Source organism: Sporosarcina sp. P25 (assembly GCF_002743235.1).
GTDB lineage: Bacteria > Bacillota > Bacilli > Bacillales_A > Planococcaceae > Sporosarcina > Sporosarcina ureae_B.
The window spans coordinates 57,672-173,014 of sequence record NZ_PDYV01000005.1 but is presented as its reverse complement, the minus strand read 5'-3'; the positions used below and the strand labels follow the sequence as shown (position 1 = coordinate 173,014).

At 40.6% G+C, this 115,343-nt stretch carries 112 protein-coding genes, 1 riboswitch and 1 other annotated feature (1 of these 114 only partly in view); of the genes, 25 read left to right on the top strand and 87 right to left on the bottom strand.

Features of this window, described 5'->3' with window-relative positions:
• The first annotated feature begins 532 nt into the window (after positions 1–532).
• Positions 533–1,069 carry a hypothetical protein gene (locus CSV70_RS06905; RefSeq protein ID WP_099628776.1) on the top strand — a complete coding sequence of 179 codons (537 nt, stop codon included), beginning with the start codon at positions 533–535 and terminating at the stop codon, positions 1,067–1,069.
• Between the two features lie 956 nt (positions 1,070–2,025).
• Here the strand turns inward: CSV70_RS06905 and CSV70_RS06900 are convergent.
• From CSV70_RS06900 to CSV70_RS16440, 14 genes are all read right to left on the bottom strand, one after another.
• Positions 2,026–2,808, bottom strand: coding sequence for a hypothetical protein (locus CSV70_RS06900; protein ID WP_099628775.1), 783 nt, complete (start codon positions 2,806–2,808; stop codon positions 2,026–2,028).
• Between the two features lie 83 nt (positions 2,809–2,891).
• Entirely contained in the window at positions 2,892–3,458 is a 567-nt protein-coding gene (locus tag CSV70_RS16880; RefSeq protein WP_369822340.1) for a hypothetical protein, read from the bottom strand.
• A 252-nt stretch (positions 3,459–3,710) separates the two neighbouring features.
• Positions 3,711–4,016: a hypothetical protein gene (locus CSV70_RS06890; protein WP_099628774.1), complete on the bottom strand. Its 306-nt coding sequence runs from the start codon at positions 4,014–4,016 to the stop codon at positions 3,711–3,713.
• A 67-nt stretch (positions 4,017–4,083) separates the two neighbouring features.
• The gene (locus CSV70_RS06885) at positions 4,084–4,506 is read right to left on the bottom strand and encodes a hypothetical protein (RefSeq protein ID WP_099628773.1); all 423 of its coding nucleotides are present in this window, start codon (positions 4,504–4,506) and stop codon (positions 4,084–4,086) included.
• The gene (locus CSV70_RS06880; protein ID WP_099628772.1) at positions 4,490–5,377 is read right to left on the bottom strand and encodes a terminase small subunit; all 888 of its coding nucleotides are present in this window, start codon (positions 5,375–5,377) and stop codon (positions 4,490–4,492) included. Before CSV70_RS06880 ends, CSV70_RS06885 begins: the two co-directional genes overlap by 17 nt.
• 66 nt (positions 5,378–5,443) lie before the next feature.
• Entirely contained in the window at positions 5,444–5,704 is a 261-nt protein-coding gene (locus CSV70_RS06875) for a hypothetical protein (protein WP_099628771.1), read from the bottom strand.
• A 165-nt stretch (positions 5,705–5,869) separates the two neighbouring features.
• On the bottom strand, positions 5,870–6,142 hold the full coding sequence (locus tag CSV70_RS06870) for a hypothetical protein (RefSeq protein ID WP_099628770.1): 273 nt from the start codon (positions 6,140–6,142) through the stop codon (positions 5,870–5,872).
• A 176-nt stretch (positions 6,143–6,318) separates the two neighbouring features.
• Positions 6,319–6,741: a helix-turn-helix transcriptional regulator gene (locus tag CSV70_RS06865; RefSeq protein ID WP_099628769.1), complete on the bottom strand. Its 423-nt coding sequence runs from the start codon at positions 6,739–6,741 to the stop codon at positions 6,319–6,321.
• 15 nt (positions 6,742–6,756) lie between these two features.
• Positions 6,757–6,948 (bottom strand): hypothetical protein, encoded by a 192-nt coding sequence (locus CSV70_RS06860; RefSeq protein WP_143560414.1) that lies wholly within the window; start codon positions 6,946–6,948, stop codon positions 6,757–6,759.
• Complete coding sequence (locus CSV70_RS16445) at positions 6,945–7,100, bottom strand: hypothetical protein (RefSeq protein WP_158232415.1); 156 nt, start codon at positions 7,098–7,100, stop codon at positions 6,945–6,947. The genes CSV70_RS06860 and CSV70_RS16445 overlap by 4 nt, the downstream gene beginning before the upstream one ends.
• A 99-nt stretch (positions 7,101–7,199) precedes the next feature.
• Positions 7,200–7,721 (bottom strand): hypothetical protein, encoded by a 522-nt coding sequence (locus CSV70_RS06855; protein ID WP_099628768.1) that lies wholly within the window; start codon positions 7,719–7,721, stop codon positions 7,200–7,202.
• Positions 7,722–7,746: 25 nt separating this feature from the next.
• Positions 7,747–8,271 carry a hypothetical protein gene (locus tag CSV70_RS06850; RefSeq protein ID WP_099628767.1) on the bottom strand — a complete coding sequence of 175 codons (525 nt, stop codon included), beginning with the start codon at positions 8,269–8,271 and terminating at the stop codon, positions 7,747–7,749.
• A gap of 145 nt (positions 8,272–8,416) precedes the next feature.
• Positions 8,417–8,920 (bottom strand): hypothetical protein, encoded by a 504-nt coding sequence (locus CSV70_RS06845; RefSeq protein ID WP_099628766.1) that lies wholly within the window; start codon positions 8,918–8,920, stop codon positions 8,417–8,419.
• Complete coding sequence (locus CSV70_RS16440; protein WP_369822341.1) at positions 8,917–9,048, bottom strand: XtrA/YqaO family protein; 132 nt, start codon at positions 9,046–9,048, stop codon at positions 8,917–8,919. The genes CSV70_RS06845 and CSV70_RS16440 overlap by 4 nt, the downstream gene beginning before the upstream one ends.
• Before the next feature lie 1,358 nt (positions 9,049–10,406).
• Between CSV70_RS16440 and CSV70_RS16560 the strand changes: the two genes are divergently transcribed.
• Together CSV70_RS16560 and CSV70_RS06830 are read left to right on the top strand one after the other, a co-directional pair.
• Positions 10,407–11,099 (top strand): excalibur calcium-binding domain-containing protein, encoded by a 693-nt coding sequence (locus CSV70_RS16560; protein ID WP_199171596.1) that lies wholly within the window; start codon positions 10,407–10,409, stop codon positions 11,097–11,099.
• Positions 11,100–11,336: 237 nt separating this feature from the next.
• The gene (locus CSV70_RS06830; RefSeq protein ID WP_085131245.1) at positions 11,337–11,534 is read left to right on the top strand and encodes a hypothetical protein; all 198 of its coding nucleotides are present in this window, start codon (positions 11,337–11,339) and stop codon (positions 11,532–11,534) included.
• An 88-nt stretch (positions 11,535–11,622) separates the two neighbouring features.
• Here the strand turns inward: CSV70_RS06830 and CSV70_RS06825 are convergent, their stop codons facing one another.
• A complete protein-coding gene (locus tag CSV70_RS06825; RefSeq protein ID WP_099628764.1) occupies positions 11,623–12,294 on the bottom strand; it encodes a hypothetical protein in 672 nt (223 codons plus the stop codon).
• Between the two features lie 436 nt (positions 12,295–12,730).
• A complete protein-coding gene (locus tag CSV70_RS06820; protein WP_099627918.1) occupies positions 12,731–12,934 on the bottom strand; it encodes a hypothetical protein in 204 nt (67 codons plus the stop codon).
• A 244-nt stretch (positions 12,935–13,178) separates the two neighbouring features.
• Here CSV70_RS06820 and CSV70_RS06815 point away from each other — a divergent pair, with 244 nt between their 5' ends.
• A complete protein-coding gene (locus CSV70_RS06815; RefSeq protein ID WP_099628763.1) occupies positions 13,179–13,565 on the top strand; it encodes a hypothetical protein in 387 nt (128 codons plus the stop codon).
• 167 nt (positions 13,566–13,732) lie between these two features.
• Here the strand turns inward: CSV70_RS06815 and CSV70_RS06810 are convergent, their stop codons facing one another.
• Both CSV70_RS06810 and tyrS read right to left on the bottom strand, forming a co-directional pair.
• Positions 13,733–14,077, bottom strand: a complete 345-nt coding sequence (locus CSV70_RS06810; protein ID WP_099627916.1) for a hypothetical protein — start codon at positions 14,075–14,077, stop codon at positions 13,733–13,735.
• Positions 14,078–14,092: 15 nt separating this feature from the next.
• Positions 14,093–15,358 (bottom strand): tyrosine--tRNA ligase, encoded by a 1,266-nt coding sequence (gene tyrS / locus CSV70_RS06805; protein ID WP_099627915.1) that lies wholly within the window; start codon positions 15,356–15,358, stop codon positions 14,093–14,095.
• A 368-nt stretch (positions 15,359–15,726) separates the two neighbouring features.
• Between tyrS and CSV70_RS06800 the strand changes: the two genes are divergently transcribed.
• The 4 genes from CSV70_RS06800 to CSV70_RS06785 all read left to right on the top strand — a co-directional run bounded on the left by CSV70_RS06800 (position 15,727) and on the right by CSV70_RS06785 (position 21,396).
• Positions 15,727–18,675: a transglycosylase domain-containing protein gene (locus CSV70_RS06800; RefSeq protein WP_099628762.1), complete on the top strand. Its 2,949-nt coding sequence runs from the start codon at positions 15,727–15,729 to the stop codon at positions 18,673–18,675.
• Positions 18,676–18,952: 277 nt separating this feature from the next.
• Entirely contained in the window at positions 18,953–19,585 is a 633-nt protein-coding gene (locus tag CSV70_RS06795) for a GNAT family N-acetyltransferase (RefSeq protein ID WP_099627913.1), read from the top strand.
• 15 nt (positions 19,586–19,600) lie between these two features.
• Complete coding sequence (locus CSV70_RS06790; protein ID WP_085131253.1) at positions 19,601–20,245, top strand: acetoin utilization AcuB family protein; 645 nt, start codon at positions 19,601–19,603, stop codon at positions 20,243–20,245.
• Positions 20,242–21,396, top strand: a complete 1,155-nt coding sequence (locus CSV70_RS06785) for an acetoin utilization protein AcuC (protein ID WP_099628761.1) — start codon at positions 20,242–20,244, stop codon at positions 21,394–21,396. Before CSV70_RS06790 ends, CSV70_RS06785 begins: the two co-directional genes overlap by 4 nt.
• 119 nt (positions 21,397–21,515) lie before the next feature.
• Here CSV70_RS06785 and ccpA read toward each other — a convergent pair whose 3' ends face one another.
• Entirely contained in the window at positions 21,516–22,517 is a 1,002-nt protein-coding gene (gene ccpA, locus CSV70_RS06780) for a catabolite control protein A (protein WP_085131254.1), read from the bottom strand.
• A 133-nt stretch (positions 22,518–22,650) separates the two neighbouring features.
• Entirely contained in the window at positions 22,651–23,733 is a 1,083-nt protein-coding gene (locus tag CSV70_RS06775) for a bifunctional 3-deoxy-7-phosphoheptulonate synthase/chorismate mutase (RefSeq protein WP_085131255.1), read from the bottom strand.
• Positions 23,734–23,953: 220 nt separating this feature from the next.
• Between CSV70_RS06775 and CSV70_RS06770 the strand changes: the two genes are divergently transcribed.
• Positions 23,954–26,035: a cell division protein FtsA gene (locus CSV70_RS06770; RefSeq protein ID WP_233191764.1), complete on the top strand. Its 2,082-nt coding sequence runs from the start codon at positions 23,954–23,956 to the stop codon at positions 26,033–26,035.
• Positions 26,036–26,140: 105 nt separating this feature from the next.
• Here CSV70_RS06770 and CSV70_RS06765 read toward each other — a convergent pair whose 3' ends face one another.
• The 9 genes from CSV70_RS06765 to CSV70_RS06725 form a co-directional block, all read right to left on the bottom strand.
• Positions 26,141–26,917 carry a YtxH domain-containing protein gene (locus CSV70_RS06765; RefSeq protein WP_099628760.1) on the bottom strand — a complete coding sequence of 259 codons (777 nt, stop codon included), beginning with the start codon at positions 26,915–26,917 and terminating at the stop codon, positions 26,141–26,143.
• A 56-nt stretch (positions 26,918–26,973) separates the two neighbouring features.
• Entirely contained in the window at positions 26,974–27,426 is a 453-nt protein-coding gene (locus tag CSV70_RS06760; protein ID WP_085131257.1) for a DUF948 domain-containing protein, read from the bottom strand.
• Between the two features lie 162 nt (positions 27,427–27,588).
• Positions 27,589–28,902 carry a UDP-N-acetylmuramate--L-alanine ligase gene (murC, locus tag CSV70_RS06755; RefSeq protein WP_099628759.1) on the bottom strand — a complete coding sequence of 438 codons (1,314 nt, stop codon included), beginning with the start codon at positions 28,900–28,902 and terminating at the stop codon, positions 27,589–27,591.
• 129 nt (positions 28,903–29,031) lie between these two features.
• Complete coding sequence (locus CSV70_RS06750) at positions 29,032–32,070, bottom strand: DNA translocase FtsK (RefSeq protein WP_233191763.1); 3,039 nt, start codon at positions 32,068–32,070, stop codon at positions 29,032–29,034.
• A gap of 198 nt (positions 32,071–32,268) precedes the next feature.
• Positions 32,269–32,880: a YtpR family tRNA-binding protein gene (ytpR, locus tag CSV70_RS06745; protein ID WP_099628757.1), complete on the bottom strand. Its 612-nt coding sequence runs from the start codon at positions 32,878–32,880 to the stop codon at positions 32,269–32,271.
• The gene (locus CSV70_RS06740) at positions 32,877–33,692 is read right to left on the bottom strand and encodes a DUF1444 family protein (protein ID WP_099627907.1); all 816 of its coding nucleotides are present in this window, start codon (positions 33,690–33,692) and stop codon (positions 32,877–32,879) included. Before CSV70_RS06740 ends, ytpR begins: the two co-directional genes overlap by 4 nt.
• A 33-nt stretch (positions 33,693–33,725) precedes the next feature.
• Positions 33,726–34,244: a hypothetical protein gene (locus CSV70_RS06735; protein WP_085131262.1), complete on the bottom strand. Its 519-nt coding sequence runs from the start codon at positions 34,242–34,244 to the stop codon at positions 33,726–33,728.
• Positions 34,245–34,322: 78 nt separating this feature from the next.
• Complete coding sequence (locus CSV70_RS06730; RefSeq protein ID WP_099628756.1) at positions 34,323–34,838, bottom strand: DUF84 family protein; 516 nt, start codon at positions 34,836–34,838, stop codon at positions 34,323–34,325.
• 28 nt (positions 34,839–34,866) lie between these two features.
• Positions 34,867–35,940 (bottom strand): M42 family metallopeptidase, encoded by a 1,074-nt coding sequence (locus CSV70_RS06725; RefSeq protein ID WP_099628755.1) that lies wholly within the window; start codon positions 35,938–35,940, stop codon positions 34,867–34,869.
• Between the two features lie 202 nt (positions 35,941–36,142).
• Here CSV70_RS06725 and CSV70_RS06720 point away from each other — a divergent pair, with 202 nt between their 5' ends.
• A complete protein-coding gene (locus CSV70_RS06720) occupies positions 36,143–36,457 on the top strand; it encodes a peptidase M4 (RefSeq protein ID WP_085131265.1) in 315 nt (104 codons plus the stop codon).
• 409 nt (positions 36,458–36,866) lie between these two features.
• Here the strand turns inward: CSV70_RS06720 and CSV70_RS06715 are convergent, their stop codons facing one another.
• The 4 genes from CSV70_RS06715 to dat all read right to left on the bottom strand — a co-directional run bounded on the left by CSV70_RS06715 (position 36,867) and on the right by dat (position 40,355).
• Positions 36,867–37,712, bottom strand: a complete 846-nt coding sequence (locus CSV70_RS06715; RefSeq protein ID WP_099628754.1) for a YtnP family quorum-quenching lactonase — start codon at positions 37,710–37,712, stop codon at positions 36,867–36,869.
• Positions 37,713–37,834: 122 nt separating this feature from the next.
• The gene (gene trmB, locus CSV70_RS06710; protein ID WP_099627120.1) at positions 37,835–38,479 is read right to left on the bottom strand and encodes a tRNA (guanosine(46)-N7)-methyltransferase TrmB; all 645 of its coding nucleotides are present in this window, start codon (positions 38,477–38,479) and stop codon (positions 37,835–37,837) included.
• 36 nt (positions 38,480–38,515) lie between these two features.
• Positions 38,516–39,487 (bottom strand): nuclease-related domain-containing protein, encoded by a 972-nt coding sequence (locus CSV70_RS06705; RefSeq protein ID WP_099627119.1) that lies wholly within the window; start codon positions 39,485–39,487, stop codon positions 38,516–38,518.
• Positions 39,471–40,355 carry a D-amino-acid transaminase gene (gene dat / locus CSV70_RS06700; protein ID WP_085131269.1) on the bottom strand — a complete coding sequence of 295 codons (885 nt, stop codon included), beginning with the start codon at positions 40,353–40,355 and terminating at the stop codon, positions 39,471–39,473. The genes CSV70_RS06705 and dat overlap by 17 nt, the downstream gene beginning before the upstream one ends.
• A gap of 376 nt (positions 40,356–40,731) precedes the next feature.
• Between dat and CSV70_RS06695 the strand changes: the two genes are divergently transcribed.
• On the top strand, positions 40,732–40,953 hold the full coding sequence (locus CSV70_RS06695) for a DeoR family transcriptional regulator (protein ID WP_085131270.1): 222 nt from the start codon (positions 40,732–40,734) through the stop codon (positions 40,951–40,953).
• Between the two features lie 52 nt (positions 40,954–41,005).
• Here CSV70_RS06695 and CSV70_RS06690 read toward each other — a convergent pair whose 3' ends face one another.
• Together CSV70_RS06690 and CSV70_RS06685 are read right to left on the bottom strand one after the other, a co-directional pair.
• The gene (locus CSV70_RS06690; protein ID WP_099627117.1) at positions 41,006–41,737 is read right to left on the bottom strand and encodes a pseudouridine synthase; all 732 of its coding nucleotides are present in this window, start codon (positions 41,735–41,737) and stop codon (positions 41,006–41,008) included.
• Between the two features lie 3 nt (positions 41,738–41,740).
• Positions 41,741–43,357 (bottom strand): putative polysaccharide biosynthesis protein, encoded by a 1,617-nt coding sequence (locus CSV70_RS06685; protein WP_085131272.1) that lies wholly within the window; start codon positions 43,355–43,357, stop codon positions 41,741–41,743.
• Between the two features lie 151 nt (positions 43,358–43,508).
• On the opposite strand from CSV70_RS06685, the gene CSV70_RS06680 reads away from it, so the two are divergent.
• Complete coding sequence (locus CSV70_RS06680; RefSeq protein ID WP_099628753.1) at positions 43,509–44,774, top strand: BaiN/RdsA family NAD(P)/FAD-dependent oxidoreductase; 1,266 nt, start codon at positions 43,509–43,511, stop codon at positions 44,772–44,774.
• A 289-nt stretch (positions 44,775–45,063) separates the two neighbouring features.
• On the opposite strand, the gene leuS is transcribed toward CSV70_RS06680, so the two are convergent.
• Positions 45,064–47,478: a leucine--tRNA ligase gene (gene leuS, locus CSV70_RS06675; protein WP_099628752.1), complete on the bottom strand. Its 2,415-nt coding sequence runs from the start codon at positions 47,476–47,478 to the stop codon at positions 45,064–45,066.
• 79 nt (positions 47,479–47,557) lie between these two features.
• Positions 47,558–47,775 (bottom strand) — a binding site (T-box leader).
• Positions 47,776–47,921: 146 nt separating this feature from the next.
• Between leuS and mnmL the strand changes: the two genes are divergently transcribed.
• Both mnmL and mnmM read left to right on the top strand, forming a co-directional pair.
• Positions 47,922–48,875: a tRNA modification radical SAM protein MnmL/YtqA gene (gene mnmL / locus CSV70_RS06670; protein WP_085131275.1), complete on the top strand. Its 954-nt coding sequence runs from the start codon at positions 47,922–47,924 to the stop codon at positions 48,873–48,875.
• Between the two features lies 1 nt (position 48,876).
• Positions 48,877–49,485 carry a tRNA 5-(aminomethyl)-2-thiouridylate-methyltransferase MnmM gene (mnmM, locus tag CSV70_RS06665; protein ID WP_099628751.1) on the top strand — a complete coding sequence of 203 codons (609 nt, stop codon included), beginning with the start codon at positions 48,877–48,879 and terminating at the stop codon, positions 49,483–49,485.
• Between the two features lie 38 nt (positions 49,486–49,523).
• Here mnmM and CSV70_RS06660 read toward each other — a convergent pair whose 3' ends face one another.
• The 6 genes from CSV70_RS06660 to CSV70_RS06640 form a co-directional block, all read right to left on the bottom strand.
• Positions 49,524–50,249, bottom strand: coding sequence for an SDR family NAD(P)-dependent oxidoreductase (locus CSV70_RS06660; protein ID WP_099628750.1), 726 nt, complete (start codon positions 50,247–50,249; stop codon positions 49,524–49,526).
• A 17-nt stretch (positions 50,250–50,266) separates the two neighbouring features.
• On the bottom strand, positions 50,267–50,410 hold the full coding sequence (locus CSV70_RS16435) for a hypothetical protein (RefSeq protein ID WP_157111219.1): 144 nt from the start codon (positions 50,408–50,410) through the stop codon (positions 50,267–50,269).
• Between the two features lie 109 nt (positions 50,411–50,519).
• Positions 50,520–51,185 (bottom strand): 3'-5' exonuclease, encoded by a 666-nt coding sequence (locus CSV70_RS06655; protein WP_099627114.1) that lies wholly within the window; start codon positions 51,183–51,185, stop codon positions 50,520–50,522.
• Positions 51,186–51,253: 68 nt separating this feature from the next.
• Positions 51,254–53,182, bottom strand: a complete 1,929-nt coding sequence (locus CSV70_RS06650; RefSeq protein ID WP_099628749.1) for a DUF294 nucleotidyltransferase-like domain-containing protein — start codon at positions 53,180–53,182, stop codon at positions 51,254–51,256.
• Positions 53,183–53,353: 171 nt separating this feature from the next.
• Positions 53,354–54,901: a solute symporter family protein gene (locus CSV70_RS06645; RefSeq protein ID WP_085131279.1), complete on the bottom strand. Its 1,548-nt coding sequence runs from the start codon at positions 54,899–54,901 to the stop codon at positions 53,354–53,356.
• Positions 54,902–54,914: 13 nt separating this feature from the next.
• Positions 54,915–55,241 (bottom strand): DUF485 domain-containing protein, encoded by a 327-nt coding sequence (locus CSV70_RS06640; RefSeq protein ID WP_085131280.1) that lies wholly within the window; start codon positions 55,239–55,241, stop codon positions 54,915–54,917.
• A gap of 456 nt (positions 55,242–55,697) precedes the next feature.
• On the opposite strand from CSV70_RS06640, the gene CSV70_RS06635 reads away from it, so the two are divergent.
• A complete protein-coding gene (locus tag CSV70_RS06635) occupies positions 55,698–56,366 on the top strand; it encodes a GntR family transcriptional regulator (protein WP_099628748.1) in 669 nt (222 codons plus the stop codon).
• A 466-nt stretch (positions 56,367–56,832) separates the two neighbouring features.
• Here the strand turns inward: CSV70_RS06635 and brnQ are convergent, their stop codons facing one another.
• From brnQ to CSV70_RS06585, 10 genes are all read right to left on the bottom strand, one after another.
• Complete coding sequence (brnQ, locus tag CSV70_RS06630) at positions 56,833–58,215, bottom strand: branched-chain amino acid transport system II carrier protein (protein ID WP_099628747.1); 1,383 nt, start codon at positions 58,213–58,215, stop codon at positions 56,833–56,835.
• Positions 58,216–58,521: 306 nt separating this feature from the next.
• Entirely contained in the window at positions 58,522–61,596 is a 3,075-nt protein-coding gene (locus tag CSV70_RS06625) for an AAA family ATPase (protein WP_099628746.1), read from the bottom strand.
• Positions 61,593–62,747 carry an exonuclease SbcCD subunit D gene (locus CSV70_RS06620; protein ID WP_099628745.1) on the bottom strand — a complete coding sequence of 385 codons (1,155 nt, stop codon included), beginning with the start codon at positions 62,745–62,747 and terminating at the stop codon, positions 61,593–61,595. Before CSV70_RS06620 ends, CSV70_RS06625 begins: the two co-directional genes overlap by 4 nt.
• Positions 62,748–62,856: 109 nt before the next feature.
• Positions 62,857–63,573, bottom strand: coding sequence for an NAD-dependent deacylase (locus CSV70_RS06615; protein WP_099628744.1), 717 nt, complete (start codon positions 63,571–63,573; stop codon positions 62,857–62,859).
• 126 nt (positions 63,574–63,699) lie between these two features.
• Complete coding sequence (locus CSV70_RS06610; RefSeq protein WP_085131287.1) at positions 63,700–64,704, bottom strand: aliphatic sulfonate ABC transporter substrate-binding protein; 1,005 nt, start codon at positions 64,702–64,704, stop codon at positions 63,700–63,702.
• A gap of 27 nt (positions 64,705–64,731) precedes the next feature.
• Positions 64,732–65,487 carry an ABC transporter permease gene (locus CSV70_RS06605; protein WP_085131288.1) on the bottom strand — a complete coding sequence of 252 codons (756 nt, stop codon included), beginning with the start codon at positions 65,485–65,487 and terminating at the stop codon, positions 64,732–64,734.
• Positions 65,420–66,262, bottom strand: coding sequence for an ABC transporter ATP-binding protein (locus tag CSV70_RS06600; RefSeq protein WP_099628743.1), 843 nt, complete (start codon positions 66,260–66,262; stop codon positions 65,420–65,422). Before CSV70_RS06600 ends, CSV70_RS06605 begins: the two co-directional genes overlap by 68 nt.
• Positions 66,263–66,507: 245 nt before the next feature.
• Entirely contained in the window at positions 66,508–67,431 is a 924-nt protein-coding gene (gene cysK / locus CSV70_RS06595; protein WP_099628742.1) for a cysteine synthase A, read from the bottom strand.
• Positions 67,432–67,464: 33 nt separating this feature from the next.
• The gene (locus tag CSV70_RS06590; protein ID WP_099627106.1) at positions 67,465–68,676 is read right to left on the bottom strand and encodes an MFS transporter; all 1,212 of its coding nucleotides are present in this window, start codon (positions 68,674–68,676) and stop codon (positions 67,465–67,467) included.
• A 33-nt stretch (positions 68,677–68,709) separates the two neighbouring features.
• Positions 68,710–69,189 (bottom strand): PaaI family thioesterase, encoded by a 480-nt coding sequence (locus tag CSV70_RS06585; protein WP_099628741.1) that lies wholly within the window; start codon positions 69,187–69,189, stop codon positions 68,710–68,712.
• A 167-nt stretch (positions 69,190–69,356) separates the two neighbouring features.
• Here CSV70_RS06585 and CSV70_RS06580 point away from each other — a divergent pair, with 167 nt between their 5' ends.
• Together CSV70_RS06580 and pepF are read left to right on the top strand one after the other, a co-directional pair.
• Positions 69,357–69,809, top strand: coding sequence for a hypothetical protein (locus tag CSV70_RS06580; protein ID WP_099627105.1), 453 nt, complete (start codon positions 69,357–69,359; stop codon positions 69,807–69,809).
• Between the two features lie 76 nt (positions 69,810–69,885).
• Positions 69,886–71,697 carry an oligoendopeptidase F gene (gene pepF, locus CSV70_RS06575; RefSeq protein ID WP_099628740.1) on the top strand — a complete coding sequence of 604 codons (1,812 nt, stop codon included), beginning with the start codon at positions 69,886–69,888 and terminating at the stop codon, positions 71,695–71,697.
• A gap of 54 nt (positions 71,698–71,751) precedes the next feature.
• Here pepF and CSV70_RS06570 read toward each other — a convergent pair whose 3' ends face one another.
• Both CSV70_RS06570 and CSV70_RS06565 read right to left on the bottom strand, forming a co-directional pair.
• The gene (locus CSV70_RS06570) at positions 71,752–72,777 is read right to left on the bottom strand and encodes an LLM class flavin-dependent oxidoreductase (protein WP_085131295.1); all 1,026 of its coding nucleotides are present in this window, start codon (positions 72,775–72,777) and stop codon (positions 71,752–71,754) included.
• Positions 72,774–73,133, bottom strand: a complete 360-nt coding sequence (locus CSV70_RS06565) for a winged helix-turn-helix transcriptional regulator (RefSeq protein WP_085131296.1) — start codon at positions 73,131–73,133, stop codon at positions 72,774–72,776. Before CSV70_RS06565 ends, CSV70_RS06570 begins: the two co-directional genes overlap by 4 nt.
• 134 nt (positions 73,134–73,267) lie before the next feature.
• On the opposite strand from CSV70_RS06565, the gene CSV70_RS06560 reads away from it, so the two are divergent.
• Positions 73,268–73,894 carry a nitroreductase family protein gene (locus CSV70_RS06560; RefSeq protein WP_099627103.1) on the top strand — a complete coding sequence of 209 codons (627 nt, stop codon included), beginning with the start codon at positions 73,268–73,270 and terminating at the stop codon, positions 73,892–73,894.
• Positions 73,895–74,043: 149 nt separating this feature from the next.
• Here CSV70_RS06560 and thiD read toward each other — a convergent pair whose 3' ends face one another.
• From thiD to CSV70_RS06540, 4 genes are all read right to left on the bottom strand, one after another.
• Positions 74,044–74,883 (bottom strand): bifunctional hydroxymethylpyrimidine kinase/phosphomethylpyrimidine kinase, encoded by an 840-nt coding sequence (thiD, locus tag CSV70_RS06555; protein ID WP_099628739.1) that lies wholly within the window; start codon positions 74,881–74,883, stop codon positions 74,044–74,046.
• A gap of 185 nt (positions 74,884–75,068) precedes the next feature.
• A complete protein-coding gene (locus CSV70_RS06550; RefSeq protein ID WP_085131299.1) occupies positions 75,069–76,415 on the bottom strand; it encodes a dihydrolipoyl dehydrogenase family protein in 1,347 nt (448 codons plus the stop codon).
• Between the two features lie 168 nt (positions 76,416–76,583).
• Positions 76,584–76,964, bottom strand: a complete 381-nt coding sequence (locus CSV70_RS06545; RefSeq protein WP_099628738.1) for a DUF3887 domain-containing protein — start codon at positions 76,962–76,964, stop codon at positions 76,584–76,586.
• A gap of 108 nt (positions 76,965–77,072) precedes the next feature.
• Positions 77,073–77,666 carry a class I SAM-dependent methyltransferase gene (locus CSV70_RS06540; protein ID WP_099628737.1) on the bottom strand — a complete coding sequence of 198 codons (594 nt, stop codon included), beginning with the start codon at positions 77,664–77,666 and terminating at the stop codon, positions 77,073–77,075.
• Positions 77,667–77,808: 142 nt separating this feature from the next.
• On the opposite strand from CSV70_RS06540, the gene CSV70_RS06535 reads away from it, so the two are divergent.
• On the top strand, positions 77,809–78,201 hold the full coding sequence (locus tag CSV70_RS06535; protein WP_099628736.1) for a hypothetical protein: 393 nt from the start codon (positions 77,809–77,811) through the stop codon (positions 78,199–78,201).
• Between the two features lie 29 nt (positions 78,202–78,230).
• Here CSV70_RS06535 and CSV70_RS06530 read toward each other — a convergent pair whose 3' ends face one another.
• From CSV70_RS06530 to CSV70_RS06495, 8 genes are all read right to left on the bottom strand, one after another.
• Positions 78,231–78,557, bottom strand: coding sequence for a monothiol bacilliredoxin BrxC family protein (locus CSV70_RS06530; RefSeq protein ID WP_085131303.1), 327 nt, complete (start codon positions 78,555–78,557; stop codon positions 78,231–78,233).
• 164 nt (positions 78,558–78,721) lie between these two features.
• Positions 78,722–78,943: a small, acid-soluble spore protein tlp gene (locus CSV70_RS06525; protein ID WP_085131304.1), complete on the bottom strand. Its 222-nt coding sequence runs from the start codon at positions 78,941–78,943 to the stop codon at positions 78,722–78,724.
• Positions 78,944–79,035: 92 nt separating this feature from the next.
• Complete coding sequence (locus tag CSV70_RS06520; protein WP_099628735.1) at positions 79,036–81,042, bottom strand: acyltransferase family protein; 2,007 nt, start codon at positions 81,040–81,042, stop codon at positions 79,036–79,038.
• A gap of 236 nt (positions 81,043–81,278) precedes the next feature.
• Positions 81,279–84,458 (bottom strand): hypothetical protein, encoded by a 3,180-nt coding sequence (locus CSV70_RS06515; RefSeq protein ID WP_085131306.1) that lies wholly within the window; start codon positions 84,456–84,458, stop codon positions 81,279–81,281.
• Positions 84,459–84,880: 422 nt separating this feature from the next.
• Complete coding sequence (locus CSV70_RS06510; protein WP_085131307.1) at positions 84,881–85,408, bottom strand: D-glycero-alpha-D-manno-heptose-1,7-bisphosphate 7-phosphatase; 528 nt, start codon at positions 85,406–85,408, stop codon at positions 84,881–84,883.
• A 291-nt stretch (positions 85,409–85,699) separates the two neighbouring features.
• Complete coding sequence (locus CSV70_RS06505) at positions 85,700–86,215, bottom strand: QueT transporter family protein (RefSeq protein ID WP_099627095.1); 516 nt, start codon at positions 86,213–86,215, stop codon at positions 85,700–85,702.
• 154 nt (positions 86,216–86,369) lie between these two features.
• Entirely contained in the window at positions 86,370–87,125 is a 756-nt protein-coding gene (locus CSV70_RS06500) for a 3-oxoacyl-ACP reductase (protein WP_099628734.1), read from the bottom strand.
• Positions 87,126–87,180: 55 nt separating this feature from the next.
• On the bottom strand, positions 87,181–87,402 hold the full coding sequence (locus CSV70_RS06495) for a DUF2829 domain-containing protein (RefSeq protein ID WP_099661073.1): 222 nt from the start codon (positions 87,400–87,402) through the stop codon (positions 87,181–87,183).
• A gap of 212 nt (positions 87,403–87,614) precedes the next feature.
• Positions 87,615–87,714, top strand: a riboswitch (purine riboswitch).
• Between the two features lie 52 nt (positions 87,715–87,766).
• Here CSV70_RS06495 and CSV70_RS06490 point away from each other — a divergent pair.
• Entirely contained in the window at positions 87,767–88,930 is a 1,164-nt protein-coding gene (locus CSV70_RS06490) for an MFS transporter (protein ID WP_099628733.1), read from the top strand.
• A 112-nt stretch (positions 88,931–89,042) separates the two neighbouring features.
• Here CSV70_RS06490 and CSV70_RS06485 read toward each other — a convergent pair whose 3' ends face one another.
• From CSV70_RS06485 to cyoE, 8 genes are all read right to left on the bottom strand, one after another.
• Positions 89,043–90,620 (bottom strand): IS1182 family transposase, encoded by a 1,578-nt coding sequence (locus tag CSV70_RS06485; protein ID WP_099661180.1) that lies wholly within the window; start codon positions 90,618–90,620, stop codon positions 89,043–89,045.
• 257 nt (positions 90,621–90,877) lie between these two features.
• Positions 90,878–91,339: a DUF420 domain-containing protein gene (locus tag CSV70_RS06480; RefSeq protein WP_099628671.1), complete on the bottom strand. Its 462-nt coding sequence runs from the start codon at positions 91,337–91,339 to the stop codon at positions 90,878–90,880.
• A gap of 25 nt (positions 91,340–91,364) precedes the next feature.
• Positions 91,365–92,288, bottom strand: coding sequence for a cytochrome c oxidase assembly factor CtaG (gene ctaG, locus CSV70_RS06475; protein ID WP_085133137.1), 924 nt, complete (start codon positions 92,286–92,288; stop codon positions 91,365–91,367).
• 223 nt (positions 92,289–92,511) lie between these two features.
• Positions 92,512–92,859 (bottom strand): cytochrome C oxidase subunit IV family protein, encoded by a 348-nt coding sequence (locus CSV70_RS06470; protein WP_085133136.1) that lies wholly within the window; start codon positions 92,857–92,859, stop codon positions 92,512–92,514.
• Positions 92,859–93,485 (bottom strand): cytochrome (ubi)quinol oxidase subunit III, encoded by a 627-nt coding sequence (locus CSV70_RS06465; RefSeq protein WP_085133135.1) that lies wholly within the window; start codon positions 93,483–93,485, stop codon positions 92,859–92,861. The genes CSV70_RS06470 and CSV70_RS06465 overlap by 1 nt, the downstream gene beginning before the upstream one ends.
• Positions 93,485–95,362 (bottom strand): cytochrome c oxidase subunit I, encoded by a 1,878-nt coding sequence (locus CSV70_RS06460; RefSeq protein WP_085133134.1) that lies wholly within the window; start codon positions 95,360–95,362, stop codon positions 93,485–93,487. The genes CSV70_RS06465 and CSV70_RS06460 overlap by 1 nt, the downstream gene beginning before the upstream one ends.
• 33 nt (positions 95,363–95,395) lie before the next feature.
• On the bottom strand, positions 95,396–96,463 hold the full coding sequence (gene coxB, locus CSV70_RS06455; RefSeq protein ID WP_085133133.1) for a cytochrome c oxidase subunit II: 1,068 nt from the start codon (positions 96,461–96,463) through the stop codon (positions 95,396–95,398).
• Between the two features lie 102 nt (positions 96,464–96,565).
• Positions 96,566–97,483: a heme o synthase gene (cyoE, locus tag CSV70_RS06450; RefSeq protein WP_085133132.1), complete on the bottom strand. Its 918-nt coding sequence runs from the start codon at positions 97,481–97,483 to the stop codon at positions 96,566–96,568.
• A 374-nt stretch (positions 97,484–97,857) separates the two neighbouring features.
• On the opposite strand from cyoE, the gene CSV70_RS06445 reads away from it, so the two are divergent.
• Positions 97,858–98,802, top strand: a complete 945-nt coding sequence (locus CSV70_RS06445) for a COX15/CtaA family protein (RefSeq protein ID WP_085133131.1) — start codon at positions 97,858–97,860, stop codon at positions 98,800–98,802.
• A 104-nt stretch (positions 98,803–98,906) separates the two neighbouring features.
• Here the strand turns inward: CSV70_RS06445 and CSV70_RS06440 are convergent, their stop codons facing one another.
• The 3 genes from CSV70_RS06440 to CSV70_RS06430 all read right to left on the bottom strand — a co-directional run bounded on the left by CSV70_RS06440 (position 98,907) and on the right by CSV70_RS06430 (position 103,883).
• Positions 98,907–102,353, bottom strand: coding sequence for a pyruvate carboxylase (locus CSV70_RS06440; RefSeq protein ID WP_099628670.1), 3,447 nt, complete (start codon positions 102,351–102,353; stop codon positions 98,907–98,909).
• Between the two features lie 14 nt (positions 102,354–102,367).
• Complete coding sequence (locus CSV70_RS06435; RefSeq protein WP_085133129.1) at positions 102,368–103,537, bottom strand: FtsW/RodA/SpoVE family cell cycle protein; 1,170 nt, start codon at positions 103,535–103,537, stop codon at positions 102,368–102,370.
• A 64-nt stretch (positions 103,538–103,601) separates the two neighbouring features.
• Entirely contained in the window at positions 103,602–103,883 is a 282-nt protein-coding gene (locus CSV70_RS06430) for an Fpa/YlaN family protein (RefSeq protein ID WP_085133128.1), read from the bottom strand.
• Between the two features lie 176 nt (positions 103,884–104,059).
• On the opposite strand from CSV70_RS06430, the gene CSV70_RS06425 reads away from it, so the two are divergent.
• A complete protein-coding gene (locus CSV70_RS06425; protein WP_085133127.1) occupies positions 104,060–104,557 on the top strand; it encodes a hypothetical protein in 498 nt (165 codons plus the stop codon).
• Positions 104,558–104,570: 13 nt separating this feature from the next.
• On the top strand, positions 104,571–104,774 hold the full coding sequence (locus CSV70_RS06420; RefSeq protein ID WP_085133126.1) for a YlaI family protein: 204 nt from the start codon (positions 104,571–104,573) through the stop codon (positions 104,772–104,774).
• An 18-nt stretch (positions 104,775–104,792) separates the two neighbouring features.
• On the opposite strand, the gene CSV70_RS06415 is transcribed toward CSV70_RS06420, so the two are convergent.
• Both CSV70_RS06415 and typA read right to left on the bottom strand, forming a co-directional pair.
• Positions 104,793–105,128 (bottom strand): YlaH-like family protein, encoded by a 336-nt coding sequence (locus tag CSV70_RS06415; RefSeq protein ID WP_369802560.1) that lies wholly within the window; start codon positions 105,126–105,128, stop codon positions 104,793–104,795.
• A 24-nt stretch (positions 105,129–105,152) separates the two neighbouring features.
• The gene (gene typA, locus CSV70_RS06410) at positions 105,153–106,994 is read right to left on the bottom strand and encodes a translational GTPase TypA (protein WP_085133124.1); all 1,842 of its coding nucleotides are present in this window, start codon (positions 106,992–106,994) and stop codon (positions 105,153–105,155) included.
• Between the two features lie 100 nt (positions 106,995–107,094).
• Between typA and CSV70_RS06405 the strand changes: the two genes are divergently transcribed.
• Entirely contained in the window at positions 107,095–107,280 is a 186-nt protein-coding gene (locus CSV70_RS06405; RefSeq protein ID WP_085133123.1) for a YlaF family protein, read from the top strand.
• Positions 107,281–107,335: 55 nt separating this feature from the next.
• Here the strand turns inward: CSV70_RS06405 and CSV70_RS06400 are convergent, their stop codons facing one another.
• On the bottom strand, positions 107,336–108,127 hold the full coding sequence (locus tag CSV70_RS06400) for an inositol monophosphatase family protein (RefSeq protein ID WP_085133122.1): 792 nt from the start codon (positions 108,125–108,127) through the stop codon (positions 107,336–107,338).
• Between the two features lie 153 nt (positions 108,128–108,280).
• A complete protein-coding gene (locus CSV70_RS06395; protein WP_085133121.1) occupies positions 108,281–108,481 on the bottom strand; it encodes a hypothetical protein in 201 nt (66 codons plus the stop codon).
• A gap of 160 nt (positions 108,482–108,641) precedes the next feature.
• Here CSV70_RS06395 and CSV70_RS06390 point away from each other — a divergent pair, with 160 nt between their 5' ends.
• Entirely contained in the window at positions 108,642–109,271 is a 630-nt protein-coding gene (locus CSV70_RS06390) for a YktB family protein (RefSeq protein WP_099628703.1), read from the top strand.
• 153 nt (positions 109,272–109,424) lie between these two features.
• Here CSV70_RS06390 and CSV70_RS06385 read toward each other — a convergent pair whose 3' ends face one another.
• From CSV70_RS06385 to pdhA, 6 genes are all read right to left on the bottom strand, one after another.
• Positions 109,425–109,703, bottom strand: coding sequence for a UPF0223 family protein (locus CSV70_RS06385; protein ID WP_085133120.1), 279 nt, complete (start codon positions 109,701–109,703; stop codon positions 109,425–109,427).
• An 11-nt stretch (positions 109,704–109,714) separates the two neighbouring features.
• On the bottom strand, positions 109,715–110,674 hold the full coding sequence (locus tag CSV70_RS06380) for an NAD(P)H-dependent flavin oxidoreductase (RefSeq protein ID WP_099661083.1): 960 nt from the start codon (positions 110,672–110,674) through the stop codon (positions 109,715–109,717).
• A gap of 76 nt (positions 110,675–110,750) precedes the next feature.
• Positions 110,751–112,163 carry a dihydrolipoyl dehydrogenase gene (gene lpdA, locus CSV70_RS06375; RefSeq protein WP_099661084.1) on the bottom strand — a complete coding sequence of 471 codons (1,413 nt, stop codon included), beginning with the start codon at positions 112,161–112,163 and terminating at the stop codon, positions 110,751–110,753.
• A gap of 4 nt (positions 112,164–112,167) precedes the next feature.
• The gene (locus tag CSV70_RS06370; RefSeq protein WP_099661085.1) at positions 112,168–113,541 is read right to left on the bottom strand and encodes a dihydrolipoamide acetyltransferase family protein; all 1,374 of its coding nucleotides are present in this window, start codon (positions 113,539–113,541) and stop codon (positions 112,168–112,170) included.
• Positions 113,542–113,575: 34 nt separating this feature from the next.
• The gene (locus CSV70_RS06365; RefSeq protein ID WP_085133116.1) at positions 113,576–114,553 is read right to left on the bottom strand and encodes an alpha-ketoacid dehydrogenase subunit beta; all 978 of its coding nucleotides are present in this window, start codon (positions 114,551–114,553) and stop codon (positions 113,576–113,578) included.
• Between the two features lie 3 nt (positions 114,554–114,556).
• Positions 114,557–115,343, bottom strand: the 3' portion of a protein-coding gene (gene pdhA, locus CSV70_RS06360; protein WP_085133115.1) for a pyruvate dehydrogenase (acetyl-transferring) E1 component subunit alpha. The gene runs 329 nt beyond the window's last position; 787 of the gene's 1,116 nt are visible here — the last part of the coding sequence; its start codon lies off the right edge, out of view; it ends in the stop codon at positions 114,557–114,559.

Here is a 115,343-nt window from a genome sequence, read left to right as displayed (position 1 = left end):
CCTTTGCGGATTTTCAAGCCAGTGCATGCAGGCAAAAAAGATATTATTTACACTAAATTGAGCCACTGTATCATTACAACGGTCCTAACAGTCTTTTTACTCACAACTTTGCACTACGGAGCTAGCCTTGAAAGGAAAAGCCCGAAAGATTGTTAGCTTTACTGGCAGGGAGTCACGCTCGTAGAGGCTCAGTGTCAGCTTGTGTTCCTGCCTATGGCGCTTTCCGTTCTACTGTTAGAAGTCTTTAAATACCAGGTTGCCGCAACATTAAAGTTTAGGTGGCGCAATATTCGTATGTTGATATAATCGATATTTAAATAGCATATCTATTCAAATATAGGTGTTCTTTTGTTAAAAAGTAGATATTTCTTATTACAATAAAAAATGATACAAATGTATGATATAATTAATTTTGGCATATTAAGTCCAGTAACATAATGGTATAAATAAGCGTATTTATTCTTACATAGAATGTCATAATACCTAACTGATTTGATTATGTCAGGAAATTTATTCGAAGGAGTAGAATTGGATGAAAAAGTTTTTTAAAATTGGCTGTTTAGGAGTCATCGGAGTTGTTGTATTACTAATTATCCTTGGGGTAATAGTTGGAGGCGACGACACTGAGAAAGTTCCAGTCACTAGCGATGGTAATTCAACAGAAAAACCTGTGGCAAGTGAAGGTGAAAAAGCGGTATCTGTAAATAAAGAATTTAAGATTAATGGCTTAGATATTACAATTGGTGATATCGTTATTACAAAAAAGGATATCAAAATAGATATGACTATCTTAAACACCACTGATGATCAAATTTCTTTCTTCCCAGATCAAGGTAGTTTAATTGTAGGAAACACACAAGTTGATGCCAATATGTTCATGACCAAAGGTGATGTTTCCGGAGATATTCATGGCGGTGTAGAAAAGACTGGTACAATTAAATTCTTAGCTCAAGACGGAAAAGAATTCTCCCCTTCTGAAATAAATGAAGTCAAGCTTGCACTCGGCATGATTTTAAATGATAAATCGTATGACTCCGAAGATTTTAATGAGACAATTGTTTTCGATTAATTATTAATAGTTTTCTTAATCTGCACCTTAAAAATTAGATTTCAAATCTAACTTTTAAGGTGCATTCTTATTGCTAATATACCGATTGTTAATTTAAAAATTAATTCTATAAAATTATATTCCTCCTCTCAAATTTAAAGAAATTAGATTGCATTTTAAACATTCATGAATGTTTATCACTCAGTTATTTTCTTCTGTCTTTCGTTTCAATTAAGTGCGCAAGAATCTCAGCATTCTTTAGCAACCGTGATTTCCTTTTTAACTTCTCCATAGCTTTTTTCAAGTTCAAGAATTTGCTTTTCATGTTCTTGTATAATGCTTTCCAAGCTTCTTTCCTCCATTTCTCGCTGCGTTATATCTCACCCCACACCCTTTTTCTCCAAAATAAAAGAACGCCCATGAGGTCGTTCTTCAATAACTATCTGCTTGCTAATTTTCTATACAATTCTTTAGAGTTGGATTCTAGTGCTTGCTCGACTACCTCCTGACTCCCTGATTGTAGAACTAACGGCCTCAGTTTCTCGTTAGTATTATACTCTCTCGCTATCAAATGTGAGGGTTTATTAATGTGATCATGGAACACTTTAAATCCCCCCAGGAAGTCATTGCTGAAAATATTTTACTAACTGCCAATTGCTTTGCTCTTAATGAGTTCAATAATTCGTTGGTTCGCGATAGGTATAAGTAGAGATCATAATACCTCATGATTCCTAAGATGCTCCATATCAACTTAATCTTCACTGAATTGAAAGCATACCAAATGATAAATTTTAGTTCTTAACTCTGCATTCTCAAATCTATGCGTCAAATGGTCTCTTTTTGACACGTCTGTATATTGAATATCAATTTGGTATTCAATGGGCATATTATCACCTTTCTTTAAGCTTAGCATTCGATATTAAACTTTGTATCCCTTTAACTAACTTTGTTGTTGCACATTATGTTCCGAATATTCATCACACAAAGGTATATAAATACTTCCTAAACACTGTAAAATGAGCTGTAACATTGTTTTGGTTTTGAACAAGAAAATCTCTTATCATAGCATCCTTATTCCCAAATTCATCATCGTAAGGAGTCATACCGCAATCTCTACTAATAAGTCCTAAATTACTCAGCTTAATCGAGCTAGACAATATTGTTTGAGCATATACGCCCTCATCATTTAATAGTTCGTTAAGCACTTTTTTGAACTCAAGCTTCAATTTTTCCTCGTCACAATACTTGTCAAAAAGGAGCCTTGATTTTGCTTGAAAAAGTAAAAGTAATTTTACATCAGTCTCGTTTAATTCTTTAATCAAATCTAAACAGAGTCGCTTGCCTTCCAGGTGCGTTGGTTCATCATCCGACCCTATAGTGACTAAAATATGCGATGCTAATTTTCTTAACCATGTACCTTTTGCATTTACAGCCTCTTTTATAATCTCCTCAATCACTGAATATATTTCTATCGGAAAATCTAAACTAGTAAAGTGCTTTAATTCATTTATTTTTCTCTCATTCATGACAAGTTGCAAATCTCTAGCTAAGGCTTCTACTTTTTGCTTGTCTTTATTTAAAACCTTTTCATTTTGAAGTCTTAGTACCGCATTACTACTGCAGGCTAGTGCGGGAAGTGCCATAGAAAGTATATTGTCGATACCAGGTGGCAATTTTGTTATATATGATAAAATCCCAGTGAAAACTCCAGCTGTAGTTAAATCCGAAGCTGAACTAAGTAGCTCTTTTTTCCTGTTCAAAAATATCACTCCCTCGTTACAATTATCATACTACAAAGGAGTGATTTATTGATGAAGATCATTACTAAGCAAGCAACCGGAAATTACTCATCATCAACCAAAATCTCCTTAACACCGTCTTGAAGTCTGGAAGGAGCTTCATTCCAAAGAGTTTTTCCAAGAATTACACGCTGCGCAAAAAACATCGCCATCATAGTATCACCTCCCTCCAATTTCAATAAAAACCAAAATAAAAAGCGGGTAATCATTGATAAAATTATGTTGCTATTTCGGCTACATAAGTCTTCGATGAAATCCGCTCTTTCAGATAAAGCATTATTTTTTGCTTGCAATAAAATATTTCTCTGTTTCAATTCTTCAACTTGCTCACTCAAAGGATGTTGATAAACAGGTGGAACTTCTGGTTCACGTGGGTCAGAATAGCTAAACTCTAAAGTTTCCGTTTCGGGATTAACTCGATAGCCGTTTGATTCTGCGAAGTCTTGGGCGTATTCTAATTCAGGCACATCGAATGTGTCAAGGTTTCGCTCCGATAAAGCTTTACACATTGCAATATCTTGTTGCACGGTCGTTTCAAAAACCTCAAACCTGCGTTCGCCGGTATCCACTAATACCTCGCCATAAAAAAAGATAATAAATTCTTCTGCCAATCTTCATCTTTTTACCCCATTTTCATTCGTATGCAATCCAGTCATATCCATTCACATAGCCTTAGTTCAACGCATTAGGAAACGGTATTACGAATCCATTGCTAGTCAAATAATTACTAGTATAAAAACTAGTCTGTGTGACAGCGTTGACTGATTCATCCTTAAATCCAAACTTATTTCTGACTAGCGGTAAACTCGGGGATGTTAAGAAAATATAAGCATTTTCCATCGTTTTTGAAATTCTACCGCGAATCAAAAAAATCTTGGCCTGAACGATAATCCTGTTACAGTTATCGTGCCATCAGAAGTATAACTTCCTGAACCCACCACATATTTTTTGCCAGTATACACGTTTGCGATTTTAGACATTAACGAATCAAGAGTTTCCGTTCCTATCGCAGGCGTCCCTTTTGTAGTTAAATTTTCTGCGTCTTTATTCTTAGAGTTTTGGGTATGCGTTTTTAATTGAGCGAATGTATCATCTGTCGGTGCCGGTGAACCAATATCAGACGCAATATCCACTTTACCGTTATTGGCACTTGTAAAAAGCTCATTCATAGCGGCGACTGAAGTGGATTTTTCGGTGGTCTTCAGAATAGACTTATCCCCAATCCCATGCGACGCATCATACGTAGAAGAAATTTGTCACACCGTTCTTGCTGATCGAGAACATATTTCCAGAACAATAGTCATTCACTATGTAACCTCTAGCTTTAAGCACCCGCTTCAAAGGTGTAATTACGTTGCGGCGGAATGAACCGGACGGCTTACCTACCATGTCCAAGTTCTCATCTATAAATGTTTCCATCTCCCACATAACATAAGACAATGACATGACGACCGTTTTTCCCGCACACACCGAACTATCACAAATGATGCCCTCCATATCTGTCACTGGAGAGTCCTTTCTCCACCAAGTAAGTACATGTTTTCGTTTTATAGAGAATCGCTTAAATTTCAATGGTGTCAGTTTTTTCTTGAACTGTTTACGATTCGTCAGGAACGAGAAGTGTTTAGCTTTCTTCTTGGATTTAGTTTGAAGTAGCATCGCCCCACACCTCCACAGTCGTAGCGTCTAAGGCTTCATGGAACCCATCATCCTCATACTCTTCTTGATTGTCTGAACCAAAGGCCTTCGCATGAGCAATCTTTAGCTTTTCCTCTTCTAATTGACGCTTGAAGTGATCAGGCACCATATCGAAGTGTTTCGCTAGGAAGTCCATAGCTTTCATCTTGTCAGCTAGTTTGACGGCTACACCCTCACGCCCCATCTTTACTTCCATTATGATGATACCGTCCACTACATCATGATTCTTTAAATCGACATAGCTTTCGCGGTACGTGATTGGTTTGAAGTTATCGTCTAGTTTAGGTCTGCCTGTTTCCTCGTTAATGACTTGACGTTCTACGCTACCGAACATGACATAGTCAGTGATGTCAGCGAAAGCTATCTGGATGTATTTGTTGAGCACGTCCATAGCATCGATGAAGATACCTTGTTGCATTTCACCTTTCAGCCTACGTATCTCGTCAGACACCTTAGCATTTCTTAGCAGTCGACTACCTTCAACATGAGCGCTGTTCGTAGCATACCCCGCCTTGATAGCAGACATTGTAGCGTTAAAGCTCTTAATGTAGTAAATACAAAAAAGCCGTTGCTTATCGGTTAGATCATCCGATTCTACAACAGGCTCAAATACCTCTTTTTTCGGTTGCATCCTTTTAGGAATGGTTGCAACTTTTTGTGTTTTGGTTGCATCCTTTTTAGGAGCACCCCTCGACCATGGATTGCCATCTTTTGCATCTCGGCTTTTTCTGCTCTTTAGTGTTCCAAGCTTCACATCATGCTTTTCAGCTAATGTAGCAAGGGTTATCTTTGTTGTTTCCCACTCTTTCTGTATCTCTTCCCAATTTGGCATTCTACATCACTTCCGCCTCCAATATTTTCAGGCATAGAAAAAAGCACCCTAAAAGGATGCTTCTCATTAACTAGCTTCGAATTCTTTAAAAGCTTTCAATGTCCCTAATAAAAATTCATATACAACACCGCTATTGTTGAGGTTCTTACCTTTTGAAGCTATCAAGGCTTTTTCAGTTAATGAACTCTCTGGATGGTTTCTTTCAAGATACAATACGCATTTTGATACCCATTCTTCAAATTCAACTCCAGAAATCATTTTTGGCCCCATCGGAGCTTTTAACTGACTTTTCAAATCTTCACCTTGAGCAATTAATTTATCCAACATACTTATCACCTCCCACTGACAATATTCGGCAAATTAGGTGAATATCCTCTTTTTTATCAATCATTATGTACGGGGCAGTCGGGAGCCGTTCAATCATCCGAACGTACGCTTCCTTTATTTTCATGCATAGAAAAAGCACCTCCGAAGAGATGCTAGCTTTCCTTCTTATTCATCTTGCGAATCTTTATTTTCTTCTGTTCTTAAATTCAGTAAAATAGTTAATGCATTTTCTTCTCCGCCATACCATTTTTCAATCATGTCTGGCGTATTAAGTGTCAATAAATCTTTAACGAATTGACCTTCCAAATCATCATCTTCAGGAAAAACATAGCTCTGAAACGTAGATCTTGGCCATTGATGTTTACCTTTCAACGAAACCAATGGAGCTAACAATACTTTTTGTGCAAGCTTTTCTTTCTCTAGCTTAGATAAATCCATTTCCACACCTCCCACTTATAATATTCGTCAGGGAAGGTGAATTTCCTCTTTTTGTAAATCACTATGTACAGGGAAGGTCTTAAAGGTTTAAAGTTAGTGGATTGCAACACCCACCCCCCCTCCAAACCTCCCCCCTCAGACTATAAAACTTTTTTCGCCATATGCAAACTACTGAACTATATGCACTTTTGAACGTTTTGAACATCCTGAACCAATTGCTTCGCGATAGAAGAAAACAATCGTTTGATATGTGTATGTGATAATCCCATATGTCTCGCAATCCACGAGTACCCTTTCCCTTCTAAAATCCAATGCAATACTTCCTTTTCCCGCACGTCTTGAATCACATGAATATGTTTCTGAATCAGCATGATTTTGTTTTCATATCCCTCAATCGTTTTGAAGTGTTTAGACCGTCTGACTACTTCTGTGTAAACAGGGTCACTAGATCCACCTTGCGCTTTCGGCATAGCCGCCTCTATGCCATATTGTGCAATTAATTTTCCGCCTGCATCTTGTAGATTCTCACGCCTTACCTTTACCGAATTAATCATCCAATGATAGTCCTTTAAAATCTGCTCAATCTGCTTTTCTGTCATGCTGATTCCCCCTTTTTATCGTCTGCGAATTGCTCCACCTGGTCCTCGTCTGTATGTCTGTCGATTAGTTCCCATCAATTCAGCCAGTTCCCACTCGCTCAATCGCTCATTATGCTTCTTGCTTGTCCTAGTATCCTTTTGCTCTATTTCTTGTTTAACAGGCTGTACAAGCCCTTTTTCTATGAGTTGTTCCTGAATGCTTTTCATAACAACATCACACTCGCAATAAAAGCTGCAGTACTTGCTATGAAGACTGTAAGTACCGCGTCTCTCGCACTAGGATTTTCCCTTTCGCCAGCAACCACCAAAGCGGAAAACAACATGATTACCAGTAAAACTATTTCAAATGCTATAACCACTCACATTCACTCCTTTTTTGAAATAAAAAAAGAGGACAACAAATGACGCAGCGCAATGCTGCAATCAAATGTTGTCCTCTGGTTGGCCAGGGTGGACTATTATTCTTTTATTTTGACATTCTTTTTGTTCCGAAGAATTTTGTTAGGTAAAGTGTATTCCAGAAAAATTTTATTCTCAAAGATTTCTTTGTGTAGTTCCTGTTGATTTTTAAATTGGACATTCAACAAGAACTTTCTTACCTCTCCAGGCTTAATGTTGATAGCATCGAAGGTCGGACTGTGGTCAGAAGGCTTTACAACGCCAGCATTCCAGTAAATATTATTAGGGCACTTTTTGTTACCTACTGATATAGATACGTCTTTTAATGGCTGTATAATCGATGATGTATTATGAAGTAGGAGTTCGAATCTGATTATACAATCTTCAGCCTTTGCCCATTCAGGCTCTTCCTCCTCGCCCCATTCAGAAGGTTTACTAAATCTTTTATTCACGTCATAAAAGTAAGCCTTCACAGTTCCGCTTTTATTTAAAATATTCGTTGTAACTAATGTTGCTACTACACCAAATATTGCTCCTATGATGCCTTGGAAATTCTCAATCACTTCAATAAAGTAAGTCAATCAGAACCCTTCCCCCTCTGTGTAGCTACTTAACTCCCAAACGTTTCCTTATTTTCCGTCTAAACTTTCTACCAGTACTATAGTATAAATCACTTAGAAGAATCAATTTTCTATTTAGGTGCTTCTCATAGGGTAATCCAATAGCCTTTCTTAATTTGTTATAGTAACTTTCTATATGATACAATAACATTCGGTCTTCATCCAAATAGATAAAACCATTGTATTGCGTTTCTCGTTCAGCGTATCGTACCTCCTCTCTAAGCTTCCATAGAATATTATCTAATTTCGGATCTACTAAGTTTATATTTTCAGCTGCTATCTTAAGAATGCTTTCTAATTGATGATCATCAATACTTTCGTAACCATCGCCAGGGACTACATCTTGAATTAATATCTTGTAAATAGGTGTATACACTTTGTCCAAAATCTCTATTTTGTAATTCGTTGATTGAATTCTAACTTCCTTTTTCATCGCAAATATATAACTAAAAATATTTGTAATAAATATAGTTACTGCAGCTACAAGTAAACCGATTATACTCTCATTCAAAATTCTTCGCCCTCTTCCCTCCGCATCCGTCTGACTTTACCCTGGTGCGTCACAATCTTATATTCCCCATTCTCCATTCAGGACAACAAATACACAGCGCAATGCCGCAATCAAATGTTGTCCTCTGGTTGGCCAGGGCGGACGATTATCTTATTGTGAAATACTTATGATCTAAACTAATTTTATTTTCTATATACTTATTTTTAAACTTCACGTCGGGAGAAAAAATTTCAAATCTGTTCCCGATTAAATCAACACCTTCGATTTTTATAGTACCAACAATAAAATCATCAGTCTTGGGCCTTAATATCACTACTGTATCCTTATACGTTTCTATTTCATCTTTGCTTATATGCTTTATCCACCCAAAATCTGCACTATCACTAATTACAACATCACTTGAACTAAAACTAACTTTATCGATTTTGTGGTAAACATCATTCGTATTTTCAAAAAATATTGTCCATTCATATAGATGATTTAAGTGATATATTTTAATTATCCTAAAAACAGGTTTAACACTATATTCCCACTGTTCATGCTGATGCTTTAATTGTCTTTTCATGATAATTGTATTGGCCAATGCTACAAAAACACTAGCTATCGCAATGAATGCAATAGATACCTGTATCCATTCATCCTTCGTCAAAACTCTTCCCCTTCTTCCCTCCGCATCCTTCTGACTTTACCCCGATGCATCACAATCTTATATTCACCATGCTCCGGCAACTCTCGTAACTTAGCAACACCCTCCGAAATCACCACAACACAGTTCATTGGTAATACCATTATAGCAATTTCTAACCTACCTTGCATCAATTGACAGATTTTCCGTATTCACCATATTCCTCCATGTGATACAATAATGTCAGCTACGACGGGAGAAATCTCTGTCTTTTTTTATTTGGTCAAATCTTCAATTCCCATACAACCCAGGTCTCCACTGCTCAATCCCACTCCTCATTTCCTCATCCGCTCCGAAATGATATCCAATCTAGTCGGGAATAAAACTGAAAAAGTCACATTGTCTCATTTAACAAAAATAATGACTGCGCTTGAGTTAGATGACATAAGCAAACTACTCTCCTACATTTCAGATAAAGCGCTTGAAAAATACAGGAGTTAATTCTCTTTTTCGTTTCAACCCTGTATTGTCTAGTTGAACTACGCAGTAACTCCCCTTAATCCCCAACTTATGGGCATGACCATTCTTCCTCCTTTTAACTGATCCTTGACGTATACATAAGTACCTTCTCCTAAATCACCAAATAGCCCATATACTTTCCAGTCGCAAATTTTATCATCTTCTCTTTCTTCTCGACTGTTACACTCGTCAGTATTGGTAGAAATCCTATCACAAGCGGGACATCGAAACTTCAAACCGCCTGCCAGATACACTTCTGTCATCCCCTCATCCATTCCTTATGGTTCAAACATTTGAAGAAAATCACACCACATGGATTACATCATACACATACCACGATTTTAATTAGTCAACGCATCCCCTATCCAAACTATTGCAGATAGAGTAGTTAACACTCCTGAAATTATCTTACAAGTTTATGACCACTCGTTCAAAGAGCCGCAAGTCGCTTCGGTAAAAGCATTCAATATCGCTCTGAAAGAAGCTCTTTTGTAGCCGTTTGGGGAATATCCTGGGGAAGGTTTCTAATTTAGCAGTCGTGGAGCCATTGATATCAAGGGGTTTTCATCCTGTTCATAATTACTCACGTTAATAACAAGAAAACCCCGTCAGCTGAGATATTCATCTCGGTTGGCGGGGTTTTTTGTGTTTTAAATAAAGTGACTATTAGTTAGCTAGCATCGCATGAATATGTTCCAAACATTCCATCAATATTCTTCTATCTTCAAGTAAAAAAAGTATGCTGTTTTGTAAAAGAGTAATTAAAGAGTATTCAGAGTTAAACACTATTCACTCTTTTTTAATGCGACATCAGTAATTTTCGAAAAAAACTATAATCATGATACATCCTGTCTTTCCATTGGAAATATTGACACAAATTTCATAATTAACCATTAATAATTAATGCTTTTGATGTATAATTAATAAGTCGGAATTAATTAATTATTTTTATTGCTATTAATTCTCATAAAAAAACTAATGAGGTGATAATGTGCTAGCAATTGCAGCAGTAGGTATGCTTATATTTATGTTTTCATTAATCTATCTAGCCTACCATTTACTTAAAAAGATAAAAGATAGAAAACGAACTTTATCAGGTAAGATCTTCTACCCTGCCTTAACTGGCGGGCTGATATTGTTCATTGTCGGAGCTGTCTATACAGATATAAATATTAAAGCTGATCTTGAAGAAGCTCAACAGAAAAATATTGATTTGATTGCAGAGAATGAAGAATTAAACTTGTTGTATACAGAACTCCAAGAAGAAAATAAAGAATTATTGGCAGAAAGTACAAGTGCGAATAAAGAGGTTGATAATTTAACTACGAAACTGGAAAGTTCAGAGAAAACAGCAAAAGATTTAAAGGACAAGCAAATGAAACATGAAGCAAAAAGTAAAGAGTTTGAAAAGGAAATCACTGATCTAAAGGCAAAAAACTCGAATTTGTCAGATGAAGTTCTTACTCTGAAAGATAAGATTGCAAGCAATAATTCGCCGTCAGTCTCAAGTTTATCTAGTAACGAATCAGGTTACTCTTCTAATAACTCTGTTTCAAATACAGGCCAATCATATTATCAGAATTGTACAGCAGCAAAAGCTGCAGGAGCTGCACCTGTATATTCTGATGATCCTGGATATGGTCCCCACTTAGATCGTGATGGCGACGGCGTCGGGTGTGAATGATTTTCTTGAAGATGCAATGAAAACTATTCTCTACAATCCTATTCTCTTCTTTTAATCACTTAAATGGCTCTAACTTTTAGGGGTTACATCAGTGTCAGGTACCTTATTATAGTTTATTTAGTACACAAGTAATTTTTTACGATACAAGTTCCTTATACGCTTCCATCGTCCCTCAACGGTTGCACGACTTTCATATCCTCCTGTTCATTCAAATATAATCACCTAGGAGGTGTTTTTTTGGATGGTAATAAAAGGTTGGCAGTTGAACTTGCTAAGGCTTTAATCCAGAATAACCATGTAAAGCCGGTTTTCAATAAGAGATACGATAGCGATACAAATATCATTGTATACACCATTGAAGAAAACGAGTTTTCCTTTAACGATATCGTATTGCATTTTGAAGAGTGTCTAAAGAAATCTAAAGAATATCACTAGAGCCTTGAATGGCTCTTTTTCTTATGGAAATACCTCTTACTTTGTTGGTGCTTCTTTCGGCTTTGTATATTTTTTATTTAACAAATTCTTAGTATTCATTCTCATCCATCTCAACCTCAAATATGTCTTTAATCTTCTGAGAAGCCACACCACCATAATGAACATAACCCGTCTCCGACCAATAAACTGATCTAGTCATCGTCCCATCTACTAGTTCAATTCCAAAAAACACACGCTTCCCTTCAGTCGCACGCCTATCTGGTTCATAGGGCATTACTAGCAACTCTTCAACCAGCTGCTCCGCATGCTCATCCGAAAACTCCCCAATGAACGATAAATCTTGCTCACTTTGTAAAATAACCCGCTGTACTTTTCCTTTAATATCTATAAAATCTCCAACCGTTTCAGCCGTATCCGATTCAGTTACTTCGTATACCTTCCCGTCTGCTATAATTCGAAATGCCGGATCATATCCTTTCATCGCAAATAACTTTGTGCCTTTTTGCAAATAAGCTGCATCTCCATTTTTCGTTTGATGATTCGTTCCCGCATGGCCATCCAATATATACTTTACTTCTCCTATTTCTCCAGCAGTTTCCCAGTCCTTATTAAGCTTGTTTATTTCATAGTTCGCCTCATACGTCGTATCATTCCATTTCACAAAATCTACCCAGTCAATAATCGTGTTCTGCGGGGATGGGTTGAAAGAGCAAGCTGTCAGCAATAATAAAATGGGAAGTAATAGCGTTCGTTTTCTCATAATTTTCCACTCCTTTTGAACGTAGACGTAGATTTTGGTTTTATGTTACAAATGATTAGCACGTTGGCTTTGCTCTCTATATAGAGCTGAGAAGCAAAAAGGATACTACGTACGAAAACTTTTCTCAGCAAATAATGACCAACGAAATATTCGTCGTCGAGATGCTTCTCGACACTATCTTTATTCTTTTATTCTTTAATTCTTTAATTTCTTAAGTTCTTTGGTTATAGGCCGTCCCAATATAATATGGTGTGTCGTTTCATTTTGGTACGCTCCTTCGTTTCAATGTGATACGTCCGTTGTACCACTTAGAAACATGCAATCAACTATATTTTAATGTTTTTATTATTAAATATGAGGAAGCAAGAATTCATTATGATAAGTAAATAAATCAAATAAAAAGAGCGCCCCTCGAAAGGACACTCTGAATGACTATTTATGCTCTATCTTCCGTAACTGAAACATATTGTACGTCTCTATAAAAGAAACAATATAACGTTCCTTTACTATCCGTAAAAACAATATCATTGCTTCGGGAATTTGTTGCGATCCCTAATGCCTCTTCTTGATCTGCCGCTTCAACTGTTCGTAAAATGCTTTCAGCGCCTGCAAAGTGGTAATGTACTCTGTACTTTTTCAAACTTCTCACTTCCCTCTAACTACAGTATTCGACATAAAGAATGAAAATCCTTTTATGTCTAGTATTTTTAAACGTTCAGGATTGATATCACTTACATGATTATTTTAGAAATACGCAAGTTGAGAATGTATGTTCTATACAAATGATTGAAAACATGATATGATAGACATCAAACATAAAGTAAGCAAATTTAAGTTAAACATCTATTGAAAAACACATACAAAAAAAATTTAGGAGGTATTATATGACAGATCGAGAACTTCTTGAACTTATGGTGGATAAAATGACAAACATGGAACAGGATTTCACTGTCTTTAAAAAAGATATTAAAGTTGAATTTTCTTCTCTAAAGTCCGATGTTGCTTCACTCAAAACGGATGTCTCGTCGCTCAAGACAGATGTTGCTGCACTCAAGACGGATGTTGCTTCTATTAAGGAAGAACAAAGATTTATGAAACAGGCTATCTTTGAACTTGATGCACGCTCCATTTCCACAGATGAGAAAATTGATGCTTTAACCGAGCATGTCTCACGGAATACAGAAAAATTAGATGAATTGCACACGACTCAACGCCTTGTAAATGATCACGATACAGACATTCGCATCATTAAAAAGATGTTGATTCAATAATCACATAATCAGGTAGCGTGCCTATGGGTTAATCAGTTCTAGCTGTTTTAACGCATAGGTACTTTTACTATAATTCGTTAGTCATTCATATCCCTCCCCCTCTACCAAGAGAATTATTATTTCCAACGCAAAAAGACACCTCCAAAGAGATGCCTTTTCATCAACTATTAATTGCGTAACTTATCATAAATCCGATCCATGATACTAACTAAAAAACCTTCATGCTTATTTAAAGCGGCTGAAGCCGCTTCGACTATATTTTCAGATCGCATCGCCGTCGCTTGTTTATTCGCTACGTTCCATAGTTTGAACGCTTCGACCAATTCTTGATGCTCACTGGCGAAAATGTCGGGTGGTGTTTCTTCTTTAATGGTTGTCGCCACACTAGTAAATCGCTTAGCGGCCTCTTTGACACCTTCTGGACTTTTTTCTTCAACTGCATCGATCATTTCATTAATCGCGTCGCCTATTAACCCTAATGTCATAGCGTACAGCATATACTCTTTTTTCAATTCCCTGTCTCCCAGTTAAACAAACTTCACCATACTATACTTCTTTTTCCCACGTCTCACAATGGTGAATGCGTCTTCTAAACGTTGCTCTGCTCCTACTGTGAATGCTGTATCTGTAATACGCTCTCCGTTGAAAGAAATTGCGCCGTTCGTCACGTCTTCACGTGCTTGGCGTTTGGATGGAGATACACCTGCTTGCACAATGAAATCGACGATGTTTTGATCGACTTTTTCCATTTCGACAGTCGGTACATCTTTAAACGCATCTTTCATTTCAGTAGCCGTCAACGCTTTTAAGTCTCCACTAAATAGCGCTGCTGAAATACGTAGCGCTTGATCCAGTGAGTCCTGACCGTGAACAAGACGCGTCATTTCTTCCGCTAACGTCTTCTGCGCTTTACGTAAATGCGGCTCTTCTTGTACGGATACTTCAAGCGTTTCGATTTCTTCACGGCTTAGGAATGTGAAGATTTTCAAGTATTTCACAACGTCCGCGTCGGCTGCGTTGATCCAGAATTGATAGAACTCGTATGGCGATGTTTTCTTTGCATCGAGCCATACCGCGCCGCCAGCAGATTTACCGAATTTCGTGCCATCTGCTTTTGTTACTAATGGAATGGTAAATCCGTATGCTTGTACTTCTTCTTCATGCATTTTGCGGATGACTTCTAGACCTGTCGTGATATTTCCCCACTGATCTGATCCACCGATTTGCACGCGGCAATTATGGTGATCGAATAAGTGATTGAAATCCGCACCTTGCATCAACATGTACGAGAATTCCGTGAAGGAAATTCCTTGATCTAAACGGGATGCCACATTATCTTTTGCTAGCATGTAATTGACGCTTAGCAATTTACCGTAGTCACGTAAGAATTCGATCAATGACATGGAACCGATCCAGTCATTATTGTTGACAAGTTTCGCACCATTTTCTGTTTGGAAATCAAAAATCATTTCTAATTGTTTTTTGATTCCGCGAACATTCGCGTCTACTTGTTCTGTCGTCTGTAATTGGCGTTCTTCAGAGCGTCCAGATGGATCTCCAATCATCCCTGTCGCGCCACCGATTAATAGAATCGGCTGGTGTCCGTGTAACTGGAAGCGACGCAATGTCAGCAACGGTACGATATGACCGATGTGCATACTATCTGCTGTTGGGTCTACCCCGCAGTATAGTGAAATCTTTTCGTCTGTTAGCAGCTTCTCAAGACCTTCTTCATTCGTCTGTTGGTATAGCAAGCCTCTCCAACGTAAATCATCCATTAATTCATTCGACATGTTTATTTCCCCCTATTTTCAACATAAAAAGTCCCCACACGATCACTAAATGATCATGCAGGGACGTTAGTTGAGTAATTATAACGCGGTACCACCCGGCTTGAGAGTAAATACTCTCCGGCTTTGAGGCGCTCGTAACGTTGCGCAAAACGTACACTCCAAAACTGTAATTCATGTATAGTGCACCGAACAGCTTCCACCAACCGCTGTCTCTCTAGAACGGAACTCACTATCATTACTTCGGTTTTTTCGACATGTAATTTCGTATGAGTTCAATTTTACCCAACTTCCAATGAAAGTCAACAATTATTGCATATTTTCTCCTGAATCTGTGATATAATGAGTAAGATTTTTGGGGGGAGAAAACTTTGAATAACGAAAAGAATAATAGAATTAAGCAACTCGAAGATAAGTTTGAACAAGCGAAAAAAGAGCCTTGGGCTAGAAAACTTCGCATCGGAACTGGCGTACTTTGGAACTTGTTTATATTACTCATTATCTTCGCCGTCATTGGGGCGGTATTTGCGGGTTCAGTTGGTGCAGGATATTTCGCTTCTCTCGTTGCGGAAGAACCTCTGCGTTCTAAGGAAGAACTTCGTGATCAGGTGTTTAATTATGAAGAGACATCTGAAATGTACTTTGCAGACAATATTTATCTAGGCAAGATCAACTCGGATATCGAACGCCGACAAATTACGCTAGATCAAGTTTCACAGTATGCACTGGACGCTGTACTGGCTACTGAGGATGAATACTTTGAAGAACACAATGGTATCGTGCCAAAAGCGATATTCCGTGGTGTATTCCAAGATGTGACGAACTCAGACAGTCAAACAGGTGGATCGACACTTACTCAGCAGTTAGTGAAAAACCAGATCTTGACGAACGAAGTTTCTTATGAGCGTAAAGCTAAAGAAATTTTGCTAGCTATGCGCTTGGAACACTTCATGACGAAAGATGAGATTCTCGAAGCCTATTTGAACATCATTCCGTATGGTCGGGATGTGTCGGGACAGAATATCGCCGGTATCGAAACAGCCGCACGCGGAATCTTCGGCATTAAAGCTGCTGATTTAAGTTTACCGCAAGCTGCGTATATTGCAGGTATTCCACAAGCGCCTTATACGTACACACCGTTCTACAGTAAAAATCAAGGAATTAAAGAACGGGAAAAACTTATGTACGGTGTCAACCGAATGAAAACGGTATTGTTCAGAATGCGTGATGCGGGGTATATTACGGATGCAGAATGGAAGGAAGCAAAAGCTTACGATGTAACTAAAGACTTTAGACAACCTTCACGTCGTGCAACCGAACGTTATCCGTATGTCACGCAAGAAATTCAAAATCGCACGATCGAAATTTTAGCTGAAGTTTTAGCTGAAAAAGATGGTATCGACACAGACCGTTTTGAAGGAGATTCCAAGATTAAAGAAAAATACGAAATCATGGCAGACCGTTCTATGCGAACAGACGGCTATCGTATTTACTCGACTATCAACAAAGAGCTGTATGACAAAATGAATGAAGTGGCTGACAGCTTTAGATACTACGGTTATACGTATACTTCTGAAACAATGGATGAAGAATCAGGCAAAATGATTACTAAAGAAAACCCTGTTCAAGTCGGTGCATCGATGATTGAAAACCATACCGGGAAAGTACTTTCATTCGTTGGTGGCCGTGATTACGAACTTGAAGCATTGAATCACTCCACTCAAGCTTACCGACAAAACGGTTCTTCCATGAAACCATTACTGGTTTATGCACCTGCCATTGAATATGGTGTAATTGGTGCGGGAAGTCCACTAGTGGATGTGAAGTTTAGAAAAGGCAGTTACGCTCCCGGAAACTACTTTGACCGTGAGCTCGGTGTATTGCCGGCCCGCGAATCACTGGCACGTTCACAAAACTTATCTACTATTCGTCTATATGACCAGATAATAGATCGAAACCCTATTGATTTCCTTAAGAAAATGAAATTTAAAAATGCTACGGATCAGGCAGGCAGCGGACTTTCTGCATCCTTAGGTACGATGGATGTCACTGTAGAGGAAAACACAAATGCTTTCGCTACATTTGCTAATGGCGGTCAATTCATCGAATCGTATATGATCGAACGAATTGAAGACATGAAAGGTAATATAGTATTTGAACACAAAGCAGAACCAGTGGAAGTGTTTAGTCCGGAAACTTCTTATATCATCACCGATATGATGCGTGATGTATTAAAAGGATATGGTACGGCTGCAAGATTGCCTGGCTTGATGAATTTCCGTCCGGATTTAGCTGCTAAGACGGGAACATCGCAGAATTACGGAGACGCTTGGTTAGTCGGCTATAACCCAAACGTATCATTGGGTGTCTGGATGGGCTATAAAAACAGAAATACACCGTTATATCATGGCTACAACAGTGGTCAAATGCATCCATCAGAACGGACAGCACGATTGTACGGACAATTGATGAATACAGCCAACGCTGTAATACCTGACACTATTAAAGCGAGAGATACTTTTAAACGCCCTAATGGCGTCGTCACACGTTCATTCTGTGGCATTTCAGGTCTCGCTCCTTCTGCCGCTTGTTCAGCAGCAGGACTCGTTCGATCGGATTTATTTAATTCGAAAAAGATGGTTCCTACGAAAGCGGATGACAGTATCGTTTCATCAGCAGCCGTTCGAGTGAATGGTAAACTGTATCAGGCGTTAGCTTCTACTCCTCGTGAATTTGTCACGTCTGGTGGAGTTGGCGTAACTTCTGAATACGGCAAGCGGATGCTTGGACGCCTAGGCGGAAATCCTTCTAAACTACTTGCGGGTCGTGGCAGTTATTCAAGCGGTGTCGCAGGCGGCACATTCCCTGCAGACAATGTACCACCTACAGCCGTATCGGCAGCACAAAATGGTTCAGTTCTTACATGGACTAGTTCCGCTTCAAATGATGTCGTCGGGTATTACATCTATCAAAACGGTACCAGAATCGGTACGGTTCATGACGGAGCTTCTAGATCGTTTAAAGTCGGATATGGTTCATACAGTGTGCGCGCAGTGGATATTACCGGACAACTTTCGGGGCCTTCGAACACCGTAACCAATGCCGCACCTACACCAAAAGCGGAACCAAAACCAAATACGGACTCTGGAACAAAACCAGGTACGACAACTCCAGAAACAAAGCCTGACGCAAAACCGGATACAAATTCTGAATCGAAGCCGGAAACTAAACCGGAAAGTACACCAGAATCTACACCAGAAACAACACCTGAAGCTACACCGGAACCAAAGCCGGATGCAGCTCCAGCAGCAAAAGAATAATTAAAGAACCGGATGACAATGCTAGACTGTCATCCGGTTTTATTTTGTCTCTCCAGGATTTTACTAACGTGATGGAGAAACTTCTCCTCCCTCTTCTTCATTCCAATCACACTATTTTTACTATCCACCTATAAATTCCAACAATTCAGTGATTTAATGATAATAATATACTTTTCCCCAATATAAATTGTATACTTAACACAGAGTAGCACGTACTGAACTTACATCGAGCTTTTGAACGTACAAAGAGTAGAAATATTAGGAAGAGGTGAACTGTGTGGAACATAGAAAGACCTACTTTTCCAGATCATTTCCACATGACGAGGGTGAACTGGTCATTGAAGGGCCTGTTTCATCAGAGCGACTGGCATCGTTTGAATTTCATGAAGGACTGAAAGCATTCCGTCCTTCTAAACAACAACAACAAGCCTTAGTGAAAATCGCCGCGTTTCCTGAAGGTCGGATCAATGTAGCGAGAATCGATAATATGATTGTTGGGTATGTTACGTTTCTCTATCCCGATCCACTCGAACGCTGGTATGAAGCAGACTTGGCCAATTTAATAGAACTAGGCGCCGTCGAAGTAGTTGCAGCTTATCGCGGCGCACGTATCGGGAAATCCTTACTGGAATTATCGATGCTGGATGATGCGATGGAAGATTATATTATTATTACGACTGAATATTATTGGCACTGGGATCTAAAAGGAACCGGTTTGACCGTATGGGATTATCGCAAAATGATGGAGAAAATGATGCGGGCAGGTGGCTTGGAATTCTTCTCTACTGATGATCCCGAAATTTGCTCGCACCCCGCCAATGCATTAATGGCAAGGATTGGAAAACGAGTCGATCAAGAATCCATCGAACGCTTTGATCGTGTGCGTTTCAAAAATCGTGTTAATTACTGAAAGTGAGGAATGATCATGCTAATACAAGACATTATGAAAACAGACGTGATTACGCTTAATTCTACACACACCATTGCAGATGCAGTTCAACTGATGAAGGAAAAACGAATCCGCCACATTCCCATCGTAAAAGACGGGCAGATAGAAGGTCTAGTTACAGACCGTGACGTCAAAGAGGCTTCTCCTTCAAGCATTTCGGAGAGATTGGAACCTTCACTTTATGAAACGACACTTGACAAAATCATGAAAACTGATTTACTGATCGGACATCCGCGAGACTTTGCGGAGGAAGCTGCGTTAATGTTTTATACGTATGAAATTGGGTGTTTGCCCATCGTTTCTAATTATCAACTAGTCGGAATTCTAACTAAAACTGATTTACTGTATAACTATATTGAATTAACAGGTGCCAATCAGCCAAGTTCACATATCCAAATTCGCGTTCCAAACACACCGGGTATTCTATATGAAGCATCTAAAGTATTTCACGACCATAATACAAACGTCCTGAGTGTCCTTGTCTATCCTTATCAAGATAATGAAGAGTACAAAATTTTAGCTATTCGCATTAAGCGAATGAACCCTCTTCCGATTATCGAAGGTTTAAAAAAGCAAGGATTCGAAGTTCTTTGGCCGAGCGAACCGGAGATGGGCTTATGAAAAAACAAGCGAGTTTTATCTTTTCTCCCGACCAACTGAACTACGAATTTTCGGATACCCACCCTTTTAATCAAAAGCGAATCATTTTGACAAAAGATTTACTAGATGAAATGAACACGATCGAGCCAGATGAAATTGTCATTCCGCGCACAGCCACAGATGAAGAATTGCTTCTGGCTCATGATGCAAAGTATATCGAAATCGTAAAAAAAGCGAGTATAGGTCAGGTCAGCGAAAATATCGGGAGTATTTACGGTATCGGTACGGAAGATACACCCTTCTTCACCGGCATGCATGAAGCGAGTGCATTGCTCGTAGGCGGTACACTAACCGCGATTGAAGAAGTAATGGAAGGTCGTTCAAGATATGCGCTGAACCTCGGCGGTGGCTTGCATCACGGCTTCCAAGGGAAAGCTTCTGGCTTCTGTATTTATAACGATAGTTCAGTAGCTATCAAATACTTACAGCAAAAATATGGAGCTCGCGTATTATATGTGGATACTGACGCTCACCACGGCGACGGAGTGCAATGGACGTTTTACGATGACCCGAATGTTTGTACATTCTCTATCCACGAAACAGGTCGCTACTTGTTTCCTGGGACAGGCAATGTGACAGAACGAGGAAACGGAGCAGGTTACGGCACTTCATTCAACTTCCCTGTCGACGCATTTACAGAAGATGAATCGTTCCTACATATTTATAAGACGGCCTTGCGGGAAGTAGCGGAACACTTTAAGCCCGACGTCATTCTTACCCAAAACGGAGCAGATGCACACTACTTCGATCCACTCACGCATCTGTATGGCACTATGAAGATTTACGAAGAAATCCCGAAACTAGCAAAAGAAATCGCAGAAGAATTCTGTGATGGGAAATGGATTGCAATAGGCGGTGGCGGATACGACATCTGGCGTGTAGTGCCACGGGCATGGTCGCACTTATGGCTTACTATGAAAGGCATCGCTACACCAACAGGGAGACTTCCAGAAGCTTGGCTAAATAAATGGCAACCTCAATCACTTGTTTCCCTTATCGAGACGTGGGAAGACCCTGAAGACTTATATGAACCCGTTCCTCGTAAAAGTGACATCAACGAAAAAAATGAGCAAATGCTAACGAGAGCTTTGCACGTCATTCGAAAATCATAATAAAAAGCAACTTATCGCTAAGATAAGTTGCTTTTCGTGTTTATATTTTTTAAAAATAAGGTCTTAGTGTTTTAGATTCAAAACACCCATTCATCTTCGTGACAGACAGTGAATGCCGCTTACTTCTTAACCGACTGCCGCTCTTCCAAATAATAAGGCAGAACCACTTCGGTCTCTTCTACTTCTTCCTTATTCATCAACTTTGTCAACAAACGCATCGATACGGCACCCAAGTCATACAACGGTACTACAATCGCAGTCAACTGCGGACGAACAATACGCGCAAGAATAGAGTGTTGGAAACAAATAATCTCCACATCCTCAGGAATTCTAAGATTCTCATCACGCACACCATTCATAATACCGATTGCGACTTCGTCACTGCTCGTCATGACAGCCGTTGGAGGATTAGACAGCTTACCGAGCACATTCCAGCTCTCATAAGCGTCATCATACGTATTGTCGGTTTCCACGATCAATGACTCGTCAATCGTCATCCCCGCTTCTTCCAACGCACGAATATACCCAACACGCTTGCACAGTCGATTAATGTCCCGCGTAAATGGTCCTGAAACAAACGCAATACGCTGGTGGCCATTGTCGATTAGCTTCTTTGTTACATCATATGCCGCTTGTTCATGATCAATATTGACAGATGGTAAATTGGTTTCAAAATCCAATGTCCCTGCCAAGACGATTGGAACGTTCGCTGTTTTCATTTCTTTCCGTACTTCAGGTGAAATAGAATCACTCATGAAGATCAATCCATCTACTTGCTTGCCTAAATGATCTTCAAACAATTCCACTTCCCGAGAGGTACTCTTGTCCGAATTGGATATGATGATATTGTATTCATACATCGTGGCAACGTCTGCAATCCCTCTGGATAACTCGGCGTAGTAACTCTTGGACATATCGGGGACAATTACTCCAATCGTTGTAGTACGCTTGCTGGCAAGTCCACGAGCGACGGCGTTTGGCCGGTATCCCAATCGTTCAATACAGTCCAATACTTTTTTGCGAGTCGCCGGCTTCACGTTTTGATTGCCGTTCACTACACGTGAAACCGTTGCCATCGATACGTTTGCTTCTCTCGCTACATCGTAAATAGTGATAGCCATTTTTGCTCCTCCTGTCTTTATACTTTATTAGTATACCGTGTTCTGCTGGATTTTTGTGTTTTTCTGTGAAGAAACCTGTCATTCTATACAGAAAAACACCGACCTTTACTAATAAAGGACGGTGTTGGATGTTTTAGATCGTTTGGTGCGTGTTCATGAAGCGAGTCATCTCTTCGTAGAACTTGTCAAACTGCTCAATATCCATTTGCTGCGCTGAATCCGATAATGCTACAGCTGGGTCCGGATGAACCTCTGCCATAACGCCGTCTGCTCCTACTGCGATTGCTGCTTTCGCTGTCGGAAGCAATAAGTCTTTACGGCCAGTGGAGTGTGTAACGTCCACGAATACCGGTAAATGTGTTTCTTGCTTCAAAATTGGAACAGCAGAGATGTCCAGCGTGTTTCGAGTTGCCGTCTCATATGTACGAATTCCTCGCTCACATAGCATGATCTCCGTATTACCTTTAGAAATAATATATTCAGCTGCATTGACGAACTCAGAAATCGTTGCAGACATTCCACGCTTTAGAAGAACTGGCTTATCGACCATTCCAGCTTCTTTCAGCAATTCGAAGTTCTGCATGTTACGAGCACCGATCTGGATCACATCGATATATTCGAGCGCTTCCTCCAAGTGTGACGGTGTAATGATTTCTGTGACGATTGAAAGTCCAGTTTCATCTGCAACTCGCTTGAGAATTTTTAAACCTTCAAGGCCTAAACCTTGGAAATCATATGGAGATGTACGTGGCTTGTAAGCTCCCCCACGAATCATCGTCAATCCTTTTGCTTTGATCGACTTCGCTACTGCCAAAACCTGCTCGTAAGATTCTACTGCACAAGGTCCAAATACGAAAGATGGATGTCCGTCTCCGATTTTATGGCCGTTTACGTCAACAATCGTGTCTTCAGGTTTTTTAGTACGGGATACGAGCAATGCATTCTTCTGCTCATCTTGCTGTACTTCAAGTGCTGACATGAAAATAGATTTAAATACCTGTTCAAGGATACCGTCTGGTAAAGGACCATGGTTTGCCTTCTTTAAGACGTTGAGCATCTCGCGTTCGCGAATCGGATCATATCTATTTACACCTTGCTTTTCTTTTAACTTACCAATTTCTTGGATAACGCCTGTACGTTCATTGATCAATTTAAGAATATCTAAGTTCAATTGATCAATAGTACCTCTCAACTCACCTAAATCTTGCTTGCTCATAATACCTGTCTCCTCCCCGTACATATCTTCCTTTTCTAACACCGGAATCTATGGTACATTTTTATATAATAGACCTAGTATAATGAATACTCATAGAAAAGTCACGCAATTTCATCGAATAAATAAATATTCACTATTTTCCAATAGAAAAAAACTTGAAAAGAGGTTGGAAATCCTGGCTACTAAGCTATTCGCTCTTGATATCGGGACTCGCACCGTTGTGGGCATTGTACTAGAAGAACAAAACGATTCATTCCATATTGTAGACTTGATTTCTAAAGAACATAAAGAACGATCGATGATTGATGGACAAATACATAATATTGTAAGCGTGGCGTCTATAATTCAAGAAATCAAAGAACAATTGGAAGAAATTCACGGACCTCTGAAACGTGTTAGTGTTGCGGCAGCAGGACGTTCATTGAAAACAGCAGAAGGAACTGTGACGGTAGACATTTCAGATCGCACATTGATGTCAAAAGAAGATATTAATCGATTGGAATTAGTAGCTGTACAAAACGCACAGGAAAAATTACTATCCGCTCATCAATCGCAAGAGGACGATCACTATTATTGCGTAGGTTATTCTGTCTTATATTACAAATTGCAAGATGAACAGATTGGAAGTCTGATTGATCAAAAAGGGAAATCAGCTACCGTAGAAGTCATTGCCACATTTTTACCACGAGTGGTTGTAGAATCCTTACTTGCCGCGTTAAAGCGGGCCAATTTGGAAATGGAAGCTTTAACACTCGAGCCGATTGCTGCTATTCATGTGCTCGTACCTCCTTCCATGAGGAGATTGAATATCGCGTTGGTCGATATTGGAGCCGGCACATCAGATATTGCCATTGTCAGGGATAATACCGTGACAGCATATGGAATGGTACCTGTTGCGGGAGACGAAATGACCGAAGCACTAAGTGTACACTACTTGCTCGATTTTCCATTAGCTGAACAAATGAAGCGACAAATTACTGAACAAGAGGTGTTGACGGTTCAAGACATTTTAGGATTCGAACAAAAAATACCTTCAGAAGAAGTAATCGATGTCATCAGACCTTCAGTGAAACATGTAGCGTTATCCATTGCGAATGAAATCAAACGATTGAATCATCACTCTTCTCCGCAAGCCGTGATGATTGTTGGAGGTGGAGGATTAACACCTACATTAACGAAAGAAGTGAGTACGCAACTAGACCTTCCTGAGAACCGCGTAGCCATTCGAAGTCTCGATGCGTTGTCAGGTGTTACACTTTCCGACCAAATCGAAGCCTCTCCTGCGCTCGTAACGCCAATCGGCATTGCAATCGCAGCGCAAAGAGCTCCGATTCATTACATTTCCTTAACCGTCAACGACCAATCCGTTCGATTATTCGAGCTAAAAGAGCTTACAGTAGGCGATGCACTGCTAGCAGCCCGCATTACTGCTCGTCAGTTATACGGTAGACCTGGACTGGCACTGACTGTAAAAGTAAACGGGCAGTGGAGAACACTCCCTGGCGAGCACGGCTCATCCACTACTATCCTGTTAAACGGTACTGAAGTCGGCACGAAGGATCTTGTCGGGCACCAAGACCACGTTGAGCTACTGTTCGGTAAAGACGGCACAGATGCTTCAGCGACAGTCAGAGACGTGGTAGATGCGCTCGAACCGATACATTATCAGTTGGACGGTGTAACACAGACGATTACCGGTGTAATGTTGCTTAACGGAAAGACGGTGACAATGGATACCGAGATTGCGGATCGGGATGAACTGATAGTGAATCCAACGAATAGAATACAAGATGTGATAGCGTCTCATGTAAGCCTGGGGACAGAATCGTTCACTGTGGCATGGGATGGAACTCGCCATCGTCTGAGGAAGCGTGAGATCGTCTACATCGCAAACGGACAACCAGTCTCAGCCGACTATCAAATTCACGCAAACGATAGTATTGAAACGCGTCAACCTGCACCTCTTTCCTTAAAGGAAATAGCTAGAGAGTTAGGTATCGTTCTAGAGGAGCGTGCCGACGTAACATTTAATGATGAGCCTGTGGTGATCAAAAAACAACGAACTACCGTGTATGTAAACGGACAACCAGCTAGTCTTGACTACCAAGTACAAGCTAATGACCAAGTGGAGTTCAAGTCATTACCTAATTCCCCTATACTATTCAGTGATATATTTTCATTCACTGATTTTTCATTACCGTCTCAATCTACCGCCGCCTATTACTTATTGCGTAATGGCGAATCCATCCGCTTCAATGAATGGATATTCGGTGGAGATCAACTGGAAATTGTATTTGAATAAAAGCTACGCTGTGCGGAAAAGCCGCCTGGCGTAGCTTTTTCCTATTCTCCTTTTTCTTTACTAGTACATATAAAAAAACCTTCCCGTGAAGGAAGGTTTTCGCTATTATTTAGAATGAATTTTATTGTTATTGTTTGATGAGGAATTGTTTGTTTTAGACTGATTAGTATCCTTTTTAGCAGAAGCGTTTGCTTTAGGAGATTTATTATCATTGTTTTTGTTTGAAGAGTTGTCAGATTTACCTTGAACTTCATTTTTGTTTGATGTTTCTTTTACTTTTGAAAGTTCTCCTGATTTTTCATTGTTTTCTTTTGTACTTTTATAATCAGTTGCTTCTTCACCTTCAGATGATACTGTACCATCGTCCATTGGAACATTCGCTTTGGACTTCGCAGACTTCACTTTGTCTACTAACTGCCCTGATTGTTCTTGGATGTTTTGAGACAACTCAGAAGTCTTCTCTTTTGCGGCTGTAGTGAACGCTGCAGTTTTTTCTTTTGCCGTATCTGTGAATTCAGCTGTGTAATCTTTTGCTGCACTTGATAATTCAGTTGCTTTATCTTTTGCTGTGCTTGATAGCTCTACCGCTTTATCTTTTGCTGTGGAGCTTAATTCAATACTCTTATCTTTTAATTGTGAAGCTTGTGTAGTTAAATCTTCTCGCATTTCACGGCCTGTCTTCGGCGCTAAGAACAATGCAGTTGCCGCTCCGATTACACCACCAATGATTGCACCGGCAATGAAACTACCTGTACCGCTGCTATCTTCATCATACAGATCATTTGTTGAACGGTATGTGTAGTTCGCTGGGTATTGTGGCTGTCCATACGTATTAGAGTAGTTACCTGTGTTGTCGTTATAGTTCGGTTTGTTTTCTGTCATTTTTTCTTCCTCCTGTTAATTAACTTTTTTGTATGTTTTAAAGGAAAATGCTTGTACTAGGAGCGCGATTTGTATACTGTCCAGCCAGCGGACTTTTTAGGTTGCCGTTCCTTTACTTGATCATACAGATTCACTGCAACGGTTCCCCACTGTACTACTTGCGCGATTTTGTCACTGTTTTGTTCGGCTTGGGTAGTTACGGAGCTTGAGATTCGATGAACTGATTGATTAAGAGTATTCACCGAGTCACCTACTCCTTTTACCGCCTCCACCACAGTGTTCAGCTTGTCCGCTTTTCCTTGTAAATCTTCGGCTAGCTGATTGGTTTTTTGAAGGAGTTGTGTACTTTCTGTAGTCACTCCCTCTAATTGCTTTGATAAGTCATCTACTGTATGCGAGACACTCTGTAAAGATGTCTTTAACGACCCCAGTGTCTTAGCTAGACTTACACAAAGAATAAGAAATGCGATTGCGGCAATCACTGCTGCAACGTAAAGTAAATTGATCACTTACGTTATCCTCCTAGAGCATATTCTTACGAAAACTTTACCCCTCTTTTAGAGTTTCTAAACTTTTCGTCCTACTACTCCTGTTCGACATAACTAGGTAATATCCTTTAACGTAACGAAAAAAAGTCTTAAAAAAAGAAGAAACAGCCCTCTCATAAGAGATTAGGCTGTTTCTTCTTTAGTAATGTCAGACTTAAATTGTTTTAAATATAATTGGATATCTCCGGCTCCCATAAATAAGATTACAGAATTTTGATGTGCTTCTAAATCTGACATATCTTCTATTTTCAAATGTTGGGAATTAGGGATTTTATCTATCAAATCATGGATCGTTAAACTACCGACTTTCTCTCGTGCAGATCCAAAGATATCACATAAATATACATGATCTGCTTCAGATAAACTTTCTGCAAATTGATCTAACATCGCAGCGGTTCTGCTGAATGTATGCGGTTGGAATACCGCAATCACTTCACGATTCGGATATTTTTGACGTGCTGAATCCAATGTTGCGCGGATTTCAGTAGGATGATGCGCATAGTCATCCACTATGACACGGTCATCTAATTCCAAGACAGAAAAACGTCTTTTCACGCCTGTAAACGACGCAAAGCGTTCATTTACAATTTCAGCTGGAATATTTTCATAATGACAGAGTGCAATAACACTCAACGCATTTCTAATGGCATGATCGCCTGTTAATGTAATCGTAAAACGATGATAGAATTCATTTCGGATGAACACGTCAAACGAACAGCCGTTTTCATCTTTTTCTATATTTGCTGCGTAAAAGTCATTGGATGAATCCAAGCCATAATAGACAATCGGAACTTGGCATTGGAGTTTCTGAAGATTATCGTCGTCACCACAAGCGATTAACGCCTTCTTCACTTGACTCGCCATCTGTCCGAAAGCGTCCAAGATATCGTCCAAACTTGTGAAGTAGTCCGGATGATCAAAATCTATATTTGTCATGATGGCGTAGTCTGGATGGTATGCCAAAAAGTGGCGTTTGTATTCACATGCTTCGAATACAAAGTTCTCCGCATTCTCGATACCTTTACCTGTACCGTCTCCAATTAAGTAAGAAGTTGGCGCAAAGCCACCCAATACATGCGCAAGCAAGCCCGTTGTAGACGTTTTACCATGCGTTCCCGTCACCCCGATGGAAGTAAATTGTTCCATATAGTTGCCAAGGAAATCATGATAACGAATAACTTCTACCCCAAGTTCTTCTGCCCGTAATAATTCAGGATGATCATCTTTAAATGCGTTTCCCGCAATCACTTTCATACCTGGCTGAATATTATTTTCGTCAAATGGCAGTACTTTTATATTTCTTTCACGTAAGGGATCTTCTGTGAAAAAGTATTTTTCCACATCAGAACCTTGAACTTTATACGAAGAGTCATGCAGCAACTGGGCAAGGGAACTCATTCCCGATCCTTTTATGCCAGTAAAATGTAACAATGTCATATTGAAACCTCCCGGGAGTTCTTTCATCCCACTTTTTATCTTCAATCGTCTGTAATAGACGAGAAGATTATTTCTTGTCATAGTATACCATGCGTTTGATCAAACCTTTGGATAGGAACTATGAATTCATTATTTCATGAAGCTTTCAAATGCTTGTTCAGTCAAAAAGACATCGCGCGCTCTGCTTCCTCTTTGCTCAGATATAAATTGATTGGCTTCCATTCGGTCGATTAACTTGGCCGCCCGGTTATACCCGATGCTGAAATGGCGCTGTAATGACGAAGTGGATGCACTCCCCTGCTCGATGACAAAGTTGCAGGCTTGCTCAAATAACGGATCCGATTCCTCTTCTCGGACAGCGGCCGCTAATAAATCATCTTGACCGAATAAGTAATTCGGTTCTGCTTCATTACGAACATGTTCTATTATACGCTCGATTTCATCATCCGTGACAAATGTCCCCTGAAGACGGACAGGAGCCGATTGGCCATTGCCTAAATACAGCATATCCCCTTTACCAAGTAAGCGATCTGCCCCTATTGTATCTAAAATAGTTCTTGAATCTACTTGAGAAGACACAGCAAATGCTATGCGAGTCGGGATATTGGCTTTAATCGTTCCAGTAATGACATCAACAGAAGGTCGCTGAGTTGCGATGATTAAATGAATACCACACGCTCTAGCTTTTTGTGTGATTCGGCTGATCGACACTTCTACGTCCGCAGGTGCCATCATCATTAAATCTGCTAACTCATCAATCACTACTAAAATATACGGCATCTTTAATGAGAAACGTCGTGATGCCATAACCATTTCGTTATAGCGTTCGATATTACGTACTCCGGAATGCGCAAATAATTCATAGCGTCTTTCCATCTCATTGACCGCCCATTTCAATGCTGCAGTCGCCGCTTTCACATCCGTAATCACCGGACTCAACAAATGAGGAATGCCATTGTATGGTGCCAATTCCACCATTTTTGGATCAATGAGCAATAGTTTCAGATCATGATGTGAAGCTTTATACAGCAAACTGATCAGTATAGAGTTGATACAAACGGATTTACCGGAGCCTGTTGCACCAGCGATCATTCCGTGTGGCATCTTTCGGAGATCAATTGTTTGCGGCTCCCCTGTCAAACTTAATCCCAATACAGCCTCTAAAGGCGAGTCTGATTTCATAAATGAATCACTGTCAATAACCTCTGAAATTCGAACAGCACGTGTTTTGCGATTTGGAATTTCAATACCGATCATACTTGTACCTGGAATCGGCGCTTGGATACGAATATCCCTAGCGGCCAAAGCCAATTTTAAGTCGTCGGTAAGATTTCGAATTTTACTTACTTTCGTCCCCTGCATGACCGTTAACTCAAACATCGTGACGGCTGGTCCTTGCACAGCTTGTTCGACAGTCGCCTGTACAGCGAAGTGGGAAAGAGTTTCTTCTAACGTAGCAGACTGCGCTGCAAGCCACTCTTCATCCACGATTTCTTCTTCTGGAGGTGCTAAAAATTGCATCGTCGGGAATCCATAATGTGGTGGTTCTTCTTCGATTAGTTCCTCTTCAGGCTCTTCTACAATCGTTTCAGTAGTCGTAGCGACCATTTCAGTTACTTCAACGTCAGATTCTACTACGATAGATTCTGTTTCTTTGATCAATCCCAGTTCTTCCACGTTCGATTCTGCAGTTTTTTTCTGTTGTTCTGGCAGTGCAGCTTGTCGAGCTTCAGACGATTCAGTTTGTTCCGCAACAGCGTGATCCGTTTCTATTTCGAATGACGCTTCATCTACTAACTCTTTTTTCGTTGCATTCGCTGCAATGAGCTCTTCTACTCTTGCCGCTAATTTTTCTTTATCGGATTTAAGCATCAACACATTAAAGGGCACAACTTTTTCTTTCTTAACTGGTTGTGCTGGTTCCTCTAAATCATCCATGACGGATTCTACTTCATCCGATTCGATTGCTTCTTCTACTTCTACATCTTCTATTGCTTCTATTGCTTCAACTTCTTCTATCTCTTCTATCTCTTCTATCTCTTCTACATCTTCTATTTCTTCTATTTGTTCTATTTCTTCTATCTCTTCTTCAATCGTAACGGTTACCGGCGCTTCTGAATCTACTACAATTTCTTCTGTTTCGGTTGCGACATAGTCATGCTTCTCTACTTCTGTTTCAGCTTGCTCTGCAGCTTCCGTTTGTGAAATAACTTCTAGCGATTCTTCTGACTCCACAATTGTTACTTCAGCTACTTCGATTTCATCTTGTACATCGTCATGTGTAGCTACTTCTAGTGACTCTTCTTGCACGGGTGTTTCTTCAGTCAGTTCTACTAGTTGCGTAGATTCTTCAGGTACTTCTGATTTAGTTTCTTCTATTCCTTGAGTATATTCTTCCGCTGAGGACATCTCGGACTGTCTTTTTTCTGATGAACTAGCGAATAATGGTGTCTTATTTGGTTGTTGATTGGAAATCAACGACAAAGGCAATTCTTCGTCGTGAATTTCTAAGTGATCATGTAACTCTTGATCTTTTGTATCTTTCTTTTCTATAACTGATTCCATAGCCTCACTAATTGGAGAACTAGTGTTTAATCCGTAGATAGGCGAAGGCACATGTGTAGGTGAAAATGGTTTTCTGAATTTCTTCGGCTTCTCAACCTTCACGGGTTCTTCTTTTTGCCGAGTAGCCACTTCTATTTCAGGACGTCGTGATTCATATGGTTCAATCCGTTGCGGCTCCGAGTGCAATGTACGTTCATGCTTTTTACCGGAAAACGGTAGCGGCAATGGACTTGACGTAGGTGGAATGATATGAGCAAAATCTCGTTTCGCTTCTGCACGGTAGACATTTCCACTGCGCTCATAACGACCTGGCCAACGTTCATTCTGTTCTAAAGGAAGTATTTCATACGCGTCTTCTTCTGTCACTTCTTCTTGTAAATAGTCTTTCGTATATTCATCATGATGGATCTGTGGTTCCCATCCATAAATTTCGTAGTCAGAAACGATCGGAAACCGAAAGTTTGTTTTTTTATCTTCATCTAGATCTTCGTTTTGAATTTGGTTTTGGTTATTTTTATCACTAGTATTTTCAGTAGTTGATTGTTCATATAATGGGTTATCTTTTTCAGCGCCTTCTTGCATTTGCTGAAGGCGTCTTTTCATATTCCGTAGCCAGCTCAAATATATCACTCTTTTCATATCAATCATTTCATTTTAACAGGTTACCTAGGAGGAAATCAAACAGTTCTACGTTCTTTCTATATAAAATGATGATTTATAACTCTTTGTAACAATAATACAAAAAAGCTTTTGCTACAAGCTTAACGAGGCTTGTGCAAAAGCTTTTTTATATGGATATATTTACAACTTGCCTTCGAAAGCTTCCCCGACTTTCATATCGTCTGCTACTACGAGGATTCCTTTTGCGTCGGGAGCATCTGGCAGATCAAGTTCTTTAGCAGAACAGATCATGCCTGATGAAGCTACTCCGCGAAGTTCGGCATCACGAATGATCATACCTGAAGGCATTACAGCGCCTACTTTTGCTACGACCACTTTCTGGCCTGCTTCCACATTAGGAGCGCCACAAACGATTTGCAGCGTTTCTTCCCCTACGTCTACCTGGCAAATGTTCAATTTATCTGCATTTGGATGCTTTTCTTTTTCCGCAACATAGCCAATAACAAATTTAGGAGTGAAATCCAATTCCACTTCCAAATCAATGTCATTTTTCTTTAATGCGGCTTGTAATTGTTCGCCAATCTCTTCTGTCAGTTCTACTTGACCAACAGCTGAAACCGTCAAATAACTAGATGCATCAAATAAATTGAACGCTACTACGGTTTCTGTCTTTTCATCTTTGATCAACGTGACATCGTTTATTCTTTCCGCGGCAATTGCTGTCGGTCTTTCTGTTGTAAGTTGAACGAACAATACGTCGCCAACACCTTCTGGATTATAAAATATATTCATTTTTTCTTTTCCCTTCTTGCTAATCTATTTTTCGCCATAATGAAAATCGGTTCAAGCTTACCATCTTCATAAATGAAAGACAGTGATGTAACAGGTACGGCACCTGTTGTGAAAAATTGCATAGCTATTTGCGCCACGACGTCATAGCCTGTTTCATTCCGGATATCACCAATAATTAACACATCTTGATGAGGAACCGATACGACCATATGTCCTTCGATTTTCTGTTCCATTTCTTTCATGAATGGCTGATTCAAGATTCTACTCGCATCATACCCATCGTTATTATTAATGAAGTAGAATATATTATCCGATACGATATCTTGTTTATACGCTGTCGGTAACGTCTTCACTTTAAACATCGCAACTTCCTGTATTTCCTGTTCTGTCATCTGCAGATCAGACAGCATCCCTTGATCTATCAAGCGATACGTGTTCCCTAAATCCAGCGCATAGAAAATACGTGTTTCCGCTGTATGGTCTTTCGTTAAGAAAGCTTGTCCTGCGGAACTTTTAGTTGGGAATGAAGTTGAACGGATGACGGGATAGATCGTATTTTCTCCCGCGAATCCTTTCTCTTGTTCCTTCTCCATGGCGCGAAACGTCTCCAAGACGGTATACACCACTTCATCGATTGCTCGTTCGTTTTTCTGCTCATACTTGGATAGAATTTCAGGTAATGAAATATCCATGCCTTTATGAAGAGTATGGTGGACAATCCGCAACTTGTCAGCTCGACGGTCAAATTGCCAATCGAAGTTCTCTTTAGGTAAGCGTTTCTTTAGTTCTTCTACCAAATCTTCAGCTTCCATTCGTTAACCCTCTCCTTCAATACTCAAAATTACTTATTGGTCGTCATGCTGAACCGAACGAGCAATTTCCATCATCTTTTCTAAATAAGCCTCGGTATTTTCTTCATTTGTTACAGTTTCAACTTTCGCTCCACCTACGTTGGCGATTAACTCTACTTGCTTCTCACCTTTTTGAATGACAGCTACAAAGCCAAATGCTTCATCTTTAGAAAATGTTTGGGCACCTACTAAATGATCGGGTTCATCCGTCAAGAGTACATCATAATACACTTGACTGTTTTTCTTTTCATTCGGATTAACCGTTAGATAAAATGAATCATTTCGTTTAGTTAACACAATCTGTTGAGAAGTTGATTCTTTATCTATTCGTAGAGTTGGCGGTTTATAGAATTCAATATCGCCCTCCGTTTGATTCGTTTTTTTGCTATTTAGTTCGAATGCTTTTTTCGCTGAAACAAACGCATCGTCAGTACGGACTTCCACTTTCTGATTACATCCTACCAATACGACAGCTAGTAGCAACAGCAAGAAAACCTTTCCACTTCGCAACATTCAGGTTCCCCCCTTCTCTACTTTCGTTCAATTTTCTATCAGTCCTATTCTAATCGCACCCCGACGCTATTGCAATCGTCAGCTCTGTAGCGACGTGCTATACAAGAGCTGGCCCATCAATAATTGCATAATATGTTCAAATAACGCATCCCTCGGTACAAGTTGTGCCGTCAACATCCCCATAGCCCCTTCTGACATGCGAACATTTTGCTTTTTAAAATAGGTGTCCACCGCATCCCCTAGTTCATGGCCACGGCGAATTTCATTGGCCAATTCTTCCGGCAAAGGGATTTGCGCTCCCGCTGCAGTAAACGTTTTGCCTTCAGGCGTAGTGAGGGCGCCCCAATTGCAGAGATACATAGTATCCCCAATCATATGGACACCGCCTTCTAAACCTATACCAAAAGCATTCTTTGCCGCAGTGATCGAACGATTGATTGCCCCTTGCCGCGTCTCTTCTTCACTCATCGGCTGTGCGCTAACACCAGACGGAACGGACACTGAAGAAACGGTGCTGTTCTCCATATAGCGTTCGACCATCCGAACCACTGCACGCTTTTTCGCCTGATTTTCAGAGCCAACAATGAATTCCATTCCACATCCTCATTTCATCTTTAGCTGCTTAGCAGTTTTGTTTAATCGTTTCCACAGTAGTTTTATCGCACGCTTTTACTAGTCTTGTAATTAATTCTTTCGCTGCTGCATAATCATCTGTGTGGATAATGGAAGCTGCAGTATGGATGTAACGAGAACAAATACCGATGACAGCACTTGGCACGCCGTTATTCGCGACATGTACTTGCCCTGCATCCGTACCGCCTTGGGAAACAAAGTATTGATACGGTATATTGTGAGTTTCAGCAGTATCTAAAATGAATTCGCGCATACCACGGTGTGTGATCATCGAGCGGTCCATAATGCGCAATAAAGTCCCTTCTCCCAACTGACCGAATTCTTTTTTATTGCCGCTTGCATCATTTGCGGGACTTGCATCGAGCGCGAAGAATAAATCCGGATCTATCATACGCGCTGCTGTTTGTGCGCCACGTAAGCCGACTTCTTCCATAACGGTTGCTCCTGAATACAATGTATTCGGCAACGTTTCATTTTTCACTTCTTGCAATAGCTCTACAGCAAGACCGCAACCATAGCGGTTATCCCACGCTTTGGCCATAATCTTTTTCGGATTCGCCATCGGTGTGAACGGACAAATTGGCAAGATCTGCTGACCGGGACGAATACCGAAGTTCATAGCGTCTGCTTTGTCATCAGCGCCGACGTCAATCAGCATGTTTTTGATATCCATTGGTTTGCTACGCTCTGCGTCACTCAACAAGTGCGGTGGAATAGAACCAATGACACCGGGAATATCTGCGTCTTCCGTGATGATTTGGACTCGTTGCGCCAATAAGACTTGGTTCCACCAGCCACCTAACGGCTGAAAACGAAGCATTCCGTTATCCGTAATACCTGTTACCATGAAGCCGACTTCATCCATATGGCCGGCAACCATAATTTTCGGCTGATCTTCTTTTCCGTGCCGAACACCAAACACGCCGCCTAGGCCATCTTGAATAACTTCATCCGAGTTCTGTGCTAACTGCTCACGCATAAAAGCCCGGACACGGTATTCATTACCTGGTGCGCCCGGAAGTTCAGTCAATGTACGAAATAACTCTAATGTTTCTTTTTTCATCTAAATCCCTCACTTTTTTATTGTCTATGTGTAGTATATCCACATACCAAACAGATGAATACTAATTAGGTTAAGCATTTGCTTTACACAATAGTGCCATATTCTACCGATTTACAAATTTGAAAACACTTTTGAATCGCCATGCACTTTTAAACTATGTTACACTATAAGAAAAGATTTGCGAAGGAGGCTGCAATTAGACATGAAAGTAAAAGACTTTTTAGCTGGAATCTTAACCGGAGTTGCTGCAGGCGTAGTAGTGAATGAGGCATTTAATCGTTACAATGAGGAAGTACCTGCTGACAACGTATTGAAAAAAGTAAAAGATGCATTTAAAGAAGAAGGACCAATCGACGGTTCGTGGATCGTGATGAAACCAGAACCTTACACAAATCACGTAATTTCAATGGACGTATACCGTGGTGGCGTTTCACGCATGAAAGACGGCAAACTCGAGCAATTTGAATTCGCAGCAGATGCGAAAACAGGCACTGTCGTAGAGCTAGTTCGTCAATAATCAGTAAGTAAATAGACGTAAAGAGGCTATCCGAGTAGTATCTACTTCTTGCGATGGCCTCTTTTTTGTTTGAATGAATTTTAAGTGCGTCCGGCCTAAGATTTTACGTAACTATCTTTTAAAATGTACTTCTCCATACAGAAAAAGACAAACCCCTCGTAAAAGGGATCTGTCTCTAGCACTTAATGTTTAACATTGCATAAGGTTTCCAGCTCAAGAACACAACACCAGTTGATCGTAAGAGGAAGGCGGCGACTCCCGGAGGATCAGCGTGCGCCTTGAGATCCCGCAGAAGCGAAGCGCACGAGGAAGCTCAAGCCACGCCCTCGGGAAAGCGTCCGCCTGGAACGTCGATCAACTGCGCACTCCCACTCCCCTCACTAAATCACTTGAACTCGAACTTAATCCCTCACCGAGTACGAGGCAAGCTATCTACAATCGTCTTGCCATCTTCACTAAACTTCGCCATACGATACACCGCATCATGGTAGAAAATAAACCCATACTCATTTGGAAGCGCTTCCTTCATCAAGCGCTCTTTTGCAAAAATCGAGTCCATTGGATAATCGTCATAAGCAAGTACCCACAAAGGATTCGAATGCGCATGCGTCGGCATAATATCCGCCATATGAATTAACGTCTCGCCGCCTTGCTCGAGCTTAATTACACAATGCCCATCACTATGGCCACCCGTGTGAATCATCTTAATCCCTGGTACGACTTCAATCTCCTCTTCAAACGTCGCCACCTGGTCTTGAATCGGCTCCCAGTTTTCTTTCCAATACGTATTGCGCGAGCGAATATTGGGTTCTCTCATTTCATCCCACTCAACTTGCGAAGTATAGATCTTGGCATTCTTAAATACAGACACTAGCTGATCATTTTCCCACTGCGTCAAACCGGCCGCGTGGTCATTATGAAGATGGGACATTAACACGACATCGATATCGTCGGGCGTCATGTCAAGTTCTTTTAAACATTCCTCCACACGCGTTTCAGTACGTACACCTAGGTTACGCTTTTGCTTGTCGTTCAATTTACCTTTTCCGATACCGGAATCAATCAAATAATTTTTACCTTGATATTGAATGAGGATTGGGTCTGTTCGTAGTTCAATCAAATTGTTTTCATCTGCTTCATAGCGTCTTGACCATAGCGCTTTCGGAACGACACCGAACATCGCACCACCGTCCAAAAAGTTTACGCCACCGTCTAACCACGTTAGTTTCATATCATGAAAAGTTAGTTGATCCAAAATAATTCCTCCCTACATTCCTTTAGTAACTGTTATATAGACATTGTACTTTTCCACTGAGCTCTCAAGCTTCAGCAGAAAAGTACAACGTCCAACAGTTTTCTACATCTTACCTAGTAGAATTAGCTTTGAAATTGTGCTTCCAGACGATAAATCGGCTGACCTTTACTCGAAAACTTCTCTTCGTACTCGGTTAACACATTATCTTCAGGCATGTTTGCGTGTAAATCGAGTGAAACGGATCGTAATTTCATACCATAGTCCGTCATGGAGACAAGAGAATATTCAAACAGCGAACGATTATCTGTCTTAAAGTGAATTTCTCCATTCGTTTTCAAAACACCTTCATATTTCGCTAAAAAGTTTGGATGTGTCAAACGACGCTTTTCATGGCGATCTTTTGGCCATGGATCAGAAAAGTTTAAGTACACACGATTAATTTCTGAATCCGCAAAAATGGACTCCAACTCTTCTCCATTGACACGCATCAAACGAAGATTAGCAGGCTTTTCCGCTTCAATTGCTTTCTCTAACGCGGATACGATGACATTATCGAAATGTTCGATGCCAATATAGTTAACCTCTGGATTCGCCAATGCCATTCCAATGACAAACTGACCTTTCCCTGTACCCACTTCAATATGGATTGGCGCATCGTTTCCGAACTCTTCAGTCCAACGACCTTTTTTGCCTTCCGGATCCAAAATCAAAACATCCGGATGTTCTGCCATAAAATCTTTAGCCCAAGGCTTATTTCGTAAACGCATAATCAGTACACTCTCTCTTTTTCAGTAATTTCTATTCTATTGCTCTTCCACTACTTCTTCCGCATCAAACAATCGACTCATCGCTGTAGTTTGTGCATGATCCAATAGTGCTTGTGCAGCTTTAAATTGCGTATGTTTCATGGGACTCGGATTACTGCATAACCTTGTCAGCCATTGCTCATATGTTTTGCGATCAATGGTTGTCACTTCAAATGGAGTACCCGGATAATCAATATAGCCATTTCTGGAAACAATTAGCTTCTTGATTGGTATTTCCACTTTCGCCGCTCTGAAGAATGATGAAACCACTTTCTCCATTCTACTGAGCGCTATCGTTGGATTTAGCACTTTCACTTCCTCTTCACCAAACTTCTTCAGCCAAAACCTTTCGCCACTACCTATGTACGCAGCCATTCTTTCATCTTCGAGCACCGTGATGCAATAGCATGTAGTAGGAGCTAACAAGATGATATCCAACTCGACAGGTGCTTTATTGACTTTGACGATCGGATAATAAAGCAACAAGAAGCTATCAGGTAAACGCAGTGTCAGTTGCTTCAACAAGGGATCAGAGTAATACTTCGGATCTACGCGGGATCGGTCATGCAATGTGGAACTTGCCCATTTTAATTGGAATTGAAACAATTGATCACGATAGGCTTTTTTTAACTGTTCAACATTTGAAGGCTGACTCGAAATCGAAGCCTGAAAATCCATATCATTCTCACGATCTTCTACCCTTTCTTCTGAAACAGCAAGTTCATGGGTCAATTCCCCATCTGTTTGTTTACGCCATTTCTTGAATAACAGCGTATACCACTTTGAACTCTGTTGCACATCTTCCGATAAAGTAGCCGCTTGCTCCGCATATAAATCAACACCGTGCTCCCATTGATTTTTAATACGTTTCCATTGATAACGTTTCAGGCGGATGAATTGTGTCGGATAGCGAGCTAAGTCATTCTCGTACCGAGAAATATAATCCGCAAGTTTAACTAGCTGGGCCATTTGATTCTCTTTCCTTATGATTACCAGACACGACTAACTTAGGAATTTGCGCCTCAAATGCTACTTGTAACTTTCTCGTCAACGGTCCTGGAACTCCTTGTCCGATAGGTTGTTGATCAATCGTCACAACCGGTGTGATTTCAGCATTTGTAGATGTATAGAAAAACTCATCCATTTCTAACGCTTGCGGTAGTGTAAATGCTTCTTCTTTCACCGGAATAGCTAAATTTTCGGCTATCTGTAATACGACACGACGAGTTATTCCATTAAGAATGAAATGATTGGCAGGATGTGTATAAAGGATACCATCTTTTATACCGAATGCATTGGAGGATGAGCCTTCACGCACCAATCCGTCTCGTACAAACAGTGCCTCTTGACATCCATGATCAAACGCCTCTTGTTTTGCCATGACATTACCAAGCAGATTCAAACTTTTTATATCGCAGCGAAGCCAGCGCATATCTTCAACAGACTTCATAGCAGCACCTTGTTGAAGAAATTGCATAGGACGTGCATTTTCTACGGCATAGCCAATCATGACTGGCACACTGTTTTCTGGGAAATGATGTGCACGTGGCGCAACACCGCGTGTGACTTGTATATAAATATGTCCAACAGATATTTGATTATCAGACTGTAGCTTCTGTACGATCTCGAGTAGCTCATCGATTGTATACGACAGGCCCACACGTATTTTTTCTGCACTCTCAAGTAATCTCTCTAAATGCTCTTTCGCTGTGTACAATGCGCCATCATATACTTTAATGACTTCATAGACGCCATCGCCAAATACATAACCACGATCATTCACGGATACATTCATTTTATCTTCTGTTAGGAATTCCCCATCTTTGAAATAGATCACACAACCGCCACCCTTCTTATATGAAACCTCAAGCCAAATTACCGCCAGTTTCTTCTTTTTCTATTTTCACATGTTTATCGAATAAAATCAATTAGACCTTAAAAGAGTGAATATCCTTTTTCTAGTTGTCTACAAACTAACGCTAACTCGGTAACTAGTAATCTATGTATTCTGATTTATTCAAAAGTATAAGCGAAAACATGTGCGCTTTTACGTAAAATACGTTATACTACTATTGTCAGAATCATTCACTTACTATTCTGGCATAGCGTAACCATAAGGAGCAGATCAGGAAAGATAATGTCAAAGAATACCCCAACAGTCTTCTTTTGCAAGGTTGGCGTGAAAATATGAAGATGAAGGAGTGGTTTCTTAGATGAACCCAGCTACCGATCGCATGTTAATTCGTATCAAAGATGTCTATCTGTTCATTCGAGATAACGGAAAAGTAACAACGGAGGCCGTGGCGGATGAATTCAATATTTCACCCCGCACTGCTCAACGTGACTTAAACGTTCTCGAGTACAATGAATTGATTAAGAGCTCAGTCCGCGGCGAATGGACGACGACTTCCAAGAAAGTGAAATTATCTTCCTGATTTAGCCTCCTATATACACATTTACAACGCAAAAAAGGCTGACGCTTTTGCATCAGCCTTTTTGCTTGGAACGATCTAGCTCTTTTAATTGCAGCAATTCCGCTTCTGTTAGCTCACGGTATTCCCCTAGTTCTAAATCCGGATCTAATTCAAGCGGCCCCATGGTTAAACGCTTCAAATACACCACTTTTTTCCCTACCGCTTCAAACATCCGCTTCACTTGATGAAACTTGCCTTCTGTAATCGTCAGTTCAATCTCCGACTCTTCAGCAGCATGCAATATGTGGAGAATGCCTGGCTTCGTTTCATAAGCATCGTCTAAAATCACTCCACGCGCAAAAGCTTCGGTATCTTCTTCCGTTACCATTCCAGCCACTCTCGCATAATACGTTTTCGGCACTTCTTTCTTCGGTGATAATAAATTATGTGCAAGCTTTCCGTCATTCGTCAGCAGCAATAACCCTTCTGTATCCTTATCCAAACGACCTACGGGAAACGGCTCAAAATGTCGTTCTTCATTTCCAAGCAAATCCACGACTGTTTGATCCCGGTTGTCTTCTGTCGCAGATAAGACGCCAGGCGGTTTATGCATCATCAAGTAGATGAATTCTCTATAGACGACTTCTTCACCGAGCAATGAAATCGCGTCTGAATTTGGATCCACGTGCTGGGCAGGATCTTTCATCACTGCCCCATTGACCCGAATCATTCCTTTTTTCAACAGTTGTCGAACTTCTTTACGTGAACCATAACCTGTATTTGATAATAATTTATCGAGTCTCATTGATTAACCTCCAAGTCCAAAGCGTCTCATAATACGTGTTAGACGATCTCCAAATAATTGCTGTGCAAGTCCTGATTTGATAGCCAAGAATCCGTAAATCACCATTCCGACGCCTGATCCAATCATGACATACAACAAAGCTTGCCAACGTCCTACTGGAATGTGTACCATGTTTAATCCTTTATTCGTCAGCCAAACGCCAGCAAACATCACTGCGTTGAAAGCCAATATTAAAAACAAGCGTCTGATAACCATTTCAGATTTATAATTCAATGCTTTTTTGATGACGAATAAATTGATACACACCGCTACCGAGTAGCCAATTGCGGTGGCTATAATTGCGCCGTTCACTTCAAACATTTTAATGAGTGGAATGTTGATCAGCATTTTCACTAGCAACCCGAGCAATGAAGTGAAGACGATCCATTTATGATGATCAATTCCTTGCAAGATGGCAGCCGTTACGGTGAACATCGCAAATAGAATCGCTACCGGTGCGTAGGATGCTAAAACACTTGCTCCTGCCACATCATACGCATATAAGAATTGATAGACTTCACTGCTTAAGACCATTAACCCAATGACCATTGGAATCGTTAAGAACAGCATGATCTGATACGTTTGATCGAGTGACCGTGTGATGCCCTTTTCATTGTTAGACGTATAATCTTTCGTGATAATCGAGATGAGCGCCATAGAAAATCCTGTCGCGACCATCACGGGAATCATCACGATCTTATGTGTTAAAAAGTTCAGTTTTGTTAAATATAAATCGGAAACACTTGAAAGTCCGATTGATTTCATAGCGCCGTTGAATGTAATCATGTCGACAAATTGATAAATCGGATTAATCGTACCGACCAATACAAATGGCAGGACGTACGCGAGGACTTCTGTATAAATTTGTTTTAACGACACTGAACTCGCTGGCGGACTATTTGATAATAAATAATCAAATTCATCCTGATATCTTTTCCAGTAATAGTAGAGACTCCATAAACCAGCGAGCGCTCCGATAAATGCAGCAAACACTGCAAACTGCACAGCGATTTTTGGTGATAAATCCAGTACGTTGACGACTAGGAAAGCTCCAACGAGCACAACAACAATTCGTACAATCTGTTCAATTAATTGGGAAACAGAAGTCGGTTCGAACTTTTGATAGCCTTGTAAAAAACCGCGTCCAATACTGAGCAACGGAACAGCAAGCAGCGCAAAGCTGACCCATCGGATAACGGTTGTGATATCCTGTACGGTGAAAATCTGTTCATCACTTTTAATGACAAGTTGCGCAATAGGATTCGCAAGTAAAAACAATGCAAGAAATGATAGGAAGCCCGTAATCGACATGACAAGCATACCCGATTTCATTAATTTCCTGCCGGTCGCATAATCGCCTAGTGCATTATACTTCGAGACGAATTTCGATATTGCCAGCGGAGCCCCAGATACTGCTACTGCTAGCGCTAGATTATAAGGTATGTATGCATATTGATAGAGACCGACACTCTTTTCTCCAACGATTGCATAAAACGGAATTACATAGAGTAAGCCGAGTGCCTTCGATAAAAATAAGCCAATCGTTAAAATGGCCGTGCCTTTCAATAAATTTGATGCCATAATTGATTCCTTCCATTCCTAAAGAGATTCTTGTATAGTTTACCCCTCGACACGCTTTTGCACAATCTTTATCTACAGTCCAAATCAAAAAGCAACCAAGCCCATATAGTGTATAATGAAAGACAAAATGAAATGAAAGAGTGGTTCTACAATGTATGATGTTATCGTAATTGGTGGCGGACCTTCAGGTTTAATGGCCTCCATTGCAGCCGCCGAACAAAAAAAACGGGTTTTATTGATTGAGAAAGGACGGAAACTCGGCAACAAACTAGCCATTTCAGGCGGTGGTCGCTGCAACGTCACAAATCGACTATCACAAGAAGAAATTATTAAACATATCCCGGGAAACGGGAAGTTTTTATATGGACCATTCTCCGTCTTTAACAACCAGGATATCATCCACTACTTCGAAGGTCTTGGCGTTCCGTTAAAAGAAGAAGATCACGGACGGATGTTTCCCGTTTCAAATAAATCAAAAGACGTCGTAAACGCCCTATTGAATCAGATGGATGAACTAGGCGTGGACATACGATTGGAAAGTCGAGTACAGAAATTAATAATGGATGACGTAAAGGTTCTCGGCGTTCGCTTAGAAGACGGTGAAGAAATACGCGCTCATGCAGTAGTCGTTGCAGTTGGCGGCAAAGCCGTTCCACAAACAGGCAGCACTGGTGATGGATACCCCTGGGCTGAACGAGCGGGCCACACCGTAACGACATTGTACCCGACCGAAGTTCCGTTGCTGTCACGCGAACCATTTATTGTCTCAAAAGATTTACAAGGTCTTGCGTTACGTGACGTGAAAGTGTCTGTAGTAAATAAAAAAGGGAAAACGCTTGTTACCCATCAAATGGACATGCTCTTCACCCATTTCGGATTAAGTGGACCTGCGATTTTACGCTGTAGCCAATATGTTGTCAAAGAGCAGATGAAGAACGGCAAACAGCCCGTCTTGCTGCAAATTGATTCAATACCTGATCAACATGAAGAACAATTGACACAAACCATCGCAAACATTTTAAAAGACGAACCCAAAAAGCAAGTGAAAACTTCATTAAAAGGTCTCGTGCCTGAACGTTGGTTGCTATTTTTATTGAAGAAAGCAGAAATCGAGGAAACCGAAATCGGCCTAGATATTAAGCGTGAGGCTATACGTACACTCGCAAAGCTCCTTAAGACATTCCCTGTATACATTACAGGTACGCAACCGATCGAGAAGGCTTTCGTTACGGGCGGCGGTGTTTCAGTAAAAGAAGTAGAACCAAAGACGATGGCTTCACGTAAAAAAATAGGATTATTCTTCTGTGGAGAAATTTTAGATATCCACGGATATACGGGCGGCTATAATATTACTGCTGCTCTTGTGACAGGACGTCTGGCGGGAATGAATGCGGGATTATTGAGCCGAACGGAATAATCGTATAGAGCGGTTGACACGTGCGATTGAGCGGTTAGCGTGCCGCTTAGAGCGCTTACCCCGTCCCATAGAGCGGTTAGCGCGCCGCTTTGAGCGATTACCCCGTCCCATAGAGCGGTTAACGTGCCGCATTGAGCGCTTACTCCGTCCCATAGAGCGGTTAGCGCGCCACATTGAGCGCTGAACCCACACAATAGAGCACATAATCCAACAAGTTGATCGCAAAACGCATGGAATAAAACGAAAAAGCCGGTCAGAGAAAAATCTCCAACCGGCTTTTTGCATTTCATTAACCCGCTACAATATTGACAAGGCGTCCAGGAATCGCAATGATCTTCTTCAATTCCTTACCTTCCATCCACTGCTTCACGTCTTCGTTTGCCAAAGCCACTTGCTCTAACTCTTCTTTCGAGCTATCTTTCGCTACAGTGATTTTCGCACGAATCTTACCGTTGATCTGTACCGCCACTTCCACTGTGTCATCCGATAATTTTGTTTCATCAAATGTTGGCCACTGCGCATAGGCAATCGTGTCCGTGTGACCTAGTTTCGACCACAGCTCTTCAGCCAAGTGAGGCGTGATAGGTGAAATTAATAAAAGGAATCCTTCAATATATGCTTTTGGCAACTTCTCGGCCTTATAGCTTTCATTGATGAAGACCATCAATTGAGAAATCGCTGTGTTATTGCGCATAGCTTCGTAATCTTCGGTCACTTTTTTGACTGTCTGATTATAGACTTTCTCTAGAGGTCCGCCTGTTTCATCCGTCAATTTATCTGTCAATGTATCGTCTTCATTGACGAGTAGACGCCAAATGCGATCAAGGAAACGACGTGATCCGTCTAGACCATTTGTAGACCATTCTTTCGATGCATCAAGTGGTCCCATGAACATTTCATAAATACGTAATGTGTCTGCACCGTGTGAATGAACGATATCATCTGGATTGATGACGTTACCTAACGACTTGGACATTTTCACATGTCCTTCGCCTAAGATCATCCCTTGGTTGAAGAGCTTTTGGAACGGCTCTTTCGTTTGGACAACACCGATATCGTACAATACTTTATGCCAAAAACGAGCATACAATAAATGCAGAACTGCGTGCTCCGCTCCCCCTACGTAGATATCAACTGGCAACCAACGCTCAGCCAATTTCGGATCGATTATCATGTCTTCATTATTCGGATCGATATAACGCAAGTAATACCAGCAGCTTCCTGCCCATTGTGGCATTGTGTTCGTTTCACGACGACCTTTCATGCCAGTTTTCGGATCGACGACATTGACCCACTCCGTAATATTGGCAAGTGGTGATTCACCTGTTCCGCTCGGTTTGATATTGTCGGTTACCGGCAACATCAACGGCAATTCCGATTCATCGACAGTCGTCATCGTGCCATCTTCCCAATGAATGACAGGAATCGGCTCGCCCCAATAACGTTGACGGGAGAATAACCAATCGCGCAGACGATATGTGATTTTGCGTTCGCCCGTACCATTTTCTTCGAACCATTCAATGGACTTAGAAATAGCTTCTTCTTTCCCTAAACCATTTAGGAAGTCCGAGTTGACGTGCTCACCTTCACCTGCATACGCTTCTTCTTCAATGTTTCCGCCTGCAACCACTTCCACAATCGGCAATTCGAATTTCTTCGCAAACTCATAGTCGCGTTCATCATGTGCAGGAACTGCCATGATCGCACCTGTGCCATAAGTAGCCAATACGTAATCCGCGATCCAGATCGGCATTTTTGTACCGCTCGCAGGGTTGATAGCATAGGCTCCAGTAAATACGCCCGATTTGTCTTTTGCCAAATCTGTACGCTCAAGATCACTTTTTGATTTTACTGACTCAATATAATTCTCTACCGCTTCACGCTGCGCATCCGTAGTGATCGCGCTAACTAATTTATGTTCAGGAGCCAACACGGCATACGTCGCACCAAAAATCGTATCGGGGCGTGTAGTGAATGCTTCGAATGAATGCTCAGTGTCCGCAATTTCAAACTTTAATTGAGCACCTTCAGAACGACCAATCCAGTTACGCTGCATATCTTTTAGACTTTCAGGCCAATCCAACTCATCCAAGTCTTCTAAAAGACGATCTGCGTATTCCGTAATACGCAATACCCATTGGCGCATCGGACGACGTTCTACGGGGTGATTTCCACGCTCAGATAATCCGTCGATGACTTCTTCATTCGCCAGTACCGTTCCTAGTGCTGGGCACCAGTTGACAGCTACTTCGTCAATATACGCAAGGCCACGTTTATATAGTTGAATGAAAATCCACTGTGTCCATTTATAATAGCTTGGATCCGTTGTATTGATTTCACGAGACCAATCATAAGAAAATCCAAGATCTTGCATTTGGCGTTTGAATGTGGCGATGTTCTTCGCAGTGAATTCAGCTGGATCATTTCCTGTATCAATCGCATACTGCTCAGCAGGCAATCCGAACGCATCCCAGCCCATTGGATGCAATACGTTATATCCTTGTTTACGTTTAAATGCACTTAGAATATCTGTTGCGATATAGCCAAGCGGATGTCCAACGTGCAGACCCGCGCCTGACGGATAGGGAAACATATCCAGTGCATAAAATTTAGGCTTGGATGGATCATCAATCATTTTGTATGTATCGTGATCTTTCCAATACTTTTGCCATTTCTCTTCAATTTGCGTGTGTTTATAACTCATGTCAAAAACTCCTCCAATATGATTCGATTTCTTTTCTTGTATTGGTGCGTACAGATAAAAAAAGACTCCCGTCCCTCGATAAAGGGACGAGAGTCTATATAGTTTCCCGCGGTACCACCCAAATTGACGGACTACGCCATCCAACTTGAATCCTTAACGCGGAGTACGGTATTAGTTACAAGTATTCACCAATACAGGCTCAAAGGTGAGTTCGTTCCTCACTAATACAGACTTGCACTAACCGTCTGCTCTCTAAAAAGTAGCGTAAGAAGTACTATTCCTCATCATGGCCTTCATTATTTTCTTCAGTTTACCCGAAACGCAAGCTGAATACAAGCCTTCTCTGTTGCTTTTTGTCGTATACTAAGTAGTTCCTGCGGTTTGTTGAGTGATATCACTGTATATTCCGTGGTACAATGTCTGATGTAAAGGAGCTGTACATAATGAATGAAATCAATCTTCCGTTTCCAAGTGAAGGGAAACGATACCATACATGGTCAAGACATTTGAAGGATACATTCGGTTGCAAAATCGCGAAAGTTGCGCTTGACGCAGGGTTTGACTGCCCGAATCGTGACGGTACTGTCGCACATGGTGGCTGTACGTTTTGTAGCGTGGCAGGATCAGGTGATTTTGCAGGAGATCGCGTAGATGCAATTGAAGTCCAGTTCGCTGAAATTAAAGAACGATCCCAGCGTAAATGGAAAGATGCGAAATACATGGCCTATTTCCAAGCCTATACGAATACACACGCGCCTCTTCCCGTTCTAAAAGAAAAGTTCGAAGCGGCATTGGCACAAGAAGGCGTTGTGGCATTATCCATCGCTACGCGTCCTGACTGCCTGCCTGACGACGTCGTAGAGTATTTGGCTGAACTCAATGAACGCACCTATCTATGGGTAGAACTGGGCTTGCAAACTGTACATGAATCAACTGCAAAACTCGTCAACCGTGCACATGATTTCCAATGCTATCAAGAAGGTGTCGACAAGTTACGTAAGCATAATATTAATATTTGTAGCCATATCATTAACGGCTTACCTGGTGAAACAGAAGAAATGATGATGGAAACCGCACAAGCAGTTGCCAAGCTTGATGTACAAGGCATCAAAATTCATCTATTGCATTTATTAAAAGGGACACCTATGGTAAAACAATACGAAAAAGGCAAACTGGAATTTTTAACGAAAGAAGCCTACATCAATTTAGTAGTCGATCAACTAGAAATCATGCCTCCCGAAATGATCGTGCATCGCATCACAGGTGACGGCCCAATCGATTTATTAATCGGACCGATGTGGAGCGTCACGAAATGGGAAGTACTGAATGGAATTGATGAAGAACTGGAAAGACGCAATAGCTGGCAAGGAAAAAAACATCTGCAAGAGGTGAAATAATGTGACAAACATATTACTGCACCGCGTACTGCCGATTGCGAAACGGCTAATTACGGAACGCGTGCAGCCTGGAGATACAGTCGTCGATGCGACCGCCGGGAATGGCAATGACACACTTTTCTTAGCTAACTTAGTTGGTGACGAAGGACGAGTTTTCGCATTTGATATTCAACAGCAAGCACTTGAAATAACGGAGCGACATCTTGGTGAGCTAGCTAATCGCGCTACACTCATTCATGATAGCCATGCGAATGTTCATCAATACGTACAGGGTGGGATCAGCGGTGCTATGTTCAACTTAGGGTATTTACCATACAGCGAAGATCCTAGTATCATCACGACTCCATCCTCTACGATTGCAGCAATCGAGGCATTGCTAAGTTTGCTGAAAAAATCCGGAATCATTACAATTACTGTCTATGACGGACATGAAGGTGGCAGTGAAGAACGTGATGCATTGCTTGACTATGTTTCGACTTTACACCAAGGTGACGTGCATGCCGTCCGCTATGAATTGCTAAATCAAAGAAGAAACCCTCCATTTCTACTTGCACTCGAGAAAATGAAAGATTTTACGGAAGTGCGGAAGTTAGAAGCCGGAGAATCATAAAACCCGTCGCCACACAAAATGTGGCAACGGGTTTTTACTCAATCAAATTTACGAATATCTGCAATAGGATCTATTTCCAAGAAGTCCACTTCGTTCACAAACCGCACAAGTTTTTCTGCTACTTCAACGGCTGAGCTTAACTGACCTTCCCTCTTATAAGCCTCGAACTTTTTCAAATGGGGAAACTGTTCTTCAGATGATGAACGAATCGCCTCCTGCATCCCCGTATCGATAATTCCTGGTGCGATGGAAACAATTCCGGTTGGATAGTCTGCCATCTTTTGCTCCAGTGCAATGACACGTGAAAACTGATCAAGTCCAGCTTTCGTCGTACAATAAATTCCCCAGCCTTCATACGCACTGCGGCCTGCTCCGGAAGAGATATTCATGATCTTTTTCGTTCCTTTGAACTCTTTCAACGAATCGATAAATGTATTCATTAATTGAATCGGTGTCGTTAAATTCACTTTAATTGCCTGCTCTACTTTTTCAGTATCCAATGAACCTACCAAACTAATCGGATCCACTATACCCGCGTTATTGATCAATGTGAAAGAACTAGCTTCATCAAGATGTTGACCCACTATTCCTCCGAGGATAGCAGTCGCTTTCTCACAGTCTAAGAGATCTACTTCATACATCGTATGTAGCTGATCTGGATTCGTCCGCGCCAAACCATACACCGTTGCTCCGGTTTCTTTAAATTGGCTGAGTAATTGTTGACCGATTCCTTTTGATGCACCTGTAATGATAATTATATCCAAATGTATCTGCTCCCTTTCTATACAATATAACTATTGAATGACCCTATGTATGTCGTTGCGTTTTCCACAGTCTTATTCGGCAACTCAAAAAACAATATCCAGCAATACACTGCAATAGCCAGAATAATGATGATCAATAAAATCGCTTGACGTTTATTCATATCTCCACGTCCCCCACCCATTGTTCCACTTTGTAATTTCTACTATACCACAACAACCAAATGAGCCCGCCACTCACGTTTCATTGAATGACGAACCCGGTAACTGAATTTACGTTTGAGAAACAAATTTTTGTGCTCCACCATTTTTAATACGCAGTAAATCTGCCAGTGTTTTTACACCTTGACGATCGAGCTTCCTTAATAACGCTGTAAATACATGTGCCGTTGTCAACGCATCGCCTAATGCACGATGTCGTTCAAATACTTCTGTGCCGAATAGACGCGCATAGTCTTCCAAGTCCTGTTGCTCACCCGTAGGATCCAAGTAATTAATCAAATGCATCGTATCGAATGATGTAGGGGTTTGAAATGTACATTTCTGACGGCTTAATTCTTTCTTAATCACCATTTCATCGAAATTGACATGGTGCCCAACCCAGCCTGCACTTTTATGTTTTTCTATAAAGGCAAAATATTCTTCGATAGCTGGAAGAGGCATAGGTGCATAGTCGACTTGTGACTGCTGTATAGTGGTTAGCTTGCTGATGACAGGAGGAATATCTCTTGATGGATTCACAAATGTTTGAAATACATGATCCGTAACTTTAAATCCTTCAACTTGTACGGCACCTATCTCAATCATTCGATCGTCTGCACCAATTGCAAAACCAGTAGTCTCTGTATCAAACACTGTGAAATTCATTTCTTGCAGCGGCGTATTTAGCTGAATCGATTGTTGCAATTCATATGTTAATTTTTTCTTTTTCCAAAACATGATTTCGCCCCCTACTTCTATAGTACAATATGCACGAATTTTTTACAGGGACCTTGATCTACACTTTCTTAAAGTTTTGATAATAAATGTGATTGAAGTGCTCTGACCGTATCTAACGTTGTACGTAATTCATTTAATTCCCATCTTCTCAGTTTGCGCAAGTCGATTTCTGTAGAAATTTTCTCACCCCGTAAATGTTTCTCCCACGACATGGAAATTCTAATACTCAAAGATATTTCATATGCATGGCGAACTTCTTCCGCAAAGTCTTTCGTGATTTTTCTCTTTTTTTGCAAAGCTGAAATAATCTCGAGAGGTGTTGCATTGATGATCCCATTACTGACCCCTAAAATTTGCAAACAATGATGAAGTGGGAATAGAGCATGTTTCTTAATATCGATCACATCCGCTTTACTGCGTCCCCTGAAAATGTTCAAAAAATTTTGTTGCAATTGTGGTATTGGTTTCTCTTTTTCCTGTTGTGCCATATAGTAAATAAATGTAGCTGATTTCCTCAACAAATCCTGTACCATTAGGATAAAGCGATCATTGACAGCAGTTTCACCGTAGAGAAATCGGAATGACAGGAAGTTGTATCCGAGCAAGATTTGTTCAGGCGTAGACCGCAGCGCCCATTGGCGAATACGTTCGTGCCAAATTGCCATAGTGCCGCGCCACTGCGATTCACTCGCCATCATGAATCCGATACATCTAGTATAGCCCGCTTGTTCAAGATGAACGACAATTTCGTTGCCAAGAAGTTCGAAATAGTTCTCTACTTGCTCGGATTCCTCTCTCGACACATCTTCATAGACAAGGAAATGATCCTGATCAGTTAGCATAAACTGTTCACCACGTGCGCCACTGCCCATCTGGTACCAGGCAAACGCAACAGGTGGCGCCCCTTTCCCTTGATCTTCAAGTGACTGTACGGCCAGCATAACGCAATGCTTCGCTAGACGATCATAGAACTTCGTAATGATTTCCAATGTATGAATGGTTGAAATTTCATCCTGAATTAAATTGGACAACACATCGTAAATTGCCGCTTTAACGACAGGCAAATTTTCGAAAGAAGCTTCTTCTATGGTTTTTAAGATATTCATGGAATTACGATCGCGTTTCGTCATCAACGTGGCAAAAGTCACAATTCCTACAGGCTGCCCTGCTTTGACTACTGGCAAATGCTTGATTCCATGTTTATAAAATTTCGTCAAGGCCTCGTAATAATAATCGGTAACCTTAACCGTATGCGGATTTTTCGTCATGATATCTTTCGCCTTCAGTCCGATCGCAGAACCTCCTTCCGCTATCACTCGTTCGACTAGATCTTTTTCCGTTACGATTCCAAGCAATTTACCCGACTGATCTGTAACAATACTAGAACTGATGGAGTGTTTAATCATCAACTCCGCTACTTCTCTCGTTTCTGCTTCCGCGTGAATTGTCACGACTGGACTGCTCATGAAATCCTGTACACGACGGACATACGGTTCACTCTCACCATATTCATCAGCCAAACGGACTTGTTCCCCTAATGAGGTATAGACATTCGCCAAACGAATCGACATTTTACGCAAGACATAATCTCGTACATTTTGATCGTCCATTCGATGTTTAATTACTTCATATGGAACTTGGAGACAAACGGAGCCTTCAGCAACGACCATATCAATATGATGTTTATCAAGCGGTCGGGCCATTTCCCCTAAGTAGTAAGCAAAATTGGAAAAGCCAATAACTTCATTTTCTTGAATGAATTCTAATGTTACTGAACTGCCGTCTTGTCCTTCTATTTGAACTTCTGCGGATCCTTTCAACACGATTAGTAAACCTTCTTGGGGTGTTTTGAAATAGTTAGATTTCTCCGCTTCTTCATACATTTTCAGCTTACATTCAATCAATAACTGATCAAATTCCTTTTCTGATGTGTTTATAAATAACGGATTTTGATGAATTTTATCGTACCATTCCTGATCTTTTACCATCTTCAGCATTTCAAAACCTCCTATTCGTATTGACCATTACGAGATCTCACTTCATATTATTCAAATCTATATATCATCAGTACCTATATATTTACATTCAATATCCTTTCAACAAAAAATGGCTCCCTCTTCTGTCGTGCTTGTAGAAGAGGGAACCATTAGTTGAATAGCAAGTAATTATTATAGATCAAGCTCTTTGTAGCCAGTTTCCGCTTTGAAACGAACTTCTGCATAAGAAACTTCATCTTTCTCATGACGCTTAGAGCTAACAAGTGTACCAATGAATGCAGCAAGGAATCCTGCAGGTACAGATACGATAGCCGGGTTAGCATATGGGAAGATCGGATTACCAGTGATAAGAGTAGCTCCTTCAACTGGGTTCATTACTGATGGGCTGATTGCAACCAGAACTAGTGCAACGATTAATCCTGTCAACATGGAAGCAACAGCACCTGTCGTATTGAACTTCTTCCAATAAATCGTTAACAGAATAGTGGGTACGTTTGCGGATGCAGCAACACAGAATGCCAGTGATACTAAGAACGCAACGTTCAACTTTTCAGAACCAAGTGCAAGAAGGATAGAAGCAACACCAATTGCGATAGAAGCCCAACGAGCTGCTGCAACTTGTTGTTTCTCAGTTACATTACCATTTTTGAAGATTTGTCCGTAAATATCGTGAGCGATTGCAGAAGCACCTGAAAGTACAAGACCTGCAACAACTGCTAGGATTGTCGCGAAAGCAACAGCTGCAACGAAGGATTCAAGTGCGTCTCCTCCAAGAACTCCAGCAAGCATCGGTGCTGCCATGTTCCCAGCGGCATTTTCTGCGATGATTGCGTCTGATCCAACGAATTTAGCTGCACCAAATCCAAGGAAGATCGTCAATACATAGAAGATACCAATAATCCATACAGAATAAATAACGGAAGAACGTGCTGTTTTCGCATCTTTAACCGTGAAGAAACGCATTAAGATGTGTGGAAGTCCAGCAGTACCTAAAACTAATGCGATTAATACTGAAATAAGTCCAATTGTGTCTGTATAAACAACCCCTGAATGAAGGAATGCTTCACCATGTGGAGTAGCAGTTTTCATTGTCTCGAACATACCGATGAAATTGAAGTTAAACTTCATAAGAACCAAGAAGGAAATAATGATTGTACCTAACATCAAAAGAATAGCCTTGACGATTTGTACCCAGCTTGTCGCAGTCATTCCGCCGAATAGAACGTAGATTAACATCATCGTTCCAACGATTAGAACTGCCATCCAATACTCGATGCCGAATAATAATTTAATAAGAGCACCCGCACCAACTAATTGTGCAAGCATATAGAACATTACGATAGTAATTGTGTTCAACGCTGCTGCTCCACGCACTTTCTTAGCGCCGAAACGAGCACCGATCATATCTGCCATCGTAAACTTACCTAAGTTACGTAGTGGTTCAGCAATTAAGAATAACACCACGAGATAAGCCGTTAACCAACCAATACTGTAGTAGAAGCCATCAAATCCGTTAAGTGAAATCGCACCTGCGATACCTAGGAAAGATGCTGCGGATAAGTAGTCACCAGCAATTGCCATACCATTTTGCCAGCCTGTTAATGAACCACCAGCAGTATAAAAATCACTTGCCGTAGTCGTTTGCTTTGCCGCCCAATATGTAATGTAGAGCGTCAGCGCGATTACTGCGAAGAATATAACATATGAAATCCAACTCATGAACACAACCCCCTTATTTTAAAACATTTTTCTCTATAATCTTGTCCACTTCAACATCAAAGTGTTTTGCTTTATTCATGTATACGGACGTGAATACCCATACCATAATGAACATGGAGAATGCATAAACCCAAGTCCATGTCATTGCACCAATTGCAGGTTTTTCTAAAATTTTTGTATAACCAGTTAATAGTGGAAGAATAAAGTACGCTGCGAAGAAGAAAATAACAAAAGGTGTAGCGAAGGTCTTTTTTCTTTTTACCAGACCTTTAAAGTCTTCTGATTGAACAAGCTTTTCATAGTCCATTGTGGATTTCCCACGTGCCACTTGATTAGTCATTAGTTAATCCCCTTTCTATTTTATATAACGTAGTAAATTAGTTCCTTTTCCCCCCGTTTCAATGAAACCGCTTTCATCACCAACATGAATTGATAATATATTACAGCGTATTCGAATAAATATTTGTTGTAGTACACATGTAAACGATACCAAACAATTACCAGATTTGCAATAACCTTTTTTTAAAGATTCGTAAAATTAAATCTACTAAAAAAGCAAATCACGTATAGACATTAATCTATCAAATCTAGGTGGAAACTACAAGGACTTTTTGCATTTATCACAACACTTTTTAAATATCATCTTAATTTAATTTTATAGTAATTCCTAATCGTTATTTTACAACATGCTTAATACTGTTAAACAACAGGAAAAAGTTGTAGTATATTGTATATTAGCAATTAGTGAAATAAACATGGTGTGAAGACTACTTTTGGAGAAAGATGGTGTGATAATTTGCCTATACCAACTAACCACGCACAACCCATACGAAAGACTGCTAAGGAAAATGCATTTAGTCAACTTCAGAAATGGATTATCGATGGAACTCTACAGCCCGGTGAAAAACTAAATGACGTGGAATTGGCAGAAGCCCTTGGAGTGAGCCGAACGCCTATACGAGAGTCACTACAATTATTAGAAGTTCAAGGATTTGTTCAAATGTTTCCAGGTAAAGCAACACAAGTGACGGACGTAGATCGTGAGTCTATTTCGGACTTGCTCCCTCCACTCGCTGCGCTGCAAGCATTATCAGCTGAACTTTCCATACCCAATTTAACCGAAAGTATTATTAAGAAATTGCGAGAAACGAATAAGAAATTCGCGCTAGCAGTTGAAAAAGAAGATTATTTCCAAGCTTTGAAAACCGATGAAAAGTTCCATCAAATCATTGTGGACACAGCCAATAATCCATACATTTCCTCGATGCTTGTCTCGCTACAAGCTCACGTGCGTAGACTCTTCTTTCATAATTCCATTATATTGACGGAGCAGTCGATTGAAGAACATGAACAGATCATAGATTTAATGAGTAAGCGTAATGGTGAGCAAGTTACCAAAGTTATGAGAGAAAATTGGTTACGCGCCATCGAGGAGTTTCATTCGATTGAAAAAGCGGATGCATAAATAGATAGGAAAAGGGGCTGTCCAGAAAGTCAGTAAAAACTGATTTTCTGTGGCAGCCCTTTCTTTTGAAACAAATAAAGAATCCTCTTTCCCCCATTCATTTCCGTTACAGGCGGACGCGTTCGGGAGGGCCCGCGGTGAGCCACACCCCTCGCTTTGCTCGCTGGGTGTCTCACCTGTCGGCCTGATCCTCCCCGAGTCGCCGCCTTCCACTCCAATCCACTCGGTATGATGGATAAAAAATTACAAAAAAAAAACGTCCTTTCTAGTAGAATAAAGTCACCAAAACTCTCTACGAAAGGACGATTTTTATGTGCAATCAAAAAATTACTTTGACCAGTAGACCACAGAACAGCTGACTTTTCCTATAGAAGAGGCCGAAGCACTTCCTACTGAAGTCCATCGTTCTTAACGGCCAACCTTATGACAACCGATAAGGCCTGGCCATTCCGGATCCACTCCTTTTTTATGATTTTTCAGTAGTGGAGATAACGTGGAGATCTTGCACTCTTTTATTGTTTATTACCGCCACAATAGCTGTTGCGACAGTCGCGATCAAGACAGGAACTAACCAGCCGATGCCTTCTGTATAATACGGGATATATGCTATATATGCCTCATGTACAGTCGCAAGCCAATTCGGCATGGTCTTCTCTACTAGTGAGTAAAATTTCACGAGCGCCTCAACGAAACTGACAAGGAATGCCGTTACAGTTGCTGTTCGATATACCAAGCGAGATTGATGGAATAAAGGGCCGGTAAACGTCAACAAGATTAATACCATGGCCAGTGGATACAGTAGAACCAGTACAGGAAGCGAGTAATTGATAATATTCGCTAGCCCGAAATTGGCTACGACCAAACAGAATATTGAAAAGAATACTACAAAAAGTTTATAGCTGATTTTTGGGATGATCGAATGGAAGTACTCTCCACATGCAGTGAGTAGCCCAATCGCCGTTGTAAGACAGGCAAGCATAATCACGACACCAAGCAACACTAGTCCCGTCGTACCGAATAAATGAGAGGAAGTTTCGCTTAACACGGAACCGCCACCATCAAGATAACCAAATAGATCAACCGATGTGGCACCTAGATAAGCAATACCTATATATATAATGGCTAAAAATCCGGCTGCCACAAATCCTGTCTTAGCCGTAGAAGCCAATATTTGCTTTTTATTCGTAATGCCCATTGCACGCAATGCGTTGATGACAATGATGCCGAAAACGAGCGAAGCCAATGCATCCATCGTATTGTACCCTTCAAGAAAACCCGTAAAGAATGGTGTTTCTTTATAAGGTGCTTGCGATACTTGCGCACTTCCCATCGGACTGAGAAGCGTCATTCCAATTAAGCCAATTAATATAATAATAATGAGTGGTGACAAAAATTTACCAACTCGATCGACGATTTTAGCAGGGTTCAGTGATAACCACATGCTGATGCCAAAGAAAGCCAATGTAAATAGAAAACGAGCGAGATCAATAGAAAACCCATTTAAAAATGGAGCCACACCAATATCAAATGCCACAGCTCCTGTTCGTGGCGCTGCGAAAAACGGGCCAATCGTCAAGTACAATATGGCTGTAAAAAGAACAGCGTATACCGGGTGAATCCGACTTGCCAAGTCTTGCAAATCTTTCTTGCCAGAAAAACCAATAGCTAAAATACCTAGAAAAGGCAAACCTACACCTGTGAATAAAAAACCGGCCATAGCTTTCCACGTTTGATCTCCAGCGAGCTGTCCGAGCTCTGCAGGGAAAATTAAATTGCCTGCTCCAAAAAATAATGCGAATAGCATAACTCCAATAACGAGACTTGATGAAAATGATAGTTTCTTCTCCATATGTATAAAATTCCTCCCAAAGTCAACCGCATTAATTTGTATGCAATATATCACGTTCCCTTATATTACTCTTCCCAATTTAGAAAATCAACAGCTAGTCAAATCATTTAACTGTTGTCTATATTGCCAACTTACAGACTATTTATCAAGATCTGCAATAGAATTTTTAAATAGAAAAAACTGACCTCGATTGAGATCAGTTTAGACGTAGAAGCTAAATACTAAACGACTTAGAAATGATAGGTAGTAGTTGGGGATTTCCATTTCACAGTAGATTAGCTGTGCTTCACTACTATCCGTGCTACATCAACTCAGTACAATGTTCGTTTTGCTGTAACCCTCTCTTAACTTGGTTACTTGCAATGTCGCAGGGATCGCTTCTTTCATTTCATCGATATGGGAAATGATGCCGATCATTCTCCCCGATTGCTGAAGAGCGATTAGAGTATCTATCGCTTTCTGAATAGCCTCTTCATCCAACGCGCCGAATCCTTCATCAATAAACATCGTCTCCATACGAACAGCCCCTTGGAAGCTTTGAATGACATCCGCCATACCCAGCGCCAAACATAATGAGGCATTAAATTTTTCACCACCTGATAACGTCTTAACGTCTCGCGTCTGCCCTGTATACGCGTCATGGACGTCTATACCTAAGCCACTTTGTTTCCCTCTAGTTTCCTGACGATCACTACGGACGAGTTCATACTGTCCATTTGAAAGATCACGCAGACGAATATTCGCAGCTTGAATGATGCGCTCCAAATACTCGATTTGAATATAACGCTCAAAGGAAATCTTCAAATGGTTTTGACCACGGACTAGATCATAGAGATTCGTAATCTTTCCATAAGTTCTTTCTAGCTCTGCTTCCTTAGATTTGCTAGTTTTCAATTCAGTATACAGATCCTGTGCTGCTTGTTCTCGTGCTTTTGATTGATTGGACAACGCAAACGCTTCTTCGTATTGTGTTTTCATTGCTTCTATCTGGTGTTCCATGACTTCCAAATCCACTTGCTGTTTACCCTCTACAGACTTTTTGAGTTCTTCTACGGATGATTGTAGCGTATGAAGCGTTTGGGCAAATACTTGAAGTTGTTGCTGGATAGCCTGACGTTTTGAAGGCGGCAGTTTCACTTGCATATAATTTTCTTGCGAGGTAAAGCCCTCTTCTGTCAACCTTTTTGTAAAGAAAGCTGAACTTTGGTCTACTTTCTCTCTCATATCTGCTAGCGACTTCTTCTCTAGAATCTCTCGGGACTCCCATTTTATTTTCTCAGTCGAGGCGTCTTGTAATTTCTGTTGGATGGTTTTCCAAGCATTTTCAAGTTGTTGACTGGCTGTTTCTTTAGAAGTAATTTGTTGTTGCAATGCGGATAGTTCCTGTAAATTTTCAGGTACCTTTGTTAACGCATAGTTATAGAGCGCACGTTTCGTTTCAAGCTCTGCTTTGGATTCATTGCGTTGCTGTTCTAATGTATTCATTTCTTCGGTAAGTTCTTCCATGGCCTTCTGCGCTTGGTTTTGTTGGTCTTTCTTTTGTTTCAATACCTCTCGCTTATTTCTAAGGACAGCTACTTCTTCCGTCAGATCTGCTTGTTCTTTTTGATAATCACGATTCAAATCTACTTGTTGCTCATCCAATTCAGCTTTACTTAATTCAATACGTTGCTGGAGTTGTTGCAATTGTGCCTGCTTAGTATGGAAGGTCTGTACTTTATTCGTTAACTCTAGCTTAGCCGTGTCTAATTGTTGCTTCGATACGTGTTCAGATTCTGCAACTTCAGCTTTAGCTGGATGGTCGATACTACCGCAAACTGGACAAGACTCTCCGTCATGAAGTGAAGCAGCAAGGGCTACCGCCTGATTATTAATCCAACGATTCTCAAGGTCTTGATAGACAGCAGTATAATGCTCTATTTGTTGATTAGCTATGTTAAAATCTGTCTCAAATTCCTGCCGTTGTATTAGTTGTTGCTTGTATGTAGCCACTTGCTTTGCGACGGCTTTGCAAGTTGAAAGTTGATCCACTAACTGTTCGTATACTTCTAATGAAGTCTCCAATTCAATCATTTCATTTCTCTGCACAGTAATGGATTCTTTTTGTCGCTTTGCTGCTTGCTGATTCACTAGCAAGGATTTCTCTACTCGATCTACTGTGTTGTTAAGTGACTCTAACTCTTGACGTTGCGCGGTGAGTCCAGATACGGTTGGAAGTAAATTTTTCAACGTAAGTACCTGTTCTTTTACTTCGTTTCGCTCAGCTTCTTTAGCTAGTTCCTGTTCATATGAAGCTTTTGCAGACACTAGCATTTCCTCTGCATCAGCAAGAAATGTGACAGCTTCAGAGTGACTTCGCTCTTTTTTCTGCCACTCTATTTCATTAGACTTCACTTGTTGTTCTACATCTTCTAATCTCGCGGCTCGTTCTGCTTGCTGCAATTGCTGTTCGAGAGTTTTCATCTCTGCTTGCTTCGCCTGCAATCCTTCCAGTTCTTTTTGGCGTTGCAGTAGCTTGGCAAATTGTTCATTAATTGAACGGGCTTCATGCAATTCTTGTTGTTTTTCATTATGAACTTTATAAAGTCTAGTATATTCTTTATGTGTTTCTTTAGATTGTATTTCATGATATGCATGTTCTTGTTGAAGACCTAATACGAGCTGATGGTAGTTTGGGTACTCTGATTGTAATTCTGTAAATAATAAAGAGTCACGTACAGGTAACTTCGCTGGTATTTGATGAAGAATCGTATCACTCAACTGTTTTTCGCGAAGATATTCAGCATTCGCTTCTTCTTTTTTCACTTTTAACCGTTCGACAATTTTTTGGTACGGTTCCGTTTTAAAGATTTTCCGCATGATGGTTTCCTTATTTCCCGTATCGGATGTTAAGAATTTGCGAAATTCCCCTTGAGGCAACATCATGATTTGACTAAACTGTGCATGCGTAAAGCCTAGTAACTGTTCAATCTTATCATTTACCTCCGTAACAATTTGACGATCTACCGCCGGAACGAATCGCTCATCTTTTTCTTCAAATAATTCGCAACGGCCTAATGTATCCGATCTATTGCCTTTTTTTCTGTAAGGTATTTGACGCACGACACGGAATCGACGGTTATGGATATCAAACGTCAATTCTACAGTTGTCTGCATGTCGTCATCCGCAAACTGACTGCGCAATGCTTTTGTGTCTGTACGATCCTCTCCGCTTGCCTGTCCATATAATGCGAAACAAATGCCATCAAAGATCGTAGTTTTCCCTGCACCCGTTTTTCCGGAAATGACAAATAAACGATGTTCTTTCAAATCACGAAAATCAACAATTTCCTTGTCTTTATACGGTCCAAATGCTGTCATGGTTAATATAATTGGTTTCATGCACGGTCTTCCTCCTTCATCACGTCCCACAAAACTTCAGCGAATAACTCTTTCATTTCTTCGTCTACTTCTTCGCCTTGAAGTTCTTTAAAGAACGAAGCAAACATTGCTTGGTCATCTTCTTTTTTCTCAACAGTCACTGTTCCACCAAGACTGTCTGTCGAAGAAGCAAAAAGTTTACGTTCTACATGCATAGCATTCGGAAAAACGGAACGAATTTTCTCCATCGGTTGAATGACTGGTACTGTATCAAGTAGCTTGACGAACACATAGTCTTCATTGTGAGGCATCTTTAATAGATCTTCTATCGTTCCTTCAACCGTTCTCACATCATGAAGCGGAGTCAGTAGCTTTTTTTCAATTTCCACTTCGCCTTTTTCTCCGAGCTCCACAATGAGGTATCCTTTTTGATGATTCTCTTCCGATATGGAATACTTTAATGGTGAACCTGAGTAACGAATTGTTTCATTGCCTACAAAATGCGCCTGATGCAAGTGACCAAGCGCTGTATAATGAAACGGCTCGAATAAATCTGAAGAAACATATTCAGCCCCGCCAATCGATAATGGTCGTTCTGCATCACTAGTATTTTCTTCTTTCTCACCATGCGTAGTGATGAATGCATGACCGACAAACACATGTCGAGCGCCTTGATCCATAGACATCTCTATACGCTCGATGATTTTCTTCATAGCTTGTTGATGACTGGAAATCGACTCATCTTCAAGCAAGTGACGGACAATCGAAGGATCCGCATAGGGTATTAAATGAAAATAGACATCACCATATTCGTCTTGGAGCTTTACTGGTGACAAGTGTGGGGACCATTCTCCTGTTATGTATAAACCTTGGTCTTTCATGAACGTACTTCCAAAATGAAGGCGGCTAGGGCTATCGTGGTTTCCTGCAATAGCGATGACAGGTATTTTCAAATCCATTACAATCTCCTGTAGAACGTCATTCAACAAACCTACCGCTTCAGTTGGCGGAATTGCACGATCATACAGATCCCCTGCTATAATGATCGCATCCGGTTGTTCTCTTTTAATTTCTTCTATAAAAGTCTGTAAAATATAACGCTGATCTTCTGTCATATAGATTCCTTGCACGAGCTTGCCGAGATGCCAGTCTGCTGTATGGAAAATTTTCAAGTCGTTTCCCCTCTCTTCTTCTATAAAAATGGAGACAAGAAGAGTAGCGTATTAGAAAAGTGGTATGAAAATTACTTGTCTATTACGCTCATTCTTCTATCTCAAATTACTACCTATCTACTTGTTGGTTTGCTTCATTCAATATTTCTCCAATTTTGCGTTCATTGATAACGAGATCGGCAAAGCGATCCATTTCTGTAGGTTCCATATTAATAATAACTAACTTCGCGCCTTGCTCTTTTGCGATGAGCGGAAATTGATTCGCAGGTGTAACGGTTAATGATGAACCTAGTACAATGAAAAGATCAGCTTTCTCACTTTCAAAAATCGCTTGAATAAATGCTTCTTCGGGCAGCATTTCTCCGAATAAGACAACTGATGGACGCAACGTACCGCCACAATCACAGTAAAACGCATCTTGTTCGTAGCGTTCGTTACCGTATACTTTTCCACAAGTTTCACAATGGACATTCCGAAGAGTCCCATGAAGTTCCATGACGTTTTTCGAGCCCGCCATCGTATGGAAACCATCAACGTTTTGCGTAATAATTCCATGGATCAGGCCGTCCTCTTCCCACTTAGCTAAAATATCATGCCCTTTATGCGGTCCTGTTTCTTTTGCTGCTATGACCCGTTGTTTATAAAACTGAAAAAACTGGTCTACCTGCTGATTGAGAGCAGTTATGCTTGCTACTTTGGCAGGATCTTCTGTTTCCCACATGCCCGTTTTAGCGGAACGGAAATCAGGTAGCCCACTTTCTGTCGACATCCCAGCTCCTGTATAGACGATAGTACGTTTTGATTCGTTCAATAAATCTGCCAGCACGGTCTTCATCCTTTCAACTAGCGAAATTATGTTCTATCTGTATACTAGCATATCCTGTTTTATTGCAACTTATCAAACGAAACGGAATTAAAAAAACGAGCATCCACAATGGATACTCGCTTACTATTAGTTTGCTGTAATTTTTTTAATGGCTTCCAAATCAATCAATCCATCAATTTCATTCGTCTTGATATAATCTGCCTCTTGACTGATATCAGCCATCTCTTGCAACACGTCCTCATTTACATCTGTTGTAACTTCAATTCGTGTGAATGCCGCTTCTAATTCATCACGGGCAATTTCTTTTCCAGTCAAATCTTTGATATGCTTCACTACTAGCTGTTGTGCTTTTTCTGGCTCATCCCGAATGAATTGAACTGCTTTTGCGTGAGCTGTCAAATAAGCAGTCGATAGTTTTTCGTTTTTCAAAAACGCATCGCTTGTTGCGACAACTGTATTCGTAGATTCTTTACCCCAAGCAAAGTCTTCCCAGTCAAGAATCAGTTTACCATTCGCCTGATTTTGTAAAATATACCCCCATGGTTCTTGTGTTGCTGCGCCGTCCACTGAATCTTGAATAAATAATGTCGCTGTATCCGCTGGTGCAGAGGCGAAAAACTCCACTGTTCCACCGTTAGCTTTTGCCTTTAAACCTACGTCTTTCAATGCCTTACGTAACATTACATCTTGCGTACTGCCGATTACGGGAATCGCAATTCTCTTACCATCTAGATCAGCTAATTCATTAATTCCACTTTTACCGTTGGCTACTAATACCGCTCCGCCGTTTACTGCTCCAGAAACAATATGATACTTTGGATCTTTTACATAATAGTTGATGACAGGTCCAGGACCAACCGTTCCGATATCTATGGAATTAGAAGCCATTGCCTCCATGAATAACCCACCGTTACTAACCGTCTTCGTCGAAACTTTGATGTCTTCACCGAACTCTTCTGCGAAATAATTATTCTCCAGTCCAACAATTGTTGCGATATGTGTTAAGTTCGGGAAGTATCCGATTGTTACTTCATTTTTATCCGCACTGGCTACGTCTGTTTTTCCACATCCCGACAAAACTCCCACAATGGCTATTACAGAAAGCAAGACACCCAATAGTTTCTTATTCATATAATGATCCCCTTTTCTTAAAGCGTATCACGCCCGAATTCCCCATTTTCTTTCAACACTGCGTTCCAAACGCAAGAATAATACATTATCCATAATCGTACCGATCACACCGATGATAATCATGACAGAAATAACTAAATCCATTTGACCAAGTGCGCGGCCCGATTCTAGTAGTTGACCGAGACCTACGCTGGCACCTAGTAATTCCCCAGCCATGAGCGCACGCCAAGAGAATGCCCAAGCGATGCGTAAACCAGAGATCAATTGTGGTACGGATGCTGGCAAGATCACCGTCCGTAAAAAATGAAAACCGCTTGATCCTAATGATTTGGCGACACGCTGATATAATACGGGTACGTTTTTAAAGCCGCTTGTTGCGTTAACGATCATCGTCCAAGTCGCCCCTAAAGTCACGATAAATAAAATAGCAAAATCATTGAGACCGAACCAGATGATCGCAAGTGGGAACCAGACAATACTTGGAATAGACTGTAAAGCCGTGACAAGAAAACCAAGTGTGTCTTCCACTATTTTGTATCGCCAAATCAAATAACCAAGCACCAGTCCAAGAATAGAAGCAATCGTGAATCCGATTAACAATCTGCTAAGACTTGCACCGATTGCAATGAGGATTTGACCGGAGACGAGACCAGAAACCAACGTCGACATGACTTGTGTGAAACTCGGAAACATAAAATCGGGTAAATCCGATAGCCTAGATGTGACTTCCCATATCGCCACTAGTATCCCGAGAAATACTATTCGTCTTAAAGCTGTAGTCATCGCCCATCTCCTCCTTCAACACTTTCTCTATTTCTTCTTGCAGTTCAGCTAAAATCTGCTTTTCCAGTTGCAACGTCACGTCACTCGGCATGACACCATCTTTTGTATCATTTGATTTGAAAGTTGCTTTAATTTTCCCCGGACGTGTCGCAAACACTACAATCTTTTGCGATAGTAATACCGCTTCACGAATATTATGTGTAATGAAAAGAACGGTTACTTTCGTTTTTCTCCAAATATCCAATAATTCTTTATGAAGAACCATGCGCGTTTGTTCATCCAACGCGGCAAATGGTTCATCCATTAATAAGATATCGGGCTCCATTACAAGCGCACGTGCGATGGATACACGTTGTTTCATTCCTCCTGATAATTCATGTGGATAGGAATCGATATAATTCCCTAAATGAACCATCTTCAGCATTTCAATAGCTTTTTGTTCTGCCTCTTTCTTCGACATTTTCTTTAGAAGTAAACCGTATGTAACGTTATCGAGTACTGTCAACCAAGGAAATAATCCAGCTTCTTGAAAAACGACTACTCGATCCGATCCTGAACCTTTCACTTCTTTTCCGTTAATGCTGATCTTCCCACGATCAGCTTTTTCCAGTCCCGCAATCAAATACAACATAGTGGACTTTCCACAACCTGATGGACCTACAATGGAAACAAACTGTCCTTTTTCTATTTCAAGATTGATATTATCTAGTACTTTGACCGTTCCCTTTTCCTTATGGGGAAAGCTCTTTTCAATGCCTTCAATTTCCAAATACATGTTGATTCCCCCTCGTAAGTAGTTTGCGTTTCATTATGTTTTTAATCCCTACTAACTTTATATGTTTTGTATATATATAATCTACCATTTACGTAGGTTTTGTCAATAGGCTTTCTGATTATTTTTTCAATCTATTTAAAAGTAAGAAAACAAACACTATAGGTAATAGTTTTCCATCACGTATATTCCGAAATCCTACGCCAAAAAACCTCTACCCGATGTGGGAAGAGGTTTTTTAGCATATATTATTGAAATAAATCACTTGATAAATATCGTTCACCAGAATCTGGCGCAATACAAACGACTGTATCTTCAGGAGTCAAACGTTTAGCCACTTGTAATGCTGCATAGAGAGATGCACCACCTGATGGCCCGAGCAAAACACCTTCTCTTGCGAACTGTCTGACGGTTGTGTATGCGTCATCATCTTCGATACGGAAAATTTCATCGTAGACATGGGTATTTAATACAGTTGGAATAAATCCAGGACTTGTACCTACCAGTTTATGTTTCCCTGGTTTGCCACCTGATAATACCGGTGACCCTGCAGGTTCAACTACATGAACTGTAATAGCTGGATCATGTTCTTTTAATGATTCACCTGTTCCTGTTACCGTACCACCCGTTCCTGACGTACAGACAAAGGCCGTCAATTTACGATTGATTGATTGCATGGCTTCTATAATTTCTACAGCCGTCGTCTGGCGATGACTATCAGGATTTGCTTGATTTTCAAACTGCATCGGAATAAAACTATTCTCGATGGACTCTGAGATTTCATTCGCTTTAGCGATCGCACCTGGCATACGTTCTGAGCTAGGTGTTAAGACAACCTTCGCTCCATAGGCTTTCATTAAGTTAATGCGCTCAATCGTCGAGTTATCCGGCATAACAAAAATGGCTGGGTATCCTTTTGCTGCAGCATTCATTGCCAAGCCAATTCCCGTGTTGCCTGACGTAGGCTCAATAATTGTGGCACCGGATTTTAGTACACCCGTTTTTTCGGCTTCTACTAGCATTTGATAAGCCGCGCGATCCTTTACACTGCGGCTTGGGTTGAAATACTCCAATTTTACATAAACCTCAGCGCCAGTAGTTTCACCGAGCGTCCGTACTTTTACTAGCGGAGTCTCTCCGATTAATTCCGCCATATTATTGACTACTTTCATTCCGCACACCTACTTTTCATGATGATCCTACTATTATGAAGCTGATGTAATCTTTTGATCACGAGGTAAAGCTAATCCAACCAGACCAATGAATGGCAAGAATGACGTGATAATCATCGTTTGATAAATACCAATCGAGTCAATAAGCGTTCCAATCGCAACTGCACCGATGGCACCCATTCCAAACGCTAATCCTACAGTTAGTCCCGCCATCGTGCCAATTTTAGAAGGCACGAGTTCTTGCGCGTAAATCACCGTGACGGAAAAACTCAGCATAATAAAAAATCCGATCGTGAGTAATAATAAAATGATTCCCCAAACGGGAGCAAACGGAAGCAATACACTAAGTGGTAATGGCACGACAAGCGATAAGACGATCACTTTTTTTCGTCCTATTCTGTCTGCCATAGGTCCACCGAAAAACGTTCCGACAGCGCCTAGAGCTAAGAATAAGAAAATATACAACTGGCCATGCTGAATCGTCATGCCATAGTATTCAATCAAATAGAAAATATAGAAGCTCGTAATATTCGTCACATAGAATGAACGCGCAAATATAATAATCATTAATAATACTAGCGCAATGGTGATTTGTCTTTTTGACAAACTTTCCATCGTTGTTAATAATACTTTCTTCCGCATACCTAAACGCTCTTCATTCAGCTGTTTCTTATACCATAGCGAGATACGAGTTAGTAAAGCAATGCCAGCAGCGGCTACTAATACAAAAACGGCTGCCCCTATTTGGCCAAGAGGAACGAGAACGAAAGCACTGATCAAAGGTGCAAGTGCTTGTCCCGAATTACCTCCTACTTGATAGATCGACTGAGAAAGTCCGCGCTTGTCACCCGCTGCCAAAAACGACACGCGAGAACCTTCAGGATGAAAGACCGCCGACCCTAAACCGAGCAACATAACAGATACAATAATCAGCCAATAGCTTGGTGCTAATGCGAGTCCCACCATTCCAATTAAAGAACATGTCATACCAATCGGCAACGCAAACGGCTTGGGTTTACGATCACTAAGATACCCAACAACTGGTTGAAGTAAAGATGCTACGATATTTAGAGCAAAAACAATATAGCCTAATTGTTTATAACTAAATTGATATTCTTTTTCCAAAATCGGCAACATCGCTGGAATCACCGCCTGTAGCGTATCGTTAAATAAGTGACAAACCGCAATCGCAATCATGATGGGAAATACCGGATTCGCTACGGCAGTTTGTGATGAGTTATTCATACCATCTGTTCACACCTTATCTAGTTGTCTATTTTACTTTGTGAATGTAGTAGGCATGACGACTCCCACCACTTCTCCAGTGGCACATAATTCATCTTCAGCATAAATTTCTACAGCTACTTTCCACTTCTTCGGATGAATTTCGGTGACGTTTCCAATTGCTTTCAATACTTTTCCTTGTGGAGTTGGCTTACTGTATGTAATCTGCAAGGAAGCTGTCACAAAGCGTGGCGGTACAGACCCGTCTCCAGGTTCATGACCATTTTTTTGATGTAGGGCAAGTGCACAAGATCCTGTGCCATGGCAATCCATAAATGAAGCAAGAAACCCACCATACACAAATCCTGGAATTGCCGTATATTTTTTAGGTGGTAATGAATACGTAACGGTTTGCTCTCCTTCCCAACCAGTTCGGAAATGATTTCCTTCCTCATTGAGTCGTCCGCAACCATAGCACCAAGAAAAATCATCCGCATAACTGTCCTGAATCGCATGTGTAACATATTCTTTCATATTTATTGCCTCCCTTTCAGATGAAGTCTCTCTATTATACATTCCGAATATTGAAATATCGACCTAAAACGAAATATCGTTCGTAGCACGGCCAGTTATGTGCGTATCTTCCTGACTACATTCATATACTAGTGAGAAACGATATTTTATGGAAGGAGGAGAATAGTATGAAAATACGTGGAGTGATCTTGGCATTACTAGTGGCCGGAGGATTTTATGTCATGATTCAGACAATCGACGAAGCTGCCTCCCATCCCTTTGAGCGATTGCAAGAACAACAACTGAATGGTTTATCTCCTTATTCATTCATCACTTTTCGGCAACCCGGTCTGCAAAATGAGCAAGCCGTTACTTGGAAAGTAGACCAAGTTGAAGAAGTTGACCGCTTACTTCAATTTCTTCAAGCCTATGATTATGAGCGGGTGGATCCCGATACATTGGAATTATTTGATGATCAACCGCTCTTCACAATCGATCTACATGATGAGAGTGGAAATCGTATGACTGTATTGGTTGAGGAAGGGGTTTTAATCCACAATGACCGTCTTTATTATGAAGTTGTCAATGGCCCCTTACAAGTTGATTGGCTAATGGAATTCATACTTTCCAATAAACCGTAATTTTGTACTCTGAACATTCATTGTATTATACTATTAATTCGACAACCGAATAATCGACTTGAAGGAGAGATTCAAATTGGCGAAAAGCTTACCTAAACGTGCACAAGTTAACGAACAAGAAACGTGGAATTTACAAACCTTATTTGAAAATGAACAGGACTACGAGAAAGCAGTAAAAGATGCTGAAACGGCAGCAACCGCTTTTGAGAAAAATTATAAAGGCACGATCATAGATTCAACTTCGGCTATTGTAGCATTGGATGCCTATCGCAGTTTACAAGAGAAGCTCGTCAAGATTTCTAGTTATGCTGAGCTGACAGCAAGTGTGGATTTAACAAATGATGGGGCGCAATTGAGAGAGAGTAAATGGAGTTCAATTGCCGCAAAAATCGGCAGCCAAACTTCCTTCATGATGAGTGAGTTAACAGCGCTTTCCGAAGAGACTTTGCATCAAGCTAGTAAACAGTCTGGGGAGTATGCAACTGTATTCGATAAAATTATTCGGGAAAAACCGTATCAATTACATCCTGAAGTAGAGAAGACACTCGCTGCATTCTCTTCTTCTTTCCAAGCACCTTATTCGATGTATAATACAACGAAAATGGCAGACATCGACTTCCCTGACTTCACTGCAGATGGAAAAACCTATCCACTGAGCTATGTTTCATTTGAAGGGAAATGGGAGTCCGAACCAAAAACATTAATAAGACGTGCTGCGTTTAAAACATTCAGCGATACATTGCGTAAATATCAACACACAACCGCCAAAACATATGACATGCATGTGCAGATGGAGAAAACGACTTCTGACTTACGTGGGTATGACTCTGTTATTGACTTTTTATTGATGGAACAAGACGTGGATCGTTCTATGTATAATCGTCAAATCGATGTGATTATGGAAGAACTCGCACCACATATGCGAAAGTATGCAAAACTCCTTCAGAAAATTTATAATCTCGACGAAATAACGTTTGCGGACTTAAAAATGCCGATTGATCCGTTATATGAACCTTCCATTACAGTGGAGGAATCGAAGAAGTATATGAATGATGCGCTTGCTGTTATGGGAGATAATTATCTTGACATGGTGAACCGTGCCTATTCCGAACGCTGGATTGATTTTGCTCAAAATGAAGGAAAATCCACAGGTGCATTTTGTGCGAGTCCTTATGGCAACGGTTCATTTATCTTGATCTCTTGGACAGGCAGCATGGAAGACGTCTTTGTACTAGCGCATGAATTAGGTCATGCCGGCCATTTCCACTACGCTCATGGAGCGCAAAACCTGTTTAATTCGGAATCGTCACTGTACTTTATTGAAGCCCCTTCTACGATGAATGAAATGCTAATGGCCAATCACTTATTGAAGAATTCCGCTGATCCGAAATTCAAGCGTTGGGTACTGTCTTCCATTGTGGCACGAACGTATTACCATAACTTCGTGACACATTTACTTGAAGCAGCGTTCCAGCGTAAAGTGTACGAACGAGTGGATGCAGGCGGAAATGTCAATGCAACTATCTTGAACGATTTGAAGCGCGGCGTACTCGAAGAATTCTGGGGCGATAGCGTGAAGATAAATGATGGTGCAGAATTGACTTGGATGCGTCAACCTCACTATTATATGGGCTTATATCCGTACACATATAGTGCAGGATTGACCATTTCTACTGAAATGGCAAAACGCGTATTAATAGAAGGAAAACCAGCTGTTGAAGACTGGCTCAATACTCTGCGTGCAGGTGGTTCAAAAAAACCAGCTGAACTTGCAAAAATGGCGGGAATCGACATCACAACAGACAAACCGTTGCGCGATACGATTTCATATATTGGTGAGTTAATAGATGAAATTGAGAAACTAACGCAAGAAATTGAAGCACAGTAAGAACAAAAAACATCCGCCAAGCAGTTTTTTCCTGCAAGGCGGATGTTTTTTCTTTTACTTCATTATTTCACTTAGGATTTCATATGAACGAAGTCGTTCTTTATGATCGAAGATTCCTGAACTGATGATCAGCTCATCCGCTTTTGTCATTTCCACGAACTCTTCTAGCTTTCGTTTCACAGTTTCAGGGCTACCAATAATGACAGATGGCGCCTCACTTTGCTGCGCAACGGCTTCTTGCTCAAATGGTGACCATGCCGCATGAATGTCTTCAATTGGAGGTGTAAATTGCGCCATCTTACCTTGACGGATATTTAAGAACTGTTGCTGCATGGATGTAGCCAAGTATTGTGCCTTTTCATCCGTATCCGCCGCGATTAAATTAACGCCCATCATCGCATAAGGCTTTTGAAGATCTTTTGACGGTCGGAAGTTTTGATGATAAATTTGCAGTGCCTGCATCATAAACTGCGGTGCAAAGTGACTGGCGAAAGAAAATGGCAAACCGAGTTCAGCAGATAATTGAGCACTAAAGCCGCTTGAACCTAGCAACCAAATCGGGACGTTCTGCCCTGCCCCTGGAAATGCTCGAACGCGATCAGTCGGATTACCTGCAAAGTACGTACGTAATTCCTCCACTTGTTGTGGGAAGTCTTCTCCACCGCTTTGTAATGTACGGCGAAGTGCATACGCCGTCGCCTGGTCACTTCCAGGTGCACGGCCTAGCCCCAAATCAATACGCCCCGGATACATAGCATCCAGTGTACCGAACTGTTCGGCAATGACCAGTGGTGCGTGGTTCGGCAACATGACACCGCCAGAACCTACTCGAATATCTTTTGTCATCTGGGCTACATGTCCAATGATGATAGATGTAGCGGAACTTGCAACTCCTGGCATATTATGATGCTCAGCTAACCAGTAACGATTGAATCCCCAATCTTCTGCATGTTGCGCAAGATCTACACTGTTCTTAAATGACTGTCCTGCATGACTGCCTTCATTGATCATGGCTAAGTCTAATATCGATAACGGAATCCCGCTAAAGTGTTTCGCTTGTTCTCTAATCAATTCATTCACTCCTCATAACAGCAACCATTTTTCTTTACCCACTCAAAAATGGCCTGAATAATATCTTCTAATTCTTTACCCTTTGGTGTAAGTTCGTACTCGACTTTCCTAACCTTTGGATCGGACTGTTTTTTAATGACCAAGCCATGCGCTTCCAAATCACGCAATCTCTCCGTTAGAAGACGATCTGATATCCCTTCGATCTCTGTCGATAATTCAAAGAACCTCTTTGGTCCGTCTAATAAATGATAAATGATAATTCCCATCCAACGCTTCCCGATAAATTCGATTGTGTTATGGAAACTATCGCAGCTTTTTTGACCTTTAGGATTTAACGACTGAACAAACTCTTCATTTTTCTTCATTAGCAAAACCCCAATCCTATACTCCTTTCACTTTATCACATCTAGGTTTGACAAACAAGCTTACTAATAGTAATCTTATAAAGAACTTACTATTAGTAAGTAGTTGTCAATATATTTTAAGGGAGTTTGTCATTATGTCACAAAATTACGAAGAATTACTAGAAGTGATGCATGCACGGAAATCTGTTAGAAAGTTCGATCCGAACTATACAATCGATAAAAACGATATTACGTCTATGCTGGAGGAGGCGATTTCCGCTCCTTCCTCAAGCAACTTACAGCCATGGCGTTTTCTTGTTATACAAGATCAAGAGTTAAAAAAGAAAATCAATCGCTTTTCATTCAATCAAGAACAAATCGAAACTGCATCCGCTATTATCGCCGTCATCGGTGATACAGAAATGTACCACAACATTGATGAGATCTATCTTTCCAATTTAGCTGCAGGAAATATAGATGAAGAGAATGTGCAGATTCAGATTCAAAATGCTAAAGCAGCTTATCCGAATGCTCCACTTGAAGTGAGACGTAATATCGCGACGTTTGATGCGGGTTTAGTTTCTATGCAGCTCATGTTGATCGCTAAGGCAAGAGGGTTCGATACTGTACCGATGGGTGGGTTTGATAAGCAACAATTTGCTGAGTCATTTGAACTTGAGTCACGCTACGAGCCACTAGTACTGATCGCGCTTGGAAAAGCTGCTTCACCTGCTTACGGTTCTACGCGTCTTCCTATTGATGCGATTACTACTTATTTGTAATAGCGTTGGATATGGGGTTTTTGTTCCGAAGCGTATCAATGGGAACTTTAATCCGCAATCACTATACAATGTTCAATATTAAAATTAATCGATGCAAAAGAGGATGTTATAGAAGTGTTACTACTTCTATAACATCCTCTTATTTACGCTCACTCCTGAACGCAAGCTCGCTCAATAGTTACCGTACAACTCATCTCGTCGTACTTACCATACGCCGCGTGATAGGTTGACCCCACACCTTGTTTGAATGTCAGGGAATGGCGAATGCCTGCCGTAATGAACTTCTTCGCTTCAATCACGGCAGCTTGCACCGTTTGTCCCTTTGCCAAACCTGCCACAATGGCAGCAGAGTAACTGCAACCTGCACCATTCGTATTCAGCGTATCAATTCTTGGAGCTTCGAGTAGGTAAAACTGTTCGCCGTCATACAACACATCCACTGCCGGTCCATCCAACCTTCCACCTTTCACTAATACGAACTTCGGTCCAAATTCAAATAACCGACGTGCAGCCTCTTTTAAATCCACTACAGATGTCAACTCCATTCCACCCAATAAGTAAGAAGCTTCAGGCATATTTGGCGTAATAATCGTGGCAAGAGGAATCAATTGATTTTGCATCGCTTTCATTGCATCGTCTTTCAATAACGCAGAGCCCATCTTTCCGATCATCACTGGATCTACTACTATATGTTGAATGTCCGATTGCTGAATCCATTTCGTTACATTGAGAATAATTTCTTTTGTAAACAACATACCCGTCTTCATTGCATCTATACCGATATCTTCTTCTATCGTCACCAATTGCGCTTCGATCGCTTCCCAAGATTGAGGAAATATACTTTGTCCAGTACGTGGGTTTCTTGCCACAATCGCTGTGACTGCTGTTGTACCGAATACATCAAACTCCTGGAATGTTTTCAAATCTGCTTGGATTCCTGCTCCTCCACGTGCAGCAGAACCAGCGATAGTTAATGCCCGCTTGATCATCGTCTCTTTTCCTCCCGTCTACTATATAATTCATTAGGTTTTTATTTATTATCGGTATCATTCTACAGGATAACGTGGCGAGGTTTGAAGAGTCAATTTCATAGTACATTACAAAATATTCGTCTATTTACTGCCGAATAAAAACTCTCTATCCAATTATCAGATAGAGAGCTTTTACGATTAACTTACAACATATACGAAATATCAGAAGCTACTGTGGGATATGCGAATGGCATTTGCTTTAATTCGATGAGCGGAATTTGGAATCGAATAGCCATCGCGAAGAGATTAATCAGTTCATCGGCTCCTCCACCTAAGAAATGTGCACCGAGTACAACATCTTTCTCTTGGTCGATAATTACTTTAAATGCCGCTGCCCCTTCATTTGTCTGTTTATATGTGAACCACTCGGTGGTATCTTGTGATTTTACATATATTTTTAAACCGGAGTTTTTTGCCTCTTGTTCGCTCATTCCAACCGATGATAATTTGGGGACAGTGTATACAATAGATGGGATGACTGGATAATCTGCCGTTTTATTATTCCCTTTTAGAAGATTCGAAGCGACAACATGTGATTCCGTTGTTGCGACGGGTGTCAAAGGAGGCGCGTCACTTGAAGCGACATCTCCAGCTGCATATACATGTGGATTACTGACACTCTGCATGTATTCATTGACACATACGCCTTGCTTATCACGCTGTACATTTCCTTTTTCTAAATCAATATCCAATGCAGGTGTGCGTCCTGCCCCATGTACAACAAGATCTGCTTTCCACTCTACTTGACGATTCATTTGTTCCCCTTTAACTACAAATGAATCGCCACACTTTTCAATTCCGTTTACGGGTGTGTTCACATGCACATGAACACCAATTTCTTCAGTACGTTCAATCAGCTTTTTTACCAAATCTTGATCAAAATGTTTGAGAGCGTTTTCACTTCTATGCAGAATATGCACTTCCGATCCTGCCCTCGCGGCAAGATGCGCAAATTCGAATGAAATAAATCCTCCACCTATAAAAATAATCTTTTTGGGAAGTGACTCTAATTCCATGAACTCATCGCTCAGCGTCAAATATTCTTCACCTTCGATATTCAATTTCACAGGTTCTGCACCTGAAGCTATTAAAATATATTTCCCTTTTAATACTTCCGAGCAGACTTTCAACTCGTTTTCACTTTGAAAGACCGCCTTGCCGTGATACATGTCAATTCCTAATTTCTCATATTTTTCTTCCGTATCTTTAGGTATTGACCGAGTAAACGTTCGTTTGAATTCCATTAATTCTGGCCAATTGATTTTGCTATCTTCTTCAATTCCTTTTCCATGCATCCGTTCATTCCAGTCAATGAGTTCAGCAGCCTCTACCAATACTTTCTTTGGATCACAACCTCGCTGAGAACATGTCCCCCCTAATGGACGATCATCGATAATGGCAACGCTCCAGCCTTCTTTCTTGCATTTTGTTGCTGCAATAGAACCTGCACTGCCTGTTCCAATCACAAGCAAATCATATTCTTTGACCATACTCCATCTCCTCCAACTGTTCTTGCTCATTCTGTAATCAATTACCCTTTATTGACCTGTATCACACTTGGAAAACAGCATACATTTTCGCAATAGGGCCACCGTCAGGATAAGGGCTACCAAAAGCGACGGTCTGCATCCCGTCGCCTGTTCTTTCAATTGCTTTCATTATTTCACGAAAAACCCTGCGATTCGTTGCTGTTCATCCAATGTAATCGTGTATACCCTATTATCTTCTTTGTACTTAGTAGCAATCGTTGCAACAAAGTATTGCTCTTTTTTAGCGACAGACTCTTTTTCAAAGCTAACGAATTCACCAGATTCTTTTACAATGTTTGACACATCTTGTAATTGCTCGACGGTCAACGCATCTTTCATCGTTGCATCAAACATTGAACGCATTTCATCAAACTTCTCTTCATTGAATAACATGATCGTTTCTTTTGATTTCTTAATATACTCTTCAGCAGCAGATTCATCGACCTTATTCTTTCCACATGCAGCGAGTAGGAATACCGTTGCTAGGGCGAGTATAATTAGTTTTTTCATTCTCTCACTTCCTTCCTTTTAGCTTCAATACAGGCAATAGCAACCGTAGAACATTCGTTGTGTAGCCATTTGATTTAGCCGTGTATGTGCGAATCATCTCGAAAGTAACTACTTCTTTTTTTTACATTTAATAGATAAAAACAAACCACCATAGAGTGATTCAATTTCTTCTACACATATACCAGAGTCATAAACCACTGAAAGAGTATCTCGATTTAATTGGCAACCATCGCAGATTTTTCCCCATAATGGGTTTAATACATCTTGTGCTTTTGCAAGAGTAGGCTGCTTCATTTTGACATGTTCGAAAAATAAAATCGTGGCATCCTGCTTGCTCACACGTTGGATTTCTTTTAATGCACGTAGTGGATCTGGTATTGTACAAAATACTAAGGTTGAGATTATCGTGTCAAATGAGTTATCCGCAAATGGTAATATTTCTGCATTTGCCTCATATAAAGTAATGGGCACATGCGCACTGCGCCCTCTTCTCATCGCCCTACTACTCATCTCCGGATTCGGTTCAATCGCTGTTACGTGGCTTGCCTGTCGATAATAGGGAAAATTGATACCGGTACCCGAACCGATCTCCAGCACATTCCCTCGTGCATTCCGGATTATTTCCGTTCGAACTTTTTTAAATCGAGTTGCTTCAAGTGGTTTCATGGCCATGTCATATATTTTCGGAAATAAACTTCCCATTATAAGATCTCCTTTTGCTACTTACTAATTTTCTATAAGCAGTCGTTACAGCTTCATTTAACTGAACAATTTAATTTCACGTATTAGTAAATACATAATAGATAGAGAGCAAACGTACTATATGTAAAGGAGCTGATTATGGATGGGAGCAAGATGGATTAAAGCAGCAGTTATCTATTTCTTAATTGGCGTGGGCTTTGGACTATATATGCACGCTACGATTCAACTTCAATGGGGCGCAACGCATGCACATATTAATGTGGTCGGGTGGCTCACGACGGCTATGATTGGAGTAATTTATACCATCTATCCTCAAGCAGGTAACAGTATACTAGGCAAATCGCACTTTTGGCTTTATAACATCGGATTACCTGTATTATTAATAGGCATGTTAATCATACAGCCAGCACTCGGCCTGCCCATGATCTTGATTCAAATCTGTGTGTGGGGTGGCGGCAGCGCATTAGCGATTTCCATTCTATTATTTATCGTCAATGTATTTAAAAACGTCCATGCACCTTTTCGGATGTCTTAAGAAATACTAATTTGAAATTTATCCGTTTCTTAGACGTATTCTTTTATTGCATCCAATAAAATTTGTTCTTTGATTTGATAATGAGTAGCTTGCCAGATAGCTCGTTTATCTTTTAAAATCAATAATTGGGGAACTTCGTGCGCAACACTTAAATCTGATTCAATGGCCGCCGAAAGCTTTCTACTCACTTGTGTAATGACGATATAAATAGGCAATTCCGTGCGAAGTCCATCCAATTCTTTTTTAGCTGCTAAACTACTAACAGATGTCATGCTTGATTTAAATAAAAGGAATGGTTGCTCATCCGACTTTTCAAGCAGTTCCCGCCACTCATCAACCTTTTTTATTCTTTTCATTTTTTATTCTCCCCTTATATAGAAAATCCCTAAAATATTGTAGATGTTTCTATTCTATACAGCGCACTGAACTGATTCCTCTTTTTTGCTTATATATACCATGACAAACAACTAAAACCCCCACTGTTAGAAGTGAGGGCCAACCTTTTTTCGCATTGACTTATTTATAAATAACCATTGATACGCGACTTATCTTCTTCACTAATTTCTTCTTTTAAATCTTCGATACTTTCTGCTCTGCGTTCATTTTTCTTTTTGATCTGTTCGAACTCTTTACCTTCTGCAAACTTCATTGCATCTTCTGCTGCTTCCATATTACTGATCGTCTTATTCAATCGTTCTTTGTTGTCTGCAGAATCATTCGGTTTTGGATAGTTCTTCGCCATCATATACACTCCTTCTTGAAGTTTTCTTTCTACATGATAGCTTTCCCATATCTATATGAACTATACAAAATCCATGACAAACCGATTACTCATCATTGCGCATGTTTTTTTCCTAAGTTATCGAATGCTTGCTGCAAAGGCACTTTTAATGCAGGTGCTAACGTTTTTGCATATTCTGCAGTAATATGATTATCATCACGATAGACAATGATATTTCCAATGATAGGATAACAAGTCGTTTCATCACAAAAAGAGTCTGTTAAGTCTGCGAAAAATACATTCGATGGAATACCTTCTGTCACTTCCCACGGATTTTCCTTCGCAATGGCTTGATCTCTTGGCACGGAACACTCCAACGGATCGTCTGCTTGTTCAAGGCAAACAGGAATGATTTCTTGCATACGAGGATTATCCCGTATCGCAAAAATTGTAGTAATTCCTTCAAGTCTTTTCCACTGATTCACAAATCCTCGAGGTACTTTTGGATGTTTATTCACTGTCGCTGTTGTGAAAACCAAATCAGGTGGATTTTCTATTAACGTATCAATTAAATTACTATTCCAGGGAATGCAAGCTTTCGTTAAGTTTCCCTTGGGGTCTTCGTCTGTAAAACGACAACCATCATGACTATATAAATCAATTTTAAAATTCATTTCTTCCGCTAATTCTATTAAAGCCGGGAACCAATGACCTGAGTGTGAACCACCAACGAGCGCCAACGTGAAATCAAAACCTTCCAATACACCATAAGAACATTTTCTGACTTCCGTTAGATTAGCGGACTGGCATTCCAAATCATTATAAAATACCGGAAGATCTGTTTTGATTTCTGAAGGTGACGGGATCGGTTCTACATAGGATACGCTTTTCATATTATAATCTTTTGATTGAGCACCAGGGTAATCTTGTTCATGGACAATATCCGAATTAGCAGTCGCCTTTTCAATATAAGCAGAAATAGAAAATATTGAACTACATGCAAGTACTACCATAGTTGACAATACGACGAGTAGTTTCCCTTTCTTCTGATTCCCACCTATTTTTTGAACAGTTTTTTCTAATAATTTGGTAGAAATCATGGACAACACAAAGGTCGCCATCAATAGTAATATCCCATCTCCTATAGGCACTGTTTCTGTTTCCATATACGTACGATAGAAAATCAGCAACGGCCAATGCCATAAATATACACCATATGTAAGACTCCCTAGATAAATCAGAGGCTTTGTCGATAAAAATCGATTTACACCATATATTGTGATACTTTCCGAGGCAATTAATATTAGTAGTACTCCACTAATAGGAATCAATGCCAAATATCCAGGGAATACAGTTGATACTGGAAATGAAAATCCAGTAAGTCCGATAATTGCTAGACCAACCCATCCTAAGACTACGCTTAATCTTTTATTGAAAAATAAGTATGGCGATAGTAAAGCAAAAATGCCACCAATACTAAATTCCCATATCCGTGTGAATGTATTGAAGTATGCAAAAGGCTGGTTAACATTTGTTTGATAGACGGAAAAAGCCAATGAACATATAAACACGATGATAAGCGAACTAAGTAATGTCTTGTATACTGGTGTTTTCAAAAGCTTTCGTGCGATATAATAAATAGACGTAAATAGAACAGGCCAGATAAAATAAAATTGACCTTGCACACTAAGTGACCAAAAATGTTGAAATGGAGTAGGTATATTATCTTGCGCCAAATAGTCAACAGAATCGAATGCTAGCCGCCAGTTTTCAAAATAAAATGTGGAAGCCATCATATGCGTTATTATTTCTCCCCATTCAAACTTGGGCAGAAGAATGACAGCAAAAATTCCAGTGAAAATCAAGACTACTGTCGCTTGGGGTAATAACCTTCTCGCTAAGTTCAGAAAATACTCGATAAAATTTACTGATCCTGTTCGTTCTATACGCGAGATGATGGATAACGTCATCAAATAACCTGAAATAACGAAGAACACATCGATTCCACCAGACACTCTACCAAACCATATATGATAAATTGCGATCAATAATGTTGCTACCGTTCGTACCCCTTCTATCTCGGGTCTAAATCTTTTATTAGGTAACTTTAGATCCGACATAACTTCCTCCGTTAAATAGACTCTTTTAATTTTAAATGCATTCCATACTATATCATAAAACTATAGAAACGTTCAGTTATTTTCAGCTCATATTATGTAATTTTGACAAGTAGTAGAGTAGGTGTTTTTGAATATTTCATTTGAAAATACCTATATGTTCTTGCCAATCTAATTTCCCTATACGAAAAAGAACAGAAATCTCTATGGAGACTTCTGTTCTTTTTCTAACTTTTATTTCACTTCGCTTTAAATGCCTCTTGCAAATAATAATAAGACTTCTTCAATCGTTCTTCATACATAGGAACTTGCCAATTATCCCATGTATAACTTTTCATTGGATCCAACTTCATGTCATGTAGCTGAGGAAATGACTCCAGTACTTGGCCATCTTCTGATGTTAAAACGGCTCCGATAAATAGTTCATCGATGTTAATGCTTGTTCTGGTACCATCAGCCAACAAATTCTCGATAAACTCTTTTCTACTTGGATCCATCGCTTGTAACAACATCCACGGAATACGTAGCTCCAACATGCCATCACGCATATGGTAATCTGCCAACGAATCATACTCAGTTGAGTCAGGATCTCCATTTCCTTCTCGAAGTTTTCCCGTTTCATATGAACTGAATGGAATCGTGCGTTTTTCGTTCGCCACAAAGTATTTTCGATTTAACGCGTACTGCATCGGAATGAATTGGTTCGTTTGATCTTTCATTTCCTTTTTCGGAATATATCCTACATCCTTACCGTAATCATGGTGGAATAGATCATAATGCGGGTCAATCAACATTCTTGATTGGGCACCGTTAATTTTAGCAATGAATTCCAGTCCATTAGTGAATTGAAGATCTTCAATTCTACTAGCACGTGTATTCCCACGTCCTGGCACCGTATCAAAGAGAATATTCACTACGTCAGTTTCACCTATTTTGGATTCATCGTAATCTATCCGAATATACAAGAAGGTTTCGTCATGATCTACATACATTTTTTCAAGCGTACCTTGCTTGTTCTTATACAACGGTTCTCCTGTCCATTCCTCTTCATGTCCCGCCACTTTTATTTTCAACGGATCAAAGCTGAGCAGACCGAACTTTTGTTCATTCGTTTGTGTGTTAGACCAGTAAGGACGACGATCTGGATTATCATATTCTGCCGTGTTCCATGTTCGTTTAAACCACTCATCTTGCCATGAAAATACTAGTGCGCCCATTAAATTCTCTTGCAATATATCTTCATATAAATGCGTCAATATTTCTCCTTGCTGGTCCTCTGATATAAATCCTTGATTCCAGCCAAATGGATTTTCATGCGCTTTTCCTCTAGAAGCAGGAATCCCAAATTCTGAAATTAGAATCGGTATTCGATGTGCTTCGTGCAAATCTTTTAAATAGCCAGCGTAGTTATTCTTCTGGCCTCTGAAATCTATAAACTCACGATATTTTTTCTCATAGTTTAAAAAATCCGGATAGTATGGATACACATGATACGAAGCAAATTGACCAGCCTTGTCCATTTCCCCCTTAGTGTAGAGGAGATTTGGATCAACAGATACGATATCTTCTTGATTTGAAGAATCAGATGGGTGTGTCAGCAAATCAGTCGTGACCCAATTGACGAAGCTCATCGGTCGAATCTGCTGGTAGTTACTCACTTCATGCGAGACGAGAATATCCATTTGTTCCGCCAGCCAATATTCAAATGCAGCGGCGCCTTTTGTTTCAAAATACTTCCCATTGTATTCTCCTAAATCAGCATGTAACTTATTCGTGTTCTCCACCATGAATGGATACCATTCAATGCCAATCATCCATGCTGTGACCCATTGGGAAATATCCGCATCGTATACGCCGGATGCATGACCTGGACGCGGTGGTACAGTAGCATTTCCATGAATGACATCGACAAGTTGGACCATTTCTTTTTGGAAGTCTTTCAAGTTCTCTTTCTCAAAGGCATCTAATGACTCTTCCAGTTTTTCTTCATTGATCCAGACACCATGCATGACATATATAGGTGTATCATGTACATCATTATACGCTTTTAATGCGTGATAAAAATCAGGTGGATGAAGCGTATAAACGCGAATAGTATTAGCGTTCATCTCGCCAATCGCTTCGAACCACTTATAATACTCTTCTTCTGTAATGGCAGCTTCGCCAGGAAATGCTCCTGGTTTCCCCATTCCAATATTCACACCTTTGACAATCATCGGAGTCCATTTGCCATCGGTTAGAACTTCCAAATGATTACCATTCATTCGTGAATTCATTTGTACTCCTTCTTGCTTTGGCTTCTTCTCATCCATTGCCTCTACTTGTCCGAACTGTGCAAGCGCTCCCTGCATCATCGGTACATAAGCAGACCAGAAAAATGCTTTCTCAGAAGATCTTTGAATAGCTTTATAGACGTTCGCTATTCCTTTTACTTGATATATAGAAGGAACATTTTCCATACTACTGAAATCACCAGAAAAATACATGCTTTCGGAAACGCCGGATGTATGACGAATTACCGCATCGAATTGAGTAGGGATTCCTTTCTTATCTAACATCTTTTTTCCTTTTTCAGTAAGATTCCAATCATATACCGCTAATGATTCGCCTTGCTCCGCCGTAACGATATCGAACCAGGAATGAAAGCGATGTGAACCCTTGACATTTAATCGTTTCGTACCGTTGTCCGTAAATGTTAGCTGAATATCATCAGTTGAAAGCTCTTCATTTTTTCTCAATACAAGAACTTCCCCTGAAGTATCATTCATTAACACAAAACCAGGTCCACTATATGTCCACTGTGCTGATTGTTTAGGAAGAATTTTTTCCATCTCTGCATTCTTTTGTGGATCCAGTTCTTCCATATAACGACCTCTCCAACCAGAGAACTTCAAGCCCATTCGATCTTCGACACGTGTACGTACTTTTTCTGAAGTAGGTGCAGAAAATGAATTATACTCCGCTATCAACATGGAAGGCTTCTTCGAATTAAGTCTTTTCACTATTCGTTGCCACTCTATTTCTTTTAGTCCGCCATGATTTTCTTCGTATGTAGCGAGCGCAGAATTTTTCGTATCTAATTCATTTTCATCAAAACTGGCTGTATTTGCCAAGTAAATAATATCTTTCTTCCCATAATCTTGTGGTAGTGGATTCAACTCGGAAATACCTTTTCCTTCTACTGCTGTGTATCCGCCATAATAGTCCCGCGCAGGATCAAATGGTTTGTTATGCGAAGCTTTTACTTTTGAATAGTTTAATACCCAGCTAACCCCAAGATGTTTTGTATGTAAATTTTCTACTGCTGATTTATCTATAATAGCCACTTTCATCGGTTGATTGTCCTTCAAAAACCATAATCCTACAGGTACAATGAGTAAAAATACTATAATCATCACAAATACTACTAACTTCCTCATAAGCAGCCCCTTTCACTAGTACACATGTATTCTATTGTCTCTATAATAGTTCTAATCAATTATGTATATCGTACAAAATAAGAGTAATTAGCACCACTTCCGTATTATTTCTAACAATTATAGCATATTATAATACTTTATCACTAGTATTATTCTATAGAATTATAATGTTAAAAGCTTGAACGTTGACACGGAATTTATATATGCTGATTTGTAAAGAAGACGATGATGCCAGATAATAAAATGCTTCAAATATCAATATCTTTGGAGCATTTATTACCGGCATTCGGAGCTAGTGTAATAGCAATCAATTGGCTATCGATGTGATTTTGCGGATTGCACTAGGGCTCGTCACTCTACCGATTGTCCACCTACATATGTAAAGCTTGACCAACTAGTTGAGAAGTATAGTTTCTTTACATTCACTTCGCCATATCGTCTATGATCCAGGGAACGGCATGAAGTAAATCTGGAAATACTGCATCGGCTATTGGATCTGTTGTACCTAGGAAGACGGTCTTAGTTCCTGCTCTTTTTCCGGCAATAATGTCAGTATCCGTATCGCCTATCATATAAGATGTGGACAAGTTTACATTATAGTTCATGGCAAGATTTTCTATTAGCTTACTATGTGGCTTACGGCAATCACAACCAGACTTCGGCTTATGCGGACAATAAGCGACTTTGTCAATTATGGCACCTTCCTTTGCAAGCTCTGCAATCATATGATGATGAATGGATTTCAATGTAGATTCTTTCATGTAACCAAGACCAACACCGCCTTGATTCGTCACAACAAATATGTAATCAAATACTTGATTCAATTGCTTAATCGCCTCTGCTACTCCAGGCAAAAAATATAATTGGTTAGGTTCATTCACAAATTTCACACGATGCGTTAACACTTCATTGATCACACCATCTCGATCCAGAAATACAGCATTTTTCATAATGGCTTTCCTCCCAAAAAATTATCTTATTACTTTCATATTGTCCTCATTGCATGCATTTAAACGTAATGACACATCCATTTCGCTAATAAATCTAGTCAAGCAAGATGATTGGGGTCTCACGAAATAACAATTAACATAACTTGTATAGTGATTTACAACGAACTCCGAATTGTTTTGTGAACTGTAATTACTTATGAGGTGACGCGTAGACGTGGTAATCTCACGGAAATTTGATTTTAAAATGATAAAGAGAGCATATTCACAAAATCTGCGAATATGCTCTCTCTTTTATTTGGACAAATCTATTTTCTTATTCAACGAATATATAATAATCCCGCCAATTGTCATGGATAATAACTCACCGATTCCCGCTGTCAGCCAAGTAGCCCAGAATGGGAAACCTAGTAAAATTGTCAATTGAGCAGCAATGGCGCACATGGACAATGCAAAAACAATAGCAGTGATGACCATTTTGACGATATCATTTTTAATTTTCTTTGTCAGTGCACGACATACTAATAATGCGACTAACGTAGCCATAGAACCAATCGGCACATCCAGTATCCAAGTGGGGGACATAAAGTTTGCGAACATGACACCTAGCGTGACACCAATCACGTATCGTTTATTATACAAAGCTAGGTAATTGAACATCTCTGACAAACGCAATTGGATTGCGCCAAAACTGATAACTGCAAATACAAACGTCACCGCCACATACAAAGCTGCAACGAGAGCTGTTTTTGTCAGTTCATTCACCGTACTTTTACTCTTAGGTGAATCTTTTACATAAGACATACTCATTTTATTTTCTCCTTTATGAAATAGCCTAGTTGCTATTCCAGTAATAACTACGACCAAAGGAAGAAAGAGCCTATCGCTCAATCAAAAGTGCCGTAGTGCAAACAGAATTTGCTTGCTTCGGTATTATAACAGAGTTCACTATAATACAAAAGCTTTATTTCGCAATCCAGCCGCCGTCAATTGGAATAACCGCTCCATGGATATAATCAGCTGCGGTACTGGCTAAATATAAAGTTAGGTTCGCCACTTCACTCGGCTGTGCCCAGCGCCCTGCAGGTGTTTCCTCTGCTACCCACTTTGCCATTTCACCGTCTCCTGCAAAATCCGCTTGATTCATCGGTGTCTGAATCGCTCCTGGTGCAATCGCATTCGCACGAATCCCCTCACGGCAGTAATCCATGTCCAGTTGTTTCGTATACCCGACAATAGCATGTTTGGATGCAGTATAGGCTGCCCCGCCACCACCTGCCACAAGGCCCGCAATGGATGCCATATTGATAATAATACCTGACTTATGAGCGATCATCTGTGGCAATATTTCATTTGTCATCAAATATGTACCTTTCACATTCGTGTCCATGATTTTTCCCCAAAGTGCTTCGTCGGTATCCAGTGTTTTTGCAAAACCGTCAAGCACCCCTGCTGTGTTTAATAATATATCTATTGTACCAAACACGTTACATGCTTCCTGAACAGCCCGTGTTACATCTTCCTTTACACTGACACTACCAATCGCATAGGCGAACTGTAACGGATACTCTTTTTGTAATGTCGGGAGATTTCCTTCTTGTATATCAAACGCAAAGACATTTGCTCCATTTTCTAAAAATGCTATAGCTTGTGCTCGTCCAATACCTGAAGCTGCTCCAGTCACTAGAACTGTCTTCCCTGTATATTCTTCAAATTTCATAATATCCTCCTATATAAAAAAGCCCATGATGGCTCATGAGCTTCGATTCAATGTATTATTCTACGATTACCCAATCTTCCGCCAGTAAGTCACAAACAGTTGGTATGAACATGGTGTACCCTTCACCGGTTACGTCAATCACGAAATAAGGGTTTAACTTTTTGCCGTCCTGCTCGCTCTCTCCTACTAACTTCACGTATAATTCCGCTCCGCCCCAGTTACTACGGATGACTTTCTCTCCATCCTTCAAACGTGGCAATATTTCTTCAAATGTCATGTATATCCATCCTTTATCACTGTAATGATTCGCACAAGTTTATCGGGAAAAGTATACTTGATTATGAGGACTTTTACAACTTGAGACCATTAAAACCATGCTACTAGGCAGAACGAAAGTAATTTCTATATCGATTAATAAAATCTGTTTTTCAGGTTACTCACTGTCCAGCTTGCCATATTTCACATTCCATGATAAATTGAACAATAGAAAATTTCATTACGGAATCAACATGTATAACCTCGATAATATGGTTCGAGGGTCTCTACCAGGAACCGTTAAATCCTGATTACAAAGTAATTTTTGTAATCAGGATTTTTCTATTCAAAAAAACAGTGTAGAGACACTGGTAGGAGGAATTGTTTTGGATTTACGTGTTTTATTATTGGCAGTGTCTGCTATTACGGTGGGACTGGTAGAATTGGTGGTCGGCGGGATTTTGCCTGTCATTGCCGATGATCTGAATGTTTCAATCGCAACAGCCGGACAACTAATTACAGTATTCGCTCTCGTGTACGCGGTAGCAGGACCCGTGTTATTGTCACTGACCGCAAAAGTAGAGCGCAAGAAATTATATTTAATCACACTTTTTGTATTTTTAGTTGGAAACGTTCTGACCTATTTTAGTCCGACTTTCGGTTTAATGATGGCAGCCCGTATTTTGACAGCTGCCAGTGCAGCACTCGTCATTGTTCTATCACTAACGATTACAGCGCGTATGGTCGAGCCTAGAGTACGGGCAAAGTCACTTGGCTATATTTATATGGGAATCAGTTCTTCACTTGTACTAGGTGTACCGATTGGGATTGTCATAACAAATGCTTTTGGATGGCGAACTGTATTCCTAGGTATTTCAATTTTGACGGTTGGTTCGATTGTATTGATCGCCAAGTTCCTTGAGAAGATTCCCACTGGCGAAGTGCAGCCGCTTTCTGTTCAAATTAAAGCATTGGCAAATAAAAAGATCTTCTTTGCTCATATGGCAACGATGTTCATGCTGGCTGGTCATTACACAGTGTATGCATATTTCACACCATTCCTGGAGACCACGATGCAACTGAGTCCCTATTGGATTAGTGTGTTCTACTTCCTGTTTGGATTAGCTGCAGTTGCTGGCGGAGCATTCGGTGGCGGACTGGCAACACGTCTTGGTTCCAAGAAAAGCATTTTAATTATTTTGGGTGCGTTCGCTATCAGTTTATTCGCCCTGCCTTACTCTACATTTTCAATTCCATTATTCATCATCTTCATGATGGTTTGGGGCGGATTGAGTTGGGCATTGGCACCTGCGCAACAGGAATATATTATTCAAAGTGATCCGGTTACATCAGACGTGCACCAGAGTTTTAATAACTCGGCTCTGCAAGTCGGAATCGCACTTGGTTCCGGTGTCGGTGGTATCGTGTTCAGCCAGACGGGTGCTGTGACGAACATGCCGGCGGTTGGTGGTGTACTGGTCATCATCGCATTCATTTGTGCGGCTATCTCGTTATCGATGACTATAAAGACTCGTCAGGCAACCGTATAATCAGGTAGAATAGAGGCTGGGACATAACTAGCCAGAAGTGAGCCAAAAAAGGGTTCGATCATCGGTTTTTGATGATTGAACCCTTTTTGTATAGAAATCCTTGTATGATTTCCTATATGTTTACCTCCCTGGCAGTGTACTTTCTCAAGTTCACTGCCAGTAAACCGAAGGCTAATTCATTTTTCACCTTTTCCATTCCCCTTACAGAGAAACGAGTGAACCCTAAATTAGCCTTCAGGAATCCAAAAACTGGCTCTACGTCAATCTTGCGGTTGCCGTAAATTTCACCTGTTTTCGTATCTGAAAGCTTTTCTCGGATATATTCTTTTTGCTGTTCCCACTTTTCATTCACATACAGCTTCCTATTGTTCTCTTCTTTTGCTTTGGTACAGAAAGAACGCAATGGGCAGCTTGAACAATCCTCACATTCGTATACTTTCATGGTCCGTGTGAATTGATAACGATCCGTCCGATTGGAAAGGTAGCGGAACACGAGTTTTCTGTCATTTGGGCAAGTAAAGGTATCCGTAGTTTCGTCATATGCCCAATTCGCTGTATTGAAAGGGTCGGTTTTGTACTTCTTTTTCTTTTCTTTGCGATATTGGATATAGGTAATAAGCGGAACGCGCTTTCGATTTTCGATGACATCTCCGTAATTCTGTTCACTTCCATAACCGGCATCCGCGACAATATACTGTGGCAGATCAAAAAAGTCTTGTTCAATAGTATCTAAGAACGGAATGAGTGTACGCGTATCGGTGGGATTTGGATACACGTCAAAAGCGAGGGTATATTGCCCTTCGGTCGCAATCTGCACATTATATCCCGGTTTCAGTTGCCCATTTTTCATATAATCATCTTTCATCCGCATAAAGGTCGCATCGTGGTCCGTCTTCGAGTAGCTGTTACGATGGCCAAAGATCTTCATATCGTGTTGATATTTCTGCTTTCGAGCCAAGAAGTCTTGAAATTGTTTACGGTATTGTTTGGGTTCCTTTCGTAGCGAGCGAATTTGTTTACGTTCCTCTACATCTTCGCTAGCGTTAATCTTTTCTGTATATGTTTGGATGGTTTCATCTAGCTTCTCTACTACTTTAGAAAGTTCCGCGGTAGATAGTTCATCAAGACTTTCCCGTTCGATTTCAGGGATAATCTCTTTTTCTAACAGCTCTTCATACATCTGACTGGATCTTTCTACAAGACCCGAACTATACCGTTCCACGGACTTGCGCCAGACAAATGTAAATTTGTTCGCATTCGCCTCAATCTTCGTTCCATCAATAAAAATGGCTTCTTCATCAATTAGCTGTTTTTGTACCAGCTGGCAACGAAATTGCACGAAGCACTGACGTAATAATTCTTTCACATTAGGATCTACGCGAAAACGATTAATTGTGCGATAGCTTGGTTCATAACCTTGGGCGAGCCACATCATGCGAAGGCTGTCTTTTAACAGTCCCTCTATTTTTCTACCCGAAAAAACAGACTGTGTATAGGCACACAAAATGATCTTTAACATCATACGTGGATGATAAGATGGGCAACCTGTCCCATGCGAAAAACTGTCAAAAGCCTCTTTAGGAATGCTTTCGACTAGATCGTGCACAGCGTAAGCAATATCATGTTCTTGTAAGCTAATTTCTAAATCCAAAGGTAAAATCAGTTGATTCATGTTATAATCTTTAAACATAAGGATACCTCCGATACTTTTTGTTGTGGTGACTAAATTTTATCAGAAGGTATCCTTTTTTTCTTCCTAAAACATAAAAATCCAATACAAAAAAAGAACGGACCCGACAAGTTTCATAGGGTTCGTTCTTTTTCAATTAGAGGAGGGTTTTGTCCCAGCCTCTTTTGTATTATAGTATGCGCAGTGCATTCGCTATCTATAAAAAGACTGAAGCTTGACCATAGAACTATGGTCAAGCTTCAGTTTTAAATGAAATATTAAATACCAAGAATCGCTTTAAATACCGAAGTAGTTTCTCCACCTTTATAAAAAACATACAGTAGCAAGTACACAGCGACTCCTGTAATGGCTGTGAAGAACCAGATAACACTCGCAACAGGGCCGATTTTACGATGGCGTACAAGATTGTTCTTCAAGCCCGCATTGATCGTAATGACTCCTAATACGGCCCCTGTCGTTGCTAATATAATGTGGAAAATTAAAAACACTGTATAATAAATTTTTAACTCATCTGGTCCACCAAAAGCTGTATTTCCTATCAATACTGTTCTAGAGATATAAATGATTAAAAATAATACTGCAAACACAGCTGCCGCGATCATGGTTTTTTTGTGTGCTTCTATTTTTCTTTGCCGTATTAAATTCCAACCAATCGCGACCAGAATAGCAGAGAAGATGATGAAAATTGTGCTAATGGTCGGTAATAGTGGTAGTCCCATCCTTTGCTAACTCCTTTTTTCTCAATCAGCCATGCATAGTTAAGTTATGACGTTCGAGTAAATCTTGTCTTGTAATTTCATCCGCATTATCTTTTTCATACTGTGACCAGCTTAAGAAAATACGACCAATAATAACAACATAGACGATTTCTTGGATAACTTTCATCAATATTCCACCTAATTGCTGATCATACAGTGTAGGCATATTTGTGAATAGTTCAGGTCCGGAAATGCCAAGACCTGACAGACCTGCTAACGTTCCGCTTGGCACACAAAGTGCCATAGCCTGTAGCCACGCTTCACCACTGCTGTATGTTTCGTATACAGGTACGTCCACGAAGATAATTAACGAACAAGCAGGTGTAATGAGCAATGCACTTAATATTACATACCCAATCTTTTTCAAACCGTGAAGTTGTGGCTGTCCTTTTACGGTATTCACTACTGGCCACCAGAGACAAATAGCAGAGAAGAAAAGGGTGATGGTGAAAATAGTGTGTAATGGTAAACTTAACTTCACCTGATCCAGAATGAGTGGATAATGATACATCGAGAACATAAAAGTAAACAACAACAAACTAACGAGCGGTTTAGTCAATAGCATAAATATTTTCTTGAAAATCGTGAATGATAATAGTCTTTCCCATACCCAGTTGGGTATACCGATTATGAAGAACGGTGCTACAATCAACAGCAATATAGCCATTTGAGCCATATGGACAGAAAATAAGATATGACCTATTAAATCCATGGGTGAACCTTTGACAATATACAGTAACACCATGGAAGTCAAAAAATACACGGCTTGCGTTTTCGTTAACGGTTGTGACCCCTCAAACCGATCCCGCCATTTAACTGTTACGAGATAATATAGAACGATTCCAAGTGCAATGGCTATTAAGAAATAAGGACTCCACAAAGCCCTAAAACCAAAAATACTTAACGGCAAAACAATCACTCTCCTTTAATAATTAATCCGCTAAATCTATTCTGTGTGTAATGCTGAGTTATTTACAATACATATTCGATCACAGCACAAAGTCGACGAAGTTCTTTCCTATGCCTATTATACGAGCATACGGTTCATAACTCAATGTACGAACTTTGACAATTTCATCTAAAAGCGAATAGAAAAAGAGCTTATGGAAGAATCCATAAGCTCTTTCTATTGCTTACCACCAAACGATCGTTACAAATGTAAGTGGGAGCAAAAATCCTAACATTGCACCTGTAAACATAAACATTTGTGGAATGCCATGTCCTTTTTCATTCATATGCATGAAGTAATAAAGTTGAAGACCAACTTGTACAGCTGCAAAGAGGAATAGAGTTGGAATAATAAAGAATTTTGAGAAACCAGGAACGTCATTTAGATGAGCAAACACCATAGAAAATGATACAAGTGTTAAGAAAATCATCAGAGAAAACATCGCAACTTGGCTGCGCATTGCTTCTTTTGCTCGACGTTGAGATAGCGACTGTTCAGCAGGAGATCTTTTAATCATTTGAACTTCTGACATCAACCGATCACTCCCATCAAGTAGACTACAGTAAAGATGAATACCCAAACTACGTCAATGAAGTGCCAGTAAAGAGAAAATGTATAATACTTAGTAGCGTTATACAAGTTCAGTCCACGCTTTGAGTTACGGAAGATCAACAACGTGATCCATACTAAACCAATTGCAACGTGGAATCCGTGTGTTCCTACTAATGTATAGAAAGCGGAACTGAACGCACTATTACTGAACGTAAATCCTAATTGAACGTAATGAGAAAACTCATACACTTCTAACATCAAGAATCCAAGTCCTAATAATGCTGTTATACCTAACCATAGCTGCATCTTTTTGAAATTGAAACTCTTCAGATGGTACATTGCGTACACACTTGTTAGTGAAGATGTTAAAAGAAGCATTGTCATTACAAATACTAACGGCAATGTGTATAGTTCTTGCGTTGTGAAACCAAAGCCACTCGGACCTTTGTTTTTCAAAGCCATATACGTTGCGAACAACGTAGCGAAGAGAATTGTCTCTCCGCCAAGGAATAGCCAGAAACCAACGAATTTATTTTTAGCTTCCATAGTCGCTCTCTCAGGATGAGCTGGCCATGTTTCAGGGGTGAATTTTGTATTCAAATCCATTAGTTACGCCCCCTTTTAATATTTTCTTGATCCTGTAAGATTTGCTCTTTCGTTACATAGTAACCAAGGTCATCTTTCAATGAACGTGTAGCCATTGCAACGAACGTGAAAGCAAGACCAAAGATCAATACTCCCAGTCCCCACGAAGTTTCCTGTTGGAACATCGCACCGAATCCAGCGATGAATAATCCAAGAGTCATCAACATTGGGATAATTGAACCGTGTGGCATATGAATGTCTGTAATAGGTTCAGCTGGTGTAATCATTTCCTTACTACCTTCCATCTTCTCAATCCATAGAGTATCCAAACCACGGACTAATGGAGTTGCAGGGAAGTTATAGAAAGGTGGTGGTGATGGAATCGCCCACTCAAGTGTACGTCCGTCGCCCCAAGGATCATTTCCAACGCGCTCATTTTTAACAGTTGTCATAATGATATTGATTACCATGACTGTAAAACCAATTGCCATTAATAGCGCACCGATTGTACTTACCATGTTTGCAATGTTCCAGCCTTGTCCGTCCATAAACGTCCAAACACGACGTGGCATTCCCCAGAAACCTAACCAGTGTTGAATTAGGAATGTCATGTGGAAACCGATAAAGAAGAATACAAAAGTAATTTTCCCTAAAAACTCGCTCAACATCGTACCGAACATTTTTGGCCACCAGTAGTGAAGGCCGGCAAAAATAGCTAGTACTACCCCACCTACGATTACGTAGTGGAAGTGAGCTACGATGAAGTAAGAATCGTGTAGCTGATAGTCAAGTGGTGCTGCCCCTTGCATTACACCTGTTACTCCACCCATTACGAATGAAGGAATAAAACCTAAAGCATAGAGCATTGGAGTTGTAACTTTTATACTACCGCCCCAAATTGTAAGCAACCAGTTAAAGATTTTAACACCTGTAGGTACAGCAATTGCCATCGTCGCTACTGCGAAGATTGCGTTCGCTGTCGGCCCAAGACCAACTGTAAACATATGGTGAGCCCATACCATGAAGCCTAAGAAACCGATTAACACTGTAGCAAATACCATCGCTGTGTAACCGAATAGACGTTTCCGTGAAAATACGGAGAATACTTCTGAGAAAATACCGAATGCCGGCAAAATCAAGATATATACTTCAGGGTGACCGAAAATCCAGAAAATATGCTCCCAGATAATCGTGTTTCCGCCCATCGTATGATCAAAGAAGTTACCACTAAACATACGGTCAAACGTTAGGAAGAACAATCCAATCGTCAACGGAGGGAATGCGAACAAAATCATTGCAGACGCAACAAACGTAGTCCATGTAAACAAAGGCATACGCATATACGTCATCCCTGGTGCACGCATGTTAATGATAGTTACAAGGAAGTTAATCCCTGCCATCAACGTACCACCACCCGCGATCTGTAAACCGATTGCATAGAAATCCACACCATGTCCTGGTGAGTGAAGCGATAATGATGCATAAGATGTCCATCCAGCATCTGGAACTTCACCGAATAACCAAGAGATGTTAAGGAATAAACCACCAAATGCGAACATCCAAAAACCTAATGAGTTGATGAATGGGAACGCTACGTCACGTGCCCCGATTTGAAGCGGCATGATCGCGTTCATAAAACCAAAGAGAATCGGCATTGCTGCCAAGAAAATCATGGTCGTTCCGTGCATTGTAATTAAGTCATTAAAAAGCCCTGCGCTTACGAGATCGTTGTTTGGCGTCATCAACTGAAGACGAATGATCATCGCTTCAATACCACCAAGAACGAAGAAGAATAATCCCCCGAGGAGATACAGAATTCCGATCTTCTTATGGTCGACTGTCGTTAGCCAATCCCATAGTGTTGCGCCAAAGCCACTTTTTTGAGCAACTGAACTCACTGTGTTACCTCCTATTCAATTTCCGTTTGAAAATTATTTTGCTACTTTTAAGCCCATTAAGTATTCAGCTAAAGCATCTAAGTCTTCATCAGAAATTTGATCTTCACTGAATGAAGGCATCGTATTGCCTGGCTTATGTTTCTGTGTATCACGAATCCAATCTTTCAAGTTTTCTTCATCGTGTTCAAGGAAACCTGCCACACGATTACGATCACCGAATGAAGCCAAGTTTGGTCCTTGTGCACCAGACTCACCTACACCTGAAACTGCGTGACAACCGATACAGCTTTGAGAGAAGACTTCTTCGCCGTCAGCGTTTGCAACAACAGGTTCTTCTGCTGTTTTCTGCATAGCTGTAACCCAGCTGTCAAATTGGTCTCTCGGTAATGTTTTCACTTTAAAGTCCATCAATGCGTGAGAAGGTCCACATAGCTCAGCACATTTCCCGTAGAAAACGCCATCTTTCAAGCCGTCAGATTCTTTCTCAAATGACAGATAGAATTTATTTACGTTCTCAACGTTCGTATCTAGCTTACCGCCAACTGACGGAATCCAGAATGAGTGCTTTACGTCCGCTGCGATCAAGTTGAAATAAACTTTTTCATCAGTAGGTACTACTAGTTCCTGAGCAGTAACAATACCTAGATCAGGATACTCGAACTCCCACCAATACAACTTCGCTGTAACATCTACTACTAAGTTCTCCGCGTTGCCGTCTTCATCAACTGCTCCCATTGCCTTCACATCACCTAATTTATATGTGTAGTGAACGGTAGGAATAGCAAGAATCAAAAGTAATACTATTGGAATGAATGTCCAAAGCAGCTCAAGTGTGTGACTTCCTTCCACTTGCTCTGGGATATGATCTTCACCCAATTTGGAACGTCTGAAGCGGAATAATGCAACAGTGTAAATAATTACTACTACAATGATAACCAGTAACATGATTCCTGATGCTAATAGCAACAACTTGAACTGGTCATTAGCGACTTGTCCAGCTGGTTGGAAGGTTGAAATTTCTTCATTACCACAACCTGCCATGAACACAGCGAAAACCGCTAGTAAAGAAAAGAGACGCCACTTTTTGAGTCCTTTAATCATCGCTAACTAATACCTCTCTTTCTAAAAAAATGTTTTTCTACTCTGGAGGACTGAGTGCCCCTTTATGATGAATTCCTGTTTTAAAGAAAGAATTCCGATACGTTAGATGAATATGGAGAAAATAATCATGGATACAAACAAGATTGTCATATAATTTAAAGAATAAACGAACATTCCTGTTGCCCATTTCAAATCTTCTTTGGCTTTGAATCCTTTGATAGATAAATAAAGCCATCCAATATTCAACAGTGTTGCAAAAACTATAAACCCGGTACCGAGCTGTGGTAACAAGAATGGTAATGGAAATAGTAGCAATACCCACATGAGCATCGACTTCTTCGTCCGCTCAAACCCTTTTACAACTGGTAACATCGGAATGTTAGCCGCTCGATACTCTTCTGTTCTGCGCATAGCCAACGCATAGAAATGCGGTGGTTGCCATATGAACATGATGAAAAACAATGCCCACGCTCCCATTGGCAGTGTAGGATCAACAGCTGCCCATCCGATTAGGGGTGGAATTGCTCCTGAAAGACTTCCTACTACGGTATTGCTTACATGCTTACGTTTTGACCACATGGAATACAAAACAACATAAGCGAATACACCCAAGATGCCAAGCCAACCTGCCATAGGTGATGCAGAGAATAATAATACTTCTCCAGCCACTAAGAATGTAACGGCTAACGTCATCACAGCGGGAGCTTTAAATCTACCTGTTACTGTCGGTCTCGACTTTGTTCTCGACATGACGGGATCAATATCGCGGTCAATCAAGTTATTCATTGCGCCCGAAGATGCGATAATCAATCCTGTTCCCAGAATCGCAAATACCAGTAGATCAAAGTTGTGGAGAAAACTTTTACCAGTGAATTGAAATGCCAAAAAAAGACCGGTGAACGTAGTGATCAAGTTCGAGTTGACAATACCTATTTTGATCAGCGCCAAAAAGTCTTTCCACAAGGTAATGGTTTCTACTTTTGGATCTGCAACTGTCGAAAGCGTTCGACCGTTTGACATAATAACCCTCCTTTCAAAGTTTTCAGCAAAGACCCTATCACCTACTATATCTAAAATCGTCCGGAATTTCCAGACCAATTCTCAATTTATAGCGGTTTATGCAACCTTTGTGTCTTTATCATTCACCTTCTATATAGTAATGCATTTGTGGCTCTCATTTGTGAAGTTAAAGAGACTATTTTATGAACAATTTGTGAAAAGCCTTATACATCAGTGGTTTATTCCCTTCATGCATTGTGTTTCTGTCATTTTTTCGTTATCATAAAGCTTGCAATAGATGCTTCAATTCCACAGAATCCATTGAGATTCAACGATATATCTCAATATAATTATTTTTGGAATTCAGGCAAAATTTTACGTAAATCGACCTTTTGATGGTCAATTCAATAGAAGAAGGTGTTTCGTACTTGCGATACAACAGATTTTTAAAATGGTTTGGGGTAGCTTCAACGATCGGCATGCTCGCGATCTTACTTGGTGGAGCGCTAGTTACTAAAACCGACAGTGGTATGGGGTGTGGAAGGCATTGGCCGGGATGTAATGGACAACTTATTCCTGATGACATCACAGCAGAAGTATTAATCGAATTCTCACATCGTTTAGTTACAGGTTCAGTAGGTATTTTCATCGTCATACTGGCTATATGGTCGTGGAAAGCACTTGGTCATGTCCGCGAAACAAAGTTTTTAGCTTTTATGGCAGTATTTTTCTTGATTCTACAGGCATTGATTGGAGCAGCGCAAGTATTATGGGGACAAGGTGATTTTATCTTGGCCTTACACTTTGGGATTTCCCTCATATCCTTTGCGTCAGTCTTCCTATTAACTTTATTGGTTTTTGAAGTAGACCAGAAGTTTGACGCAGATAAGATACGTATAGACAAATCATTACGTTACCACACCATCGGGGTAACTATTTATTCATACTTTGTTATATACACTGGCGCTCTTGTTCGTCATACCAGTTCAGGTCTTGTATGTTCTGACTGGCCTTTGTGCCGGAATAACGAATTCAGCTTACCGAATAATATGTATGAATGGATACAAATGGGTCACCGTTTAGCTGCAGCTTTGATTGTTGTATGGATTGGGTTCATCGCAATTAAAGCCATTAAACATTATAGTGATCAACGCGTTATTTACTGGGGTTGGATTACAGCATTTGGCTTAGTACTCGCACAAGCAACTACAGGGATGATTGTCGTACTGACTAAATTAAATCTCTATTTTGCTTTGTTACATTCGTTGTTCATCACATTATTATTTGGCTTATTAACTTATTTAGTTCTTTTAGTCTCTCGCAACCGGATAAAGAAGTAATTTGAGAGCGTGCAACAGCTGTTTTAAAGGTTGTTGCGCGCTATTTGTATCTAACTATAGAAAAACAGCTTCCACTGTCTTAACGACATGTGGAAGCTGTTTTTTTAATGTTCTAATTCAATCAATAAGTCTCCTGATGAGATAGAATCTCCAGGACTTGCGTATATGGCTTTAACAACGCCCGCAAAAGGAGCTTGAATCGTTGTTTCCATTTTCATAGCCTCTGTAATTAACAAATGCTCACCGCGTTTTACTTTAGCGCCAATTGAAACCGCAACTTGTAAAACAGTTCCTGGCATAGTAGCCGCAATATGCGTTTCATTTGTAGGATCGGCTTTTTGCTTCGTATCATCTTTTGTTTCCACTTGGAAATCTTGGATAATGATTTCACGTGACTGTCCGTTTAACTCGAAATACAGCGTCCGTGTTCCGTCGGGATTAGGTTCACCGATCGATACCAATTTGACGATAAGTGTTTTACCGAACTCAATCTCAATTTCGATTTCTTCGCCTAAACGTAAGCCATACAGGAATTCTGGCGTATTGATGACAGAAACATCATCAAACTGTTTTCTTACTTCGATATATTCTTCAAAGACTTTAGGATATAGGACGTAAGCGAGCGCATCATGCATTGTAGCGGGCTTTTCCATTTTTTCCCTTAACTTCTTTAGAACGTCCTGGAAGTTTACTGGCGCCAATAACTCGCCGGGACGTACAGTGATCGCTTTGCGCCCTTTTAAAATTACTTCCTGTAGCTCTTTCGGGAAACCGCCATATGGCTGACCGATTGAACCTTCGAAAAACTCAATAACGGATTCAGGGAAATCGATAGTTTGTCCTTTTTCAATGACCGTATGCTCGTCCAATTCATTTTGTACCATGAACAACGCCATATCCCCTACTACTTTAGATGATGGTGTCACTTTGACAATATCACCAAAGAGGAAGTTCACACGGGAATACATTTTTTTCACTTCTTCCCAGCGCTCTCCAAGCCCTACAGCTTTCGACTGCTGTTGCAAATTCGAATATTGACCACCCGGCATCTCATGAACATAAATTTCCGAGTGTGGACTATTCATGCCACTTTCAAAAGGTTTGTAGTATTTTCGTACATCTTCCCAGTAATGCGAAAGTTTCTCTAAGGATTCTGTATTTGCACGTACATGACGTTCATTGTTTTGCATTGCATACGCAAGTGAATTGGCTGAAGGCTGAGAAGTCATACCCGCCATTGATCCAATAGCTGTATCGACAATGTCCACTCCCGCTTCTATCGCTTTGGCATACATATAAATACCGTTGCCGCTCGTATCGTGTGTATGCAAATGAATTGGCAGACTTGTTGACGCTTTCAATTCTGAAACTAGACGATAGGCCGCTTCAGGTTTTAGCAATCCCGCCATATCTTTGATTGCCAATATATGCGCACCGACTGATTCCAATTCTTTGGCCATCTCTTTGTAGTAGTTGACCGTATATTTGGCACGATTGTCGTCCAGAATATCTCCTGTATAACAGATTGTCGCTTCTGCAATTTTTCCTGTCGAACGTGTTTCATCAATTGCCACTTCCATACCTTTAATCCAGTTCAAGCTATCGAAAATACGGAATACATCAATACCTGATGCAGCCGATTCCTTTATGAATTCACGGATGACGTTATCTGGATAGTTTGTATAACCAACAGCATTGGCTCCTCTGAAGAGCATCTGGAACAAGACATTAGGTACTTGCTTGCGTAATTTCTCGAGTCGATCCCACGGGCTTTCTTTCAAGAATCGATATGCTACATCAAATGTCGCGCCTCCCCACATCTCGAATGAGAAGAGATCAGGTAATAAATGCGCACTTTCTGTTGCAATCTGCGTTAACTCTTTCGTTCTCATACGCGTAGCCAATAAAGACTGATGTGCATCACGGAAAGTAGTATCTGTCAGTAGTACATCATCTTGCTTTAATACCCACTCGACTAACCCATCTGCACCTTGCTCGTCCAAAATCTGTTTCGTCCCTTTGGGTATCGGCATACTATAATCAATTTTTGGTATACGTACAGGATGTAAAACAGGACGTGTTGAGTCATCAATGCCAGGGAATCCGTTAATGGTAACGTTTCCAAGATATGATAAAGCTTTCGTTCCTCTATCTTGCTTCTTCGCAAATGCGAATAGTTCCGGCGTTTCATCGATAAAGCTCGTATTGTAGTGGCCCGATAAAAAGTTTTCATGACATACGACATTTTCAAGGAAAGGTATATTCGTTTTAATTCCACGAATTCTGAATTCCTTCAAATTTCTGTGCATTTTACTTGCAGCATCCCCAAAGGTCGAGCCCCAAGTTGAAACCTTCACTAATAATGAATCATAGTACGGACTAATCACAGAACCTTGATACGCATTGCCGGTATCCAAGCGAACACCAAATCCGCCACTCGAACGATAGACCATTACTTTTCCTGTATCAGGCATGAAATCATTCAACGGGTCTTCCGTTGTAACACGTGATTGAATAGCATAACCAAATAACGGAATATCTTGTTGCGCTGGTATGTTCACACGTTCAGAATGAAGTGCTTCGCCTGCTGCGATCAGCACTTGTGACTGCACAATATCAATTCCTGTAATCATTTCTGTAATCGTGTGTTCTACTTGAATACGCGGATTAACTTCGATGAAATAGAAAGAATCATCAGCTACTAAAAACTCTACTGTACCTGCATTGATATAAGATACATTTTTTGATAGTTTAACAGCTGCATTACAAATCTCATGGCGTAACTCTTCCGTCAATGAAATGGAAGGAGCGATCTCCACTACCTTTTGATGGCGACGCTGAATAGAACAATCGCGTTCGTACAAATGGACTATCTCTCCATATGTATCACCTAGTATTTGTACTTCGATATGTTTTGGGTTCGTAATGTATTTCTCTACATAGACTTCATCAGATCCAAATGCTGATTTCGCTTCGGATTTCGCGCGGTTATAAGCCTCTTGCACTTCTTCCGGTGACTCGACGATTCGCATACCGCGACCACCGCCACCTAACGAAGCTTTAATAATAATCGGATAGCTATGCTGCTCACCAAATGCCGCAACCTCTTCTACAGAGGTAACCGGTCCATCACTGCCTGGTATGACGGGGATATCAGCTAATATCGCTTGTTCCCGAGCTTTTACCTTATCGCCAAACATTTCTAAATGGGTTGATGTCGGACCAATAAAGATAATACCCTCTTCTTCTAAACGTGCTGCGAATTGAGCATTCTCCGCTAAAAATCCGTAGCCCGGGTGAATGGCATCGACATTCGCTTTTTTCGCAATGTCGATAATTCCTTCAATATCCAAGTATGCATCGATAGGTTTTTTGCCTTCACCCACTATAAATGACTGATCGGATTTGTAACGATGTAGTGAGGCACGATCTTCAGCTGAATAAATACCAACTGTAGCAATACCTAATTCTGTACATGCTCGAAATACACGAATTGCAATCTCGCCGCGGTTTGCGACTAGTACTTTCCTAATCTCTCTTCTTTCCACCAACAAATCAATCCCCTCTACTCTGTTCTTTCATATTTGACAAACATTGAAACGTTCATCAATATACCAAGCGCAATCGACAAGAACACAACAGACGTACCGCCATAACTAATGAACGGCAATGTAACTCCTGTTAATGGAATCAATCCTGTCAATCCTCCTAAGTTTACCAGTGTTTGAATAGCAATCAAGCTACCTACACCGGCAGCGAGCATTCTGGCATGTGCGTCTTTTGTACGCAGTGCAACAGTAAACGCTCTCATCACGATGAAAAATAGACCTCCAAGAACAAGTGTTGTTCCAAGTAATCCAGTTTCTTCAGAGATTACTGCCATAATAACATCAGTATGTGGTTCAGGTAAATAGCCAAGTTTCTGAATACTGTTTCCTAGGCCTACTCCTTTCAGCCCGCCGGCACCAATTGCAATGTATCCATTGACAATTTGCAGGCCTGAACCTTGTATGTATTCAAAGGGATCTGTAAAGGCAAGAAAGCGCCCCATACGCGAAGCGGTCATGACCGTTTCCCACTTAATCCAGAGAACAATCCCGATTAATACGCCAAGCAGAGCAAAGAAACGACTGATGATCAGATAATTCTTCACTTTCATTCCACTTGCCATGATGACAGATATAGCCACGAGAAATAAAATCATGGTGGCTCCAAAATCCGGTTCCAACAGAACTAATAAAAGAGTGGCTGTTAAAACAGAAAATGTCGGGAATATAGTAGTTTTGATTTCATCCAATGTTCCTGCATAATATTTATTTGCAAATACACCGGAGAAATATACGATAAATGCAATTTTTGCTACTTCTGTTGGCTGTAAGTTCCCTACTCCAAATGGTAATGAAAGCCAACTTTTCGCCCCTACAGCATCACCAAATCCTATGAATTTCACAAGGATCAATAGAGAAAACATGACGGTCAGCGTTCCATACAAGAACTTTTTATTTCTATAATGCCGGTAAGGAATAATAGATGCTAACAGAAACACCGGAATCGCAATGGCTAAGTTCGTCAATTGTTTCTTAAAGAAATGGGATGGTTCAAAGTTATAAATATTCATGGCCCAAACCATGCTTGCACTGTAAATCATAATCAGCCCAAATAAACAGAGCAGTAAATATACGATAAATAATGGATAGTCAAAATTACGTAAAATTCGATTCATATAAGTCTTCATTTTCATTGTACCTCGTCGTCTTAAATAAAAAACTCAAACTGTTGGAGTAGTTTGAGTCTTCCATTTATTTATTTGTATACAGTTCGTGTAAAATATTTAACTCTTTTTCCAGAACAGAGATGATTTCACGGCCTTTATCCTGTTCGACTAGGCCGAGCTTAACAGCAAAATCAATCTCACGGGATAATCCGTACATTTGCGTATCAAGCACTTCCTCATATAGTGGACATTGTGGCATCGTTAAATTATCCATTTGAACTTTGATCAGTTTAGCAATTTTTTCTGCATCGATTTGCAGTTGTTTCATGGCTTGTTCTTTGTACGTATCTTGAACTTCTATTTCCATGGAGACGCCCCCATTATTCATTATTCCCGCAAGGTGTTAATGTCTAAATTGTATCTTTTGCTCTTGCAAAATGCAAGCGTTACCCAATGAAAAAATGAACTGAAATGAAATCCTTTTCACTTCTTCTATGAAAAGGTATACTAAATTTAGTGACTATGGATTGAGGGGGATATATTTTGGAACTTATTATACCGATTACTGGAAATGTGAAACATGCAATTACATTAGATCCTACTGTTTGGATATTTGATGATCGCCGTATTGATTTGGATGAATTTTTCTCAGAGGATTTTGTCGAAATAGATGAAATGGAAGAGTATAAAGAAAAAATGGGTAAACACTGGTCTAGAGAAATCATGGAAGGTGCCACGTACCCACCCACTTTAAAAAGTGAAAAAAGATATGAAAAAGATAAAATGCTGTCAAGCAGCTTTGGTATTGTATTGAAACCATTTATACACAATGCTGTTCCATCTGCAAATGCAACAATGTTTACACTCATTACAAAAGACGAAAAATACACGTATCCACTTGAGGAAGCAGCTAACGTAATTTTCAAATTCAGTCATAATGGTAAACCTCTTCGCGAAGACGGGCCTGTACATGTACTGTTTAAAGACGGGTCAAATCAAGATTCACCGATTCGTTATGTCCAAGCTATCCAAGTGGATTAAAGGAGAATTTCCAATGCGCGTTAAATGTGTCATATGTGACCAAAACGATCAATTAGAGGATGACAATCCGCTTGCTAAGAAATTACGAAACCGGCCCATTCATACGTATATGTGCCCTACTTGTAGAGAGCGGATCAGCAATTTGACAGAGAAACGAATCGCAACTGGTAACTTTGTTTTCCATCGTAGCTCAGATCCAACTGAAAAAGATTTTTAATCCAACTAAAAGACTCCGTTACTGAGTAACGGAGTCTTTTTTGTGTTCATTCATTCGTCGAACACGATAGATAATGAGAATGGCAGCAGCCACAAACAGTCCTTCTACGATTGGCAGGAAGAAAGCTAAGAATGTTAATATTATACACCCGATGAATAAGAACGTATAGATGATAACATTTCGACCAAAACTAATCTTCCTTGCGAATCCGAGTTTATACACAATAGCAGACATGATGAAAACGAGCGCAAACAGAATATAGCCGGCTGTCGTGAAATTTGGCGCATACTCATAAATGATGCGCGCAGTTCCCGACAACCGATTGTAGACCATTTCTGAATCCTCTACTCTCATTCCATACATTCCCTTCTATCTTTATTATTCGCCAAGTTTTTTCTTTTTGTTTACGCGTTCGCGTTCATTCTTATCAAGAACTTTTTTACGTATACGAATAGATTCTGGAGTAACTTCACAGTACTCGTCATCACCAATATATTGCAACGCTTCTTCAAGCGACATAATACGTGGCTTTTTCGTTGTAACAGTTTGGTCTTTCGAAGCCGAACGTACGTTAGTAGCATGTTTGATTTTCGTTAAGTTAATTGTCAAATCGCTATCACGGTTACTTTCCCCGACTACCTGACCAGCATAGATTTCTGCACCAGATGCAACAAACATCGTTCCACGGTCTTCGAGTTGCATAACACCATAACCAGTTACTGTACCGTTCTCCATAGATACAAGAACTCCGTGACGTCTGCCACCGATTTTACCAGTTGTGACCGGCTTATAGCTGTCAAACGTATGGTTTAAGATACCGTATCCACGAGTCAATGTAAGGAAATCTGTTGTATAACCGATCAATCCGCGAGCGGGTACCAAGAAGATCAAGCGTACTTGTCCGTTACCGTTATTGATCATATCCAACATTTCACCCTTACGTTCACCAATAGATTCAATGATTGATCCAGTATGTTCTTCCGGAACATCAATTTGAACGCGTTCGTAAGGCTCGCTACGCTTACCATCGATTTCGCGAATGATTACTTGTGGCTTGGAGACTTGAAGTTCGAAACCTTCACGACGCATATTCTCGATAAGAATAGACAAGTGAAGTTCTCCACGTCCAGATACGATCCATTCGTCTGGAGAATCTGTTTGGTCTACTCGTAATGAAACGTCCGTCTCTAGCTGTTGATCTAAACGCTCTTGAATCTTACGTGAAGTGACCCATTTCCCTTCGCGACCAGCAAATGGACTATTATTAACTAAGAAACGCATTTGAAGCGTTGGCTCATCGATGTGGAGTGCAGGAAGCGCTTCTTGATGATCAGTTGGACAAACTGTCTCACCGACATCAATGTCACCCATTCCTGAAACGGCTACGAGGTCGCCTGCGTATGCTTCTTCAACTTCGACTCTCTTCAAGCCTAGGAAACCGTATAGTTTCGTCACACGTAAAGTCTTGACAGATCCATCACGCTTAAGAACTGCGACTTGTTCTCCAACTTTCATCGTTCCACGGAAAATACGTCCGATTCCGATACGACCAACGTAGTCGTTGTAATCAAGTAGAGATACTTGGAACTGAAGCGGCTCGTCACGATTGTCGATTGGTGATGGTATGTTTTCAAGAATGGATTCATAAAGAACACGTAACGTGTCTTCTTGTGTTGCAGGATCTGGAGAAAGGCTCGCAGTACCATTGAACCCAGAAGCAAAAACAACCGGGAATTCCAATTGCTCATCATTCGCATCAAGCTCGATGAATAATTCAAGTACTTCGTCTACTACTTCCTCTGGTCTTGCGAAATCACGGTCAATTTTATTTACAACAACAATTGGCTTCAAGTTTGTTTCCAAAGCTTTTTTCAAGACGAATCGAGTTTGTGGCATACATCCTTCGAATGCATCAACCACTAAAATTACGCCGTCTACCATGCGCAAGATTCTTTCTACTTCGCCACCAAAGTCAGCGTGTCCTGGTGTATCCAAGATGTTGATTTTTGTGTCATTATATTCAATAGCAGTGTTTTTAGCTAGGATCGTAATTCCTCGCTCACGCTCAAGTTCGTTCGAGTCCATTGCACGTTCATCTACGTGCTCATTCGACCGGAAAATACCGGATTGTTTAAGTAATTGGTCGACCAATGTCGTTTTACCATGGTCTACGTGGGCAATAATTGCAATATTTCTAAGATCAGTACGTTCGTTTGTCATTTTTTCACTCCGTTTATCTTTATTTCAGATGTTCAACTGTGTTATTATAGCACAAGATAGTTCAATTAAATAACATTTTAATTTATATGGAGGGATTTTTTTGAAAGACATTAAGTGGATTTTCGTAATTTATTCACTCGGCGCCGTACTTTCCATGTCCGCAATTGGTATTGGAGTAGGTATGCGTAGCCTACTAGTTGTCGTCCTTGCCATTGTCGCTCTAATTTTAATAATGGGTAACGGATTCAAAACAAAAGCACGTATGCGTAGAGAAGGCACGCTATAAATAACTCAAAGGGACTGTACATTAAACCGTTTTGGTTTAACAAACAGCCCCTTTTTTATTTTAGTCGGATATAATTTGATAAAATTTCCTCATGTAATCCCGGACGTGTGACAATAAATGTGTCAGATCCAAGTAGATGTGGCGTCTCACCTTTTAAATTCGTTGCTACAGCCCCTACTTCTTGCGCAATGACAATTCCCCCAGCGATATCCCAAGGCGCCAGTCGCATAGAAATATACGCGTCAATCTTACCAGATGATACATACGCCAGCTCAATCGCTGCTGAACCATATGATCGCGTTCCGCGGCAACGTGTGACGAGCTCAATAATTTTTTCGTTTTCTACGCGATGATTTGGCGCAACCCAGCTAGCATTGATGCCGATGATTGCTTCTTCAAGTGGAGTAATTTCCAGTTGCGGTAGACGCTCATCATTGAAATAAGCACCTTCACCTTTCGCTGCATGGTATAACTCATCCCGCATTACATCATATATGTAGCCCAGCATCCCCACGCCGTCTACATAAATCCCCAATGAAATCGCAAAGTTTCTTCTCTGATGGATAAAATTCATCGTTCCGTCTATTGGATCTAGGAACCAAACTACTCCGTCAAGCGAAGAAATTTCATCTCCAAATCCCTCTTCTGAAACCATTTTATGCTCAGGAAAATCTTGTCTTACCCGTTCAATAAAAAAGCTTTCCACTTCTCTATCAATATTGGTAACTAGATCATTAGCGTCTGCCTTTGAATCGATGTCAATTGTACTAAAAAAAGACACTCGTATTTTGTGGCCAGCCTCTTTGATTAACGATTTCGCATATCGATCTATCGCATTAAGATTCATTCTGCCACCTCTTCCCACTCCGACTATCGCTAGTATAACACAGAGGCAACGGAACGAAAAAGATAACAGTGATAGGATATTAAGTAAAAAGACACCCCGTCACATTTTCTTCATTTCTGAAGTAAATGGGGATGTCTTTTTACTAAACCGTACTTACATCGAAAAAACATTAAGTGTCTCCAATTCATTGTGAATTTCTGTCAATCGTAGTTTACTTTTATCAACTTGAACTGTGTCTTGGTCTTGTAGTGCGTCGTATAGAGTAGCTAATTCATAATCCAATTCCAATTGTAAAGTTCTCACATATTCTCTCTCAACATCTTCTTTTCGGATAAAATGAACGACCTGTTTCATAAGTAGCACCCCTTTTAGTTAATATTTGACTCTAACCGTCTTATCAGTAAGATATGCGAAAATTCCGACTTTTATTGGTTAGAAGCCTTGTTATTTTAAATTATTCCCCGTTTACTGATAAGATAAACGTAGTCACTACAAACTGGAGGAGATTTTCTTGATTCAGTCTTATTGGTCATCAAATGATTTTGATGTTTTCACCGTTGATGGCTTGGATAATCGCATGAAAGCTTTGCAGGAAAAGATACAACCAAAATTCATAGAATTAGGAAATCATTTTGCACACCGCCTTTCCGCACACGGTACGGGTGAGTTTTTTCCACATGTTGCAAAACACGCAAGACGAACTGTAAATCCGCCACGGGATAGTTGGGTGGCATTCGCTCCTGCTAAGAGAGGCTATAAAGCGTTACCTCACTTTCAGATTGGCTTGTGGGGCACACATTTATTCATCATACTGGCAATTATTTATGAAAATCCCGATAAAAAAGGAATTGCTACACGTTTAGAAAAAGAAATGAACGTAATGACTTCGTTGCCAAAGGATTTTGTTATATCTGGAGATCATATGAAGCCTGAAGCCGAGCGAATTGGTGAAGTAGGTACAGAAGGACTTGAGAAGTTGCTGGATCGTCTGCAAACTGTGAAAAAAGCAGAGTTTTTAGTTGGTCGTCACCTTTCAAGAGATGAAGCATCCAAAATGAGCGAAAAGCAATTTTATGAGTATGCAGAAGATACGTTCACCAAATTATTACCTGTTTATGATGTAGTTATTGATTCTTTTGATTGAAAATAAAAATCGCGCGAAATAGCACCGCCGGTCGATGTCCGATGCAGAGGATTTTCCCTCATGATCAACTAATTTGGCATTCCAGGCAAATCATCCATCACATGTGAGAGCAAAATAAAAGACACCCATTGAGACAGGTGTCTTTTGCTTTGATTATTTTTTCACCTTTAGCAGTTCGCCAGGTTTACTCTCTTTAGCCGCCTTCACTACGCGAAATGCTACATAGTCACTACTTTCCTCGAATTCCTTGCACAACGTTTTTTCTTCAGCCATGGATGGAACCACACTTTTGAAAGCTCGATAATATCTCATAAATTCGTCACGTTCGATATTCGATTCATACGCTTGCTCTACTTTTGTGAAAAAATCGATCACCTTAACAATCTCTTCTGTTGACCAATCCGCACGTAGCGGATATTGATAACCTGCCATTTACTTCTCTCCTATCTGACACTCCATTTTTCTCGTATTGTTAACGCTTCATTTTTCATTCGTTCAAACAATTTGGCGACACTTGGAACATCCTCGATCATACCCGCTACTTGGCCACCCCAACCAAAGCCTTGATCATTCATACCATCGTGAATGAATTTACGATTGGCATCTCCGCTAATAAATGCTTTCAGCCCTTCGTAACCGGCATCTTCCGCTTCTAATTTTAGAATCTTCTCTGTCCACTCATTCGTTAATGCACGTGCAGGTGCACCGATTGTCCGTTTGATAATCGTCGTGTCCTGTTCACTACTAGCTAAAAGAGTTTCTAGATAAGCAGGTGATGCATCGACACATTCTTTCGTCGCTATGAAACGAGTGCCCATCTCGATCCCTTCTGCCCCGAGTGCTTGTGCTGCCATCCAGCCCCGCCCATCTCCAATACCACCTGAGCCAATGACTGGTATAGTAACGGAATCTACAATTCTTGGGATTAATACCATCGTACCAATATCATCACGGCCTAAATGTCCGCCGCCTTCTTGTCCAACTGCTATGACAGCATCAGCGCCAATCTCTTCAGCTTTTTGCGCTTGCCTTCTAGCCGCCACCAACACCATCTTCTTCACATCAGTACCTGTTAACATTTCAAATAGTGGCGCAGGATTTCCTCCGGTAACCGATATAATATTGATGTTTTCTTCCAATGCAGCTTCCACCATCGCTTCATACGATCTACCATGATTACCAATGGCAAAATTTACACTAAAGGGTTTATTTGTCTTTTGGCGAACTTTGCGGATTTCTTCTTTCAATGCTTCAGGCGAAGATAGACTCATCGCTGTAATTTGGCCGAGACCGCCTGCTTCCGAAACGGCAGCAGCCAAGTCTGAATAAGCCAAATAGGCAAGTCCTCCTTGCACAATCGGATATTCAATTCCAAACAGTTTTGTCACTCTAGTTTCCCACATGAAAATCCCCCATTTTTTCATAATGTAAAAAGGCCCATGAGAAAAATTCCCCATGGGCTGTTCAATTCTAGCTGTTTTATTTCGTCATCATGTGAATCGGCTTACCAAGTGCAACTTCTGCTGCTTCCATGGAAATCTCGCCTAATGTAGGGTGAGCATGAATAGTCATAGAAATATCTTCAAGTGTCATACCTGCTTCAATCGCTAGACCAAGTTCTGCAATCATGTCAGAAGCATTTTCCCCAACGATTTGTGCGCCAAGTAATAAGCCGTCTTCTTTGCGGCCTACAAGCTTCACGAAACCTTCTGTAGCATCCAATGAAAGAGCACGGCCGTTTGCTGCAAACGGGAACTTACCACTTATTACATCATATCCTTCATCTTTTGCTTGCTTTTCGTTTAAGCCTACAGTTGCTAGTTCAGGATCTGTGAAGCATACAGCTGGAATCGCCATATAATCTACTTCAGATTTTTCTCCAGCAATAGCTTCTGCTGCAACTTTCGCCTCGTAAGAAGCTTTGTGCGCAAGCTGAGGTCCCGCCACGATATCACCGATTGCATATACATTCGGTAGATTTGTACGGCATTGCTTGTCCACTTCGATCAAACCACGGTCCGTCATGTTCAAGTCAAGACTTTCCAAACCGATTTCATCTGTATTCGGACGACGGCCCACCGTTACAAGAACGTAGTCCGCTTCAATTTTCACTTCTTCACCTTTAGCTTCGTAAGTTACTACGACACCATCTTTAGTTTCTTCAACGCCCTTAGCAGATGCTTTCACAACTACTTCAACGCCTTTTTTCTTCAAGCCTTTTTTTACGATTTGCGTCATTTGTTTTTCGAAACCAGCAAGGATATCATCCGCACCCTCAAGAATGGTTACTTCAGATCCCAGATTAGCATAAGCAGATCCAAGTTCTGTACCAATATAACCGCCACCGACAACGACAAGCTTTTTCGGTAATTCTTTCAAACTTAGAGCACCGGTAGAATTGATTACACGGTCTGTAAATTTGAATGAAGGGATTTCAACTGGGCGTGCACCCGTTGCGATGATAACGTTGTTGAATTTATAGGTTTGAGCAGAGTTGTCTGTCATCACACGTACAGTGTTCGCATCCACGAAATACGCTTCACCTGCAACAGTTTCTACTTTGTTTCCTTTAAGCAAACCGGATACGCCGCCCGTTAACTTAGACACAACACTTTCCTTAAACTTCATAGCTTTAGAAAAGTCTAGTTCGACAGATTTCGCAGTGATTCCCATAGCATCTGCATTCTGAGCATCCACAAAGCGGTGTCCAACAGAAATCATTGCTTTAGAAGGAATACATCCAACGTTCAAACAAACGCCGCCGATTGTATCTTTTTCTACGATTGTAACTTTTTGACCAAGTTGAGCTGCGCGTATTGCTGCCACATATCCTCCTGGGCCTGAACCTACTACAAGTGTGTCAACTTCAATTGGAAAATCTCCTACTACCATTGCTTTACGCCTCCATTAATAAAAGTGATGGATTACTTATTAATTCCTTAAGATAGTTTAACGCTAATTGCCCCGTTACGCCATCAATCACTCTGTGATCAAATACTAATGATAATGCTAACATAGGTGCCGCTACAATTTCACCATTTTTCACAATAGGTTTTTCAGAAATTCTTCCAATACCTAAAATAGCTACTTCCGGATGGTTAATGATCGGTGTAAACCACTGTCCACCTGCAGAACCAATGTTCGTGATCGTACATGATGCACCTTTCATTTCTGCTGCTTGAAGTTTTCCATCGCGCGCTTTTCCAGCAAGCTCATTCACTTCATTTGAAATAGCAAACATGGACTTGCGATCAGCATTTTTAACGACGGGTACCATTAGACCGCGATCTGTATCTGCTGCAATTCCGATATTATAGTAGTGTTTTTGAATTAATTCTTCTGTTGCATCGTCTAATGACGTGTTCAGTTGAGGGAACTCACGCAATGTTGCTACAAGCGCTTTTACTACATACGGAAGATACGTTAACTTAACATCTTTCTCCGCCGCAATTGCTTTGAATTCTTTTCGATGTGCAACTAGTGCAGTAACATCCACTTCATCTAACAATGTAACATGTGCCGCTGTGTGTTTTGAATTTGACATCGCTTTTGAGATGGCTTTCCGCATAGGAGACATTTTCTCACGAGTCTCTGGGAATTCACCTTCAAAGATAGGCGCTTGCTTCTCTGAAGTATCAGGCGTTGCCGCGTCTTGCTGAGATTGGGTCTTTTCTTCAACAGATGGTTGTTGACCTCCCGCTTTAAATGAATCTATATCTTCTTTTACTACACGGCCGTTTTTTCCACTCCCTGCAACTTGCGCTATCGCTACATCGTGTTCTCGTGCATATTTACGAACAGATGGCATTGCGATTACTCGGCGATTTTCATCGACTTCACTAGTAGTTGTCTTGGTAGTTTGTTGTTTTTGCGGTTCTGCCGATTGTTGTTCTCCAGATGCTTGTTCAGGTTTCTTGGAATCTACGCTACCAAGCGCTTCCCCTACTTGTTCATGAGACTTTTCTGCACTCGCTTCTTCATTAGAAGAGTCCGTACCTTCTTCATCGTCTTCATGATCTGGAATACCATGATCCGGTGCATCAAAACGCACTAATTTATCACCAACAACTGCTACAGTACCTTCAGTAACATAAATTTCTTCTACTGTACCTGATACAGGTGATGGAATTTCTACTACGGATTTATCATTTTGTACTTCTAGTAATGTATCATCTTCTTGGATTTCATCGCCTGGTTTTACGAACCACTTGACGATCTCCCCTTCGTGTATACCTTCACCAATGTCTGGTAATCGAAATTCATAAGTCACGTAATTCACCCTTCCTGGATTGTCCGACTAGTATTTAGAATGTAAGAACTTCTCTTGCTTTCGCTGCAATGTCTTTGGCATTAGGCAACCAAGTGTTTTCGCCTGCCGCAAACGGATATACCGTGTCTGGTGCCGTCACGCGCAGCACTGGAGCTTCTAGGCTCAAAATAGCGCGTTCAGTAATTTCAGCTACAACGTTAGCAGCAATTCCCGCTTGCCGCTGAGCCTCTTGTACGACGATTGCGCGATTTGTTTTTTCAACGGATTGAATGATTGTTTCTATATCAATAGGCTGAATCGTACGTAAATCGATGACTTCCACTGAGTAATTTTCTTTTTCAAGCGCTTCAGCAGCTTTTAAGCTTTCCTGCACCATTGCACCATATGTGACAATCGTCAAATCTTTACCTTCACGCTTAATATCAGCTTTTCCTAAAGGAATAGTATATTCTTCTTCAGGAACTTCTTGTCTGAATGAGCGATATAGTTTCATATGCTCCAAGAAAATTACGGGATCATCACTCTTGATTGCAGATATAAGTAATCCTTTTGCATCGTACGGAGTAGATGGGATAACCACTGTTAAACCAGGTTGTGATGCCACTAGACCTTCTAAGCTGTCTGCGTGCATTTCTGGAGTGGCTACACCGCCACCAAATGGAGCACGTATCGTAATCGGTGCATTGAAATGGCCACCTGTTCTAAAGCTCATTCTCGCAATTTGTCCACTCACTGAATCCATTACTTCAAATAGAAAACCGAAGAATTGAATTTCCATAATAGGACGAAAACCAGTAAGTGCTAGGCCAATTGCCAATCCACCAATACCAGATTCAGCTAGCGGCGTATCAAATACGCGCTCCTCACCGAATTCTTTATGAAGGCCTTCCGTCGCACGGAAGACACCTCCGTTTGCGCCTACGTCTTCACCGAATAGCAATACATTTTCATCCGTTTTCAGCTCAGTACGAAGCGCATCTGTAATCGCTTGAATCATTGTTAATTCTGCCATGGATTATTTCGACTCCTTTCCAGCATACGCATCTAATTGTTCTTGTAAGTTAAATGGCATTTCGCCTTTATACATAATCTTCATAAAGTCTGTCGCTTTTTGTTTAGGCTGTCCATCTGCTTTTTTGATAGCTTCTTTAATTTCTTCTTTCGCACGTTCAATTACTTTTTCCTCTTGTTCTTTAGACCAAATACCTTTGGCTTCCAAATATGTTCTAAAACGCACGATCGGGTCACGTTTTTCCCATTCATTATCAATATCCGATGTACGGTATCGTGTCGGATCATCACCAGCCATCGTATGAGGTCCATAACGGTAACACATTGTTTCGATCAACGTTGGTCCATCTCCATTGACTGCACGTTCTCTTGCATCACGTGTTGCCACATATACTGCCAATGGATCCATTCCATCTACCAGTACACTTGGCACGCCTGCCGCTACACCCTTTTGAGCGAGTGTTTTTGCTGCTGTCTGGACATCACGATGTGTGGAAATCGCATATTGGTTATTCTGAATGACGAAGATAGCAGGTACTTTATAGGCCCCTGCAAAGTTCAATCCTTCGTAGAAATCACCTTGTGATGTTCCGCCATCACCTGTGTACGTAATGACAACTGATTTTTGCCCTTTTTTCTTAAAGCCTAGACCTACACCAGCAGCCTGGACATATTGTGCACCAATGATGATTTGGGGCGGGAAAATATTAAGCCCATCAGGAATCACACTTCCTGCATAATGCCCTCTTGACCATAGAAATGCCATATGCAATGGCCAACCATGGAATAAT

What these genes read in the sequence shown, in the direction of transcription:
- CSV70_RS06905 (WP_099628776.1), top strand. Translation starts at nt 533, where the DNA reads ATGAAAAAGTTTTTTAAAATTGGCTGTTTAGGAGTCATCGGAGTTGTT.
- CSV70_RS06890 (WP_099628774.1), bottom strand. Translation starts at nt 4,016, where the DNA reads ATGAATGAGCTTTTTACAAGTGCCAATAACGGTAAAGTGGATATTGCG.
- CSV70_RS06885 (WP_099628773.1), bottom strand. Translation starts at nt 4,506, where the DNA reads ATGCTACTTCAAACTAAATCCAAGAAGAAAGCTAAACACTTCTCGTTC.
- CSV70_RS06880 (WP_099628772.1), bottom strand. Translation starts at nt 5,377, where the DNA reads ATGCCAAATTGGGAAGAGATACAGAAAGAGTGGGAAACAACAAAGATA.
- CSV70_RS06875 (WP_099628771.1), bottom strand. Translation starts at nt 5,704, where the DNA reads ATGTTGGATAAATTAATTGCTCAAGGTGAAGATTTGAAAAGTCAGTTA.
- CSV70_RS06870 (WP_099628770.1), bottom strand. Translation starts at nt 6,142, where the DNA reads ATGGATTTATCTAAGCTAGAGAAAGAAAAGCTTGCACAAAAAGTATTG.
- CSV70_RS06865 (WP_099628769.1), bottom strand. Translation starts at nt 6,741, where the DNA reads ATGACAGAAAAGCAGATTGAGCAGATTTTAAAGGACTATCATTGGATG.
- CSV70_RS06860 (WP_143560414.1), bottom strand. Translation starts at nt 6,948, where the DNA reads ATGAAAAGCATTCAGGAACAACTCATAGAAAAAGGGCTTGTACAGCCT.
- CSV70_RS16440 (WP_369822341.1), bottom strand. Translation starts at nt 9,048, where the DNA reads ATGAACTGTGTTGTGGTGATTTCGGAGGGTGTTGCTAAGTTACGAGAG.
- CSV70_RS06825 (WP_099628764.1), bottom strand. Translation starts at nt 12,294, where the DNA reads ATGAGAAAACGAACGCTATTACTTCCCATTTTATTATTGCTGACAGCT.
- CSV70_RS06815 (WP_099628763.1), top strand. Translation starts at nt 13,179, where the DNA reads ATGACAGATCGAGAACTTCTTGAACTTATGGTGGATAAAATGACAAAC.
- tyrS (WP_099627915.1), bottom strand. Translation starts at nt 15,358, where the DNA reads ATGTCGAATGAATTAATGGATGATTTACGTTGGAGAGGCTTGCTATAC.
- CSV70_RS06790 (WP_085131253.1), top strand. Translation starts at nt 19,601, where the DNA reads ATGCTAATACAAGACATTATGAAAACAGACGTGATTACGCTTAATTCT.
- CSV70_RS06785 (WP_099628761.1), top strand. Translation starts at nt 20,242, where the DNA reads ATGAAAAAACAAGCGAGTTTTATCTTTTCTCCCGACCAACTGAACTAC.
- ccpA (WP_085131254.1), bottom strand. Translation starts at nt 22,517, where the DNA reads ATGGCTATCACTATTTACGATGTAGCGAGAGAAGCAAACGTATCGATG.
- CSV70_RS06775 (WP_085131255.1), bottom strand. Translation starts at nt 23,733, where the DNA reads ATGAGCAAGCAAGATTTAGGTGAGTTGAGAGGTACTATTGATCAATTG.
- CSV70_RS06765 (WP_099628760.1), bottom strand. Translation starts at nt 26,917, where the DNA reads ATGACAGAAAACAAACCGAACTATAACGACAACACAGGTAACTACTCT.
- murC (WP_099628759.1), bottom strand. Translation starts at nt 28,902, where the DNA reads ATGACATTGTTACATTTTACTGGCATAAAAGGATCGGGAATGAGTTCC.
- CSV70_RS06750 (WP_233191763.1), bottom strand. Translation starts at nt 32,070, where the DNA reads ATGAAAAGACGCCTTCAGCAAATGCAAGAAGGCGCTGAAAAAGATAAC.
- ytpR (WP_099628757.1), bottom strand. Translation starts at nt 32,880, where the DNA reads ATGAATATATTTTATAATCCAGAAGGTGTTGGCGACGTATTGTTCGTT.
- CSV70_RS06740 (WP_099627907.1), bottom strand. Translation starts at nt 33,692, where the DNA reads ATGGAAGCTGAAGATTTGGTAGAAGAACTAAAGAAACGCTTACCTAAA.
- CSV70_RS06735 (WP_085131262.1), bottom strand. Translation starts at nt 34,244, where the DNA reads ATGTTGCGAAGTGGAAAGGTTTTCTTGCTGTTGCTACTAGCTGTCGTA.
- CSV70_RS06730 (WP_099628756.1), bottom strand. Translation starts at nt 34,838, where the DNA reads ATGGAATTCATTGTTGGCTCTGAAAATCAGGCGAAAAAGCGTGCAGTG.
- CSV70_RS06725 (WP_099628755.1), bottom strand. Translation starts at nt 35,940, where the DNA reads ATGAAAAAAGAAACATTAGAGTTATTTCGTACATTGACTGAACTTCCG.
- CSV70_RS06720 (WP_085131265.1), top strand. Translation starts at nt 36,143, where the DNA reads ATGAAAGTAAAAGACTTTTTAGCTGGAATCTTAACCGGAGTTGCTGCA.
- trmB (WP_099627120.1), bottom strand. Translation starts at nt 38,479, where the DNA reads ATGCGTTTACGAAATAAGCCTTGGGCTAAAGATTTTATGGCAGAACAT.
- CSV70_RS06705 (WP_099627119.1), bottom strand. Translation starts at nt 39,487, where the DNA reads ATGGCCCAGCTAGTTAAACTTGCGGATTATATTTCTCGGTACGAGAAT.
- CSV70_RS06695 (WP_085131270.1), top strand. Translation starts at nt 40,732, where the DNA reads ATGAACCCAGCTACCGATCGCATGTTAATTCGTATCAAAGATGTCTAT.
- CSV70_RS06690 (WP_099627117.1), bottom strand. Translation starts at nt 41,737, where the DNA reads ATGAGACTCGATAAATTATTATCAAATACAGGTTATGGTTCACGTAAA.
- CSV70_RS06685 (WP_085131272.1), bottom strand. Translation starts at nt 43,357, where the DNA reads ATGGCATCAAATTTATTGAAAGGCACGGCCATTTTAACGATTGGCTTA.
- CSV70_RS06680 (WP_099628753.1), top strand. Translation starts at nt 43,509, where the DNA reads ATGTATGATGTTATCGTAATTGGTGGCGGACCTTCAGGTTTAATGGCC.
- leuS (WP_099628752.1), bottom strand. Translation starts at nt 47,478, where the DNA reads ATGAGTTATAAACACACGCAAATTGAAGAGAAATGGCAAAAGTATTGG.
- mnmL (WP_085131275.1), top strand. Translation starts at nt 47,922, where the DNA reads ATGAATGAAATCAATCTTCCGTTTCCAAGTGAAGGGAAACGATACCAT.
- CSV70_RS16435 (WP_157111219.1), bottom strand. Translation starts at nt 50,410, where the DNA reads ATGAATAAACGTCAAGCGATTTTATTGATCATCATTATTCTGGCTATT.
- CSV70_RS06655 (WP_099627114.1), bottom strand. Translation starts at nt 51,185, where the DNA reads ATGTTTTGGAAAAAGAAAAAATTAACATATGAATTGCAACAATCGATT.
- CSV70_RS06650 (WP_099628749.1), bottom strand. Translation starts at nt 53,182, where the DNA reads ATGCTGAAGATGGTAAAAGATCAGGAATGGTACGATAAAATTCATCAA.
- CSV70_RS06645 (WP_085131279.1), bottom strand. Translation starts at nt 54,901, where the DNA reads ATGAGTTGGATTTCATATGTTATATTCTTCGCAGTAATCGCGCTGACG.
- CSV70_RS06640 (WP_085131280.1), bottom strand. Translation starts at nt 55,241, where the DNA reads ATGACTAATCAAGTGGCACGTGGGAAATCCACAATGGACTATGAAAAG.
- brnQ (WP_099628747.1), bottom strand. Translation starts at nt 58,215, where the DNA reads ATGGAGAAGAAACTATCATTTTCATCAAGTCTCGTTATTGGAGTTATG.
- CSV70_RS06625 (WP_099628746.1), bottom strand. Translation starts at nt 61,596, where the DNA reads ATGAAACCAATTATATTAACCATGACAGCATTTGGACCGTATAAAGAC.
- CSV70_RS06610 (WP_085131287.1), bottom strand. Translation starts at nt 64,704, where the DNA reads ATGAATAAGAAACTATTGGGTGTCTTGCTTTCTGTAATAGCCATTGTG.
- CSV70_RS06605 (WP_085131288.1), bottom strand. Translation starts at nt 65,487, where the DNA reads ATGACTACAGCTTTAAGACGAATAGTATTTCTCGGGATACTAGTGGCG.
- CSV70_RS06600 (WP_099628743.1), bottom strand. Translation starts at nt 66,262, where the DNA reads ATGTATTTGGAAATTGAAGGCATTGAAAAGAGCTTTCCCCATAAGGAA.
- cysK (WP_099628742.1), bottom strand. Translation starts at nt 67,431, where the DNA reads ATGAAAGTAGTCAATAATATGGCGGAATTAATCGGAGAGACTCCGCTA.
- CSV70_RS06590 (WP_099627106.1), bottom strand. Translation starts at nt 68,676, where the DNA reads ATGAATAACTCATCACAAACTGCCGTAGCGAATCCGGTATTTCCCATC.
- CSV70_RS06585 (WP_099628741.1), bottom strand. Translation starts at nt 69,189, where the DNA reads ATGAAAGAATATGTTACACATGCGATTCAGGACAGTTATGCGGATGAT.
- CSV70_RS06580 (WP_099627105.1), top strand. Translation starts at nt 69,357, where the DNA reads ATGAAAATACGTGGAGTGATCTTGGCATTACTAGTGGCCGGAGGATTT.
- CSV70_RS06565 (WP_085131296.1), bottom strand. Translation starts at nt 73,133, where the DNA reads ATGAAGAAAAATGAAGAGTTTGTTCAGTCGTTAAATCCTAAAGGTCAA.
- CSV70_RS06560 (WP_099627103.1), top strand. Translation starts at nt 73,268, where the DNA reads ATGTCACAAAATTACGAAGAATTACTAGAAGTGATGCATGCACGGAAA.
- thiD (WP_099628739.1), bottom strand. Translation starts at nt 74,883, where the DNA reads ATGATCAAGCGGGCATTAACTATCGCTGGTTCTGCTGCACGTGGAGGA.
- CSV70_RS06550 (WP_085131299.1), bottom strand. Translation starts at nt 76,415, where the DNA reads ATGGTCAAAGAATATGATTTGCTTGTGATTGGAACAGGCAGTGCAGGT.
- CSV70_RS06545 (WP_099628738.1), bottom strand. Translation starts at nt 76,964, where the DNA reads ATGAAAAAACTAATTATACTCGCCCTAGCAACGGTATTCCTACTCGCT.
- CSV70_RS06540 (WP_099628737.1), bottom strand. Translation starts at nt 77,666, where the DNA reads ATGGGAAGTTTATTTCCGAAAATATATGACATGGCCATGAAACCACTT.
- CSV70_RS06535 (WP_099628736.1), top strand. Translation starts at nt 77,809, where the DNA reads ATGGGAGCAAGATGGATTAAAGCAGCAGTTATCTATTTCTTAATTGGC.
- CSV70_RS06530 (WP_085131303.1), bottom strand. Translation starts at nt 78,557, where the DNA reads ATGAAAAGAATAAAAAAGGTTGATGAGTGGCGGGAACTGCTTGAAAAG.
- CSV70_RS06525 (WP_085131304.1), bottom strand. Translation starts at nt 78,943, where the DNA reads ATGGCGAAGAACTATCCAAAACCGAATGATTCTGCAGACAACAAAGAA.
- CSV70_RS06520 (WP_099628735.1), bottom strand. Translation starts at nt 81,042, where the DNA reads ATGTCGGATCTAAAGTTACCTAATAAAAGATTTAGACCCGAGATAGAA.
- CSV70_RS06515 (WP_085131306.1), bottom strand. Translation starts at nt 84,458, where the DNA reads ATGAGGAAGTTAGTAGTATTTGTGATGATTATAGTATTTTTACTCATT.
- CSV70_RS06510 (WP_085131307.1), bottom strand. Translation starts at nt 85,408, where the DNA reads ATGAAAAATGCTGTATTTCTGGATCGAGATGGTGTGATCAATGAAGTG.
- CSV70_RS06505 (WP_099627095.1), bottom strand. Translation starts at nt 86,215, where the DNA reads ATGAGTATGTCTTATGTAAAAGATTCACCTAAGAGTAAAAGTACGGTG.
- CSV70_RS06500 (WP_099628734.1), bottom strand. Translation starts at nt 87,125, where the DNA reads ATGAAATTTGAAGAATATACAGGGAAGACAGTTCTAGTGACTGGAGCA.
- CSV70_RS06495 (WP_099661073.1), bottom strand. Translation starts at nt 87,402, where the DNA reads ATGACATTTGAAGAAATATTGCCACGTTTGAAGGATGGAGAGAAAGTC.
- CSV70_RS06485 (WP_099661180.1), bottom strand. Translation starts at nt 90,620, where the DNA reads ATGTTTAAAGATTATAACATGAATCAACTGATTTTACCTTTGGATTTA.
- CSV70_RS06480 (WP_099628671.1), bottom strand. Translation starts at nt 91,339, where the DNA reads ATGGGACTACCACTATTACCGACCATTAGCACAATTTTCATCATCTTC.
- CSV70_RS06470 (WP_085133136.1), bottom strand. Translation starts at nt 92,859, where the DNA reads ATGTCAGAAGTTCAAATGATTAAAAGATCTCCTGCTGAACAGTCGCTA.
- CSV70_RS06465 (WP_085133135.1), bottom strand. Translation starts at nt 93,485, where the DNA reads ATGGATTTGAATACAAAATTCACCCCTGAAACATGGCCAGCTCATCCT.
- coxB (WP_085133133.1), bottom strand. Translation starts at nt 96,463, where the DNA reads ATGATTAAAGGACTCAAAAAGTGGCGTCTCTTTTCTTTACTAGCGGTT.
- cyoE (WP_085133132.1), bottom strand. Translation starts at nt 97,483, where the DNA reads ATGTCAAACGGTCGAACGCTTTCGACAGTTGCAGATCCAAAAGTAGAA.
- CSV70_RS06445 (WP_085133131.1), top strand. Translation starts at nt 97,858, where the DNA reads ATGGTCAATTCAATAGAAGAAGGTGTTTCGTACTTGCGATACAACAGA.
- CSV70_RS06435 (WP_085133129.1), bottom strand. Translation starts at nt 103,537, where the DNA reads ATGAAGACTTATATGAATCGAATTTTACGTAATTTTGACTATCCATTA.
- CSV70_RS06430 (WP_085133128.1), bottom strand. Translation starts at nt 103,883, where the DNA reads ATGGAAATAGAAGTTCAAGATACGTACAAAGAACAAGCCATGAAACAA.
- CSV70_RS06420 (WP_085133126.1), top strand. Translation starts at nt 104,571, where the DNA reads ATGCGCGTTAAATGTGTCATATGTGACCAAAACGATCAATTAGAGGAT.
- CSV70_RS06415 (WP_369802560.1), bottom strand. Translation starts at nt 105,128, where the DNA reads ATGAGAGTAGAGGATTCAGAAATGGTCTACAATCGGTTGTCGGGAACT.
- typA (WP_085133124.1), bottom strand. Translation starts at nt 106,994, where the DNA reads ATGACAAACGAACGTACTGATCTTAGAAATATTGCAATTATTGCCCAC.
- CSV70_RS06400 (WP_085133122.1), bottom strand. Translation starts at nt 108,127, where the DNA reads ATGAATCTTAATGCGATAGATCGATATGCGAAATCGTTAATCAAAGAG.
- CSV70_RS06395 (WP_085133121.1), bottom strand. Translation starts at nt 108,481, where the DNA reads ATGAAACAGGTCGTTCATTTTATCCGAAAAGAAGATGTTGAGAGAGAA.
- CSV70_RS06385 (WP_085133120.1), bottom strand. Translation starts at nt 109,703, where the DNA reads ATGGCAGGTTATCAATATCCGCTACGTGCGGATTGGTCAACAGAAGAG.
- CSV70_RS06380 (WP_099661083.1), bottom strand. Translation starts at nt 110,674, where the DNA reads ATGTGGGAAACTAGAGTGACAAAACTGTTTGGAATTGAATATCCGATT.
- lpdA (WP_099661084.1), bottom strand. Translation starts at nt 112,163, where the DNA reads ATGGTAGTAGGAGATTTTCCAATTGAAGTTGACACACTTGTAGTAGGT.
- CSV70_RS06365 (WP_085133116.1), bottom strand. Translation starts at nt 114,553, where the DNA reads ATGGCAGAATTAACAATGATTCAAGCGATTACAGATGCGCTTCGTACT.